The organism is Pseudonocardia zijingensis, from assembly GCF_042657305.1.
Lineage (GTDB): Bacteria > Actinomycetota > Actinomycetes > Mycobacteriales > Pseudonocardiaceae > Pseudonocardia > Pseudonocardia zijingensis.
Genome location: NZ_JBHSKO010000001.1, coordinates 54838 through 164957, shown reverse-complemented (window position 1 = coordinate 164957; position 110120 = coordinate 54838). Strand labels below are relative to the sequence as shown.

115 protein-coding genes, 1 tRNA gene and 1 pseudogene (2 of these 117 only partly in view) are annotated in these 110120 nt (G+C 73.2%); 31 read left to right on the top strand and 86 right to left on the bottom strand.

Features of this window, described 5'->3' with window-relative positions:
- From ACFPL3_RS00875 to ACFPL3_RS00835, 9 genes are all read right to left on the bottom strand, one after another.
- A protein-coding gene (locus ACFPL3_RS00875; protein WP_343944971.1) for a hypothetical protein crosses the window boundary here: on the bottom strand, nt 1-61 show its 5' end (the start). 782 nt of this gene lie to the left of the window's left edge; 61 of the gene's 843 nt are visible here — the first part of the coding sequence; it begins with the start codon at nt 59-61; its stop codon lies off the left edge, out of view.
- A complete protein-coding gene (locus ACFPL3_RS00870; RefSeq protein ID WP_343944972.1) occupies nt 58-213 on the bottom strand; it encodes an immunoglobulin domain-containing family protein in 156 nt (51 codons plus the stop codon). Before ACFPL3_RS00870 ends, ACFPL3_RS00875 begins: the two co-directional genes overlap by 4 nt.
- The gene (locus ACFPL3_RS00865; protein WP_343944973.1) at nt 206-427 is read right to left on the bottom strand and encodes a hypothetical protein; all 222 of its coding nucleotides are present in this window, start codon (nt 425-427) and stop codon (nt 206-208) included. The genes ACFPL3_RS00870 and ACFPL3_RS00865 overlap by 8 nt, the downstream gene beginning before the upstream one ends.
- On the bottom strand, nt 424-573 hold the full coding sequence (locus ACFPL3_RS00860) for a hypothetical protein (protein WP_343944974.1): 150 nt from the start codon (nt 571-573) through the stop codon (nt 424-426). The genes ACFPL3_RS00865 and ACFPL3_RS00860 overlap by 4 nt, the downstream gene beginning before the upstream one ends.
- Nucleotides 570-881: a hypothetical protein gene (locus ACFPL3_RS00855; RefSeq protein ID WP_343944975.1), complete on the bottom strand. Its 312-nt coding sequence runs from the start codon at nt 879-881 to the stop codon at nt 570-572. The genes ACFPL3_RS00860 and ACFPL3_RS00855 overlap by 4 nt, the downstream gene beginning before the upstream one ends.
- A gap of 35 nt (nt 882-916) precedes the next feature.
- Nucleotides 917-1753, bottom strand: coding sequence for a DNA adenine methylase (locus tag ACFPL3_RS00850; protein WP_343944976.1), 837 nt, complete (start codon nt 1751-1753; stop codon nt 917-919).
- Nucleotides 1750-3504: a DNA cytosine methyltransferase gene (locus ACFPL3_RS00845; protein ID WP_343944977.1), complete on the bottom strand. Its 1755-nt coding sequence runs from the start codon at nt 3502-3504 to the stop codon at nt 1750-1752. Before ACFPL3_RS00845 ends, ACFPL3_RS00850 begins: the two co-directional genes overlap by 4 nt.
- 253 nt (nt 3505-3757) lie before the next feature.
- Nucleotides 3758-4003, bottom strand: a complete 246-nt coding sequence (locus ACFPL3_RS00840; RefSeq protein ID WP_343944978.1) for a helix-turn-helix domain-containing protein — start codon at nt 4001-4003, stop codon at nt 3758-3760.
- Nucleotides 4000-4443 (bottom strand): helix-turn-helix domain-containing protein, encoded by a 444-nt coding sequence (locus tag ACFPL3_RS00835; protein ID WP_343944979.1) that lies wholly within the window; start codon nt 4441-4443, stop codon nt 4000-4002. The genes ACFPL3_RS00840 and ACFPL3_RS00835 overlap by 4 nt, the downstream gene beginning before the upstream one ends.
- Nucleotides 4444-4592: 149 nt before the next feature.
- Between ACFPL3_RS00835 and ACFPL3_RS00830 the strand changes: the two genes are divergently transcribed.
- The 4 genes from ACFPL3_RS00830 to ACFPL3_RS00815 all read left to right on the top strand — a co-directional run bounded on the left by ACFPL3_RS00830 (nt 4593) and on the right by ACFPL3_RS00815 (nt 7206).
- The gene (locus ACFPL3_RS00830) at nt 4593-5018 is read left to right on the top strand and encodes a helix-turn-helix domain-containing protein (protein ID WP_343944980.1); all 426 of its coding nucleotides are present in this window, start codon (nt 4593-4595) and stop codon (nt 5016-5018) included.
- On the top strand, nt 5015-5395 hold the full coding sequence (locus ACFPL3_RS00825) for a helix-turn-helix domain-containing protein (protein ID WP_343944981.1): 381 nt from the start codon (nt 5015-5017) through the stop codon (nt 5393-5395). The genes ACFPL3_RS00830 and ACFPL3_RS00825 overlap by 4 nt, the downstream gene beginning before the upstream one ends.
- Nucleotides 5396-5570: 175 nt before the next feature.
- Nucleotides 5571-5963, top strand: a complete 393-nt coding sequence (locus ACFPL3_RS00820) for a DUF6907 domain-containing protein (RefSeq protein ID WP_343944982.1) — start codon at nt 5571-5573, stop codon at nt 5961-5963.
- Nucleotides 5964-5967: 4 nt separating this feature from the next.
- A complete protein-coding gene (locus ACFPL3_RS00815) occupies nt 5968-7206 on the top strand; it encodes a tyrosine-type recombinase/integrase (RefSeq protein ID WP_343944983.1) in 1239 nt (412 codons plus the stop codon).
- On the opposite strand, the gene ACFPL3_RS00810 is transcribed toward ACFPL3_RS00815, so the two are convergent.
- A tRNA-Tyr gene (locus ACFPL3_RS00810) sits at nt 7178-7259 on the bottom strand. The two genes, ACFPL3_RS00815 and ACFPL3_RS00810, sit on opposite strands and share 29 nt — an antisense overlap.
- 82 nt (nt 7260-7341) lie before the next feature.
- Between ACFPL3_RS00810 and ACFPL3_RS00805 the strand changes: the two genes are divergently transcribed.
- Complete coding sequence (locus tag ACFPL3_RS00805; protein WP_343944984.1) at nt 7342-7833, top strand: YajQ family cyclic di-GMP-binding protein; 492 nt, start codon at nt 7342-7344, stop codon at nt 7831-7833.
- Nucleotides 7834-7930: 97 nt separating this feature from the next.
- On the top strand, nt 7931-9016 hold the full coding sequence (locus ACFPL3_RS00800; protein ID WP_343944985.1) for a sensor histidine kinase: 1086 nt from the start codon (nt 7931-7933) through the stop codon (nt 9014-9016).
- Between the two features lie 4 nt (nt 9017-9020).
- Here the strand turns inward: ACFPL3_RS00800 and ACFPL3_RS00795 are convergent, their stop codons facing one another.
- Nucleotides 9021-9872, bottom strand: coding sequence for a helix-turn-helix domain-containing protein (locus ACFPL3_RS00795; protein ID WP_343944986.1), 852 nt, complete (start codon nt 9870-9872; stop codon nt 9021-9023).
- Nucleotides 9873-9901: 29 nt separating this feature from the next.
- Nucleotides 9902-10768: a zinc metalloprotease HtpX gene (htpX, locus tag ACFPL3_RS00790; RefSeq protein WP_343944987.1), complete on the bottom strand. Its 867-nt coding sequence runs from the start codon at nt 10766-10768 to the stop codon at nt 9902-9904.
- Nucleotides 10769-10885: 117 nt separating this feature from the next.
- Here htpX and ACFPL3_RS00785 point away from each other — a divergent pair, with 117 nt between their 5' ends.
- The 3 genes from ACFPL3_RS00785 to ACFPL3_RS00775 all read left to right on the top strand — a co-directional run bounded on the left by ACFPL3_RS00785 (nt 10886) and on the right by ACFPL3_RS00775 (nt 14744).
- Entirely contained in the window at nt 10886-11641 is a 756-nt protein-coding gene (locus tag ACFPL3_RS00785; RefSeq protein ID WP_343944988.1) for an enoyl-CoA hydratase, read from the top strand.
- Nucleotides 11642-11772: 131 nt separating this feature from the next.
- On the top strand, nt 11773-13674 hold the full coding sequence (locus ACFPL3_RS00780; RefSeq protein WP_343944989.1) for a 2-oxoacid:acceptor oxidoreductase subunit alpha: 1902 nt from the start codon (nt 11773-11775) through the stop codon (nt 13672-13674).
- The gene (locus ACFPL3_RS00775; RefSeq protein WP_343944990.1) at nt 13671-14744 is read left to right on the top strand and encodes a 2-oxoacid:ferredoxin oxidoreductase subunit beta; all 1074 of its coding nucleotides are present in this window, start codon (nt 13671-13673) and stop codon (nt 14742-14744) included. Before ACFPL3_RS00780 ends, ACFPL3_RS00775 begins: the two co-directional genes overlap by 4 nt.
- A gap of 67 nt (nt 14745-14811) precedes the next feature.
- On the opposite strand, the gene ACFPL3_RS00770 is transcribed toward ACFPL3_RS00775, so the two are convergent.
- The 22 genes from ACFPL3_RS00770 to ACFPL3_RS00665 form a co-directional block, all read right to left on the bottom strand.
- Nucleotides 14812-15237, bottom strand: coding sequence for a hypothetical protein (locus ACFPL3_RS00770; protein WP_343944991.1), 426 nt, complete (start codon nt 15235-15237; stop codon nt 14812-14814).
- A gap of 174 nt (nt 15238-15411) precedes the next feature.
- Nucleotides 15412-15999 (bottom strand): sunset domain-containing protein, encoded by a 588-nt coding sequence (locus ACFPL3_RS00765; protein ID WP_343944992.1) that lies wholly within the window; start codon nt 15997-15999, stop codon nt 15412-15414.
- Between the two features lie 99 nt (nt 16000-16098).
- The gene (locus ACFPL3_RS00760) at nt 16099-16485 is read right to left on the bottom strand and encodes a hypothetical protein (protein ID WP_343944993.1); all 387 of its coding nucleotides are present in this window, start codon (nt 16483-16485) and stop codon (nt 16099-16101) included.
- A 440-nt stretch (nt 16486-16925) separates the two neighbouring features.
- The gene (locus ACFPL3_RS00755) at nt 16926-17927 is read right to left on the bottom strand and encodes a polyprenyl synthetase family protein (protein WP_343944994.1); all 1002 of its coding nucleotides are present in this window, start codon (nt 17925-17927) and stop codon (nt 16926-16928) included.
- Between the two features lie 22 nt (nt 17928-17949).
- Nucleotides 17950-19521 carry an NADH-quinone oxidoreductase subunit NuoN gene (gene nuoN / locus ACFPL3_RS00750; RefSeq protein ID WP_343945001.1) on the bottom strand — a complete coding sequence of 524 codons (1572 nt, stop codon included), beginning with the start codon at nt 19519-19521 and terminating at the stop codon, nt 17950-17952.
- A gap of 35 nt (nt 19522-19556) precedes the next feature.
- Nucleotides 19557-21158 (bottom strand): NADH-quinone oxidoreductase subunit M, encoded by a 1602-nt coding sequence (locus tag ACFPL3_RS00745; protein ID WP_343944995.1) that lies wholly within the window; start codon nt 21156-21158, stop codon nt 19557-19559.
- Nucleotides 21155-23107, bottom strand: a complete 1953-nt coding sequence (gene nuoL / locus ACFPL3_RS00740) for an NADH-quinone oxidoreductase subunit L (protein ID WP_379588383.1) — start codon at nt 23105-23107, stop codon at nt 21155-21157. The genes ACFPL3_RS00745 and nuoL overlap by 4 nt, the downstream gene beginning before the upstream one ends.
- 82 nt (nt 23108-23189) lie before the next feature.
- On the bottom strand, nt 23190-23489 hold the full coding sequence (nuoK, locus tag ACFPL3_RS00735) for an NADH-quinone oxidoreductase subunit NuoK (protein WP_343944997.1): 300 nt from the start codon (nt 23487-23489) through the stop codon (nt 23190-23192).
- A complete protein-coding gene (locus ACFPL3_RS00730; protein WP_343944998.1) occupies nt 23486-24316 on the bottom strand; it encodes an NADH-quinone oxidoreductase subunit J in 831 nt (276 codons plus the stop codon). Before ACFPL3_RS00730 ends, nuoK begins: the two co-directional genes overlap by 4 nt.
- A complete protein-coding gene (gene nuoI / locus ACFPL3_RS00725; protein WP_343944999.1) occupies nt 24313-24855 on the bottom strand; it encodes an NADH-quinone oxidoreductase subunit NuoI in 543 nt (180 codons plus the stop codon). The genes ACFPL3_RS00730 and nuoI overlap by 4 nt, the downstream gene beginning before the upstream one ends.
- Nucleotides 24856-26139, bottom strand: a complete 1284-nt coding sequence (gene nuoH, locus ACFPL3_RS00720; RefSeq protein ID WP_343945002.1) for an NADH-quinone oxidoreductase subunit NuoH — start codon at nt 26137-26139, stop codon at nt 24856-24858. It lies immediately after the preceding gene.
- A gap of 23 nt (nt 26140-26162) precedes the next feature.
- Nucleotides 26163-28616, bottom strand: coding sequence for an NADH-quinone oxidoreductase subunit G (locus tag ACFPL3_RS00715; protein ID WP_379588341.1), 2454 nt, complete (start codon nt 28614-28616; stop codon nt 26163-26165).
- On the bottom strand, nt 28613-29929 hold the full coding sequence (gene nuoF, locus ACFPL3_RS00710) for an NADH-quinone oxidoreductase subunit NuoF (protein WP_343937689.1): 1317 nt from the start codon (nt 29927-29929) through the stop codon (nt 28613-28615). The genes ACFPL3_RS00715 and nuoF overlap by 4 nt, the downstream gene beginning before the upstream one ends.
- 2 nt (nt 29930-29931) lie before the next feature.
- Nucleotides 29932-30732 carry an NADH-quinone oxidoreductase subunit NuoE gene (gene nuoE, locus ACFPL3_RS00705; RefSeq protein ID WP_343937691.1) on the bottom strand — a complete coding sequence of 267 codons (801 nt, stop codon included), beginning with the start codon at nt 30730-30732 and terminating at the stop codon, nt 29932-29934.
- Between the two features lie 31 nt (nt 30733-30763).
- Nucleotides 30764-32107, bottom strand: coding sequence for an NADH-quinone oxidoreductase subunit D (locus tag ACFPL3_RS00700; RefSeq protein WP_343937767.1), 1344 nt, complete (start codon nt 32105-32107; stop codon nt 30764-30766).
- A 5-nt stretch (nt 32108-32112) separates the two neighbouring features.
- On the bottom strand, nt 32113-32982 hold the full coding sequence (locus tag ACFPL3_RS00695) for an NADH-quinone oxidoreductase subunit C (RefSeq protein WP_343937693.1): 870 nt from the start codon (nt 32980-32982) through the stop codon (nt 32113-32115).
- 6 nt (nt 32983-32988) lie between these two features.
- Nucleotides 32989-33540, bottom strand: a complete 552-nt coding sequence (locus tag ACFPL3_RS00690; RefSeq protein ID WP_343937695.1) for a NuoB/complex I 20 kDa subunit family protein — start codon at nt 33538-33540, stop codon at nt 32989-32991.
- Between the two features lies 1 nt (nt 33541).
- Complete coding sequence (locus ACFPL3_RS00685) at nt 33542-33907, bottom strand: NADH-quinone oxidoreductase subunit A (protein WP_343937697.1); 366 nt, start codon at nt 33905-33907, stop codon at nt 33542-33544.
- A 116-nt stretch (nt 33908-34023) separates the two neighbouring features.
- Nucleotides 34024-35316 (bottom strand): geranylgeranyl reductase family protein, encoded by a 1293-nt coding sequence (locus ACFPL3_RS00680; RefSeq protein WP_343937699.1) that lies wholly within the window; start codon nt 35314-35316, stop codon nt 34024-34026.
- A 99-nt stretch (nt 35317-35415) separates the two neighbouring features.
- Complete coding sequence (locus ACFPL3_RS00675) at nt 35416-36102, bottom strand: demethylmenaquinone methyltransferase (protein WP_343937701.1); 687 nt, start codon at nt 36100-36102, stop codon at nt 35416-35418.
- Between the two features lie 562 nt (nt 36103-36664).
- Complete coding sequence (locus ACFPL3_RS00670; protein WP_343937703.1) at nt 36665-37555, bottom strand: SDR family oxidoreductase; 891 nt, start codon at nt 37553-37555, stop codon at nt 36665-36667.
- Nucleotides 37556-37567: 12 nt separating this feature from the next.
- Entirely contained in the window at nt 37568-38305 is a 738-nt protein-coding gene (locus ACFPL3_RS00665; protein WP_343937705.1) for an SDR family oxidoreductase, read from the bottom strand.
- Nucleotides 38306-38456: 151 nt separating this feature from the next.
- Between ACFPL3_RS00665 and ACFPL3_RS00660 the strand changes: the two genes are divergently transcribed.
- A complete protein-coding gene (locus tag ACFPL3_RS00660) occupies nt 38457-39152 on the top strand; it encodes a TetR/AcrR family transcriptional regulator (RefSeq protein ID WP_343937769.1) in 696 nt (231 codons plus the stop codon).
- 10 nt (nt 39153-39162) lie between these two features.
- Here the strand turns inward: ACFPL3_RS00660 and ACFPL3_RS00655 are convergent, their stop codons facing one another.
- Both ACFPL3_RS00655 and ACFPL3_RS00650 read right to left on the bottom strand, forming a co-directional pair.
- Complete coding sequence (locus tag ACFPL3_RS00655; protein ID WP_379588340.1) at nt 39163-40269, bottom strand: glycosyltransferase; 1107 nt, start codon at nt 40267-40269, stop codon at nt 39163-39165.
- Between the two features lie 12 nt (nt 40270-40281).
- The gene (locus ACFPL3_RS00650; protein ID WP_343937709.1) at nt 40282-41436 is read right to left on the bottom strand and encodes a glycosyltransferase family 4 protein; all 1155 of its coding nucleotides are present in this window, start codon (nt 41434-41436) and stop codon (nt 40282-40284) included.
- A 154-nt stretch (nt 41437-41590) separates the two neighbouring features.
- Between ACFPL3_RS00650 and ACFPL3_RS00645 the strand changes: the two genes are divergently transcribed.
- On the top strand, nt 41591-42439 hold the full coding sequence (locus ACFPL3_RS00645; RefSeq protein WP_343937711.1) for an inositol monophosphatase family protein: 849 nt from the start codon (nt 41591-41593) through the stop codon (nt 42437-42439).
- A 7-nt stretch (nt 42440-42446) separates the two neighbouring features.
- Here the strand turns inward: ACFPL3_RS00645 and ACFPL3_RS00640 are convergent, their stop codons facing one another.
- Nucleotides 42447-42947, bottom strand: a complete 501-nt coding sequence (locus tag ACFPL3_RS00640) for a DUF3592 domain-containing protein (RefSeq protein ID WP_343937713.1) — start codon at nt 42945-42947, stop codon at nt 42447-42449.
- A 130-nt stretch (nt 42948-43077) separates the two neighbouring features.
- Here ACFPL3_RS00640 and ACFPL3_RS00635 point away from each other — a divergent pair, with 130 nt between their 5' ends.
- Nucleotides 43078-44289 carry an isochorismate synthase gene (locus tag ACFPL3_RS00635; RefSeq protein WP_343937715.1) on the top strand — a complete coding sequence of 404 codons (1212 nt, stop codon included), beginning with the start codon at nt 43078-43080 and terminating at the stop codon, nt 44287-44289.
- Between the two features lie 27 nt (nt 44290-44316).
- On the opposite strand, the gene ACFPL3_RS00630 is transcribed toward ACFPL3_RS00635, so the two are convergent.
- Nucleotides 44317-44955, bottom strand: coding sequence for a VC0807 family protein (locus ACFPL3_RS00630; RefSeq protein ID WP_343937717.1), 639 nt, complete (start codon nt 44953-44955; stop codon nt 44317-44319).
- Entirely contained in the window at nt 44952-46319 is a 1368-nt protein-coding gene (locus ACFPL3_RS00625; protein WP_343937719.1) for a carotenoid oxygenase family protein, read from the bottom strand. The genes ACFPL3_RS00630 and ACFPL3_RS00625 overlap by 4 nt, the downstream gene beginning before the upstream one ends.
- A 73-nt stretch (nt 46320-46392) precedes the next feature.
- Here ACFPL3_RS00625 and ACFPL3_RS00620 point away from each other — a divergent pair, with 73 nt between their 5' ends.
- On the top strand, nt 46393-46932 hold the full coding sequence (locus ACFPL3_RS00620) for a PadR family transcriptional regulator (protein WP_343937721.1): 540 nt from the start codon (nt 46393-46395) through the stop codon (nt 46930-46932).
- A 13-nt stretch (nt 46933-46945) separates the two neighbouring features.
- Here ACFPL3_RS00620 and menD read toward each other — a convergent pair whose 3' ends face one another.
- Together menD and ACFPL3_RS00610 are read right to left on the bottom strand one after the other, a co-directional pair.
- Nucleotides 46946-48574 (bottom strand): 2-succinyl-5-enolpyruvyl-6-hydroxy-3-cyclohexene-1-carboxylic-acid synthase, encoded by a 1629-nt coding sequence (menD, locus tag ACFPL3_RS00615; protein WP_343937723.1) that lies wholly within the window; start codon nt 48572-48574, stop codon nt 46946-46948.
- 10 nt (nt 48575-48584) lie between these two features.
- Nucleotides 48585-49301 carry a PIG-L deacetylase family protein gene (locus tag ACFPL3_RS00610; protein ID WP_343937771.1) on the bottom strand — a complete coding sequence of 239 codons (717 nt, stop codon included), beginning with the start codon at nt 49299-49301 and terminating at the stop codon, nt 48585-48587.
- Nucleotides 49302-49400: 99 nt separating this feature from the next.
- Between ACFPL3_RS00610 and ACFPL3_RS00605 the strand changes: the two are divergent.
- Nucleotides 49401-49925: pseudogene (locus tag ACFPL3_RS00605) on the top strand (glycogen debranching N-terminal domain-containing protein); the annotation flags it as partial.
- Nucleotides 49926-49962: 37 nt separating this feature from the next.
- Entirely contained in the window at nt 49963-51282 is a 1320-nt protein-coding gene (locus ACFPL3_RS00600; protein WP_343937725.1) for an amylo-alpha-1,6-glucosidase, read from the top strand.
- A 96-nt stretch (nt 51283-51378) separates the two neighbouring features.
- Here ACFPL3_RS00600 and ACFPL3_RS00595 read toward each other — a convergent pair whose 3' ends face one another.
- From ACFPL3_RS00595 to ACFPL3_RS00580, 4 genes are read right to left on the bottom strand one after another with little or no spacing between them, the layout of a single operon-like run.
- Nucleotides 51379-52569, bottom strand: a complete 1191-nt coding sequence (locus tag ACFPL3_RS00595) for an ROK family transcriptional regulator (RefSeq protein ID WP_343937727.1) — start codon at nt 52567-52569, stop codon at nt 51379-51381.
- A 14-nt stretch (nt 52570-52583) separates the two neighbouring features.
- Nucleotides 52584-53459, bottom strand: a complete 876-nt coding sequence (locus tag ACFPL3_RS00590) for a carbohydrate ABC transporter permease (RefSeq protein WP_343937729.1) — start codon at nt 53457-53459, stop codon at nt 52584-52586.
- Complete coding sequence (locus ACFPL3_RS00585) at nt 53459-54451, bottom strand: carbohydrate ABC transporter permease (RefSeq protein WP_343937731.1); 993 nt, start codon at nt 54449-54451, stop codon at nt 53459-53461. The genes ACFPL3_RS00590 and ACFPL3_RS00585 overlap by 1 nt, the downstream gene beginning before the upstream one ends.
- Nucleotides 54452-54461: 10 nt before the next feature.
- Entirely contained in the window at nt 54462-55856 is a 1395-nt protein-coding gene (locus ACFPL3_RS00580) for an ABC transporter substrate-binding protein (protein ID WP_343937733.1), read from the bottom strand.
- Between the two features lie 137 nt (nt 55857-55993).
- On the opposite strand from ACFPL3_RS00580, the gene ACFPL3_RS00575 reads away from it, so the two are divergent.
- Complete coding sequence (locus ACFPL3_RS00575) at nt 55994-57271, top strand: MGH1-like glycoside hydrolase domain-containing protein (protein WP_343937735.1); 1278 nt, start codon at nt 55994-55996, stop codon at nt 57269-57271.
- Here the strand turns inward: ACFPL3_RS00575 and ACFPL3_RS00570 are convergent.
- A complete protein-coding gene (locus ACFPL3_RS00570; protein ID WP_343937737.1) occupies nt 57246-58085 on the bottom strand; it encodes an alpha/beta fold hydrolase in 840 nt (279 codons plus the stop codon). The two genes, ACFPL3_RS00575 and ACFPL3_RS00570, sit on opposite strands and share 26 nt — an antisense overlap.
- 50 nt (nt 58086-58135) lie before the next feature.
- Between ACFPL3_RS00570 and ACFPL3_RS00565 the strand changes: the two genes are divergently transcribed.
- The gene (locus ACFPL3_RS00565; RefSeq protein WP_343937739.1) at nt 58136-58507 is read left to right on the top strand and encodes a VOC family protein; all 372 of its coding nucleotides are present in this window, start codon (nt 58136-58138) and stop codon (nt 58505-58507) included.
- On the opposite strand, the gene ACFPL3_RS00560 is transcribed toward ACFPL3_RS00565, so the two are convergent.
- Nucleotides 58462-59055: a hypothetical protein gene (locus ACFPL3_RS00560; RefSeq protein ID WP_343937741.1), complete on the bottom strand. Its 594-nt coding sequence runs from the start codon at nt 59053-59055 to the stop codon at nt 58462-58464. The genes ACFPL3_RS00565 and ACFPL3_RS00560 overlap by 46 nt on opposite strands.
- A gap of 59 nt (nt 59056-59114) precedes the next feature.
- Here ACFPL3_RS00560 and ACFPL3_RS00555 point away from each other — a divergent pair, with 59 nt between their 5' ends.
- Nucleotides 59115-60752, top strand: coding sequence for an ABC-F family ATP-binding cassette domain-containing protein (locus ACFPL3_RS00555; protein ID WP_343937743.1), 1638 nt, complete (start codon nt 59115-59117; stop codon nt 60750-60752).
- Between the two features lie 39 nt (nt 60753-60791).
- On the opposite strand, the gene ACFPL3_RS00550 is transcribed toward ACFPL3_RS00555, so the two are convergent.
- On the bottom strand, nt 60792-61697 hold the full coding sequence (locus ACFPL3_RS00550; protein ID WP_343937745.1) for a LysR family transcriptional regulator: 906 nt from the start codon (nt 61695-61697) through the stop codon (nt 60792-60794).
- 70 nt (nt 61698-61767) lie between these two features.
- On the opposite strand from ACFPL3_RS00550, the gene ACFPL3_RS00545 reads away from it, so the two are divergent.
- Nucleotides 61768-62499 carry an SDR family NAD(P)-dependent oxidoreductase gene (locus ACFPL3_RS00545; protein WP_343937747.1) on the top strand — a complete coding sequence of 244 codons (732 nt, stop codon included), beginning with the start codon at nt 61768-61770 and terminating at the stop codon, nt 62497-62499.
- A 36-nt stretch (nt 62500-62535) separates the two neighbouring features.
- Here ACFPL3_RS00545 and ACFPL3_RS00540 read toward each other — a convergent pair whose 3' ends face one another.
- From ACFPL3_RS00540 to ACFPL3_RS00510, 7 genes are all read right to left on the bottom strand, one after another.
- Nucleotides 62536-63540 (bottom strand): aldo/keto reductase family protein, encoded by a 1005-nt coding sequence (locus ACFPL3_RS00540; protein ID WP_343937749.1) that lies wholly within the window; start codon nt 63538-63540, stop codon nt 62536-62538.
- Between the two features lie 85 nt (nt 63541-63625).
- Entirely contained in the window at nt 63626-63931 is a 306-nt protein-coding gene (locus tag ACFPL3_RS00535; RefSeq protein WP_343937751.1) for an adhesin, read from the bottom strand.
- Nucleotides 63932-63979: 48 nt separating this feature from the next.
- On the bottom strand, nt 63980-64807 hold the full coding sequence (locus ACFPL3_RS00530) for an aldo/keto reductase (RefSeq protein ID WP_343937753.1): 828 nt from the start codon (nt 64805-64807) through the stop codon (nt 63980-63982).
- A gap of 29 nt (nt 64808-64836) precedes the next feature.
- Nucleotides 64837-65697 carry a patatin-like phospholipase family protein gene (locus ACFPL3_RS00525; protein WP_379588339.1) on the bottom strand — a complete coding sequence of 287 codons (861 nt, stop codon included), beginning with the start codon at nt 65695-65697 and terminating at the stop codon, nt 64837-64839.
- A 61-nt stretch (nt 65698-65758) separates the two neighbouring features.
- Entirely contained in the window at nt 65759-66220 is a 462-nt protein-coding gene (locus ACFPL3_RS00520) for an FmdB family zinc ribbon protein (protein ID WP_343937757.1), read from the bottom strand.
- Nucleotides 66221-66226: 6 nt separating this feature from the next.
- Nucleotides 66227-67516 carry a hydroxyacid-oxoacid transhydrogenase gene (locus ACFPL3_RS00515; protein WP_343937759.1) on the bottom strand — a complete coding sequence of 430 codons (1290 nt, stop codon included), beginning with the start codon at nt 67514-67516 and terminating at the stop codon, nt 66227-66229.
- Nucleotides 67513-68283 (bottom strand): N-acyl homoserine lactonase family protein, encoded by a 771-nt coding sequence (locus tag ACFPL3_RS00510; protein WP_343937761.1) that lies wholly within the window; start codon nt 68281-68283, stop codon nt 67513-67515. The genes ACFPL3_RS00515 and ACFPL3_RS00510 overlap by 4 nt, the downstream gene beginning before the upstream one ends.
- A 261-nt stretch (nt 68284-68544) precedes the next feature.
- Here ACFPL3_RS00510 and ACFPL3_RS00505 point away from each other — a divergent pair, with 261 nt between their 5' ends.
- The 5 genes from ACFPL3_RS00505 (at nt 68545) to ACFPL3_RS00485 (ending at nt 74306) form a co-directional block, all read left to right on the top strand.
- Nucleotides 68545-69801 (top strand): PP2C family protein-serine/threonine phosphatase, encoded by a 1257-nt coding sequence (locus ACFPL3_RS00505; protein ID WP_343937763.1) that lies wholly within the window; start codon nt 68545-68547, stop codon nt 69799-69801.
- Between the two features lie 48 nt (nt 69802-69849).
- Nucleotides 69850-70761 carry a 1,4-dihydroxy-2-naphthoyl-CoA synthase gene (locus ACFPL3_RS00500; RefSeq protein WP_343937765.1) on the top strand — a complete coding sequence of 304 codons (912 nt, stop codon included), beginning with the start codon at nt 69850-69852 and terminating at the stop codon, nt 70759-70761.
- 16 nt (nt 70762-70777) lie between these two features.
- Nucleotides 70778-71953 (top strand): o-succinylbenzoate--CoA ligase, encoded by a 1176-nt coding sequence (gene menE, locus ACFPL3_RS00495; protein WP_379588338.1) that lies wholly within the window; start codon nt 70778-70780, stop codon nt 71951-71953.
- A gap of 114 nt (nt 71954-72067) precedes the next feature.
- On the top strand, nt 72068-73264 hold the full coding sequence (locus ACFPL3_RS00490; protein ID WP_343946572.1) for a hypothetical protein: 1197 nt from the start codon (nt 72068-72070) through the stop codon (nt 73262-73264).
- 160 nt (nt 73265-73424) lie between these two features.
- Nucleotides 73425-74306, top strand: coding sequence for a 1,4-dihydroxy-2-naphthoate polyprenyltransferase (locus ACFPL3_RS00485; protein ID WP_343946571.1), 882 nt, complete (start codon nt 73425-73427; stop codon nt 74304-74306).
- Here the strand turns inward: ACFPL3_RS00485 and ACFPL3_RS00480 are convergent.
- On the bottom strand, nt 74262-74627 hold the full coding sequence (locus tag ACFPL3_RS00480) for a DUF4229 domain-containing protein (protein WP_343946570.1): 366 nt from the start codon (nt 74625-74627) through the stop codon (nt 74262-74264). The two genes, ACFPL3_RS00485 and ACFPL3_RS00480, sit on opposite strands and share 45 nt — an antisense overlap.
- Before the next feature lie 161 nt (nt 74628-74788).
- Here ACFPL3_RS00480 and ACFPL3_RS00475 point away from each other — a divergent pair, with 161 nt between their 5' ends.
- Nucleotides 74789-75007: a BldC family transcriptional regulator gene (locus ACFPL3_RS00475; RefSeq protein WP_343946574.1), complete on the top strand. Its 219-nt coding sequence runs from the start codon at nt 74789-74791 to the stop codon at nt 75005-75007.
- Nucleotides 75008-75082: 75 nt separating this feature from the next.
- Nucleotides 75083-75301, top strand: coding sequence for a hypothetical protein (locus ACFPL3_RS00470; protein WP_343946569.1), 219 nt, complete (start codon nt 75083-75085; stop codon nt 75299-75301).
- Between the two features lie 19 nt (nt 75302-75320).
- Here the strand turns inward: ACFPL3_RS00470 and ACFPL3_RS00465 are convergent, their stop codons facing one another.
- The 17 genes from ACFPL3_RS00465 to ACFPL3_RS00385 form a co-directional block, all read right to left on the bottom strand.
- The gene (locus ACFPL3_RS00465) at nt 75321-76595 is read right to left on the bottom strand and encodes a MinD/ParA family ATP-binding protein (protein ID WP_379588337.1); all 1275 of its coding nucleotides are present in this window, start codon (nt 76593-76595) and stop codon (nt 75321-75323) included.
- 116 nt (nt 76596-76711) lie between these two features.
- Nucleotides 76712-77629: a c-type cytochrome biogenesis protein CcsB gene (ccsB, locus tag ACFPL3_RS00460; protein ID WP_343946071.1), complete on the bottom strand. Its 918-nt coding sequence runs from the start codon at nt 77627-77629 to the stop codon at nt 76712-76714.
- Complete coding sequence (resB, locus tag ACFPL3_RS00455; RefSeq protein WP_379588336.1) at nt 77629-79248, bottom strand: cytochrome c biogenesis protein ResB; 1620 nt, start codon at nt 79246-79248, stop codon at nt 77629-77631. The genes ccsB and resB overlap by 1 nt, the downstream gene beginning before the upstream one ends.
- Nucleotides 79249-80025 carry a cytochrome c biogenesis CcdA family protein gene (locus tag ACFPL3_RS00450; RefSeq protein WP_343946072.1) on the bottom strand — a complete coding sequence of 259 codons (777 nt, stop codon included), beginning with the start codon at nt 80023-80025 and terminating at the stop codon, nt 79249-79251.
- 76 nt (nt 80026-80101) lie between these two features.
- On the bottom strand, nt 80102-80680 hold the full coding sequence (locus ACFPL3_RS00445) for a TlpA family protein disulfide reductase (protein ID WP_343946073.1): 579 nt from the start codon (nt 80678-80680) through the stop codon (nt 80102-80104).
- The gene (locus ACFPL3_RS00440) at nt 80677-81312 is read right to left on the bottom strand and encodes a histidine phosphatase family protein (RefSeq protein WP_343946074.1); all 636 of its coding nucleotides are present in this window, start codon (nt 81310-81312) and stop codon (nt 80677-80679) included. Before ACFPL3_RS00440 ends, ACFPL3_RS00445 begins: the two co-directional genes overlap by 4 nt.
- The gene (gene hemL, locus ACFPL3_RS00435; protein ID WP_379588382.1) at nt 81309-82646 is read right to left on the bottom strand and encodes a glutamate-1-semialdehyde 2,1-aminomutase; all 1338 of its coding nucleotides are present in this window, start codon (nt 82644-82646) and stop codon (nt 81309-81311) included. Before hemL ends, ACFPL3_RS00440 begins: the two co-directional genes overlap by 4 nt.
- Before the next feature lie 67 nt (nt 82647-82713).
- Nucleotides 82714-83706, bottom strand: a complete 993-nt coding sequence (locus ACFPL3_RS00430; protein ID WP_343946076.1) for a hypothetical protein — start codon at nt 83704-83706, stop codon at nt 82714-82716.
- Nucleotides 83707-83749: 43 nt separating this feature from the next.
- On the bottom strand, nt 83750-84238 hold the full coding sequence (locus ACFPL3_RS00425; protein WP_343946077.1) for a DUF4282 domain-containing protein: 489 nt from the start codon (nt 84236-84238) through the stop codon (nt 83750-83752).
- Between the two features lie 93 nt (nt 84239-84331).
- Nucleotides 84332-85303, bottom strand: coding sequence for a porphobilinogen synthase (gene hemB, locus ACFPL3_RS00420; RefSeq protein WP_343946078.1), 972 nt, complete (start codon nt 85301-85303; stop codon nt 84332-84334).
- 77 nt (nt 85304-85380) lie between these two features.
- Nucleotides 85381-86919, bottom strand: a complete 1539-nt coding sequence (locus ACFPL3_RS00415) for a bifunctional uroporphyrinogen-III C-methyltransferase/uroporphyrinogen-III synthase (RefSeq protein ID WP_343946079.1) — start codon at nt 86917-86919, stop codon at nt 85381-85383.
- Nucleotides 86916-87863, bottom strand: a complete 948-nt coding sequence (hemC, locus tag ACFPL3_RS00410; protein WP_343946080.1) for a hydroxymethylbilane synthase — start codon at nt 87861-87863, stop codon at nt 86916-86918. The genes ACFPL3_RS00415 and hemC overlap by 4 nt, the downstream gene beginning before the upstream one ends.
- Nucleotides 87860-89227, bottom strand: coding sequence for a glutamyl-tRNA reductase (locus tag ACFPL3_RS00405; RefSeq protein ID WP_343946081.1), 1368 nt, complete (start codon nt 89225-89227; stop codon nt 87860-87862). The genes hemC and ACFPL3_RS00405 overlap by 4 nt, the downstream gene beginning before the upstream one ends.
- The gene (locus tag ACFPL3_RS00400) at nt 89224-89961 is read right to left on the bottom strand and encodes a redox-sensing transcriptional repressor Rex (RefSeq protein WP_343946082.1); all 738 of its coding nucleotides are present in this window, start codon (nt 89959-89961) and stop codon (nt 89224-89226) included. The genes ACFPL3_RS00405 and ACFPL3_RS00400 overlap by 4 nt, the downstream gene beginning before the upstream one ends.
- A 483-nt stretch (nt 89962-90444) precedes the next feature.
- Nucleotides 90445-92025: a molybdopterin-dependent oxidoreductase gene (locus ACFPL3_RS00395; protein WP_343946083.1), complete on the bottom strand. Its 1581-nt coding sequence runs from the start codon at nt 92023-92025 to the stop codon at nt 90445-90447.
- A gap of 141 nt (nt 92026-92166) precedes the next feature.
- Nucleotides 92167-92406, bottom strand: coding sequence for a glutaredoxin family protein (locus ACFPL3_RS00390; RefSeq protein ID WP_343946084.1), 240 nt, complete (start codon nt 92404-92406; stop codon nt 92167-92169).
- On the bottom strand, nt 92403-93968 hold the full coding sequence (locus tag ACFPL3_RS00385) for an AMP-binding protein (RefSeq protein WP_343946086.1): 1566 nt from the start codon (nt 93966-93968) through the stop codon (nt 92403-92405). Before ACFPL3_RS00385 ends, ACFPL3_RS00390 begins: the two co-directional genes overlap by 4 nt.
- 475 nt (nt 93969-94443) lie before the next feature.
- Here ACFPL3_RS00385 and ACFPL3_RS00380 point away from each other — a divergent pair, with 475 nt between their 5' ends.
- From ACFPL3_RS00380 to ACFPL3_RS00370, 3 genes are all read left to right on the top strand, one after another.
- Entirely contained in the window at nt 94444-95160 is a 717-nt protein-coding gene (locus ACFPL3_RS00380; protein ID WP_343946087.1) for a sigma-70 family RNA polymerase sigma factor, read from the top strand.
- 184 nt (nt 95161-95344) lie between these two features.
- Nucleotides 95345-96718, top strand: a complete 1374-nt coding sequence (locus tag ACFPL3_RS00375; protein ID WP_379588335.1) for a DUF5667 domain-containing protein — start codon at nt 95345-95347, stop codon at nt 96716-96718.
- A 239-nt stretch (nt 96719-96957) separates the two neighbouring features.
- Complete coding sequence (locus ACFPL3_RS00370; protein WP_343946484.1) at nt 96958-97830, top strand: HAD family hydrolase; 873 nt, start codon at nt 96958-96960, stop codon at nt 97828-97830.
- Between the two features lie 18 nt (nt 97831-97848).
- Here ACFPL3_RS00370 and ACFPL3_RS00365 read toward each other — a convergent pair whose 3' ends face one another.
- From ACFPL3_RS00365 to ACFPL3_RS00330, 8 genes are all read right to left on the bottom strand, one after another.
- The gene (locus ACFPL3_RS00365; RefSeq protein ID WP_343946482.1) at nt 97849-98841 is read right to left on the bottom strand and encodes a lysophospholipid acyltransferase family protein; all 993 of its coding nucleotides are present in this window, start codon (nt 98839-98841) and stop codon (nt 97849-97851) included.
- A 79-nt stretch (nt 98842-98920) separates the two neighbouring features.
- Complete coding sequence (locus ACFPL3_RS00360) at nt 98921-99958, bottom strand: NAD-dependent epimerase/dehydratase family protein (protein ID WP_343946481.1); 1038 nt, start codon at nt 99956-99958, stop codon at nt 98921-98923.
- Nucleotides 99959-100111: 153 nt separating this feature from the next.
- The gene (locus tag ACFPL3_RS00355; RefSeq protein WP_003402602.1) at nt 100112-100213 is read right to left on the bottom strand and encodes a 30S ribosomal protein bS22; all 102 of its coding nucleotides are present in this window, start codon (nt 100211-100213) and stop codon (nt 100112-100114) included.
- A gap of 195 nt (nt 100214-100408) precedes the next feature.
- Nucleotides 100409-100618 (bottom strand): helix-turn-helix domain-containing protein, encoded by a 210-nt coding sequence (locus tag ACFPL3_RS00350; protein WP_343946480.1) that lies wholly within the window; start codon nt 100616-100618, stop codon nt 100409-100411.
- Nucleotides 100619-100787: 169 nt separating this feature from the next.
- Entirely contained in the window at nt 100788-101594 is an 807-nt protein-coding gene (gene proC, locus ACFPL3_RS00345) for a pyrroline-5-carboxylate reductase (RefSeq protein ID WP_343946479.1), read from the bottom strand.
- 23 nt (nt 101595-101617) lie between these two features.
- On the bottom strand, nt 101618-102451 hold the full coding sequence (locus ACFPL3_RS00340) for a thioesterase family protein (RefSeq protein ID WP_343946478.1): 834 nt from the start codon (nt 102449-102451) through the stop codon (nt 101618-101620).
- A 52-nt stretch (nt 102452-102503) separates the two neighbouring features.
- Nucleotides 102504-103340, bottom strand: coding sequence for a sugar phosphate isomerase/epimerase family protein (locus ACFPL3_RS00335; protein ID WP_379588334.1), 837 nt, complete (start codon nt 103338-103340; stop codon nt 102504-102506).
- The gene (locus ACFPL3_RS00330) at nt 103337-105040 is read right to left on the bottom strand and encodes a hypothetical protein (protein ID WP_379588333.1); all 1704 of its coding nucleotides are present in this window, start codon (nt 105038-105040) and stop codon (nt 103337-103339) included. The genes ACFPL3_RS00335 and ACFPL3_RS00330 overlap by 4 nt, the downstream gene beginning before the upstream one ends.
- 367 nt (nt 105041-105407) lie before the next feature.
- Here ACFPL3_RS00330 and ACFPL3_RS00325 point away from each other — a divergent pair, with 367 nt between their 5' ends.
- Nucleotides 105408-105782: a hypothetical protein gene (locus ACFPL3_RS00325; protein ID WP_343941554.1), complete on the top strand. Its 375-nt coding sequence runs from the start codon at nt 105408-105410 to the stop codon at nt 105780-105782.
- Between the two features lie 10 nt (nt 105783-105792).
- Here ACFPL3_RS00325 and ACFPL3_RS00320 read toward each other — a convergent pair whose 3' ends face one another.
- The 5 genes from ACFPL3_RS00320 to ACFPL3_RS00300 form a co-directional block, all read right to left on the bottom strand.
- A complete protein-coding gene (locus tag ACFPL3_RS00320; RefSeq protein ID WP_343941553.1) occupies nt 105793-106482 on the bottom strand; it encodes a response regulator transcription factor in 690 nt (229 codons plus the stop codon).
- A gap of 13 nt (nt 106483-106495) precedes the next feature.
- Nucleotides 106496-107716: a sensor histidine kinase gene (locus ACFPL3_RS00315; protein WP_379588332.1), complete on the bottom strand. Its 1221-nt coding sequence runs from the start codon at nt 107714-107716 to the stop codon at nt 106496-106498.
- A gap of 142 nt (nt 107717-107858) precedes the next feature.
- Nucleotides 107859-108593, bottom strand: coding sequence for a phosphoglyceromutase (locus tag ACFPL3_RS00310; RefSeq protein WP_343941552.1), 735 nt, complete (start codon nt 108591-108593; stop codon nt 107859-107861).
- 31 nt (nt 108594-108624) lie between these two features.
- A complete protein-coding gene (locus tag ACFPL3_RS00305) occupies nt 108625-109227 on the bottom strand; it encodes a hypothetical protein (RefSeq protein WP_343941551.1) in 603 nt (200 codons plus the stop codon).
- 38 nt (nt 109228-109265) lie between these two features.
- On the bottom strand, nt 109266-109760 hold the full coding sequence (locus tag ACFPL3_RS00300) for a MarR family winged helix-turn-helix transcriptional regulator (protein WP_343941550.1): 495 nt from the start codon (nt 109758-109760) through the stop codon (nt 109266-109268).
- Between the two features lie 82 nt (nt 109761-109842).
- On the opposite strand from ACFPL3_RS00300, the gene ACFPL3_RS00295 reads away from it, so the two are divergent.
- Nucleotides 109843-110120: the 5' portion of a VOC family protein gene (locus ACFPL3_RS00295; RefSeq protein ID WP_343941549.1), read on the top strand. It continues 220 nt past the right edge of the window; only the first 278 of its 498 coding nucleotides appear in the window; its start codon is at nt 109843-109845; the stop codon falls past the right edge of the window.

Genomic DNA, 110120 nt, shown 5'->3' with positions numbered 1-110120 from the left:
GCATCTTCAGCGCGCGCTCCACGACCTCGGCGCGGTTGCGGGCGGTGGTCTCGTCGGTCATCGGACTTGTCCCTTGCGCTTGCGGGTCCACGTGGCGAGGGCGTCGTGGATCCGGACCGAGGCGACGATGAGCCCGCCGCCGAACGTCCACACCGCGGATGGGGCCGGGTCGCCGACCGGGCCGGGGCGCGGCGGCGTGTGCTGCTCAGCCACGGCGTTCCCCCCGCTGCTCAAGGACCTGCCCGAGGCGCGCCCAGAGCGCGCCGTAGAGCACGCACAGCAGGCCGAGCAGGATCATCGGGGTGGTCTGGCCCGGGACCGGTTCGCGGACCAGGCAGTCGACGCCGACCGCCACGGTGACCGCCACCGTGGCGAGCGCCCACCAGCCGAACCAGCGGCGCACGTTGCGGATCTCCTCCGTCGTCACGGCACAACCTCCGGCGCCACCTGGGCGGTCGGGGCGTTCGCCGGTGCCGCGGCGACCGGTGCGGTGGCGGCCACGACCGCGCCGGCGGCGAGCAGCACCATGAACATCAGCGTGATGATCGGCAGCGGCTCCGAGTCGCGCCTCATGCCGAGGCCGCCATCTCCGCTGCGAGAGCGGTACCGATCGGCGACATGTGCGGGAGGCCGTCGGCGGGGATCCACTCGATCCCCGCCACAACGATCGCCGTCTGCAGGTCGAACCCGCCGCAGCCAGGAACCCGCCCGGGCCGGTCGGCGACCGCCGGCTGCACCTCTACGGTCGACTCCTGCCCGCTCGACGGCTCGGCGGGTGCGGGCGGCGCCGCCGTGGTCTCGGCCTGCGCGGCCTCGGCGAGCTTCGGCTCCGGCTCGCCCTGCGGCGCCGCGGCCGGACCAGCCGTGGGGGTGATGCTCATGTCGAGGTGTTCCTTCCGGCAGTTGCTGTGCGGCATCACGCGGTGCCGCCGAGTTCGAAGAGGCCGCGCTGGTCGGCGATCGGGCGGTTCATCCACAGCACCTCGGTGCGGGCCGACCATGCGCCGCGCGCGGACTGGCCGGTGTGCGTGGGGATCTCCAGGCGGTGCCAGCCGGCGAGGGCGTCGTCGTAGAGCTGCGAGGGGTAGCCAGACAGCACGACGGAGGCACGGCAGCCTGCGAGGGCGTCGACGAGTTCGGCGTGCTCGTCGACGCCGCGCATCTCCAACCGGTAGTTCGCACCCCAGCCGCGCGTGGAGCCGAGGTACGGCGGGTCGACGTACAGGAGCACATCGGGGTGGCAGCCGTAGTCGGCGATGACGTCGAGCGCGGGGCGGCACTCGAGCGAGACGTGCTGCAGCCGTTCGAGGGCTGGGTGGATGCGGGCGACGTAGCCGCGCAGGTAGTCGGTGACGCTGGTGCCGCCGCTCGGCTTCTTGTAGTGCCGCCATCCGGTGTTGCGGAGCACCCCGCCGCGGCCCTGGGTGAGGTACACCCAGACGCGGCGGGCACGCTCGAGGTCGGTCAGAGTGTCGGGCCGGGTGCGTGCCGCCTCGAACTCGGCGCGCGAGTGCGGCGTCAGCGCGCACACTCGGGCGAGCTCGTCGGGCTGGTCGCGCAGGACCTGCCAGAACGTCATCAGGTCGCTGTCGAGGTCGTTCACGGTCTCGAAAGGCGATGGGGCCTTCGCGAGCAGCACGGCGAGGCTGCCGGCGAACGGCTCGACGTAGTGCCGATGCGGCGGGAACACCGCGGCGATCCGCGAGGCAAGGAGCTGCTTGCCGCCGAAGTAGGGGAACGGTGGAGCGGTCACGACGCCGCCGACGAGGACGAGTCACCGCACAGCGCGGCAGCCACCGCGGCGCCGAGCCACTGGGCGACGTTGCTCGACACGGCGTTGCCGGCCTGCATGGTGCGTTCGCCCTGGTTGCCGAGCACCACGTAGGACGGGTGGAACCGCTGGGCGGCGAGGTGCTCCTCCGGGGTGAGCATCCGGAACAGGCAGTCGTCGACGTCGAACCCGAGGTGCGCGAGGCCGTGCTGCTCGCGCGTGGCCACCGTGGACAGCGCAGTGTCGTCCGTGCCATGCGGGCGCGCGCCGCGGCGGAACGGGATCACGAGCGAGGTCGGGTCCTTCACGGTGATCGCGCCGAGCGGCTCACCGACCGAGCGCACGGTGTCCCGCGGCTGGGCGTAGCCCCCGTGGTTCTTCACGTAGAAGGCCTGGGCCACCTCTGGCGGCACCGTCAGGCCGTGGTGGCGGCCGCCGGCGGTGACAGTGGCCAGCGGGTCGAGCACTGGTCGCGCGACGCTGCCGCCGCCGCGCAGCTCGGCTACGAACGGTGGCACGACGAGCGCGTCGGTGTCGCGGGTGGTGCGCGCACCCATGGGCATATCTACCGGGCTGGCCTCGTCACGCCACGTACCGCCGGCGGGCACCGTCATCGGAGGGCAGGCCATCCCGTCGCCGATCCGCACGGTGCGCGCGGGCAGCGGCCCGGTGTGTGCCGGGTAGGCGCGACCGTCGGCGCCACCGTGGTTCACGCTGACCATGACCGGTGGCACCGCGACGCCCTTGGTCGACGTCGTAGTCCGTGCGGTGAGGGGCGCGTCGACGGCCGTGACGGGCTGGGCGAACATGCGCAGCCCGGCCTCGATTCGAGCGCGTGTCTTCGCGGCCAGCGGGCGCGCCCGGTCACCGACGCGGGTTCCGAGGTTCGACCAGTCGATCGCTGCCGCGGCGGGCAGCACGTACGGCTCGACGACGGCGTGCCGGCACTCGCGGCGAGGGCAGCGGTAGACGTACTGCTGCCGGTACTTGCCGATCCGTCGGCCGGGTCGCTTCCAGGACTGGATGGCGTGGACGTCCTCGCCGCACTCCTCGCACCACGCGAGCGGCCTCGGGTCGACGTCCGGGAGCGGTGCCCCCTGGCGGGTGAACACCATGTAGAGCCGGTCCCGCCACTGCGGGGCGTGCGGGTTCGTCGGGCCGCCGATGTGCGCCGAGCTGACCGACACGAACTGCACTGCGTATCCGAGGACGCGCATCCCCTCGAGCCAGTAGTCGAACAGCCCCCACTCGGTGGCGACGTCGACGACGTTCTCGACGATGACGGCCTGGTACCGGAACAGCTCGGTGGAGCGGATCACCTCCCAGAAGGTGGCGCGGGTGCGTTCCATCCCCTCCTTCGCGACGGGACCGAACAGCTCGAGCTCACCCTGGGCGCGCTGCCGGCGGCGACCGCCCGCGGGGCTGGCCTCGGTGCAGATCGGGGAGGCCCAGAGCACCTCGGCGGGCGGGGCGAGGCGCAGGTCGTAGTGGGTGAGGTCCGCGCACAGGTGCTCGGCGTCCGGGAAATTCGCGGAGTGGGTCTCGATCGCCCGCTGCCAGTGGTTCGCTGCGATGGCCAGCTCCATCCCGGCAGCTGTCATGCCGAGGCTCGACCCCCCGGCGCCGCAGAACCAGTCGTGGTAGCGCAGCCCGTTCGGCGCGTGGACGGACCACGCGTAGGCAGCGGGCAGACGCCGATCTCCGGCGCGATCGAGCTCGTAGGAGGTGGTCACCGGGCGGTCCTTGTGAGGCGGGCGAAGAGCCCAGCGCGGTGTCGGCCGCCGTGGTACTGGGGCGGGACGGGGACCAGCGCCGACACGGGTCTGCCGTTGGGTCGTTCGGCGCTGTGGCGGCCGTCGGCGTGGAGGGCGTGGCGCGCGTTGCGCTGAGGGGTCGAGCGATTGATCACCGAGGTGCCTCCTGTCTCACGAGATGCAGGACAGCGTGGGCATGCGTCTGCCCTGCGAGCAGCGGATGGACGGGTGGTTAGCGGCCGCGGATGACGCGGAGGCGGGCGCAGCCGCAGGCCTCGCGTTGGGCGCGGTCGTCGAGGCCCTGCACGTGGGCGTCGACGGCGGCGTCAGCGAACAGCCAGGAGCACTTGAATCCGGACTGGTGGCCGTGGAGGGCGCCGGAGCGGGCGAGGGCCCGGACGGTCGACGCGTCCTTGTGGATACGCTCGGCGGCCTGCTTGGCGGTGAGCCAGGCGACGCCGACGGTCGTGGCGGTCACGAGGCGGCCGCGAGGGCGATGTACGGGCGTAGCGCGGCCGGGTCGACACCGAGACGGTTCGCGATGACGCGAATCAGGCTGTCGTCGGGAAGCTCGGCGCCCCGTTCGATGCGGGCGAGCTGGCCAGGGGTGATGTCGATGGTGCGTGCGAGGCTGTCGCGGTCGATGCCGGCGGCGTCCCGGATGGTCCCAATGACAGGAAGCTGGCCGGTGAGGACCGCGACGGGGACGTCGAGGACGTGGGCGATCAGCGGGGCCTTCGAGGTGCCGGCACGGGTGCCGTGCTCGATGCGGGACAGATAGCTCGCGGTGACTCCGATGCGGTAGGCGAGCTCCTCGAGGCGAAGGCGCTTCACCTGGCGGAGGGCACGGATGGTGGCGCCGTTGGGGCGGCCAGGATCGTACCTGCGGGTCGCACTAACGGAGCGGGCAGTGTTCATAATATGGCAACTTACGGAAAGATGAGGCAAGTCGCAACCCCTGTCCAGGCAACTTGAGACCCGTCGGGGCAGGTCGTGCGCCGTGACCAGGCCGTGATCTTTCTCGAAGAATCCTCTTCCCGCCTGCGACTTTCCTGTTCTTTCCTGCCATGATGCTGCGCGTGAGCCTTGGAGACCGGATCCGCAGCGCGCGCGAAGCTGCGGGCAAGAGCAGGGAGGAGCTCGCCGACCAAGTCGGCGTCTCCGTCAAGACGATCGGAAACTGGGAGACCGACCGAGTCACCCCCAAGTCCAAGCTCGGCGCCCTCGAGCGCGTTCTCGGTGTCCAGCTGCGGGGCACCCGCGGCCGCCAGGGCGTCGACCTCGACGACGCAAGCGACGCACAGGTGCTCTCCAACATCGCCGGGCGCCTCGCCGAACGCGACGTGATGCGCGACCGGATACGCGAGCTGACCGCCGAGGTGCAGGCCCTTCGAGCCCAGCTCAGCAGCATCTCGCGCGGCGAGGAATCGCCAGCAGGCGCGCCTCAGCAACTCAGGCCCGGATACGAACGCGACCAGAGGCAGGAGCAGTGACGACCGACAGGCCCGATTCCCTGCCCGAGTACCTGCGCCAGCGCATGGACGAGCTCGGGATCTCGTCGATCCGGGCACTCGCCGCCCGCACCGGCGTCGCACCAGAGACGGCCCGACGACTTCTGACGCGGTCAAAGACCCCCGACGAGCAGACTCTCCGCAAGATCGCAGAGGGGCTGCCGGCGCCGATTCAGCGGCTGCGCGAGCTCGCGGGCCGCCCTCCCGGCGCGGCTACTCCTTTTGTGCTACCGCCTGTGGCTGATCAGCTCAACGAGCGGGAGCGAGACGTGATCTTGCAGATGGTGTTTGCGCTTCTCGATGCGTCCGGTCGGCTCGATCTTGCGTCCGATCGTGCAGATGCAAATGCAAGAGACTGATGCATTCTGATGCCTGGACCACTCAGGCGGCCTCACATCGGGGACCCAAATGGACGAGTAACGCCCACCCCCGTCGTCACGGAGCGTGGTATTGCCTGAACCTTCCTCGTCTTTCCCGGTACTTTCCACCACTTCGACGCCCGGAAGAGATCTGACCACTCCAGAATGTGGCCTCGTGCCCGAACGCTCCCTCAACCCACCTCCGCCCGCGCACCCGTCCTGGTGCTCGCTGGCACACTGCGAGCAGGTCGCCGTCGGCGACATCCGCCACTCCAGCGTGCCCACGCTCCTCACCACCAGCGAGGACGACGTCGAGGTCGCCGTCGCCGTCGTACGCGACGACGAGCTGGGACGCGCGGGCTACCGGGCCGCGGCCACCGGTGTCAGCGTCACCCTCCGGCATCTGGCCGGAGCATGGGCACGAGGCCACGACTCCGCCGACGTCATGCTCACCGCATCCGAAGCGCGTCGCCTCGCCGGGGACCTGGTGGCATTCGCCGCGATGGCCGAGCACACCGCGGTCGCCCGGCCCGCTGACCCGCCACCCCCGAAGAACGAGGCGGTCTGATCGGATGGCCTGGGCCGAGAAAATCCCCAGCAGCGGGAGATACCGCGGGCGGTACCGGGACTCCCGCGGCAACGTCCAAACCCTCAACGAGGGCCCGTTCACGCACAAGGCCGAGGCGGAGCGCCGGGCCGCCGTCGCCGAGGACGAAGCCCGCCGACGCCCCGGCCAACGCAACGCCAAGCTCGGGCGAGCCACCTGGGGAGGCTGGGTCGAGGCGTGGTGGCCGCAGCGAGCGAAGAAGGTCGAGCCCGGCACGCTGCAACGCGACCTCACTCGGCGCAGGAAGCACCTCGACCCGCGCTGGGAATCCACCCGCCTCGACAAGATCACCCGCGACGACGTGCAGGAGTGGGTCGACGAGCTCACCGACGACGCCGGCCTCGCACCCCGCTCCGTGATCCGCACCTACCACCTGTTCTCCGCCAGCATGAAGGCCGCCGTGGTCGACGGCCGGATCGCCTACTCGCCATGCATCGGGATCGACCTCCCGACCCCCGAACCCACCGACGAGCGCTACCTCACTCCCGAGGAAGTCGAGGCGCTCATCCACTTCCTGCCTCACGAGCGCGACCGGCTGATCGTGTGGGCCCTCGTAGGTACCGGCCTGCGGTGGGGCGAGCTCATCGGAGCGCACCTGCACCGCGTGCACCTCGAGCAGCGGCGCCTCGACGTCCACGAGGTGTACGACGACCGGGTCGGCGACATCAAGCCCTACCCGAAGTCGAAGCGGAAGCGGTCGGTGCCGCTGCCTCCGTGGCTGGTCGACATGCTGCGCCAGCACATCGAGAGCCTCCCCACCGCCGGCCGCTGCGGCAGCAAGCATCGAGGCCGTGGCCGCTGCCGGTCCGGGCTGCTGTTCCCCGGCAACCGTGGAGCCGCGATCGAGTACTCGTTCTGGCGGCGAGGGACCTGGGATCGCGCCGTCCGCCTCGCGGGCATCGGGGACTGCACCATCCACGACCTCCGCCACACCTACGCGAGCTGGCTCGTACAGGACGGGGTGTCGATGGAGCAGCTGCGGGACCTGCTCGGGCACTCCACAGTCATCGTCACGGAGCGCTACTCCCACCTCAAGGACACCCGCTGGGACGGCGTCCGGGACATCCTCACCGCCCGCACTGCCCCACTTCTGCCCCACCGCGATCTGGCCTTGATCCAAACAGGTACGGCCCCTGCCAGCGTTGCTGCTGGTCAGGGGCCGTACCCTCCTCCCGTGGCGGGTGAAGGATTCGAACCTTCGTAGGCTGAGCCGACGGATTTACAGTCCGCTCCCTTTGGCCACTCGGGCAACCCGCCCCGGTGCGCCTAGGCGCGTGGACGAGGATACGACAGCGACGAACCGGGTTTCGCAGGGGCCCGGTCGACGAGGAGGCACACGGTGGCAGACCCGTCGTTCGACGTGGTGAGCAAGGTCGACCGGCAGGAGGTCGACAACGCCCTCAACCAGGCCGCGCGGGAGCTCTCGCAGCGGTTCGACTTCCGCGGCACGGGCACGGGGATCTCCTGGGCGGGCGAGGAGGCCGTGACGATCGAGTCGGAGACCGAGGAGCGGGCCAAGGCCGCAGTCGAGGTCTTCAAGGAGAAGCTGATCAAGCGGAACATCTCGCTGAAGGCCTTCGAGGTGGGTGAGCCCGTGGTGTCGGGCAAGACCTACAAGATCAGCGGCAAGATCCTGCAAGGGATCGCGGCCGAGAAGGCCAAGGAGATCAGCAAGACGATCCGCGACGAGAAGTTCAAGGGTGTGCAGGCGCAGATCCAGGGCGACCAGCTGCGCGTCTCGGGCAAGAAGAAGGACGACCTGCAGGCCGTCATCGCGCTGCTGAAGAGCAAGGACTTCGGTATCGCGCTGCAGTTCACGAACTACCGCTGACGAGGCCCCGCGCGATCGGACGATCGCTGGCAGCAGCCATTGCACGTGAGTATCGTGAACGCTCCCCCGACCGGTGCGTGTCCGGATGGAGGAGGGCATGGAGGTCCCGGAGCCCGGTGTCAGAACCTCCCCCGACGATGCCGGGAGGGAGGCCGGGCTCCGCCGACTCGCGATGATGATCGCGCGCGGGGAACCACACCCGGCGGCGCTGCGGGCCGTCGCCGGGGAGGCCGCCCGGCAGTTCGCACCGGCCGCCGCCTGCGTCGTCATGTGCCGGTCCGACGGCAGCACCGCGCTCGCCGCCGAGAGCGAACCCGGGTGGGCGGACCGCCTGCCGATCGGCGTGACGGCCTCCGCCCTGAAGACGGGGCGGTTCACCGCGGCGGAAACGGGGACCGGCTACACGGCGGCCACCCCGGTGGAGGTCGGCGGGACGGTCTGGGGGCTGGTCGCCGTCGGGGCGGAGCAGGGCGGGCCACCACCCGACGCCGAGCGGCGGCTGGCCGAGTTCGCGGAGCTCGTCGCCACGGCGGTCGCGAACGAACGACGCCGCGCGGAGCACAGCGCGTCGCGCGCCCGCCTCGTGGCGGCGTCGGACGAGTCCCGGCGGCGGATCGAACGCGACCTGCACGACGGCGCGCAGCAGTTCGTCGTGACGGCGGTGCTGCGGCTGCGCAGCGTGGCGGAGATGCCCTCCCTGCCGCCGGAGGCACGCGCCGAGCTGGAGGACATCGCGGCCGAGCTCAACGGTGTGCTCGACGACCTGCGTGAGCTCTCCCGCGGCATCCACCCGGAGGTCCTGTCCAAGGGCGGGCTGCGCCCCGCGCTGCGTGCGCTCGCGCGGCGCTCGTCGGTGTCCGTGGTGCTGGACCTGCGGCTGCCCGACCGGCTACCCGAGCCGGTTGAGGTGGGCGCCTACTACCTGGTGTCGGAGGCGCTCGCCAACGCGACGAAGCACGCGAACGCCTCCACCGTGGAGGTGGCTGCCGAGACCTCCGGCGGCACGCTGCGCGTGTCCGTGCACGACGACGGGATCGGCGGCGCCGACATGGGCGGGGGTTCGGGGCTGACCGGCCTCAAGGACCGCATCGAGGCGCTCGGCGGCACGTTCGCGGTGGAGAGCCCGCGGGGTGGCGGCACGACGGTGCGCTGCGCGCTCCCCGTGCACGCCACCGTGGGCTGACGCCTCACGCGCTGACCGGGGCCTCCTGCGTGCGGCACGCCCGGGCGTAGGCGACCGGGGTGAGGCCGATGGCCGCGGTGAAGTCGCGGATGAAGTGGCTCTGGTCGAAGTACCCGAGCTCGGCCGCCACCTCCGCCCACGGCCGGTGCTGCTCCGCGGCGAGCACGGCGGCGGCCTCGTGGAGGCGGTAGCGGCGCAGCACCCACTTCGGGCTGACCCCGACGTAGCGCTGGAACAGCCGCTGCAGCGCGCGGGGGTTGATGCCGAACATCTCGCTGACGTCGTCGACGCGCGCGATGGTGCGGTCGTGCAGCAGCGCGGCGACGATCCGCTGGACGAGCTCCACCTGCGGGTCGGGCGGCGGCCACCGCTCGCGCAGGAAGCCCTCGACGAGCGCCACGAGCCGGTCGACGCCCCGGGCCGCGGCCATCCGCTCCGCCAGCGTGGTGGCGGCGGGCCCCCACAGCTGCTCGGCGGGCAGCACGGCCCCGGTGATGTCGGCCAGCGGCCTGCCGAGGAACGGCTGGAAGCCGCCCGGCCGGAACTTGACCCCGAAGACCTGGCCGGTGCCGCGGTAGATGTAGGTGAAGCGCTCGCGCCCGACGCCGGCCACGGCGAGCCTGCCCCCGTCGAGCACGAGGTTGACGCACGGGTGGGGCAGCAGGGTGACCGAGCCCTCCCGGCCCGGCGGGAGCTGCCACGACACCACCCAGTGGCGCTCGACGAGACCGGACAGGTCGGCGGCCGCGGGGTAGCGGTCCAGCGAGTGGCGTGCGTCGACGGGGTGCGCCTCGAACCCCGCGCGCACCCCGAGCACTCCGTACTCGCTGGTGGTGGCGATGCGCGGGTCGGTCACGGGTCCAGGATGCCTCGTGGGTCCGACGGTCACCGCCGCTGCAGGTGCATCTCCTCCAGCCGCCGGATCCGCTCCTGGAGCGGCGGGTGGGTGGAGAACAGGCGCGTGAGCTGCTCCCCCGACCGGAACGGGCTGGCGATCATCAGGTGCGACTGCGACACCAGCTGCGGGTCGGGCGGCAGCGGGGCCAGCTGCGTGCCGCGCTCGAGCTTGCGCAGGGCGGACGCCAGCGCGAGCGGGTCGCCCGTGAGCGCGGCGCCGCTCTCGTCGGCCTGGAACTCCCGCGACCGGCTCACGGCCATCTGCACCACGCCGGCCGCGACCGGCCCGAGCAGCGCGATGAGCAGCACGGCGATCGGGTTGGGGCGGTCCTCGTCGCCGCCGCCGAACAAGCCGGCGAACATCGCGATGTTGGCCAGGAAGCTCACCATCGAGGCGAGCGCACCCGCCACGGACGAGATGAGGATGTCGCGGTTGTAGACGTGGGACAGCTCGTGGCCCAACACCGCGCGCAGCTCCCGCTCGTCGAGCATCTGCAGCAGGCCCGTGGTGGCGCACACCGCGGCGTGGCGCGGGCTGCGGCCGGTGGCGAACGCGTTGGGCGCCGCCGTGGGGCTCACGTAGAGGCGGGGCATCGGCTGGCGCGCGGCCCGCGACAGCTCCCGCACGATCCGGTACATCACCGGGTGTTCGGGCTCGGTGATCGGCCGAGCGTGCATCGCACGCAGGGCGAGCTTGTCCGAGTTGAAGTACGCGTAGCCGTTGATCCCCAGCGCGACGAACAAGGCGATCACGAGCCCCGTACGTCCGCCGAGGAGCGAACCGACGAACAGGACGAGGGCCGAGAGCCCGCCCAGCAACACGGCTGTCTTCAGCCCGTTCATCGACTTGTGCACGTCCGGGTCCTTCCTCCCCCGGCTGCTTCAACGAGCGACCGCGGGACCGTGTTCCGCGCGGGTGAGCGTGAGGGACGCCTCGCCGCGCCACTGCTCCGTCCGGGGCAGGATGCGGGCATGGCCACCGACGTCCGCACCACCACCACCGACGGCGTCGCCGTCCTCACGCTGTCCTACCCGGAGCGCCGCAACGCGCTGAACATCGAGCTGTCCGGCAAGCTCGCCGACGCCGTGCGCGCCGCCACCGCCGACGACGAGGTCGGCGCGATCGTCGTGACCGGGGAGGACCCGGCGTTCTGCGCCGGCGGCGACCTGGCCGAGCTCGCCACCGCCGACCCGGCCCGGCTGCACACCGTCTACGCGGGCTTCCTCGCCGTGGCGGAGTGCCCGCTGCCGACGATCGCGGCCGTCAACGGCGCCGCCGTGGGTGCCGGCCTCAACCTCGCGCTGGCCTGCGACCTGCGCCTGGCCGGGCCGCGGGCGCGGTTCGAGTCGCGGTTCCTCGCGCTGGGTCTGCACCCCGGCGGCGGCTACACGTGGATGGCGCAGCGCGTGCTCGGACCGCAGGGGGCGGCCGCGCTCACCCTCTTCGGCGAGGTCGTCGACGCCGCCGAGGCCGACCGGATCGGCCTCGTGCACCGGGTGGCCGACGACGTCGTGGGGGCCGCCGTGGAGCTCGCGGCGCGGGCGGCGAGCGCCCCGCGCGACCTCGTGCGCACCACGAAGGCCACCATGCGGCTCACGGCGGGCACCACCACCCAGGCCGAGGCCGTGGAGGTGGAGGTGCGGGCGCAGGCGGAGTCGGTGCGCTCCCCGGAGTTCCGCGAACGCCTCGACGCACTGCAGAGGACGATCAGCAGGTCGGGCCGGTAACGCGGCGGTCCCACCAGGCGAGAGGATCCGGGTGTGACGTGGGACGGGTGGCAACGACACCCCGACTCAGGGCGAGCTAACGTGGAAGGTCCAGACAAAGCACGCCCCGTCGACCCGAGGACCGACCTCGAATGACTTCTGACACCGCCGTCGACCAGCTCCCGGCATCCTCCGGCGGCGGACGCGAGGTGGTGGAGCGAGACCGCGTCGTCATCCGCTTCGCCGGCGACTCCGGCGACGGCATGCAGCTCACCGGTGACCGCTTCACCTCCGAGACCGCGGCGTTCGGCAACGACCTGTCCACCCTCCCGAACTTCCCCGCGGAGATCCGGGCGCCTGCGGGCACCCTGCCCGGTGTGTCGTCGTTCCAGCTGCACTTCGCCAACTACGACATCCTCACGCCGGGCGACCGCCCCGACGTGCTGGTGGCGATGAACCCGGCCGCGCTCAAGGCCAACATCGGCGACCTGCCCGCGGGCGGCATCCTGATCGTCAACACCGACGAGTTCACCAAGCGCAACCTCACGAAGGTCGGCTACGAGGCCAACCCGCTCGAGGACGGCTCGCTGGAGCGGTACGCGGTCTACCCGGTGGCGATGGCCACGCTCACGCGGGGTGCGCTCGAGGACACCGGCCTGTCCAAGAAGGACGCGGAGCGGGCGAAGAACATGTTCGCGCTCGGCCTGCTGTCCTGGATGTACAACCGGCCCCACGAGGGCACCGAGCGGTTCCTGCGGGAGAAGTTCGCCCGCCGCCCCGACCTCGCCGAGGCCAACATCCTCGCGTTCCGGGCGGGCCACGCGTACGGCGAGACCACGGAGTCCTTCGCCGTCACCTACGAGGTGGCCCCGGCCAAGCTGGACGTCGGCACGTACCGCCAGATCACCGGCAACACCGCGCTGGCCTACGGCATCGTCACGGCCGGGCAGGTCACGGGCCTGCCGGTGTTCCTCGGCTCGTACCCGATCACCCCGGCGTCGGACATCCTGCACGAGCTGTCCAAGCACAAGGCCTTCGGCGTCACCACGTTCCAGGCCGAGGACGAGATCGCCGGCGTCGGCGCGGCGCTGGGTGCGGCGTTCGGCGGCGCGCTGGGCGTCACCACCACGTCGGGCCCGGGCATCTCGCTGAAGTCCGAGACCATCGGTCTCGCGGTGGCGCTCGAGCTGCCCCTGCTCGTCGTCGACGTGCAGCGCGGTGGCCCGTCCACGGGCCTGCCCACCAAGACCGAGCAGGCCGACCTCCTGCAGGCCCTGCACGGCCGCAACGGCGAGGCACCCCTGCCGGTCATCGCGCCCCGCTCGCCGGGCGACTGCTTCGACGCCGTGCTGGAGGCCGTGCGGATGGCGGTCACCTACCGCACGCCGGTGATCCTGCTGTCCGACGGCTCGCTGGCCAACGGGTCGGAGCCGTGGAAGGTGCCCGACGCGGCCACGCTGCCCACGTTCGACCCGGGCTTCGCCACCGCACCCAACGCGCCCGACGGGTCCGGCGAGTTCTGGCCGTACCTGCGCGACGCCGACACGCTCGCCCGGCCGTGGGCGGTGCCGGGCACGGCGGGGCTGGAGCACCGCATCGGCGGCCTGGAGAAGGCCGACGGCCGCGGCGGCATCTCCTACGACCCGGACAACCACGACCGGATGGTCCGGCTGCGCGCGGCGAAGATCGACGGCATCACGGTGCCGGACATCGAGGTCGACGACCCCGACGGCGACGCCGAGCTGCTCGTGCTCGGCTGGGGCTCCACCTACGGCCCGATCGGCGCCGGGGCCCGCCGGGTCCGCGCGCTCGGCCGGAAGGTGGCGCAGGCACACCTGCGGCACCTCAACCCGCTGCCCGCCAACCTGGGCGAGGTGCTCGCCCGCTACCGCACCGTGGTGGTGCCCGAGATGAACCTCGGGCAGCTCGCCACGGTGCTGCGGGCCCGCTACCTCGTCGACGTCAAGAGCTACACCAAGGTCGCCGGCCTGCCGTTCCGGGCCGAAGAGCTGCAGGACCTGTTCCTGGACTACCTCAACGGGGTGCGTGCATGACTGCCATCGACCTCGGGCTGCCCTCCCTGGGCGGGCTCGACGGGGTCCCTACCACCGACGAGAAGCAGACCGCCAAGGACTTCACGTCCGACCAGGAGGTGCGCTGGTGCCCGGGCTGCGGCGACTACGCCGTGCTCGCCGCCGTGCGCCAGTTCCTGCCGACGCTGGGCATCAAGCGCGAGAACACCGTGTTCGTGTCCGGGATCGGCTGCAGCTCCCGGTTCCCGTACTACCTCAACACCTACGGGATGCACTCGATCCACGGGCGTGCTCCCGCCATCGCCACCGGGCTTGCCACGTCGCGTCCCGACCTGTCGGTCTGGGTCGTCACGGGCGACGGCGACGCCCTCTCCATCGGCGGCAACCACCTGATCCACGCCCTGCGGCGCAACGTCAACCTCAAGATCCTGCTGTTCAACAACCGGATCTACGGCCTGACGAAGGGCCAGTACTCGCCCACCAGCGAGGAGGGCAAGGTCACGAAGTCCACGCCGATGGGCTCGCTCGACCACCCGTTCAACCCGATCTCGCTCGCACTCGGCGCCGAGGCCACGTTCATCGGGCGTGCCCTCGACTCCGACCGCAAGGGCCTCACCGAGGTGCTCGGCGCCGCCGCAGCCCACCGCGGCAGCGCGCTCGTCGAGATCTTCCAGGACTGCCCGATCTTCAACGACGGCAGCTTCGACGTCCTGCGCAAGGGCGAGGAGGCCGAGGAGCGGGTCATCCCGGTCCGCCACGGCGAGCCCATCCGCTTCGGCCCGGCGGCCGACGACGGGCTGGGCAGCTACGCCGTCGTGCGCGAGGGCTTCGGGCTCGCCGTCGCGAAGATGAACGAGGTCGACGCCGAGCAGGTCGTCGTCCACGACGCCTCCGACATCAACCTGGCGTTCGCGCTGTCCCGGCTCTCCGACCAGGACCTCAACCACACCGTCACCGGCATCTTCCGCAACGCCGACCGCGTCACCTACGACGACGCGGTCCGCGCCCAGGTGGCCGAGGCCACGGAGAAGGGCAACGCGGATCTGCAGGCCCTGCTCAACGGCCGCGACACCTGGACGATCGCGGGCTGACCCACCGCACACGCCGAACGGGCCCCGCCGGAGTTCCGGCGGGGCCCGTTCGCGTTGCGGGCGCTGCTCAGCCGAACAGCGACGCCACCAGCGACTCGATCAGGCCGAGCGGACCGGCGGAGGGCGCCTCCTCGACCGGAGCCGGCTCGGTCTCCACCGGCTCGGTCTCCTCGTCCACCTCGGGCTCCGTGGTGGCGTCCGACTCGTCCGACGTCGAGTCCTCGTCCGTGCCCTCGTCGGTGCCCGACGTCGAGTCCGACTCGCTGTCGGAGGTGGAGTCGGACTCCGGCTCCGAGGTCGCGTCGGTGTCGGACGTGGACTCCTCGTCCTCCTCCGGCTCCGGCGCGGTGGTGGACTCGGGGGCGGCAGGCGCCGCGAGCGGGGGGAGCGGAACGATCTGCGCGCTGTTCGCCTCGGACGCCTCGGCGATGCCGGCCGAAGCCAGGATCGCGAGGACGACCGTCGTACCAGCAGTCAGAACCTTCTTCAGCATCGTTTCCTCACCATCGCGGACGGGGATCCGCGATTGGGTTGTTCACCTGTTCGGGGGAGTGGGGAGCCGCCGGTGAGGCTAGGGGCCCGTCGCAGGTCGTGACACCCGCGCCACTCGATCGTGTGGTGATCCGAAACTGAAGAGGATCTTGCTTCGTTTACGGTGCGGCGCGGCCTACCGGGCGTCCCACGCCGTGAAACCCGCCGCGCGGGCCTCCTCCGCCGAGCGGAACCAGACGTCGCCGCGAGTGCGCTGGTAAAAGGGCGAATCGGGCGTGTGGTAGCGGTGCGAACCCTCGTGCGCCTTCACCTGGTGTTCCGGGGAGGGGTTCGAGCCGTCCACGGCCGGGAGCAGCGAGCCGGGGTACGGCCCCGGGCGGGCGGTCGCGGCCGTCACCGCCGCCGCGGCCGCCGTGAACGTGCTCGCCGGGCCGACGAGGCCGGAGTCGAGCGCCGCGAGCGCCGAGCCCGCGGAGTCGGGCCGGCGCGGTGCGGGAGGCGCGTCCGCGTCTGCGTCCGCCTCCGGGGGCGCGGTCGGCTGCAGCTCCTCGCGCGGTGCCGGGATCTGCGGCGCGGGAGCGTGTTCCTCCGCATCGTCCGCTGGTTTCTGCTCGGTCGACCCGCCTGCCGCCGTGGTGGCTATCCCGGTGTCCGACGAGGAGGGCGTCCCGCCCCGCCTGCGCCTGCCGGCGATCAGGGCCACCGCGACGAGCAGCGCGACGACCACGACGGCCAGTACCACCAACCACCAGTTCTGCCCCACGACCAGTCCCTTCGCGCGTGCGGACGGACCGGTGCATACCACGATGGACACCCGCTGCGCAGGGCCTTGCCGCTCCGACCACCCGGCCGGATGTCCTGATCACCTGCTGTCGCCGTCGGCTGGTTCGTCGACGGGGCCCGGCTGGGCTGGGATGTCGGAGGGCTTCGCGGCGCGTGACCCGCCTGCCACGCCGAGGCGATCCAGCGCACCGGCCGCGGACGGCCCGGACCGCCGTGGGGTGCGATCGGTGCGATGGGTGTCGAGGTGGGCGAGGGCAGGTTCCGCGGGCGTGGGCGGCTCCGGTGGGGCCTTCCGCTCGGGCCGGGGCAGGCCCGGTGCGCGGCGGCCCCGCGGCGGCGCGGGCGGGAAGAGCGGGTGGGAGAGGCGCCGCGGGCGTCTGCGGACGAACAGCAGCCACGTCACCGCAGAACCCGCGGCGAACGCGACCGCACAGAGGAAGCAGACCTGCACGAACGTCTCGACCATGGCACCCTCCCGCGCACGACCTACCCGACGTGATCTCGCCCCGTCTGCTCTCCTCCGCGGTGGTCAGGGGACGGCCGGCACCACCCATGCCGGCGCGAGGGCCGCCAGGAGTGCCGGCACCGCCACCAGCGCAGCGCACCACCACAGACGGCTTCGCGTCACGGCCACCCCTCACCCTCCGCAGTCGTCCCCTTACGGTGACACGACTCCGGGCTCCAGGGCCAGCAGTGGCGCTCCGCGGGCACTGATCAAGGGGAAATGGGCGCTAGATGATCTTCAAGAGCGACCATTTCCCCTTGATCACGCAGAACCCTCGCCTCCAGAGCCTGTTCCAGGGCAGACCGCCACCAGGAGGCCAGCCGCTGGGACCATGATCGCCGCTCTGGCGCGCAACCCGACACCTCACGTCGGGAAACGCACCAGAACGCTGATCACCTCGGCTAGGCCGTGCGGTCCACCACGTAGTTCGTGAGGGACGCCAGCGCCTCGGTGGCGGGGCAGGGGGGGAGCTTGCCCAGCTCGGCGCGGGCCGTGGCGGCCTGGTCGGCGAGGACGTCGCGGGCCCGGGCCAGGCCGCGGCCGTTGCGCAGCAGCGTGAGCGCCTCGTCCACCTCCGCGTCGTCGGTGATCGGACGGGAGATCAGCACGCCGAGGCGGTGGACGTCCGGCCCGTTGTCCTGCAGGGCGTAGAGCATGGGGAGGGTGTGGATGCCCTCCCGCAGGTCGGTGCCCGGGGTCTTGCCGGAGCTGTCGGACGGCGACGCGATGTCGATGATGTCGTCGGAGATCTGGAAGGCGGTACCGATGGTGGCGCCGAAGCGGCGCAGCGCCTCCACGTGCTCGGGTGCGCAGCCGGAGAACATGCCGCCGTACTGGCCGGAGGTGGCGATCAGCGAGCCCGTCTTCTCGGCGATCACGGCCAGGTAGTGCTGCACCGGGTCCTCGTCCGGGCGGGGGCCGCGGGTCTCACGCATCTGGCCGGTGACGAGCGCCGCGAACGTCTCGGCGATGATCCGCACCGCCGCCGGCCCGAGGTCGGCCACGAGCCGCGAGGCGTGGGCGAACAGGAAGTCGCCGGTGAGGATGGCGACGCTGTTGTCCCACCGCGAGTTGGCGCTCTCCGCCCCGCGGCGCATCGTGGCCGAGTCCATGACGTCGTCGTGGTAGAGCGTGGCGAGGTGGATCATCTCGACCACGGCCGCGGCGGTGAACACGTCGTCGTGCGTGGGCCGCGGCCCGACCTGCGCCGCGAGCAGCGTGAAGAGGGGGCGGAACCGTTTGCCGCCTGCATCGATCAGATGCAGCGACGTCTCGGTGACGAACTGGTAGTCGCTGTGCACCTCCCGGTGCAGCAGCTCCTCCACGCGGGAGAGTCCCTCCTCCGCGGCGGCTGCGAGCCCCGGGTCTGCGAGCTCGACGCCCGCGATCGCGTTCGCGTTCACATGCCCCAGCTTTTCACGCTCGTCACCCCACGAAGCCGCCGCCCGCTGCCCAGTTGAGCGCCAGCGTCGGCGCGATCCCGAGCAGCAACGTGACGATCACACCGAGTGTGATCGCCGCCGTGGTGAAGGCGCCGGGAACCGTGACGGTCGGGCCGTCGGCTGCCGGCTCGCTGAAGTACATCAGCACGATCACCCGGATGTAGAAGAAGGCCGCCACGGCGCTGGCCACCAGCGCGATGACCACCAGCGGCGCCATGCCGTCGCCGAGGGCCGCTGCGAACACCGCGAACTTGGCGGTGAACCCGCTGGTGAGCGGGATGCCGGCGAGGGCGAGCAGCAGGAACGTCATCACGCCCGCGACGATCGGGGAGCGCTTCGCGAGCCCCGCCCACTGCGAGAGGTGGGTGGCCTCGCCGTCGGCGTTGCGGACCAGGCTGATCACCCCGAACACGGCGATCGTGGTGAAGCCGTAGGCCAGCAGGTAGAACAGCGTGCTCGACACGCCCGCCTCGGTGATGGCCATCGTGCCCAGCAGCAGGAAGCCGGCGTGGGCCACGGACGAGTACGCGATCATGCGCTTGATGTCGGTCTGGGTGAGACCGAGCACGGCACCGATCGCCATCGACGCGATCGCGACGGCCCACAGAACGCCGCGCCACTCCCAGCGCATGTCGCCGAACGCGACCTGCAGCACGCGCAGGATCGCCCCGAAGGCCGCGACCTTGGTGCAGGCCGCCATGAATGCGGTGACGGGGGTGGGGGCGCCCTGGTAGACGTCCGGGGTCCAGGTGTGGAACGGGCCCACCGAGCCCTTGAACATCAGGCCGACCACCAGCAGCGCGAGCCCGCCGAGCAGCAGCGCGTCGGACGCCGGGGAGCCCACGGCGGCGTTCGCGATCTCGGTGAACCGCACCGACCCGGCGTAGCCGTAGATCAGCGCGAGCCCGTAGAGGAAGAACGCCGACGCGAACGCGCCCAGCAGGAAGTACTTGACGGCCGCCTCCTGCGAGAGCAGCCTGCGGCGCCGGGCGAGCCCGCACATGAGGTACAGCGGCAGCGACAGCACCTCGAGGGCCACGAACATCGTGAGCAGGTCGTTCGCCGCGACGAACGTCATCATCCCGCCGAGCGCGAAGAGCGTGAACGGGAAGACCTCGGTCTGCATGGTGGGCGCGAGCCCCGGGGCACCGTAGGAGCGGTCCTCCGGCAGCTCGGTGGACCCGCCACCGCCACCGACCGCGGCCCGGGTGGCCGACGACGCCAGGATGGCACCGCCGGGCTCCACCGACCGGTCGGCGATCAGCAGCAGGCCGGCCAGCCCGAGGGCCAGCAGCGCGCCCCACAGGAACAGCGTGGGCCGGTCGACGGCGAGGGCGTCGGCGATCGTGGTGACGCCCTCGGGGGCGCTGCTGCCCGCGTACAGCCCCAGCGCGAGGCCTGCGCCGCCGAGCGCCACGATCGAGAGGGCGACCTGCGCGGGCCACCGCTGGTGGCGGGGCAGGAACGCCTCGACGAGCACGGCGATGCACGCCGCGCCGAGCACGATCAGCAGTGGCGCGACCGCGGCGTAGTCGATGGGGGGCGCGCTGAGCATGCCCTGGGCGAGCGTGGTCAGCGCAGAGGGCTCGCTCACTGGATTCCTCCCACCGGGTCGGTGAGGCCCACCTCGTTCAGGGTGGCCACGACCGACGGGTTGATGACGTCGAGCACCGGCCCGGGGAAGAAGCCGAGCGCGATGATCAGCACGATCAGCGGCGTGAGCACGGCGAGCTCACGGCCGGACAGGTCCGGGAAGGCACCCTTCTTCGCCGCGGCCTCCGGGGCGATCATGGTGCCGGGGCCGCCCGCGCGCTCCAGCGCGCCGAGCACGGCCGCGCCGCGCACCGGGCCCTGCATGGTCTGCTGGTAGACCCACAGCACGTACAGGGCGGCGAAGATGATCCCGACCGTGGCCAGGATCGTGTAGACGGGCTCCCGCGGGAACGAGCCGAGCAGCACCAGGAACTCGCTGACGAACGAGTTGGTGCCCGGCAGCGCGAGCGAGGCGAGCCCGGCCAGCAGGAACGTGCCCGCCAGCAGCGGGGCGAGCTTGTGCACGCCGCCGTAGTCGCCGATGAGCCGCGACCCGCCGCGGGAGATCAGGAAGCCGATCACGATGAACAGCATCCCGGTGGTGATGCCGTGGTTGACCATGTAGAGCGTGGCGCCGGCGAACGCCTGGCTCGAGAAGGCGAAGATGCCCAGCGCGATGAAGCCGAAGTGCGCGATCGAGGTGTAGGACACGAACCGCTTCAGGTCCGTCTGCACCACCGCCAGCAGCGCGGCGTACAGCACCCCGATCACGGCGAGCGTGAGCACGAGCGGCGCGAGCCGCTGCGAGGCCAGCGGGAACAGGGGCAGGCAGTAGCGCAGGAACCCGAACGTGCCGACCTTGTCCAGCACACCGACGAGCAGCACACCGGCCCCGATCGGGGCCTCGGCACCGGCGTCGGGCAGCCAGGTGTGGAACGGCACCAGCGGAGCCTTGATCGCGAACGCGACGAAGAACCCGAGGAAGAGCCAGATCTGCGTGGACTCCGGCACGGTGGCGGCGATCGACTGCAACTCCACCCAGGAGAAGGTCGCCTCGCCCAGTGCCGTGCCGCTCACGACGTACAGCCCGATCACCGAAGCCAGCATGATCAGCCCGCCGAGCAGCGAGTACAGGAAGAACTTCACCGCCGCGTACTGCCTGCGCGGGCCGCCGAAGCGCCCGATCAGGAAGTACATCGGGATCAGCATGGCCTCGAAGAACACGTAGAACAGGAACACGTCGGTGGCCGCGAACACCCCGACCAGCAGGCCCTGGGTGGCCAGCAGCAGCGCGAAGAAGCCCGACTCCGTGCGTCCCTCCGGGATCTCCTGGTTCCAGGAGAAGCCCATGACGATCGGCATCAGCACGGCGATCAGCGCGAGCATCACGAGCGCGATGCCGTCGACGCCGAGCGCGAACGACGTGCCGAACGCCGGGATCCACGGCACGGACAGCTCGAGCTGGAACCGCGACCCGTTCTCGACGGCCGACGGCGAGTACGCCAGCCACGTGATGACCGTGAGCACCAGCGAGGCCAGTGCGAACGCCATCGCGGTGACCTTGGCGCCGCGCGCGTTGCCCGTCATCGGCGCCACGACCAGCGCGCCGACGAGCGGCAGCACCAGCAGGATCAGGAGCAACACACTTCCCCCAGTCATGCGAACCGCACCGCGAGGAGCGCCGCGACGACGAGCACGCCGCCGCCGAGCATGGACAGCGCGTACGAGCGGACGAACCCGGTCTGCAGCCTGCGCAGCCGGCCGGAGCTGCCACCGAGCAGGGCGGCGGTGCCGTTGACCACGCCGTCGACGCCGCGGTTGTCGAAGTAGACCAGCGCCCGCGCGAGCCAGGTGCCCGGCCGCGCGATGAGCGCCTCGTTGATCGCGTTGGCGTACAGGTCCTTGCGGGCCGCGCGCACCGGCAGCGACACCGGCTCTGGCCGCTCCACCGGCGTGGGCCTGCGCCCGACGGTGAGCCAGGCGATCAGCACGCCCAGCGCGGAGAAGCCGACGACGAGGAACGGCACGTACTCGTGGGCGAGCACGCCCCCGTGCGGCTCCTCCAGCTCACCCAGCGTGGGAGCGAGCCAGTCGACCAGGACGTGGTTGTAGTTGAGCAGGAAGCCCGCGCCGACCGAGCCGATCGCCAACACGATCATCGGGATCGTCATGACGGACGGCGACTCGTGCGGGTGGTAGTCGTGGCCGTCGGAGCTCTTGAGCTTCTCCCAGCGCTTCTCGCCGAAGAAGGTCATGAACATCAGCCGGGTCATGTAGAACGCGGTGAGCCCCGCCGCGAGCGTGGCCGCACCGCCGAACACCCAGCCCTGCCAGCCCGGCTGGCCGAAGGCCGCGCCGATGATCTCGTCCTTCGAGTAGTACCCGGACAGGAACGGGAAGCCGATCAGCGCGAGGTAGCCCAGGCCGAACGTCACGAACGTGATCGGCATGTAGCGGGCGAGCCCGCCGAACCGGCGCATGTCCACGTCGTCGTTCATCGCGTGCATCACCGAACCGGCGCCGAGGAAGAGCCCCGCCTTGAAGAAGCCGTGGGTGAGCAGGTGGAAGATGCCCAGCGCATATCCGGCCGGGCCCAGCCCCACCGCGAGGATCATGTAGCCGATCTGGCTCACGGTGGAGTAGGCGAGCACCTTCTTGATGTCGTCGTACGCGCAGCCGATGATCGCCCCGATCAGCAGGGTGATCACGCCGATCAGCGCGACGACCAGTCGCCCGCTCTCGGTGAGGTTGTAGATCGGGTTCATGCGCGCGATGAGGTAGACGCCCGCGGTGACCATGGTGGCCGCGTGGATCAGCGCCGACACCGGCGTGGGGCCCTCCATGGCGTCCGGGAGCCACGCCTGCAGCGGGAACTGGCCGGACTTGCCGCACGCGCCGAGCAGGAGCAGCAGGGTGATCGCCAGGATCGTGCCCGGGGAGAGCTCGCCGATCCGCTCGAACACCTCGGTGTACTGCAGCGTGCCGAGGTTGGCCCACAGCAGGAAGATCGCGATCGCGAGGCCGACGTCGCCGACGCGGTTCATCAGGAACGCCTTCTTCGCCGCGGTGGCGGCCGACGGGCGGTCCTGGTAGTAGCCGATCAGCAGGTAGGACGCCAGACCGACGCCCTCCCAGCCGAGGTAGAGCATCACGAAGTTGTTGCCGAGCACCAGCAGCAGCATCGCCGCGACGAACAGGTTCAGCTGCGCGAAGAAGCGCCTGCGGCCCGGGTCGTGGCTCATGTAGCCCACCGAGTACAGGTGGATCAGACCACCGACACCGGTGATGAGCAGCACGAACGTGAGCGACAGCGGGTCGAGCCGCAGCCCGAAGTCGACCGAGAGGTCACCGACGCTGATCCACTCGTAGAGCGACAGCTCCCGGGTGCGCTCCTCGGGTGCGAGGTTCGTGGTCTCCAGGAAGATCAGCAGGCCGATGACGAACGACGCCACCACCGTGAGCAGACCCAGCCAGTGGCCCCACGCGTCAGCGCGCCGTCCCGCGACGAACAGGACGAGCGCTCCCGCCGCGGGGAGCACGAACAGCAACCAGGCCAGCGATGCGGTGCCGGTGGCCGCCACGACGTGGGGCAGCTCGGCGGCGTACACGGCGTTCACCAGGTCACCTCGAACCGCCGGCAGTGGCGTTGGCTGAACACGGGGAGCACTCCTTGGTTCTGCACTTCGGGGCCTAGTACTTCAGCAGGTTCGCGTCGTCGATCGACGCGGTCCGGCGGGTACGGAAGATCGACATGATGATCGCGAGACCGACGACGACCTCGGCCGCGGCGACGACCATCACGAAGAACGCCATCACCTGCCCGTCGAGCGCACCGTTGATGCGCGCGAACGTGACGAGCGAGAGGTTGACGGCGTTCAGCATCAGCTCGATGCACATGAACACGACGATCGCGTTGCGGCGCACCAGCACGCCCACCGCGCCGATCGAGAACAGCAGCGCGGAGAGCAGCAGGTAGTACGTGGGGGTCACTTGGGCTCCTGGGCGTTCTCGTCACGACCGCCGGTGAGTGCGCGCGCGTCGTGCCCCGCCTCGTCCTCGATCTCGCGGATCGGGGTGGCGTCGATGATCGACGAGATCGACTCCGGCGCGATCGAGCCGTCGGGCAGCACGGCCGGCACCGCCACCGAGTTGCCGGTGGCGTAGACACCCGGGCCGGGCAGTGGGGAGATCCGGTCGTGCTCACCGCGCAGCCGCGCCTCGACGGTGGCCCGCTGGCCCCGCTTGGTGTGGCTGCGCCCCTGCGCGAAGGCGAGCACCATCGCCCCGAGCGCGGCCGTGATGAGCAGCGCCGAGGTGAGCTCGAAGGCGAACAGGTAGTCGGTGAAGATCAGCGCGCCCAGCCCCGTGACGTTGCCGGAGTAGCCCGGCCCGTCGGGGGCCAGGCCCACGGCGGTGACGGAGACGAGCGCGCGCCCGACCGCGGCCACCAGCAGCGCCGCCAGCCCGACGCCGAGCGCGAGCGCGGCGAGCCGCTGCCCCCGCAGCACCTCGACGACGGAGTCGGAGCTGTCCCGGCCGACCAGCATGATCACGAACAGGAACAGCATCATGATCGCGCCGGTGTACACGATGATCTGCACGAAGCCGAGGAACGGCGCCTGCTGCACGATGTAGAACACCGCGAGGCTGAACATCGTGCCCACCAGCGCGAGCGCGGAGTGCACGGCGTTGCGGGCGAACACCATGCCGAGCGCGCCGAGCAGCGACAGCGGGCCGAGGATCCAGAAGACGACGGCCTCGCCGGTGCTGACGGCGCCCGGGTCCGGCGCGGCCTGCGCGAGGAGATCGAGAGTCACTTGACCTGCTCCCCCACCGGGTCGTTCTCGGCGCCCTTGCGTGCGAGAACGGGCCCCTGCACGTAGTAGTCCTGCTCGTCGTCGCCGAGCCGCATCGGGTGCGGTGGCTGCTCCATGCCGGGCAGCAGCGGCGCGAGCAGCTGCTCCTTGGTGTAGATCAGGTCCTGCCGGTTGTCGTCGGCCAGCTCGTAGAAGTTGGTCATCGTGAGCGACCGGGTGGGGCAGGCCTCGATGCACAGGCCGCAGCCGATGCAGCGCAGGTAGTTGATCTGGTAGATCGCACCGTAGCGCTCACCGGGCGAGTAGCGCTCCTCCTCGGTGTTGTCGCCACCCTCGACGTAGATCGCGTCGGCCGGGCAGGCCCAGGCGCACAGCTCGCAGCCGACGCACTTCTCGAGTCCGTCCGGGTGCCGGTTGAGCTGGTGGCGGCCGTGGTAGCGCGGCGCGGCCGGCGGGAAGTTCTCGGGGTACTCCTCGGTGACGACCTTCTTGAACATCGTCCCGAAGGTGACGCCGAAGCCCTTGAAGAAGTCGAACATCTACTCGGTCTCCTTGCCACTGAGCGCGGGCGTGCGCTCCGGCTCGACGGCGCTCTCCACCCGACGGCGGCGCAGCTTGTGCCGGGGCGGCTTGGGCACCTCCAGGTCCAGCGGGGGCACCGGGTAGTTCGAGGCCGGCTCCACCGGCGCGGGCCCCTCGACCTTGCGGTCGGGCACCAGGAACGCCACCAGCAGCACCACAGCCAGCGCGATCCCCAGCCCGATCAGCAGGGCCGACACCTGGCCACCGCTGGTGCGCCACGTGCGGATCGCGAAGATCGCCAGGATCCACAGCAGCGAGCCGGGCACCAGCACCTTCCAGCCCAGCCGCATGAACTGGTCGTAGCGCAGTCGCGGCAGCGTGCCCCGCAGCCAGATGAAGATGAACAGGAACACGAACGTCTTGATCAGGAACGCGACGAGCTGCAGCCAGCCGTTGGAGTTGAGGAACGACAGCGGCCACGGCCACATCCCGCCACCGAGGAACAGGGTGGTGGCCATCGCCGAGACCGTCACCATGTTCACGTACTCGGCGAGGAAGAACAGCGCGAACTTCAGCGACGAGTACTCGGTGTGGAACCCGCCGACGAGCTCCGACTCCGCCTCCGGCAGGTCGAACGGGGCGCGGTTGGTCTCCCCCACCATCGAGATGACGAACACCACGAAGCTCGGCGCCAGCAGCAGCAGGTACCAGCCGCTGGCCTGGGCGGCCACGATGTCGGCGGTGGACAGCGACCCGGCGTAGAGGATCACGCCGACGATCGACAGCCCGAGCGCGATCTCGTAGGAGATGACCTGCGCCGCGCTGCGCAGCGCCGCGAGCAGCGGGTACGGCGACCCGGACGCCCAGCCGCCGAGCACGATCCCGTAGACCCCGATCGAGGAGCAGGCGAGCACCACCAGCACTCCGACCGGCAGGTCGACCAGCTGCAGCACCGTCGGCTCGCCGAAGATCGACACCTCGCCGCCGAACGGGATCACCGAGAACGCCACGAACGCGGGGATCGTGGAGATGACCGGCGCGATGAAGTACACGCGCTTGTCGGCCATCGTGGGCATGATGTCTTCCTTGAAGGCCAGCTTCAGCCCGTCCGCGAGGGACTGCAGCCAGCCGCCAGGGCCTGTGCGGTTCGGGCCGGGACGCTGCTGCATCCGGCCCACCACCTTGCGCTCCCAGTTGATCATGAACAGCGTCATGACCACACCGAGCGCGAAGAGGCCGACCACCTTGACCAGGATCAGCCAGAGCGGATCGTCCGCCAGCAGCTGCTGCGTGGGCGTCAGCCCCTGGGCCAGCACCTCGGCGTTCACGCCGTCACCCCCACCAGATCGCCGTGCCCCACACCGAGCACGGTGCGGACGCGGGAGTCACCGGAGTTGCCCGGCAGCCACACGACGCCGTCGGGCAGGTCGGCCAGCGCCACCGGGAGCGTGATCTCGCCCCGCTCGGTGCGCACGGTGGCGGGAGCGCCCTCGGTGAGGCCGAGCACCCCGGCCGTGGCGGCGTTGACCCGCACGTAGGCCGGGCGCGCCGTGCCCGCCAGCGCGGGCTCGTCCACCGTGAGCGTCGAGTGGTCGAGCAGCTGGCGCCAGCTCGCGAGCACCGCCTGCCCGTACCCGGGCCGCAGCGGCTCGCCGGGCGCCGTCGCGGGCGCTGCCGGCGCCGCGCCCGCCCACCGGCCGAGCCGGTCGAACTCGCCCGCCGCGGCCGCCGGCGTCTGCGTGAACAGGTCGGCATCCATCTCGACGGCGAGGGTGTCGAGCACCCGGCAGTCCGGCAGGACCCCGCTCGCGTCGAGGGCCGGGCCGAACTCGCAGCGCCGCCCCTCCCAGTTCAGGTAGCTGCCCGCGCGCTGCGCGTCCGGGGCCACCGGCAGCACCACGTCGGCCAGCTCGGTGACGGCCGAGGTGTGCAGCTCCAGGCTCACGAGGAAGCCGACCTCGCGCAGGGCGGCCAGCGCCGACTCCGGGTCGGCCAGGTCGTAGGGGTCGACACCGCCCACCACCAGCGCGGCCAGCTCACCGGACGCGGCGGCGGCGAGGATCTCGTCGGTGTCGCGGCCCGGCTGCGCAGGCAGCGCGCCGGCCTCCAGGCCCCACGCCTGCTCGACCTCGGCCCGTGCGGCGGCGTCGGTGACCGGGCGGCCACCGGGCAGCAGCGTGGGCACGGCGCCCGCGTCGAGCGCGCCGCGGTCGCCCGCGCGCCGCGGCACCCAGCCGATCGCCGCACCGGTGCGCTCGCCGAGCGCCGCCACCGCGGAGTAGAGCCCGGGCACCTCGGCGGCCCGCTCCCCGACGAGGACCACGCCCCCGCCGCGCAGCGCCTCGACGACGTGCTCCGGCAGATCCGCGAGCACCGCGGCCTCCGCGCCCGGCACAGCCGGGATCAGGTTGTCCTTGGCGGCCGGTGCGGCGGCGCCGGTCTCCAGCGACGTGCGCTCGACCGCCGGAGTGGTCCACTGACCGAGGTGGAAGACGCGCTGCCCGTGCTTGCGGGCCGCCTTGCGCAGCCGGAGGTAGACGATCGGCGCCTCCTCCTCCGGCTCCAGGGCCACGCAGAGCACGGCGGGAGCGGCCTCGAGGCGGGTGTAGCTGAGGGTCTCGGGGCCCTTCCCCACCACGTGCGAGGCCAGGAAGTCCAGCTCCTCGGCCGAGTTGGCGCGGGCGCGGAAGTCGATGTCGTTGGTGCGGGCCGCGACGCGGGCGAACTTGGCGTACGCGTAGGCGTCCTCGACGGTGAGCCGGCCACCGGCCAGCACCCCGATCCCGCCGTCACGGGCGGCGAGCAGGCCCTCCGCCGCGACGCGCAACGCCTCGGTCCAAGACTCCTCGTGCAGCTGCCCGTCGGCGCCGCGCACGAGCGGGCGCGTGATGCGCCCCTTCGACTTGAGGTACCGGAACCCGAACCGGGCCTTGTCGTCGATCCACTCCTCGTTGACCTCCGGGTCGTTGCCCGAGAGGCGACGCATCACGGTGCCACGGCGGGTGTCGATGCGCAGTGCCGCGCCGCTCGCGGTGTGCTCGTCGACGCCCGGCGTGGACACCAGGTCGAACGGGCGGGAGCGGAACCGGTACGCGGCGCTGGTGAGCGCACCCACCGGGCAGATCTGGATCGTGTTGCCCGAGAAGTAGCTCTGGAACGGCTTGTCCTGCGCCACCCCGATCTGCTGCTGCGCGCCGCGCTCCAGCAGGTCGATGAACGGGTCGCCCGCGATCTCCTCGGAGAACCGGGTGCAGCGCTGGCACAGCACGCAGCGCTCCCGGTCCAGCAGCACCTGCGTGGAGATCGGGAGCGGCTTCGGGAACGTGCGCTTCTGGTCGACGAACCGGGAGTCGGTGCGCCCGGTGCTCATCGCCTGGTTCTGCAGGGGGCACTCGCCGCCCTTGTCGCAGATCGGGCAGTCGAGCGGGTGGTTGATGAGCAGCAGCTCCATCACCCCCTCCTGGGCCTTCTTGGCCACCGGAGAGGAGTGCTGGGTCTTCACGACCATGCCGTCGGCCACCGTCATGGTGCAGCTGGCCTGCGGCTTCGGCATCGGCCGGCCGCCCATCTCCACCTCGACCAGGCACTGGCGGCACGCGCCCGCCGGGTCGAGCAGCGGGTGGTCGCAGAACCGCGGCACGATGATCCCGAGCCGCTCGCACGTGCGGATCAGGATCTCGCCCTTGGGGGCGTCGACCTCGATCCCGTCGATCGTGAGGCGGACGTGGCCCTCGGGGACGGGCCGCGCCTCCTTCTTCTCCTCGGGGGCGATCGTCATGCCTGGGCTCCAACCAGATCGTCCAGCTGCTCCGGACGCTGCACGGAGGGCTGCTCCGCGATCAGGTCCAGGAACTCCTGGCGGAAGTACTTGATGGCGCTCGTGATCGGGCTGGTGGCACCGTCACCGAGGGCGCAGAACGAGCGGCCGAGGATGTTGTCGCAGATGTCGAGCATGGTCTCGACGTCGGCCTCGGTGCCCTCGCCGTGCACCATCCGTTCGAGGATCTGCACCAGCCAGAACGTGCCCTCGCGGCACGGCGTGCACTTGCCGCACGACTCGTGCTTGTAGAACTCGGTCCACTTCATGACCGCCCACGGCACCGACACGGTCTCGTTGAAGACCTGCACCGCGGTGGTGCCCAGCATCGAGCCGGCTGCCGCAGCGCCCTCGAAGTCGAGCGGGACGTCCAGGTGCTCGGCCGTGAAGATCGGGGTGGACGAGCCGCCCGGCGTCCAGAACTTCAGCGGGATGCCGTCCTTCATGCCGCCCGCCAGCTCGAGGAGCTGCCGCAGGGTGGTGCCGAGCGGGGCCTCGTACTGGCCGGGGCGCTCGACGTGCCCGGACACCGAGTAGATCTTCGGGCCGGGGCTCTTCTCCGAGCCCATCGAGCGGAACCACTCGCTGCCGCCCATCACGATGGCGGGAACCGAGGCGATGGTCTCGACGTTGTTCACCACTGTCGGGGAGGCGTAGAGCCCCGACGTGGCCGGGAAGGGAGGCTTGAGGCGAGGTTGCCCGCGACGACCCTCGAGCGAGTCGAGCAGCGCCGTCTCCTCGCCGCAGATGTAGGCGCCCGCGCCGGCGTGCACCACGATCTCGAGGTCGAACCCGGAGCCGAGGATGTTCGTGCCGAGGTAGCCCTTGGCCCGCGCCTCCTCCACGGCCCGGCGCACCCGGCGGATGCAGTGCAGGGCCTCGCCGCGCACGTAGATCGCGCAGAAGTTCGCGCGGATCGCGAAGCACGTGATGATGCAGCCCTCGATGAGCGAGTGCGGGTCCGCCATCATCGTGGGGATGTCCTTGCAGGTGCCCGGCTCGCCCTCGTCGGCGTTCACCACGAGGTACTTGGGCTTCGCGCCCGGGCCGGTGGGCCCCTGCGGGATGAAGCCCCACTTCATGCCGGTGGGGAAGCCCGCGCCGCCGCGTCCGCGCAGGCCGGAGTCCTTCACCAGCTGGATGAGCTGGTCGGGGTGGGCCGTCAGGGCGTGGCGCAGGGCCTGGTAGCCCTCGAGCTGCTCGTAGGTGTCGATCGACCACGAGCGCGGCGACTGCCAGCGCCGGGTGAGCACCGGTGTCAGTTGGTCCACCATGGCTACTTCTTCTCCGGAAGAGCGGGGAACGCGGGCGGGGTGTCGGGCATCGGCGGGGCCACCCAGCCGCGCTCCGAGGCGATCTGGGCGCCGCGCACCGACTCCGGTGCCACCGACGGCCCCTCCACGCTCGCGGCGAGGTCCGGGAAGATGCCGGCGAGCTCCAGCTCCACCGTGCGGAAGTCGGTGAGCGGGGCACCCCGGGTGGGGTGGGGCTTCTCGCCCCGCTGCAGCGCCGACACCAGCTCGTCGGCCGACTCCGGCGTCTGGTTGTCGTAGTACTCGTAGTTGACCTGCAGCACCGGCGCGAGGTCGCACGCCGCGAGGCACTCGGCGTGCTCGAGGGTGATCGAGCCGGTCGTGCCCGGCTCGCCCGCGGTCTCCTCGTGGCCGACGCCGAGCTTCTCCGACAGCCGCTCGTAGATGTCGTCGCCGCCCAGCGCCGCGCACAGCGTGTTGGTGCAGACGCTCACCAGGTGCTCACCGCACGGCCTGCGCTTGTACATCGTGTAGAAGGTGGCGACGGCCGAGACCTCGGCGGTGGTCAGCTCCAGCGCCTCGGCGCAGTAGCGGATCCCGTCCTGGCTGACGTGGCCCTCCACCGACTGCACCAGGTGCAGCAGCGGCAGCAGCGCCGACCGCGACTGCGGGTAGCGGGCGATGATCTCCTTGGTGCGCTGCCGCGTCAGCTCGTCGAACTTCTCGACGACAGGCCCGGCGTCCTCCACCACGGGCTCGAACACCACTTCCTCCGGCCCGGTGATCGGGCCGGACGACTCCGGGGTTCCCTCCGGCAGTGTCATCGGGCGCCTCCGCTGCGCTCCGGTCGACGTGTCACCGGTCAACACCTCCCATGACGGGGTCGATCGAGGCGACGGCCGCGATGACGTCCGCGACCATGCCGCCCTCGCTCATCGCCGGCATCGTCTGCAGGTTCACGAAGCTGGGGTCCCGCACGTGGACGCGTACCGGCCTCGTGCCACCGTCGGACACCAGGTGGTAGCCCAGCTCGCCGCGCGGCGACTCGATGGCGGTGTACACCTGGCCCGCAGGCACCGAGAAGCCCTCGGTGACCAGCTTGAAGTGGTGGATCAGGGACTCCATCGACTGGCCCATGATCTTGCGGACGTGCTCGAGGCTGTTGCCCATGCCGTCGGACGCGATGGACAGCTGCGCCGGCCAGGCGATCTTGCGGTCCTCGATCATCACCGGGCCCGGTTCCATCTTCTCGACGGCCTGCTCGATGATCCGCAGCGACTGGCGGATCTCCTCGACCCGCAGCCGGTAGCGCGCGTAGCAGTCGGCCTCGGTGGCCACCGGGACGTCGAACTCGTACTCCTCGTAGCCGCAGTACGGCTCCACCTTGCGCAGGTCCCAGGGCAGCCCGGCCGCGCGCAGGATCGGCCCGGTGGCGCCGAGCGCGAGGCACCCGTCCACCGGCAGGTAGCCGACGTTCTCCAGGCGCTGGCGCCAGATCGGCTGCCCGGTGAGGAGGTTGTCGTAGTCCGGCAGCCGCTTGCGCATGACCGCGACGAACTCGGTGACCCGCTCCTCCCAGCCGTCCGGGAGGTCCTGGGCGAGCCCACCCGGCCGCACGAACGCGTGGTTCATGCGCAGACCGGTGAGGAACTCCAGCAGGTGGAGCACCTCCTCGCGCTCGCGGAACCCGGCCGTCATGCCGGTGAGCGCGCCGAGCTCCATGCCGCCGGTGGCGAGGCACACCAGGTGCGAGCCGATGCGGTTGATCTCCATCAGCAGCACGCGGGCCACCTGCGCGCGCCGCGGCGCCTCGACGCCCAGCAGCTTCTCCACGGCCAGGCAGTAGCCGACCTCGTTGAAGATCGGTGCGAGGTAGTCCATGCGCGTCACGAACGTGACGCCCTGGGTCCAGGTGCGGTACTCGCAGTTCTTCTCGATGCCGGTGTGCAGGTAGCCGATCACCGACCGGGCCTGCTGCACCGTCTCGCCCTCGAGCTCCAGCACCAGCCGCAGCACGCCGTGCGTGGACGGGTGCTGCGGGCCCATGTTGATGACGATGCGGTCGTCGTGCTCCTCGTCGAGGAACGTGTCCCAGTCGCCGCCCGTGACGGTGTAAACAGTGCCTTCGGTGGTCTCCCGCTCAGGTGCGACAGAGTCGATGCGCGCTCCGCGTTCGCTCCGCGCGGTGTCTTCCCTGATCTCAGTCACGTGTAGGACCGCCTCTGATCCGGGGGCGGAATTTCCGCGCCCTTGTACTCCACCGGGATCCCGCCGAGCGGGTAGTCCTTGCGCTGCGGGTGGCCGTCCCAGTCGTCCGGCATGAGGATGCGGGTGAGCGCCGGGTGGCCGTCGAAGACGATGCCGAACATGTCCCACGTCTCGCGCTCGTGCCAGTCGGCCGTGGGGTAGACCTCCACGACGCTCGGCAGGTGCGCGTCGTCGACGTCGAGCGACACCTCGAGGCGGATGCGGCGCCGGTAGGTCATCGACGTCAGGTGGTAGACGACGTGCAGCCGCTGCGGCACGTCCACGCCGTAGTCGACGCCCGAGATCGAGGAGCACAGCTCGAAGCGCAGGCCGTCCTCGTCGCGCAGGGTGCGGCAGATGTCGAGGAGCGACTCGCGCCGCACGTAGAAGGTGATCTCACCGCGGTCGATCGTGATCTGCTGCACCGCACCGCGGGGGATGCCGTGCTCGTCGAGCGCCTCGCCGAAATCGTCGGCGAAGTCGTCGAACCAGCCACCGAAGGGCCGCTCGGCCGGGGCGGGCACGTGCGCGGGCAGCCGCAGGCCGCCGAACCCGGAGGTGTCGCCCGCGTCGGAGACGCCGAACATGCCGCGCCGCTCGCGGGTGGGCCCGATGCGGGTGCCGCCCTCCGGGGTGGTCTGCTCGGAGTCGACGGCCGTGGGGGCGTCGGCGGGGGCGGAGGTCTGCTCGACCTCACCGCCCTCGGCGTCCTGCGCGCCGCGCGCCCGCTGCTCGGCGGCGTCGGAACCGCTCTGCTGCGCCGAGGACTGCGGTGCGCCGGTGCGCTCCGCGCCGTCCTTCGAGGTGCCGGTGTTCTCGTCAGCCATGGCGCGTCACTTCTTCTTCGCGTACTTGATCGACGAGGGCACGAGCTCCGTCTTGTGGCCGCTCGCGGCCAGCTCGGCGGCCCTGCGGTGGCCGAGCGGCTCGTCCATGATCTTGGCGTGGATCTTGAGGATCGCGTCCATCAGCATCTCCGGCCGCGGCGGGCAGCCCGGCAGGTACATGTCGACGGGCACGACGTGGTCGACGCCCTGCACGATCGCGTAGTTGTTGAACATCCCGCCGGACGAGGCGCACACGCCCATCGCGAGCACCCAGCGCGGCTCGGGCATCTGGTCGTAGATCTGGCGCAGGACCGGCGCCATCTTGTTGCTCACCCGGCCGGCGACGATCATCAGATCGGCCTGGCGCGGCGAGGCCCGGAAGACCTCCATGCCGAAGCGGGCGAGGTCGTAGCGGGGCGCGCCGGTGGTCATCATCTCGATGGCGCAACAGGCGAGCCCGAACGTGGCGGGCCACAGCGACGACTTGCGCGTCCAGTTGACCAGCTTCTCGACGCTGGTCAGCAGTACGCCGCTGGGCAGGTGCTCTTCGAGACCCATCTCAGTTCCAATCCAGCCCGCCGCGTCGCCACACGTAGACGTACGCGAAGCCGACCGTGACGATGAACAGCACGATCTCCACGAGCCCGAACAGGCCGAGCGCGTCGGCGCTCACCGCGAACGGGTAGAGGAAGACCATCTCGATGTCGAACAGGATGAACAGCATCGCCGTGAGGTAGTAGGCGACCGGCATCCGGCCGCCGCCCACCACCGGCTCCGGCGAGGGCTCGATGCCGCACTCGTAGGCGTCGAGCTTGGCGCGGTTGTAGCGGCGCGGGCCGACGTACGGCGCCGCTGTCACCGAGAACAGGGCGAACGCACCTGCCAGGGCGAACAGCAGCACCAGCGGGAGGTAGGGATCGAGCATCCGTTCACCCTCGTCGTGTCGTCGTGTGCAGTCTTGTCGATTGATGTTGTGCTTTATTGATTCCGCCGGGGACCCTAGGTCGGACGCGGTGTCCGATCGGACCCAGGCAAGCCTTACTACAAGCTCGGTGTGAGCCTGGTCATCGCGGTGATGACGCGGTCGCTGACCGCGCCGTCCCTGGGGTCGTACAGGTTGGCGAGCAGCTTCAGGATGAAGCGCATGAGCGTGACACGCGGGAGGCCGTACTTCGTGGCCATCCCCATGATCGTCGGGTTGCCGATCAGCTTGGAGAACAGGTTGCCGATCCGGTAGTAGCTCCCCAGCGCCTGGCTCATGGCCACCGGGTAGCCGCCGAGCGCCGCCTCGGCCGACGAACCGCTGCGCGCGTGGGCCTGCACCGCGCAGCGGGCCGCGATGGACGCCGACTCCATCGCGTAGGCGATGCCCTCCCCGTTGAACGGGTTGACCATGCCGCCCGCGTCACCCACCAGCAGCAGGCCCGGCCGGTAGTGCGGGGTGCGGTTGAAGCCCATCGGCAACGCGGCGCCACCGACGGTGCCGAGCGCGTTCTCGTCCCGGTACCCCCACTCCTCCGGCGTGCCGTCGAGCCACGACTTGAGCAGTGCGCGGTAGTCGGTGTTGCCGTAGGCCTTGGAGGTGGACAGGATCCCGAGCCCCACGTTCGACGTGCCGTCGCCCATGCCGAAGATCCAGCCGTAGCCGGGCAGCAGCTTGGGGTTGGCCGGGTCGGAGCGGTCCCACAGCTCGAGGTGGCTCTCGAGGTGGTCGTCGTGGGTGCGCGGCGAGGTGTAGTAGCGGCGCACGGCCACGCCCATGGGCCGGTCCTCGCGCTTGGCCATGCCGAGCGAGAGCGCCAGCCGGGCGCTCACCCCGTCGCAGGCCAGCGTGAGCGGCGCGCGGTAGGAGACGGGCCGCTTGTCCTTGCCCTTCCCGACCGTGCCCCGCACACCGACGACCCGCCCGGTGCGCTCGTCGGTGACCGCCTCGGTGACGGTGGTGTCCTCCTGCAACCGGGCACCCAGCTTCTCGGCGTGCCGCACGAGCAGCTCGTCGAAGTCCTGGCGGGGACGCACGGCGCCGAAGTCGGGGAAGTTCGCGAGCGTGGGCCAGGCCAGTTCGAGGGTGACCCCGCCGCCGACGACCCGCAGGCCCTTGTTGTGCAGCCAGCCGTTCTCCTCGGAGCAGTCGATCCCGAGGTCGATGAGCTGCTTCATCCCACGCGGCGTGAAGCCGTCGCCGCAGACCTTCGGCCGCGGGAACGTGGACTTCTCCAGCAGCAGTACGTCCAGACCGGCCCTGGCGAGGTACGCCGCTGCCGTGGATCCGGCGGGACCCGCGCCGACGACGATGACGTCGGCGTCCGATGTGGTGGGTTCGGGCGCGGCCATGCGGCTCCTTGTGAACGGATTCACGAAGTCGCCCCTGAGTCTAAGCACCCTGGTCGAGCGACGCCCGCGCAGGTGGTCAGAGGAGCTGTCCGGCGCCCCTCAGCCGCGGACGGCACGGTGCAGCGCCACCGCGCCGAGGGCGAGGTTGCGCCACCCCACACCCGTCCAGCCGGCCGCTGCGATGCGGGCGGCGAGCTCCGGCTGGGCCGGCCAGTCGCGGATCGACTCGCCCAGGTAGACGTACGCCTCCGGGTTGCTGGACACCCGGCGCGCGATCGCGGGCAGCACGTGCTCGAGCCCCGCGTAGTAGACCGCCCGGAACGGCGCGACGGTCGGCCTGCCGAACTCGCACACCACCAGCCGCCCGCCCGGCCGCGTCACCCGCGCGAGCTCGGCGAGCGCGGCGTCCGTGTCGGCGATGTTGCGCAGCCCGAAGGAGATCGTGACGGCGTCGAACGCGCCGTCGCGGAACGGCAGGTGCAGCGCGTCGGCGGCCACCTTCGGCACCGGCCGGTGCGCGCCCGCCCGCAGCATGCCGAGCGAGAAGTCCGCAGCCACGCACCACGCCCCCGAGCGGCGCAGCTCCACCGTCGAGACCGCGGTGCCCGCGGCGAGGTCCAGCACCCGCTCGCCGGGGCGCAGCCCGAGCGCCTCCCGCGTGAGGCGCCGCCAGCGCCGGTCCTGACCCGCCGTGAGCACGGTGTTCGTCAGGTCGTAGCGGCGCGCGACGCCGTCGAACATCGTGGCGACGGCGTGCGGGTCCTTGTCGAGCTCGGCCCTGCTCACGGCCGGGAACGCTACCCGCAGGTCATCGTCCGGCCGTCGGCGGTGAGCATGTCCGTCCCGCCCGGCCCGGTCGCCCCGCGCACCGGTTGTCGCTCCGGCACACCGGCTGCAACCGATGCGCGAGCGGCAATGCCGATGTGCGAGCGGCGGCGTGGCCGGCTCGGCGGCCTCCCACACCAGATGTCGCGCTGACACACCGATTGCAGTCGGTGTGCCAGCACCAACACCGATGTGCGAGCGGCGGCGCGGGCACCCTCGGCGGCCTCCCACACCAGATGTCGTGCCGACACACCGATTGCAGTCGGTGTGCCAGCACCAACACCGATGTGCGAACGGCGGCGCGGGCACCCTCGGCGGCCTCCCACACCAGATGTCGTGCCGACACACCGATTGCAGTCGGTGTGCCAGCACCAACACCGATGTGCGACCCGCGACGCGCCCAGCCCCGACGGCCCCACACACCGGTTGTCGCGCCGACACACCGGTTGCAGTCGGTGTGCGAGCGCGACTGGTGGTGCGTGAGCGCCATCACCGACGTGCGAGCGATCGCCGGGGACGCGGGTCACGCGGCGGGGTGCAGCAGGTCCTCCAGCCCGATGCGCCGGTAGAAGTCGGCGCGGATGCGGTCGCCGTGGTCGAAGACCTCCTCGGCGCCGTCGTGCGCGGGGTCGACGTGCACGCGGAGCGGGCGCTCCCCCTTGGGGAGGCCGACCACGCGCGCGATCTGGCGGGCCACCTCGGCCGGGTCGGCGTCGGCGGGCACGAGCGCGGCGAGGCGCTGCGCCACCTGGTCGAGGAGGCCCGCGTAGCGCTCCTCGTAGGCGGCCACGACGTCCGCGTCCTGCGGGTGGCCGGCGTGGGCGAAGTGGTTCGTCCCCCTCGTGAAGGCACCCGGCACGACGATCGTCGTGTCGATGCCGAACCGGGCGACCTCGGCCGCGTAGCTCACGGCCAGCGCGTCGCCCGCGGCCTTGGCCGCGAAGTAGGGCGCCAGGTAGGGCGGGGTGCCGCCGCGGCTGCTGCTGGAGCCGACCCACACGAGCAGGCCGTCGCCCTGTGCGCGCAGGTGCGGCAGAGCCGCGCGGTTGACGCGCTGGGTCGACAGCACGTTGGCGTCGTAGACGGCCGCGAGCTGCTCGGACGTGAACGCCTCGGCGGGCCCCAGCACCATGTGGCCCGCGTTGTGCACGACGACGTCGAGCCTTCCGGTGTCGGCGACGACGCGCGCGATCGCCGCGTCGACCGAGGCCTGGTCGGCGACGTCCATCTCGACGGCCCGCAGGTCGACGTCGTGCTCGGCCGCGTACTCGCGCAGCGCGGTGACGGCGGGGGCGTTGCGGCCCGCGGTCTCCCGCATGCCGGCGTACACGGTGTGCCCCGCCCCGGCGAGGGCCCGCGCGGTCAGCGCGCCGAACCCGCTGGACGCGCCGGTGACGACGATGTTCTTCGACATGGTTCCCGCCCCTCAGATGATTCCGCCGTTGGCGTGGACGACCTGCCCGTTGATCCACCGGGCCGGGCCGGCGAGGAAGGAGACGGCCTCGGCGATGTCGTCGGGCGTCCCGAGTCGCTCGAGCGGCGCCATCGACGCCATGTGGTCGACCACCGACTGCTCCTTGCCCTCCAGGAACAGCGGGGTGGCGGTGGGCCCGGGGGCCACGGCGTTCACGGTGATGTCGCGGCCGCGCAGCTCCCTGGCGAGGATCAGGGTCATCGCGTCCACCGCGCCCTTGCTGGCGGCGTAGGCGGCGTAGGTCGGTAGAGCGATCCTGGTGACCGACGTGGAGAAGTTGATGATCGCGCCGCCGCGCCGCACGCGGCGGGCCGCTTCCCGGTCGACCACGAACGTGCCGCGGATGTTGGTGCGGTGCATCCGGTCGAGGTCGTCGAGGTCGAGCTCGGCGAGCGGGGACAGCAGCATGATCCCGGCCGTGTGCACGACGACGTCGACGCCGCCGTAGCGCTGTTCCGCCTCGTCGAAGAGGGCTGCCACCTCGTGCTCGTCGGCCACGTCGGCCCGGGCGGCGGTGGCCGTGCCGCCGGCGGCGACGATCGCCTGCACCGTCTCCTCGGCACGTGCGGGGTTGCCCGCGTAGTGCACGAGGACGGTCATCCCGTCGGCGGCGAGCCGCTCGGCGACGGCCCGCCCGATCCCGCCGGAGCCGCCGGTCACGATCGCGACGCGGGGAGTGCTCTGGGTCATGATCCCGCTCCTTCGTAACGTTGTTCCGTTCGTTCGAGAACGACGCTAACCTCGCCGTCGTAACCTCGCTACGGTTTCCAAGGATCGACGCTATGACGTGCGTAACACCGATATCTCTCAGCGTTAGTGGCGCTACGATGGCCGCGTGGACATGCGCACGCGGATGCTCGACGCCGCCGAGGAACTCCTGGACGCCTCACCGGACCGCGACATCGCCACCCGGGCGGTGTGCGACAAGGTCGGAGTCGGGGCGCCCGTCCTGTACCGCCTCTTCGGCGACAAGAACGGCCTGCTCAGCGCGCTCGTCGACTACGGGTTCGACCGCTACCTGGCCACGAAGCGCGCCGCCGCGCCGTCGGCCGACCCGGTGGTCGACCTGCGCAACGGGTGGGACACCCACGTCGAGTTCGCCATGGCGCACCCGGCCGTCTACCGGCTGATGTTCTCCCCGGGCTTCGCCACCGTCCCGTCGGCGGCCCAGGAGGCGATGCGCCTGCTGCGCGAGGTCCTCGACCGCTGCGCGGCCGCGGGCGTGCTGCGCGTCGACCCGGAGACCGCGGCCCAGATGATCATGTCGGCGAACATCGGGGTGGCGCTCAACCTGGTCACCCAGCCCGAGAACTACCCCGACCCGGAGCTGTCGCGGCGGGTGCGCGACGCCGTCCACGCCGCCTTGCTCGTGCCGGAGCGCGCCGCCGACGCCCCCACCCCCGGCGACCGGGACCCGCTCGTGGTGGCCGCGCTGCAGCTGTCCGCCGTGCTGCGCGACCGCCCGGCCGAGCTCGGTGAGCCCGAGACCGCGCTCCTGCTGCACTGGCTGGACACCCTCGCCGGGCAGCCCCGATAGGCGCGCGGCGTCAAGACGCGGCCAGTGTGCCCAGCATCCCGGCCACCGCGGCCGGCCAGCCGAACTGCTCGGCGCGCGCCCGGGCCGCAGCGCGGCGGGCCGCCTCGTCGGCCGCGAGCAGCGTGGTGACGCCCGCGGCGAACGCCTCGGGCCGGTCGGGTGCGGCGGCGCCCGACGGGCCGACGATCTCCGGCAGCGCCGAGGACGCCGACACCACCACCGGCGTGCCGCTGGCGAGCGCCTCCAGCGCCGACAGCCCGAACGTCTCGTGCGGGCCGGGGGCGAGCGACACGTCGGCCGATGCCAGCAGCCGGGCGAGCTGCCCGCGGTGGCGCACGAACCCGACGAACGTCACCGGCAGCCCGGCGGCCCGCCGCTCGAGCGCGGCCCGGCGCGGACCGTCCCCCGCCACCACCAGCCGCACCCGGTGACCCGCCGCCCGCAGCGCGGCGACGGTGTCGATGCTGCGCTCCGGGTGCTTCTCCGGCGAGAGCCGGCCGCAGTGCACGAGGAGGGTGTCGGCGCCCGCGGCCAGCCCGGACCGCAGGCCGGGGTCGTGGTGCAGCGGCGAGAACGCCACCAGGTCGACGCCGAGCGGCACCTGGGCGACGTTGCGCGCCCCGATCCGGTCGAACTCGGCCCGCGCGAACGACGTGGTGCAGACGACCGTGTCGTACGCGGCGGCCATGCGCGCGTTCGCCACGTCGGCGACGCGCCGGGCGGCCGCGGCGGGGAGCAGGAACTGCGCGAGCAGCCGGTCGAGCCGCTCGTGCGACAGCACCACGCTCGGCACGCCGTGGCGGGCGGACCACGCGCCGAGCCCGCGTAGCGTCAACCGGTCGGACACCTCGATCGCGTCCGGTCGCAGCCGTTCGAGCAGCCGCTGCACCCGCCACGGGTCGACGGCCCGGTAGCCGCCGGTGCCGGGCAGGCGGGGCGCCGCCACGGTGATGCGCCGGATCCCGGAGGGCAGGAGCTCGTCGGCACCCCGCGGACCCGGCACCACCAGCACGACCTCGTGCCCCCGGGCCCGGTAGCCCGCGCCGAGGTGGTGCAGCGCGGTGCGCAGCCCGCCGGAGCGCGGGCCGTAGAAGTTGGCCAGCTGGACGATCCGCAACCAGGCCCCCGGCTATGCGGCCGCTGCCGCGCGCCCGCCGATGACCTCGGCGTAGTGCACGAGCAGCTCGTCGCAGACGGCCGACCACGTGCGGCGCAGCACCGAGCGGCGCGCGGCCTCCCCGAACCGGCGGCGCAGCTGCGGGTCGGCGAGCGCCGCCACGGCGGCTCGCAGTTCGGAGTCCGCGGCCCGCGCCACCGGGTCGTCCGCCGAGGCACCTTCGGGGTGTGGTGGCACCAGGAAGCCGGTGCGGCCGGGCAGCACGAGGTCGCGCGGGCCACCCGCGTCCGGCGCCACCACGGGCAGGCCGGACGCGAGCGCCTCCTGCACGGCCTGGCAGAACGTCTCCGACGGCCCGGTGTGCACGAACACGTCCAGCGACGCGTAGATGCTGGCGAGCTCGTCGCCCTCCCGGAAGCCGAGGAACGCCGCCTCGGGCAGGGCCGCGCGCAGTCGCTCCTCGCTCGGCCCGCCGCCCACCACCACGAGCCGCGTGCCGGGCTGCCCGCGCAGCGTGGCGAGGCGCTCCACCTGCTTCTCCGGCGCCAGCCGCCCCACGTACCCCACCAGCAGCTCACCGCCAGGGGCCAACTCGGCGCGCAGCCCCTCGTCGCGCTTCGACGGGGTGAAGCGCCGGGTGTCGACGCCGCGCGCCCACCGGTGCACCCGCGGCACGCCGCGCGCCCGCAGCGCCGCGGTGGCCCAGCTCGACGGGGCGAGCGTGCGGTCGGCCAGGCCGTGCAGCCGGCACGTCCAGCGCCACGCCGCGCGGGCGGTGAGGCCGAGGCCGTAGGAGGCGGCGAAGCCCGCCACGTCGGTCTGGTAGACCGCGACCGTCGGGATGCCCAGCCTGCGCGCCGCAGCGAGCCCCCGGTAGCCGACGACGAACGGCGCCGCGAGGTGGACGACGTCCGGCCCGAACTCGCGCAGGGCCGTCAGCACGCGCCTGCTCGGCACGCCGACCGGCATCGACGAGACCACCGGGAGGTTCATCTCCCGGATCCGCACGACCGGCGCGCCCGCGTACTCGGTGGGGCCGTCCGCGCCGGGGGCCACGACGAGAACGTCGTGGCCCGCGGCGGTGAGGTGCTCCACGACCCGGAGCACCGAGTTCGTGACGCCGTTGACCACTGGGAGGAAGCATTCGGAGACGATCGCGACGCGCACGGTGGCACCGTGCTCCGGCCGGGGATCTCCCCGGTGGCATCGCCCCGAACGGGGGGCCAATTCCCCGTGTCCGGCACACAGTTGGCCGGGTGCTGGCCGGCACGTCACCTGCGGGACGCACCGGGGACACCGGAGCCGGTGACGCTCGGGCCACATGACCGTCCAGCAGGATCCGGGAGCGCCCCCGGCCCCGCTCCCGGTGGAGGCGGGACTGCTGTCCCACGCCCTCGAGGTGGCGGGGCGGCTCGCCAACGACGCGGCCGAGGTGATCACGGCCACCGCCGGCCGGGAGCGCCCCGACGGGACCGCGCCCGCGGCCAACCCCTTCGACTGGGTCACCGACACCGACCGGACCCTGGAGCGGCACACCCGCCGCGTGCTCGCCGCCGAGTTCCCGGGCGTGCCCGTGGTCGGCGAGGAGTACGGCGCTCTCACCGAGGGCGCCGATCCCGGCGCGCACCGCGCCCCGTACCGGTGGGTGGTGGACCCGGTGGACGGCACCGCGAATTACGTCGCGGGATTTCCGTGGTGCGCCTACAGTCTCGCGCTGGTGGACGCCTCCGGGCCGGTCGTGGGGGTGATCGCCGACCCGAGCCGGGCCCAGATCTACGCCGCCGCCCGCGGTCGAGGGGTGCGGGCGAACGGCGTGCCGGTCCGGGTCGTGCCCCGTGCCCCCGCTGGCGGGCTGATCTGCGCCGAGCTCGGCCCCGACCGCACGGCCGGCTTCACGCGGCAGGCCGCCGCGGGCCACGCCGGGATCCGCTCGCTGGGCTCGTCCGCGCTCGCGGTCACCCAGGTGGCCCTCGGGCACGCCGTGGCGGCGGTGCTGGAGGGCCACCGCGAGTGGGACGTGGCGGGCGCCGCCTGCCTCGCGGCCGAGGCGGGCGCCGTGGTCGTCGACGGGGACGGGCGGCCCGACCCGCTGCCCCGCGACACGATGATCGTGGCGGTGCCGGGCGCGCTCGACGCCGTGCTCGGCTGGTGGCGCGCGGCCACCGGGTAGCCCCCGCTCAGCCGGCCGCGGCGCGGCGACGGCGGCGCAGCCACAGCGCGATCGGACCCAGCACCGCCCACACCGCGAGGAGCGCGAGCAGGAGCGGGACGGCCTCGCTGAACGCGTTGCTCCCGGCCACCCGGACGAGCTCGGGGTTGCCGAGGTCGTACTCGACCGCCACCGAATCGCCCACCTGGAGGCCGGAGGGGTAGAAGACCCCCTTCTCCGGCACCACGATCTCGCCGCTGGCCACGGTGAACCGGACGACCGTGCGCGCGAAGGTGGACCCCTCCAGCACCTCGGCCTGGGCGTAGCCCGGGTTGGCCGAGATGGCGCGGTCGTCAGCGGCCGCACCGGCCACGACGAGCAGGCCGAGCACGGTGGCGAGCACAGCGACACCTGCGACGATCTCGGCGGACCGGGTGGAGGCGAACTGCGCGACCGGGCGGAGCAGCGATGCCAGCTCGTCGACCGCGCGGGGGCGCCGGCCGCCTGTCGTCTGCGTGCCACTCGTCACGTCCCCCATCGTATGAGGCCTGGTTGACGGCCCGGTGTGGCCGGTACCTCCCGGGTCGGGCGCACACGAGCGCCAACGGCCTCCTACCCTCGGATTCGTGACGATCGCCCCGCTACCTACCGGGTTGGGCGTGCGAACCAGGCTCGTCGGCAACCCGGGCGGCTTGCTCGAGCTGCTTCCCGACGACCGCAACCCGCTGTCGTGGGTCCGTGGACCCGACGGCCTCGTCGGCTGGGGCGAGGTCGCCCGGCTGACGGTCTCGGGTGAGAACCGGTTCGCCGAAGCCGACGCCTGGTGGCGCTCCTTCCGCGCGGGGCTGCAGGTCAGCGACGAGGTCGGCCTGCCGGGCACCGGCCCGGTGGCGTTCGTCAGCTTCACCTTCAGCGACGCCTCGCCGGGCTCGGTGCTCGTGGTCCCGCGCGTGCTGGTCGGCCGCCGCGACGGCGTCGCGTGGATCACCGAGTTCTCGCCCGGCGACGGTCCGCCCGCCGTACGGGCCGTCACCCCGGTCCGCCCGAGCGGTGCTCTGCGGTTCGCCGACGGCAAGCTGCCCGTGGCCGGCTACCGGCAGGCGGTGGCCGAGGCGGTGCGCCGGATGCGGGCGGGCGAGCTGGACAAGGCCGCGCTCGCGCACGACCTGCTCGCGGTGGCCGACGCCCCGCTCGACCCGCGGTTCCTGCTCGCCGGTCTCGCGCGGCGCTACCCCACCTGCTGGTCGTACTCCGTGGACGGGCTCGTCGGCGCCACGCCCGAGCTGCTGGTGCGCCGTGCCGAGGGCACCGTCTCGTCCCGGGTGCTGGCCGGCACGATCTGGCCCGGCGAGACCGACGACCTGCCCGGACGGTTGCTCGGATCGGCCAAGGACCGGCACGAGCACGCGCTGGCCGTCGACTCGCTCGCCGACGCGCTGCGCCCGATGTGCAGCACTCTCGACGTGCCGGAGACGCCGTCGGTGATCGCGTTGCGCAACGTGTCGCACCTGTCCAGCGACGTGCACGGCAAGCTCGACCCGCAGTCGCCCGCCTCGCTGCTGCAGCTCGCCGCCGCCGTGCACCCCACGGCCGCTGTGGGCGGCACCCCCCGCGACGCGGCGCTCGACCTCATCGCCGAGCTGGAGGGCATGGACCGGGGCCGCTACGCGGGTCCGGTCGGCTGGATGGACGGCGAGGGCGACGGCGAGCTCGGCATCGCCCTGCGCTGCGCCCAGCTGGACGGTCCGGTCGCGCGCCTGTTCGCCGGCTGCGGGATCGTGGCCGACTCGGATCCGGACACCGAGGTGCGCGAGGCCGCGGCGAAGATGGTCGCGGTGCGCGACGCCCTGGAGGACACCCCGCAGGGCTGAGCCCGCGGCGGGAGCCGCGCGGACCCGTCACCCCCCGCGACGGGCCCGCGCGACGAACCAGACGTTCCAGCCGATCAGAGCGGCGAACGTCACGACGGTGAGGACGGTCCCCAGGCCGACCATCACCGGAACCGGCAGCAGGTAGATCAGCGGCACCCGCACCACCGCGAGCGCGAGCAGCCCGCCACCCCAGACCGCCGAGCTGACCCGCACCCCGCGGCGCACCTCGGGGCTCGAGCGGAAGGCCTCGGTGAGCGCCTCGGCCTTGTGCGGGCTGAAGCTCTGCATCGCGGCGAGCGTCAGCGGGGTGCCCCACCTGCTGGTCACCAGGAACACGAGCGCCACCCCGGCCAGGGTGATCGAGTCCTGGACGAGCAGGAACCGCTCGTCGCCGCTCACCAACGTGAGCACCAGGCCCACGCCGAACACCACGAGCATGAGCGAGGCGAACGGGTTCAGCCTGCGGCGGCGCACGACCTCCCAGCCGATCCGCAGCGCGGCCACCCCCGTGGCCGCCAGCAACGCGGGCCAGTCCGCCACCCCGGCGAGGTGCAGCGCGTAGTACGTGGCCAGCGGCAGGCCGATGTCCAACCCGAGCCCGCGGATCATCGCCGCGGGCCGGAACTCGACGGCGTCCCGGTTCTCCTCCGTGGCGGCGGCGCTCACCGCGGCGCCAGGTCGGCGTCGTCGATCCAGGACCCGTGGAAGCCGGACGGCACACCGCGCGGCAGCTCCACGGCGGCCACCGGTGGACCGGCCACGTCGGTGGCGTCGAGCACGAGCAGCTGCGACGCGCTGCCGTCGCGGCGGGTGGTGATCGACAGCAGCCAGCCGTCGTCCTCCGTCCGGTCCGGCGCGCCGGACGGCACGAACACGGCCTCGCCCGCCACCGCGTCGCTGCCCAGGTCGTGCTCCGCGCGCGTGCCGTGGGCGGCGTCGAACTTGACGATCCCGGCGCGGCCCCGCGAGTCGGCCACCGCATACCGGTAGCGGGCCTCCCGGCCGACGCGCTCGTCGTCGACGGTGGGGAACTCCACGGCGCGGTCGTCGAGCGGGCTCTCGGTGACGGCCCCGGTGGCGGGGTCGAGCACCCAGCGGTGCAGGCGGGCGGACCCGGTGGCGGCGGCGTCGGCCGCGAGGCCCGCGGGATCGGTGCCGAGCCCGTCCCACATGGCAACGGCGTCGGCGGCGGCGTAGCGGGCGGCGTCGAGGACGACCCGGCCCGCCGCGTCGGTGTGGGCGTTGCCGACGTGGAAGACGTAGTTCGGCTCCACGTCGAACCAGCGGACGGTGCCCGGCCGGTCCAGCGGCATCACGCCGATGCGCGCGCCGTAGCGGTCGTCCCAGCCGTACGGCATGCCCCGGCCGAGCCGTTCGAGCTGGAACGTCATCGGCAGGTCGAGGAACACCGCGTGCCGGTCGGTGATGGCGAAGTCGTGCATCATCGTGGGGCCCGGCACCTCGATCTCGGCGCTCTCCACGAGCTCGCCGCCCGCCGACAGCCGGTGGTAGGTCAGGTACGGCGGGCGCATCCCGTAACCGAAGAAGTGCAGCTCACCGGTCACCGGGTCGGTCTTCGGGTGCGCCGTCATCGCCGTGGTGAGCCGGCCGTCGAAGTCGCAGGTGCCGACGGTGTCCAGCTCCGGTGTGAGCACGTACGGGAAGCTGCTCTCCACCAGCGCCATGATCCGGCCCGCGTGCTCGATGACGTGCGTGTTCGCGTGCCCGACCCCGTGGTCGATCGTGCCGTCGGCGCGCACCAGCGACTCGCCGGCCAGCGCCCGCGTGCGCACCCAGCGGTTGCGGTACCACTCCGCGCGCCCGTGGCGCAGCCGCACCCCGTGCACCATGCCGTGCCCGGTGAACCAGTGCGCGGAGGGCTCACCGGGCAGCGGGTTGGGCCCGTTGCGCAGGTACCGCCCCACCAGCTCGGGCGGGATCGCGCCCTGCACCGGGAGGTCGATCCCGTCGATCTCGTCGGCGACGGGCGCGAGGTGGCCGGTGACGTGCAGGGGCGGGGTGCTGGTCACGGCGAGGAGGATGCACCTGTCGAACTCGACATGTCAATACTGTCGTGCCACTTTTGACATGTAAGCTTCCGGCATGTCGCTGTCGCACGCGCTGCTCGGGCTGCTCGCCGTCCAACCGCGCAGCGGGTACGAGCTCACCAAGGCCTTCGCCGCCGATCTCGGCCGCTACGCGTGGCAGGCCGGCCACACGAGCATCTACCCGGAGCTGGCCCGCCTCGCCGAGCGCGGCCACGTCACCGTCACCGAGGAGGGTGCGCGCGGCAGCCGCACCTACTCGGTCACCCCGGAGGGCTACGCCGAACTGCGGGAGTGGGTGCTCACGCCGCGACGACGGGGGAAGGTGCGCAACGAGGAGGTGCTGCGCATGTTCCTGCTCTCCGCGCTCGAACCGGCCGATGCCCTGGTCGTGCTGCGCCGGATCGTCGAGCACGCGGCCGAGGAGGGCACCCGGCTGCGCAAGATCATGGACGACGTCCCCGCCGCGATCCCCCCGGGCGCCGACGGGTTCGGCTACCTCGCCGCCGAGTTCGGCGCCCGCCAGTTCGAGGCCGTGCACGGCTGGGCGCAGTGGGCGATCGGCAAGCTGGAGGCCGCCGAGGCCGAGTCGGCCTGACCCCTCCCCGGGCTCAGAGGGCCTCGGCCACCGCAGCCTCGACGGCGGCGCGCAGCTGCGCGTGCCCCTGTCGCAGCTCGGCACGGTTCGCCCGCACCTCCACCACCCGCACCCCGGGTGCCGGTGCGAGCGCCGCGGCGACGTCGGGCACGTCCACCCGCACGTGCCCCGCGCCGGCGGCGGCGCACAGCGCGGCCACGTCGACGCCGTGCGGGGTGCCGAACACCCGCTCGAACGACGCGGCGTGCTCCGGGGCGCCCTGCTCGAGCAGCCCGAAGATGCCGCCGCCGTCGTCGTTGAGCACGACGATCGTGAGGTCGGGGCGCGGCTCGTCCGGCCCGATCACCAGGCCGGTGGTGTCGTGCAGCAGCGTGAGGTCGCCGAGCAGCGCGTAGGCGGGCCCGTCGTGCACCAGCGCGGCGCCCACGGCGGTGGAGACCGTGCCGTCGATGCCTGCGACGCCCCGGTTGGCCAGCAGCGTGAGCCCCGGGCGGGGGACGGCGGCGAGCGCCACGTCCCGCACCGGGTTGGACGAGCCGAGCACCAGCTGCGCCCCGGGCGGCAGCGCGGCCACCAGCTCCCGGGCGAGGCGGAGCCCACCCGGTGCCGCGGGGTCGTCGAGGGCCTTGTCGAGCGCTTCGGCGGCGGCGGCGTCCGCAGCCTGCCAGCGGTCGGTCCACGACCGGTCCGGGCGCAGCGGCGGCAGGCTCCCCACCGCCCGGGCGCTGCCCGCGACGTCCGGCCAGGGCATGCCGCGCGGGTCGGCCAGCACGTGGACAGCGACCTCCGGGTCGGCGAGCAGGCGCTGCACGGGCCGGTGCAGCGTGGGACGGCCCGCCACCACCACCTGCGCCGGCCGCAATCCCGGCGCCGCGCCGAGCAGCCACGGCCCGGTGCGCACCGCGGCGGGCCACGCCGACGACCCGGGCTCGGCCACCACCGGAACCGGGAGGTCCAGCAGGCCCTCCGGTGCCCCGTGACCGGTGATCACCAGCGTGGGTGCCACCGGGTCGAGCGGCAGCGGGCCCGTCTGCCGGGCGACCGGCGCCACCCGCGTCCACGGCTCGTCCCCCGGCCGGCCCACGGAGCCCGCACCGGCGTCGTCGGGCACCAGCGGGTCGGCGAAGGGCAGGTTCAGGTGCACCGGGCCGGGCGGGCCGCCGGTGACGCCAGTGGCCGCCGCGACGAGCCGGGCGATCGACGCCCGCCTGCGCCCGGCCGCGTCGTCGAGACCCGCGTTCACGGCCAGCCGCACGGCACCGCCGAACAACCCCACCTGGTCGATCGTCTGGCTGGCCCCGGTGCCGATCAGCTCCGGCTGCCGGTCGGCGCTCAGCACCAGCAGCGGCACCCCGGCGTGCGACGCCTCCAGCACCGCCGGGTGCAGGTTCGCCACGGCCGTGCCCGACGTCGTGCACACCGGCACCGGGCGCCCCGACCGCAGCGCGAGCCCCAGCGCGAGGAAACCCGCCGTGCGCTCGTCGATCCGGACGTGCAGCCGCACCCGGCCCGCCGCGTCGGCGGCGTGCAGCGCGAACGCCAGCGGCGCGTTGCGCGAGCCGGGGCAGAGCACCGCGTCCGTGACGCCGCACCGCACCAGCTCGTCGACGACCAACCGCGCGTGCTCGGTCGACGGGTTCACGAGGCCGAGCCTATGTCTCGATGACCTGGAAGGCCGTGGCGAGGCGGGAACCGGGGAGCCGGGCGGCCGCCTCCTCCGCGGCACGGCGCAGGAACTGCTCCGGGTCGGCCATCGGCCCGCCGAGCGCCTCCAGGTACGCCTTGTGCGCCTGCAGCGACGCCACCCCGCGCGGGAACGCCTCCTCGACGTCGACCGCGTGCCCGCTCAGCGGCGAGGCCAGCACGAGCACCTGCCGCACCCCGGCCCACGGCTCCCCGGCCTCGGGGAACAGCCACCGGTTCGCCGCATCCCGCACGGCGTCGATGGCGGCCTGCCCCACCGCCCGGTGGTCGGCCATGTTGAGGTGCCCGCCCGGGAAGGTGTCGTGGTGGTTCACGGTGATCACGACCTCCGGCCGGTGCCTGCGGATCGCGGCCGCGATGTCTCGGCGCAGCTGCGGGCCGTAGGTGATCAACCCGTCCGGGTGGTCGAGGAACTCCACGACGTCGACCCCCACCTCGGCCGCGGCGGCCCGCTGCTCGGCCTCCCGCAACGGACCGCACTCCTCGGGCGGCAGCGAGTCGATGCCGGCCTCACCACGGCTGGCCAGCAGGTAGGCGATCGAGCATCCCTGCGCCGTCCACCGCGCGATCGCGGCCGCACCGCCGTACTCCAGGTCATCCGGATGGGCGACGACCGCGAGCCCGCTCGTGAAGTCCTCCGGGAACGTGACGTAGGTCTCGGTCATGCTGGGATCCTGCCCTCCCGGCGCCCCGGCAGGTGCGCGGCGTAGCGTCGGCTCGACCGCGGTGGGCACCACCAGGTGCCCGGACCAGGAGTTCCATCCATGCCCAGCTCCCCGCCCGCCACGGACCGTCCTGGCGAGACCACGCTCGACCACCTGCTCACCGTGCTCGCCGCCCCGGCCGAGCTGCTCTCCGACCCGGACGGGCAGGTCCGCGCCGACGGCGCGCAGGGTCTCTACGTCGGCGACACGCGCTTCTGCAACCGGCTCGAACTCGGCGTCGACGGCGTCGAGATGCGCGCCACGACGGCCGGCCTCCACGGGGCCGGCCGCGCGTCGTTCGAAGCCGGGTGGCCCGGCGTGCGGCTGCGCCGCGAACGGCAGCTCGCCGACCGCACCGCGGTCGAGGAGATCACCCTGCACAGCACCGCCGACGCACCTGTCACCCTGCGGCTCACCCTGCACGCCCGCAGCGACCTCGCCCCCACCCCGGTCGTGAAGTCCGGGGTGCCGCTCGCCGACGTGCCGCCCACCGTCCACGGTGGCGGGGTGCGCTGGACCGGCGACGGGGTGTCCGCCACGCTCACCGCCACCCCAGCCGCGGGCGAGGCCGTAGTCGACGGGCCGGACGCGGTGCTCGCCTGGCCGGTGTCGCTCGCGCCGGGTGAGCGCTGGACGCTGCGGCTCGTCCTCACCCCGTCCGACCCCGGGCCCGAGGACTTCCGGCCGGCCGCGCCGATCCCGTGGGAGGCGGACGCGCAGGCCGCAGGCGGGCCGCGCGCGGCGCTGGTGCGGCGCAGCCTGGACGACCTCGACGGCCTCCTGCTCGCCGACCCGCACGCGCCGGACGACCGCTTCGCCGCCGCCGGCAGCCCGTGGTTCTGCACGCTGTTCGGGCGCGACTCGCTGTGGACAGCGCGGATGGCGCTGCCGCTGTCCACCGAGCTGGCGGGCGGCACGCTGCGCGTGCTCGCCCGGCGGCAGGGCCAGGTGGACGACCCACGGGGCGAGGAGGAACCCGGCAAGATCATCCACGAGTTCCGGCCCGGCGGGCTGCGCGCGGGCGGCCTGGACCTGCCGCCGCGCTACTACGGCACGGTCGACGCCACCCCGCTCTGGTGCTGCCTGCTGCACGACGCGTGGCGCGCCGGGCTTGCCGACGACGAGGTGGTGGAGCTCATCCCGCACCTGGAGGCCGCCCTCGGGTGGATCCGGCGCACCGCGGGCGACGACGGGTTCCTCAGCTACCGCGGCTCCTCCGGCGGCGGCCTGGCCAACCAGGGCTGGAAGGACTCCCAGGGCGCCGTCCGGTGGGCCGACGGCACGATCGCCGGCCAGCCGCTCGCCCTGTGCGAGGTGCAGGGCTACGCGTACGCGGCCGCCGCGGGGGGGTGCCGAACTGCTCGCGAAGTTCGACCGCCCGGGCGCCGACGAGTGGCGCGACTGGGCCGAGCGGATGGCCCACCGCTTCCGCGAGAACTTCTGGATCGACGACCCGGACGGCCGCTACCCCGCCATCGCCCTCGACGGGCACGGCCGCGCCGTCACCGGGCCCGCGTCGAACATGGCACACCTGCTCAGCACCGGCATCCTCTCGCCGCACGAGGCCCACCTCGTGGCCGACCGGCTCGCGCGCCCCGACCTCGACGGCGGCCGCGGCCTGCGCACGCTGTCGAGCACCACCGGCGGCTACGACCCGCTGACCTACCACCGCGGCTCCGTCTGGCCGCACGACACCGCGATCGCCGTGCTCGGCCTCGCGGGGGTCGGCCGCCACGACGTCGCCCGCTCCCTGGGCGAGGGCCTGGTCACGGCGGCGGCCGCGTTCGACGATCGGCTGCCCGAGCTCTACGCCGAGATCGACGGCGAGGCCCGCAGCTACCCCACGGCCTGCCGCCCCCAGGCCTGGGCCGCCGCGGGCGCCGTCGCGGTGGTCTCCTACCTCGACTCCGGCCTCCTCCCCGCCTGGGCCGTCCCCCAGTAGCCGCCGGCGGCCTACGCATCGCGCAACTCGCGCCTCCGAACGGGAGACTCGCCACCAAGAGGGCGAGTCTCCCGTTTCGCGGGCCGTGTTGCGCGCTCAGCGCGGGGTGCCGAGGCGGGCGTCGACGGCGGCGGGGGCGAACACCTCGTCGACCACCAGCTCCACCGTGCCCCGCACGGCCGCGCGGTCGCCCGACGGCGTGCTCACGACGCGCAGGTGGCGGGTGGCCCGCGGCAGGGAGCGCTGGTAGATCACCTCGCGCATGCCCGTGACGAAGTACTCGTTGGTCTCGGCCATCTCGCCCGCGAGCACGAGGATCTCCGGGTTCAGCACGGAGACGACGGTGGTGAGCACCTCACCCACCAGCTGCCCCGCGGTGCGGACGGCGGCGATCGCGTCGGGATCACCCTCGTGCACGAGCCGGCGCACGTCGGCGACGCCGCGGACGTCCTTGCCGAGCGCGGCGAGCGTGCGCGCGAGCGCGTCCCCGGAGGCCACGGCGGCCAGGCAGCCCGTCGCGCCGCAGGCGCAGCGCTCCTCGTGCCCGTACATCCGGATGTGGCCGATGTCGCCCGCCCCGCCGTCGATGCCGCGGTACAGCCTCCCGTCGATCACGATCCCGGCGCCGATGCCGCTGCCGACCGTGACGAGCAGCAGTGACGGGACGTCCGGCCAGTGCGCCCGCTGCTCGCCGAGGGCCATGAGGTTGGCGTCGTTCTCGACGAAGACCGGCACGCCGAGCCGTTCGGCGAGCTGGTCGCGCACGGGGTGGTCGTGCCAGCCCGGCATCACGGGCGGCTGCATGACGCGGCCGACGGCGACGTCCACCGGCCCGGGCACCCCCACCCCGAGTGCCACGGTGCGGTCGGGGTCGAGTTCGGCGTCGGCGACGAGCGCATCCAGCCCGGCCTCCACCGCGTCGAGGACCGGTTCCGGCCCGGCCGCGACGGGCACGGTGAGCGCGCTGCGGTGCAGTTCGCGACCGCCGAGGTCGACGGCGGCGAGCTCGACGCCGTCGCGGTGGATTCCTGCGACGAGCACGTGCCCGGAGGACTCGTCGAACGCGAGGGTGCCCGCCGGGCGGCCCCGGCCCTCGGCCGGACCCGCCGACTCGCGCAGCAGGCCGGCGCCGAGCAGCGCGTCCACCCGCTGGGTCACGGTGGAGCGCGACAGCCCGGTGACCCGGATCAGGTCGCGCCGGGTGGTGGCGATGCCGCGCCGGACGAGCAGCAGCAGCCGGCCCGCCGACACCGGGTTGCCGGGCCCGACCCGGTCCGGGTCGTCCACCGACATCCCTGCCCCTACCCCTTCTCCGCGCCTGCCGTGAGCCCTTCGGTGAGCAGTCTCTCGCTGGCGAAGAACACGACGACGACCGGGATCGTGACGATGACCGAGCCGGCCATCAGCACGGTGGTGGGGATCTCGATGCTGCCGGCGAGCTGGGACAGGCCCAGCGACACGGTCCACCGGTCGCGTTCCTCGATGAGGAACAGCAGCGCGAACAGGAACTCGTTCCACGCGATCATGAAGATGAACAGGGCGTTCGCGATGATCGCCGGCATCGCCAGCGGCAGGCTGATCCGCCGCAGCACGCCCAGCCGCGTGCACCCGTCGATGGCGGCGGCTTCCTCGAGGCTCACCGGGACGGTGTCGAAGTAGTTGCGCAGCATGTAGATCGACACCGCGACGACCTGCGAGACGTACACGATCAACAGCCCGACGAGCGTGCCGCGCAGCCCCACCTGCGTGAAGAACACGAAGAGCGGCACGGCGAGCAGGATGGGCGGGAACAGGTAGACGGCCAGGAACAGCACGCCCACCTGCCGGTGGCCGAAGAACCGCAGGCGGCTCACCGCGTACGCCCCGGGCAGCGCGATCAGCAGCGTGACGGCCACGGTGCCGAGCGCCACGAGCGCGCTGTTGACGATGAAGCCCAGGAAACCCTGCCCGCCCGCGCTCGGCGGCGCCACCACGCTGCCGTAGCTGCTCAGGTCCAGCTCGGACGGCGGGACCCACAGCGCACCCGGGTCCTGCAGCACCCGGTCCAACGGACGCAGCGACAGCAGGCCGGTGTAGTAGAACGGGAAGATCGTGATGGCCAGCAGGAACACGATCGTGACGACCCGCAGCACCCCGAACACGCGGGTCTCCACGGCGTCGCGGCTCATCGTCGCCATCACGCACCCTCCTCGCGGGGGGCGAACCGCCAGAGGTAGAGCCCGATGAGCGCGGCGAGGATCGCGGCGAGCGCGAGGGCCTGCCCCGCGGCCCCGCCGATGTCCCCGCGTGCGGTGAGCGCGTTGAACACCGAGACGGCCACGACCTCGGTGCCCGCCCCGCCACCGGTGAGCAGGTAGATGTCGTCGAAGTTGTTGAACGTCCAGATGAACCGCAGCACGGCGAGCACGGCGATCGTGGGCATCAACTGCGGGAGCACCACGTACCGGAAGCGCTGGGTGAGGGTGGCGCCGTCCACGGTGGCCGCCTCCTCCAGCGTGGCCGGCACCGCCTGCAGCCGTGCCGTCAGGAACAGGAAGGCGAACGGGAACGAGCGCCACGCCTCGAAGGCGATCACGGTGAACAGTGCGGTCGGCACGCCGATCGTCATGCCGAGCACCGATACCTCGCTGCTGCGCTGGGACAGGAACGCGATCGGCTCGTCCCAGCCGAGCAGGCGGGTGCCCCAGTGGTTCACGACGCCGAACTGCGGGTTGAGCATCGTGGTCCACGCGAAGGTGGCCGCGACGATCGGCGCCACGTAGGGCAGCAGCATCACCGCGCGCACGAGCCCGCGGCCGCGGAAGGGCCTGCGCAGGGCGAGCGCCGCCACGAGACCGAGCCCGATCGCGCCCGCCGTGCCGAGCACGGAGTAGGTCAGGGTGGTGGCGAGCGCGCTCCAGAACCCCGGCGCGGCGAAGACGTTGTCGAAGTTGCCGAGCGTGAACTCGCCGAAGAGCCCCGAGCTGCGCAGGTTGAGCAGCCGCAGCCGCTGGAACGCCAGCAGCACCGTCCAGAGGATGGGGACGACCACCATCACGAGGACGACGACCAGCGTCGGCGAGATCAGCGCGACTCCGGCGCGCGCGTCGGCGTGGGCGAGCGTGCGGCCGGCACTGCGCTCCTCGACGGGAGCGGTGCCGGGCGGGCGCACCCCGGTGCCGGTGCTCATGCCGCGCCCGTCACCGCAGGCCGTCCTGGATCGCGCGGAGGGCGTCGGCGGCCTGCGTGGCGGCGCCCTGGGCGTCGGTGCCGCCGCTGGTCACGGCCGCCACGGCGGCGGGCACCGGCAGCTCGCCGAGCGAGGCGCCGATCAGGTCACCCTGCCCCTGGGTGATGCCCCAGCGGGTGAAGGCCTCTGGGCCGGTGGCGAGCGCCTCGAGCACGTCCTGCGGGTAGAACTGGTCGAGCGGCCCCTCGGTGTCGACGCCCACCGGGAGCGTCTCCCAGGTGTCGACGAAGTCGGTGGCGCCCGGCGCGCTGCCGGTGCGGGCCGGGAACTTGCCCTCCGGGGCGAACGCGAGCCAGTCGACGTAGCCGTCGCTCATCATGAACCGCACGAACCGCTGCGCGGGTTCGGCGCTCGCCTCGGCCGTGATCGCCCACGAGATCACCTCGCCGAACTGGGCGGGCTCGGTGCCGTCGGGCCCCTGCAGCGCGGTGACGATGCCGGTGTTCGTGGCGAGGAACGTCGGGTCGGCCGCGCACTCGGGGCAGGTGGGCTTCGCGTCGTTGCGCAGGCCGGCGAGCTCGTCGAGCAGGAACGTGGACCAGATCGCCATCGCCGCCTGGCCCGCGAAGTAGTTCGACCGCACGCTGTCGACGTCCTGGGCGCCTTGCACCGAGTAGTCGGTGATCAGCTCCCGGTAGAAGTCGAACGCCGCGACGCACTGCGGGCTGTCCATGGTGATCTCGCCCGCCGCGTCCACCATCTGGCACCCGTTGGCAAGGGCGATGTGCTCGAACGTCTGCTGGGTGAAGGCGTCGCCGGGGGCGGTGGCGCCGACGAAGCCCACCACCGGCGGAGAGTGGAGCGTGCGTGCCGCGTTCAGGATCGCGTCGTAGCTGGTGGGCGCGGGGAGCCCGGCCGCATCGAACAGGTCGCGCCGGTAGTACAGCAGCTGCGACCAGGCCTCGCTGGGCACCGACAGCTGTTCGTCGCCCTCGCGCGTGAGCTCTAGCGCCGTGCGGTTCCAGGTGTCGGGGCCCAGCTCGTTCACCACCGCGGCCGCGGACTCCGTGTCGACCAGGTCGTTCGTGGCGAGCGTGCGCACGGACGACAGCGGGATCGAGCCGATCACGTCCGGCAGGTCCCCGGCGGCCGCCGACGCCGTGAGGGTCTGGATGAACTGGTCCTCCTCGACCCCGACGAGCTCGACCTGGATGCCGGTCTCCGCGGTGAACCGATCGATGATCGCCTGCGTGGCGGCGACGCGGTCGGGCAGCGTGTCGGCGGTCCAGACCGTGATCGTGTTCGGATCACCTCCGCCGTCGTCCCCTCCGCCCCCACAGGCGGTCACCGCCATGGCGGTGACGAGCCCGAGGGCGATTCCGGCGCGGCGGGTCACGGTCCTCATCACTGCCCCCCGATCGACGCTGGTCGCGCCCAGTGAACCGGGTCCGCGCGGCGATCTTCAACCGCCGACCGGGTCATTTTTGCATGATGTTCAGGCGTATTTGCGCAGTGCTAGCGTCATAAATATGAGGTTCACCCGTGCGTGACGCCGAACTGCGCCGACGGGCCATCGCCGTGCTGCACGGCAACTGGGAACGCGGCCACACCGTGCCGTCACGGCGTCTCTACCCGCACCAGTGGAGCTGGGACTCCGCGTTCATCGCGATCGGGTGGGCGCACGCCTCGCCCGGGCGCGGCCGCCGGGAGCTGGAGTCGCTCTTCGCCGCGCAGTGGGCCGACGGGCGCGTGCCGCAGATCGTGTTCAACCCGGCCGTCGCCCGTGACGCCTACTTCCCCGGCCCCGACTTCTGGCGCTCCCGCGAGGCGCCCGGTGCCCCGCGGCGGGAGACGTCCGGGATCGTGCAGCCGCCGGTGCACGCGGTGGCCGCGCTCGAGGTGCACCGCGCGGCCCCCACCCTCGGGCGGCGCTTCCTGCGCCACCTCTACCCCGGTCTGAAGGCCCAGCACGACCACCTGCTGCGCGCTCGTTCCGACGGCCACGGCCTCGTGACGATCGCGCACCCGTGGGAGTCGGGCCAGGACAACTCACCCGCGTGGGACGCCGAGCTGGCGCGCGTGCCCGCCGACGTCGAGGCGCTGGCGGGGCACCGGCGCCGCGACCTCGACCACGTCGACGCCGCCGAGCGCCCCACGGCCACCGACTACTCGCGCTACGTCGCGATCGTGGAGACCTACCGCGACCACGGCTACCGCGACGAACCCGGCGCGCACCTCTTCACCGCGGTCGACCCGCTGTTCAACGCGCTCCTGGCCTGGTCGGAGGAGGCCCTCGCGGAGATCGCGGACGTCGTCGGCGAACCGTCCGAGCTGCACCGCGCACGCGCCGCCGCCCTCCGCGACGCCCTGCTCGCCCGCTGCTGGGACCCCGCGGCCGGGCACTTCTTCGCACTCGACCGCCACGGCGAACAGGTCTCCGCGCACTGCGTCGGCGGCCTCGCCCCGCTCGTGCTCGACCTGCCCGACGGCGTCGTCGACGCGCTGGTGGCCGGCGTGACCGGCCCGCGGTTCGCGCTGAACGACCGCGTCCCGCTGCCCAGCTACGACCTCACCGGCCCTGCCTTCGACACCACCCGCTACTGGCGCGGCCCGGCCTGGATCAACACGAGCTGGCTCGTGCTGCGCGGGCTGGAACGCCACGGCAGGCACGCGGAGGCCACCGCGCTGCGGGCCGCGATGCTGAGCGCCGTGCGCCAGGAGGGCTTCCGGGAGTACTTCGACCCGCGCACGGGAGAAGGCCGCGGCGTGCAGGACTTCAGCTGGTCGGCGGCGCTCACGCTGGACCTGCTGGCGGGCTGAGGCGCGCGGCCAGCCACGTGCGCAGCGCCGTGGCCAGCACCACCGGGGTGTCGAGCTGGATCAGGTGCCCCGCCCCCTCGACCCGGGTGAAGCCGGCACCGGGGATCGCGGCGGCCAGCCGCTCCCCGGTGGTGATCGGGATCCAGGTGTCCTCCACGCCCCAGACGACGTTCACCGGGATGTCGATCCGGCCCAGCAGCGCCTCGTTCTCCACCAGATAGCGCTCGTCGTACGCGGCGATCTGGCGGTAGAAGGCGGGCTGCCCCTCCTCGCCGAGCCAGGGCGTGACGAGTGCGGCGAGGTCGTCCTCGCGCAGCTCGCGGTGGCTCGCATCGGCGATGTAGGCCCGGACGAGCGCCTCGTGGATGTAGGGCGGCACCCGCGACAGCACGTCGGGGTGTTGCTGCACGAGCCGGAAGAACGGCGAGCCCGCGGGCGGGATCGCCACGACGTCGGTGAGCAGCAACGACGCGTAGGCCACACCGTGCACCAGGTGCGCGCGCAGCGACACGGCGCCGCCGTAGTCGTGGGCCACGACGTGCGGCCGGTCGAGGCCCCAGTGGTCGAGCAGCGCCGTGAACGCGGCGGCCTGCGCCTCGAAGTCGACGGTGTGGCCGGCGTCCTTCGAGGAACGCCCGTAGCCCGGCATGTCCCAGAGGTACACGGTGAACTCCGTGCTCAACGCCTCGGCGAACGGGCGCCACAGCCACGACGACCAGGGCGTCCCGTGGCAGAACACCACCGCGGGCCCGGACCCCGCGCGACCCCACGCGATCCTGCGCCCCTCCCACGAGAACGTCCCGTCGAGATCCATGTCGGGCACAGTAGCCCCGGCGACGATCACGCACTGGCACACTGCAAGGCATGGCAGCGATCGCGAGACTGCGTGCCGTTGTGCTCGACTGCCCCGACCCTCGGGCGCTGGCCGAGTTCTACCGCGGGTTGCTCGGCGGCGAGATCACCTACGCCGACGACGAGTGGGTGTCGCTGCGCGGCGAGCCCGACCTCAAGCTGAGCTTCCAGCGCGCCGACGGCTACCAGCCGCCTGCCTGGCCGCCCCGCGACGACAGGCCCCAGCAGTTCCACATCGACGTCACCGTCGACGACGTCGACGAGGCCGAGCGCCAGATCCTGGCCATCGGGGCGGGCAAGCCGGAGCACCAGCCCGGCGAGGACGAGAACTGGCGGGTCTACCTCGACCCGGTCGGCCACCCCTTCTGCCTCTGCTGGGACTGAGCCCGCGGCGCCGGGTCGGGCAGGCCGATCGCGTCGAGGAACTCCTCCACCGCCACGACGATCCGGCCGAGCACCTCGATCGTGCCGATCGGCGGACCGGGCACCTGCATGCCGTGGTCTGCGCCCTCGACCTCCAGCACGTGCGGTGTGAGATCGCGCGCCGCCGCGCCGTCCCACAACCGGTCGGCGCTGCCGCCCACGAGCAGGAACGGCGCCGTGGCGCGGCGCAGCGCGGCCACGACCCACGGCGTCGTCAGGACCGGGGTGAGCCACACCGCAGGCAGTCCGCGATCCGCGGCGAGCGCGGCGGCGTTCGTGCCGAGGGACTTCGCGATCAGCAGGGGGCTGCCGCCGATCTCGTCGAGGACGGGCGCGACCTCGTCGCAGACCCAGCCCTCGATCCCGGGCTCGAAGGGGTCCGGCGGCTCCAGCGACCAGCAGTGGCGGTGGACAGTGGCCCCGCGCATGCCGGCGACCTCCCCCGCGTACCACAGGAGGCCGGCCGCGGGCCCGAACCGGCCGCCCGGGAGCACGAGGGCATCGGCCATGCCCACGACCCTAGCCACGACGAAAGCCGGTCGCGGCGGCAAGTAGCGTTGACGCCGAGATGAGCGCCACGATCAACGCCACCGGGCTCGCCGCCGGTCACGGCGCCCGCGTCCTGTTCTCCGGGCTCGACCTGGTCGTCGCCCCCGGTGACGTCGTCGGCCTCGTCGGCGCGAACGGCGCCGGGAAGTCCACGCTGCTGCGACTGCTCGCGGGCGAGCAGGACCCGGAGGACGGCAAGGTCCTGGTCAGCCCGCCCGACGCCACGGTCGGGCACCTCCCGCAGGAGCCGGACCGGCGCCCCGGCGAGACGGTGGCCGCGTTCCTCGCCCGGCGCACGGGCGTCGCCGACGCACAGGCCGCGATGGACGCGGCCGCGGAGGCACTCGGCTCGGGTGCGCCGGGGGCGGACGACCGCTACGCCGCCGCCCTCGACCGCTGGCTCTCCCTCGGAGGCGCCGACCTGGAGGAGCGGGCCGCGGAGGTCGCCGCCGAGGTCGGGCTCGGCACCGGGCTCGACGCCGAGATGACCTCCCTGTCGGGCGGCCAGGCGGCGCGGGCCGGGCTCACCGCGCTGCTGCTCTCGCGCTACGACGTGCTGCTGCTCGACGAGCCCACCAACGACCTCGACCTCGACGGCCTGGAGCGCCTCGAGCGGTTCGTGCAGGGCCTGCGCAGCCCGGCGGTGATCGTCAGCCACGACCGGGAGTTCCTCTCCCGCACCGTCAACCGCGTGGTGGAGCTGGACCTCGTCCAGCAGCAGGTCGGGGTGTACGACGGCGGCTACGATGCCTACCTCGTCGAACGCGAGGTGGCGCGCCGGCACGCCCGCGAGGCGTACGAGGAGTACGACGACAAGCTCGCCGGCCTCAAGGATCGCGCGCAGATGCAGCGCAACTGGATGGCCCAGGGTGTGCGCAACGCGCGGCGCAAGTCCACCGACAACGACAAGATCGGCCGCAAGATGCGGGCCGAGGCGAGCGAGAAGCAGGCCGCGAAGGCCCGGCAGACACAGCGGATGATCGAGCGGCTCGAGGTGGTGGAGGAGCCGCGCAAGGAGTGGCAGCTGCGGATGACCATCGCCACCGCGCCGCGCTCGGGCGCTGTGGTGGCGTCGATGACGGGCGCGGTGGTGCGCCGCGGGTCGTTCGTGCTCGGTCCGGTGGACGCCCAGGTCGACTGGGCCGACCGCGTGATCATCACCGGGGCCAACGGCTCCGGCAAGTCCACCCTGCTCGGGGCCCTGCTGGGGCACATTCCCGTGGACGAGGGCAGCGCGGGCCTCGGCTCGGGCGTACGGGTCGGCGAGGTCGACCAGGCACGCGGGCTGTTCCTCGGCCCCGAGCCGCTGGTGCGCGCGTTCGGCAAGGCCGTGCCCGACTGGGCCGAGTCGGACGTCCGCACGCTGCTCGCCAAATTCGGGCTCACCGCCGAGCACGTGCCGCGCCCCGCCGCCTCCCTCTCGCCGGGCGAACGCACCCGCGCCGCCCTGGCCCTCCTGCAGGCCCGCGAGGTGAACCTCCTCGTGCTCGACGAGCCGACGAACCACCTCGACCTGCCCGCGATCGAACAGCTGGAGCAGGCCGTGGACTCCTTCCCCGGCACGGTCCTGCTGGTCACCCACGACCGGCGCATGCTGGAGTCGATGCGCAGCACCCGGCGCTGGCGGGTGGAGGCGGGCCGGCTCACGGAGCTCTGAGGCCCCGCCACCCCACCCCCTTGTGCCAGCAAGGTGGCTTTACTGGCGCAATGTGCCAGTAAAGCCACCATGCTGGCGTTCGGCGCCTCCGGGGGAGAGGGCCTCACCGCGGGCGTTCGCCACGGCGTGACGGTCGGCGACGTTCACCGCGGCCCGGACGAACGCGGCCGCCGCACGTGACGTGCTCCCCTCCGGCCACGCCACGTGCAGCGCGACGGTCGGCGCGTCGCACAGTGGCACCGCGGCCAGGTCCTGACCCAGCCGGCTCCGGATCGACTCGGGCAGCACGGCCACCACGCGCCCCAGCGCGACCAGCTGCACCAGCTGCCCGCTGTCGCGAACCGGCAGCTCCCCGCCCCCGCCGACGACCTGCTCGCCCGCGAGGTCGGCCAGCCGCAGCGCGGCCCGCGCGGCAAGGGGGTGGCCGACGGGCAGCACCGCGACCTGCCGTTCGACGAGGAGCTCGTGGCTGTCGAGGCCGGTCCGATCGGTCCGCTCCGTCACGTGCAGCAGGGCGACGTCGCCGCGCCCGGCGCGCAGCAGCCCGGCCTGCTCCCCCATACCGCACATCAGCATCTCCGCGAGCGCTGCGTCCGGGTCTTCTTCGTAGGCGGCCAGCACGTCCGGCAGGAGGCCGCCGTCCCCGCTGGGCTTGACCACCACGACCAGGCCGCGCTGCCCGGCCCGCCGCGTGCGCCGCTCCGCGGCCGTGACGCGCTCCAGCACCGCGCGCCCCTCCGCGAGCAGCACCTCGCCCGCAGCGGTGAGCTCGACCCGGCGGCTCGTGCGGACCAGCAGCGACACTCCCAGCCGCCGCTCCAGCCGCTGGACGGCCCGCGACAGCGGGGGCTGCGCGATGCCGAGCCGCTCGGCCGCCCGGCCGAAGTGCAGCTCCTCCGCGACGGTCACGAAGTACCGCAACTCGCGGGTCTCCAGCTCACCCATACCGCGAGGGTATCGATCAGCGACGAACCGGTCTTTCCCTTCGCGCGGGCTCCGCTGATGTTCTGGTCCCATGACCATCGCCCTCGTCACCGGCGCCAACAAGGGGATCGGCCGGGAGATCGCCGCTCGCCTCGCCACGCTCGACGCCACCGTCCTGCTCGCTGCCCGCGACGCCGGCCGACGCGAGGAGGCCGTGTCGGCGCTGCAGGCCGCCGGCGGCGACGTCCATCCGCTCGCCCTCGACGTCACCGACCCGGCGAGCGTGACCGCCGCCGCGGTGGAGGTCGAGCGCCGGTTCGGCCGCCTCGACGTGCTCGTCAACAACGCCGGCATCTCCGGGAGCCAGGCTGCACAGGTACCCGGCGGCACCGATATCGATGTGGTCCGGGCGGTGTTCGAGACGAACGTCTTCGGGGTGATCGCCGTGATCGAGGCGTTCCTCCCGCTGCTGCGCCGGTCGACCGCGGCGCGGATCGTCAACATGTCCTCGAGCGTCGGGTCGCTGGCCCGGATGAGCGACCCCGCCCACTACTTCGCCCGTATGCCCGGCTGGCTGGGCTACTCACCGTCGAAGAGCGCCCTCAACCAGATCACCGTGCAATACGCGAAGCAGCTGCGGCCGGAGGGGATCCTGGTCAACGCCGCCGACCCCGGCCCCTGCGTCACCGACTTCACCGCCGGCATCCCCGGCGTCACGCGCACGGCCGCCGACGGAGCCGCGATCGCCGTACAGCTGGCCACCCTGCCCGGCGACGGGCCGACCGGCGCCTACCTCGCGGAGTCCGGGCCTGTCCCGTGGTGAGCCGACCCGCCCCCCGATGCCAGGGTGCGCGGGGCCTCAGCTGGGGCGCGTCGAGGGCGACTGCGTCTTCGCCGGGTCGGTCTCCACGCGGTCGCCCAGGGCCTCGTCGATGCGCTTCAGGACGTCGGGCTCCAGGCGCACGCCGCTGGCCTTGACGTTGTCCGTGACCTGCTCGGGGCGGCTCGCACCGATGATCGCGGACGCGACGTTGGCGTTCTGCAGCACCCAGGCCACGGCGAGCTGGGCCATCGAGAGGCCCAGGTCGGACGCGATCGGCGCGAGCGCCTGGATGCGGGTGAGCGTCTCGTCGTCCATCCAGCGCTGGATCATGGTCGCCCCACCCTTCTCGTCGGTGGCGCGGGATCCCGCGGGCGGCGCGGCGCCCGGCCGGTACTTCCCGGTGAGGGCGCCCTGCGCGATCGGCGAGAAGACGATCTGGCTGATGCCCAGCTCCTCGGAGGCGGGAACGACCTCGGCCTCGATCACCCGCCAGAGCATCGAGTACTGCGGCTGGTTGGACACGAGCGAGAAGCCGAGCTCCTTGGCGAGCGCCTGGCCGTCCCGCAGCTGCTGGGCGGTCCACTCGCTCACGCCGATGTAGAGCGCCTTGCCGGACCGGACGACGTCGGCGAACGCCTGGATCGTCTCCTCGAGCGGCGTCTCGTGGTCGAAGCGGTGGGCCTGGTAGAGGTCGACGTAGTCGGTCTGCAGGCGCCGCAGGCTGCCCTCGATCGACTCCATGATGTGCTTGCGCGACAGGCCCGAATCGTTGGGTCCCTTCGGCCCGGTGGGCCAGTAGACCTTGGTGAGGATCTCCAGCGAGGCCCGGCGCTCGCCCTTCAGCGCCTCGCCGAGAACCGTCTCGGCGGCGCCGCCTGCGTACGCGTCAGCCGTGTCGAACGTGCTGATCCCGGCGTCGAGGGCGGCGCGCACGCAGGCGGCCGCTGCGTCGTTCTCGACCTGGGAGCCGTGGGTGAGCCAGTTGCCGTAGGTGATCTCGGAGACCTTCAGGCCTGAACGGCCGAGGTAGCGGTGTTCCACAACCGAACACTACCTGTCTGATGAGTTGCGGACGTACGACGGCGGGCGGCCCGCATCGGGCCGCCCGCCGTCGGGTCGGGTGTGGTCAGGCCTCCGGCTGGTCCTGCACGCCGATCGCGAAGCGCAGCTCCTGGCCCCCGTCGGGGCCGGCAACCGGCTGCACGTCCAGCACCTTGTCGTCGAGCACTTGGGCGACCACCGGCTCGAGGAACACGCTCACTCCGTCGCCTGCGAGGACGACGTCGTCCGTGTTCGGCTGCCCGGCGAGCGAGAGCTCCAGGCCCTGCTCGGGGTCGGGGGCCGAGATGCGCAGCCCGCCCCCGTCCGGCAGCTGAGCGTCGGTGGTCAGGGTCTTGATGGCTTCGGCCGCCGTATCGGTGATTGCCAACATGCCGCGCCAGGGTAGGCGTGCAATGCCGGGCCCGCAGTGTGGGGCGGGTCAGCCGAACGTGTCGGGGTCCGGGCCGAGGCGGGTGCCGGAGTCCAGCTCGTCGATCGTGGCGACGTCGTCGGCGCTGAGCTCGAAGTCGAACACGTCGATGTTCTCGCGGATCCGCGAGGGCGTGACCGACTTCGGGAACACGATGTTGTCCTGCTGGATGTGCCAGCGCAGCACCACCTGGGCGGGGCTCTTGCCGTACTTCTCCCCGAGCGCGACGATCCGCTCGTCCCGCAGCAGGTCGCCGCCCTTGCCGATGGGGCTCCACGCCTCGGTCGCGATGCCGTGCTCGCGGTGGTAGGCCTTCAGCTCGCGCTGGGCGAGCCACGGGTGCAGCTCGATCTGGTTGACGGCCGGCACCGTGTCGGTCTCGGCGGCGAGCCGCTCGAGGTGCGGCACCTGGAAGTTGGAGACGCCGATCGAGCGGGCCTTGCCGTCCGAGAGGATCTTCTCGAACGCCCGCCACGTCTCGACGTAGCGGTCGGCGTGCGGCCGCGGCCAATGGATCAGGTAGAGGTCGACGTGGTCGAGGCCCAGCTTCCGCAGGCTCTCGTCGAGCGCGGCGATGGCCTCGTCGTAGCCGTGGCGGTTGTTGTCGAGCTTGGTGGTCACGAAGATCTCGTCACGCGGGATCCCGGACTCACGGACCGCCTGCCCGACCCCCTCCTCGTTGCCGTACCCCTGTGCCGTGTCGATGTGCCGGTATCCGGCGTCGAGAGCCGTGCGCACGGCCTCCGCCGTCCTCGCCGGCTCGATCTGGAAGACGCCGAACCCGAACTGCGGGATCTGAACGCCGTTGTTGAGGCGGATGTTGGGTACCTGCGACATGACTTCTGTTTACCCCCACCGGGGCGCGCCTACCGGCGATCCCCATCACCCACCCGTTGCCACGCGCCGGCCACCTCGGCGGCCGCGTTCGCGGCCTGGGCCCGCCCGGCGCGCGCGGCGGCCGCGCGGCGGGCCGGATCGAGCACGTTGCGCCCGATCGCCGCCACCGCCGCGGCGTCGGGGCTCACGAGCGCCACCCGCGCTCCCTCGGCCCGCAGCGCCGTCACCTGCGGCGCGACCCCGATCATCGGACCGATCGCGCGCACGGTCGGCGCCAGCACCACGACCCGGTCGTACCCGGCTGCGAGGTCGGCGTTGGTGTGCGAGCGCAGGCCACCGTCGACGAGCAACCGCCCGCCCGTGCTGACGGGCGCCCAGACGCCGGGCACGGCGCAGCTCGCCGCCACCGCCTCCACCAGTGGCGCACCCGAGTGCCGGTCGAGCACGACGAACTCGCCGCTGTGCGCGTCCACGGCGGTGATCCGCAGGTCGCGCTGCGGCCACTCGTGCACCGGGAGCCGCCGTCCGATCACCTCGATCCGCTCCGACGCGGGGCCGGTCCGGGCGCGCAGGGCGAACCGCCCGATGCGTGCCCGCACCCGCTGCGGATCCCGGCCGCCGGCCAGCGCGGCGAGGGCGAGCCGCGCCACCGTGCCGGCGCCGAGCGCGGCGGCGACCTCACCGTCCGGCGGCACGACCTGGGCGGCGTAGCGCTCCTCGGGATCAACGCCGGTGGCGAGCTGGGTGCCCACGATCGCCCCCGCCGAGGTGCCGACGATCAGGTCGGCGCCTGCAAGGTCGATGCCGCGTTCGCGCAGGCCGCACAGCATCCCGAGCTCCCACGCGACCCCGGTGATCCCGCCGCCGCCCAGCACGAGCGCTCTCCGCATGGGCGGAACCCTATGGTGCGGTCCCCGAGGTTCAGGAACGCCACGTTCCTGTCCTCCAGGTTCAGGAACGTGGCGTTCCTGAACCGTCGGCGGGGGGCTTCGCAGCGGGCGGCTTCGGGGTCGGCGAATCGTGCCCATGCCCATGCCCGTGCCCATGCCCGTGGCCGTGGCCGGGCACCGGGTCGCCCGCCCTCAGTGGCGCGCCGTGGAACCGGCCCTCGTGCGCGATGATCGGCCGCTGGTCACCGGCCAGCTCCGGGTGCTTCGCCTCCAGCCGCTGCCGCTTGTCCCACTGCCGACGCAGGCCGGTGACGTACTCGCGGTCGCCGTTGTAGGTGCCACGCCACGTCTGGGGCATCTGCTCCTTCGCGAGGCCCGTGCCTGCCTGGCCGAGCAGGCTCGGGCCTGCGGGGATCTTCTGCGGGGTGCCGCCGCAGGCCGGGCATCCCGGGGCCGGCGCGTCGAGCCCGACGAGCCGTTCGAAGCGTTCGCCGCAGTCGCACCGGTAGACGTAGATCGGCACGGCGTCTCACCAGTTCTCGACGGATTTGGTGAGGATGTCGGCGATGTCGTCCTCCGTGGGCGTCTTCGGGCAGGTGGCGAGCAGACGCTGCTGCTTCATCGTGCCGGGCACGAGGTCGGGCACGTCCGCCTCCGTGTAGCCGACGCCACCGATCCCGTTGGGGATCCCGATGTCGCGCATGAGGGAGATCAGCACGGACGGGAGCTGCTCGCGCGGGTGGTTGACCTTGTCCGCGCGGGGGTCCAGCATCTCGGCGGCCCGCAGGTGCCGTTCCGGGGCGCTCTCGAAGGAGAACCGGAACGCCTCGGGCGCCGTGAGCGACACGGACTGGCCGTGCGGCACCATCGGCTCCTCCTGCGGGTAGCCCGCGGGCCGGTAGTCCTTCACCATCCCGGCGATCGGGTAGGCGTTGGCGTGCGGGATGTGCACGCCGGAGTTGCCGAAGCCCATCCCGGCGAACGTGGCCGCCATCATCATGTTCGACCGCGCCTCGACGTCGTCGGCGCCCCGGTGCACCGCGTCGCGGAACGACTGCGCGAGCAGCGCGAGGGACTTCTCGCACCACAGGTCGGACACCGGGTTCGAGCCGCAGTACGTCACCCGCTCCTCGGGCTTCTTGCGGTCGAACGTGGTGTACCAGCGCGCGGTGTAGGACTCCAGCGCGTGGCAGACGATGTCCATCCCGGACGCCGCGGTGACCTCGGGCGGCAGGGTCATCGTGAGCAGCGGGTCGATCACGGCCAGGGTGGGCCGCAGCCGCCAGTGGCTGATCCCGGTCTTGACCTTCATGGACAGGATGTCCAGCACGCACATGGCCGTGGACTCGGAGCCGGTGCCCGCGGTGGTGGGGATCGCGATGAGCGGCTTGAGCTGCCCCGGTGGCGTCTTCGCGGCCCCGATCGGCTTGTTGACGTAGTCCATCAGCTCACCGGGGTGGGTGGTGAGCAGGTTGATGGCCTTGGCGGTGTCGATGGCCGACCCGCCCCCGACCGCGACGAAGCCGTCCCACGGGCCCTGCACGCGGGCGTACTCGGTGGCCTTGTTCATCGAGTCGTCGGTGGGCTCGACGTGCACGCCGTCGAAGATCTCCGACTCGATGTCGTAGCGGCGCAGGTTGTCGGCGATCCGCTGCGGGATGCCGAGGCCGTTGATCCCGTGGTCGGTGATGATCAGGACGCGCCGCACCCCGTAACCCGACATCTCGAAGCCGACCTCGTCCGACGCGCCCGCGCCGAACTTCAGGGGCGGCGCCCCCCAGGTGAAGATCGTCTCCTCGGACAGGTCCGCTGCCGTCATGTGTACGAGCCCTCCGGTGCCGTGCGCAGCTGGTGGATCTGTTCGGCGTCGTGGCCGAAGACCATCTGGGCTCCGGTCCGTTCCTGGATCCCGCGCAGCTTCTCCACCGACGCGTAGAAGTCTTCGAGGTTGTTGACGATCGCGGCCGGCGTGGCGGGCGGCCCGTAGCTCTCGCCCATGTACACGGCGTCCGACGTGAAGATCATCGTGCCGGTGTCGGGCAGGTCGACCTGCATCGACATGGTGCCGACGGTGTGGCCCGGTGTCTCGATCAGTGTGACGCCGGGCAGGAATTCGGTGTCACCGCTGACGGTCTGGAACTCGAGGCCCTCGTAGTCGGTCTTGAGGTGCGCGCCGGTGAACAGTCCGTCGAACCCGAACGCGAAGTCCTTCTCCCGCTGGTTGCACACGAGCTTCGCGGGGGTGTTCTTGAACATCTGGGCGTTGCCGGCGTGGTCGAAGTGCAGGTGCGACAGCACGACGTAGTCGATCTCGTCGAGGCCCACGCCCAGCTGGTTCAAGCGGGAGTCGAGGTACTCCTCCTCGCTCACGTTGTCGTAGGGGAAGAAGTCCTGCAGGCCGGTGGGGCCCCACCGCTCCTCCCAGTCCCGCGGGCAGCTGGTGTCCCACAGCAGCTTGCCCTCGTCGGTCTCGACGAGCACGCAGTGGCTGGGCACGTCGACCCACGGCGGGGGTGCGTCCCGGTGGTGGCGATCGGTGATCGACCGGCCCGGCTTGAGCAACAGCCAGGTCAGGTCGGCGGTCATCGCTCCACAGGGGATCACGGTCACCTTGTTCGCGGTCGCCATCATGATCCTCTCGACGCCGAGGGACAGGATTTCCCGACAGTTGCACCCGGGGTGTCACGCGTCAATCCGGAGGCACTGATCGATGGATCAGGTGGACCCGCCGGGGTGCCGGATCCCCTGGATCGGGCCCGGCGCACCCCTTACGCTGCGGCCTGACCGGACCGGCTCCTCGCGCTCGCCCCGCACGGGGGTCCCCGAGCGAGCACCGAGGGGGCACGGATGGAGGCACACCTGCCGGGGTCACCACCCGGGAGCGACTCGGGCGAACCCTGGCACGAGGCTCTGCTCGAGCTGCTCGACCGGTCCAACCTGCTCACCGGCGACCGCATCGCGGGCACGCTCGACGAGGTGCTGGCACCGCTGCAGCTGCGCCCGGACGTCTACCTGGTGGACCACGAGCAGGTCGTGCTGCGCCCGCTGCGCTCCACCGGCGCCCAGCCGGTGCGGGTGGACGGCACCCTGCCCGGCCGGGCCTACCAGCTGGGATCGGTGCTGGAGGGCCGCGAGGACGACCGCCGCGTGCTCTGGGTGCCGCTGGTCGACGGCGTGGAGCGGTTCGGGCTGATGCGGGTGCTCGTCCCGCCCGGCTCACCCGCGGCCGCCGACCCGCGGCTCGGCGAGTGGTGCACGATCATCTGCGGGACGCTGGCCCACGTGCTCGCGTCCAAGCTGCGCCAGAGCGACCACCTCATGACGGCCCGGCGCACCAAGCCGATGTCGGTGGCGGGCGAGCTGCTCTGGCAGCTGCTCCCGCCGCTCACCGTCGGCAACGAGTCGCTGGCGATCGCCGCCGTCCTCGAACCGGCCTACGCGGTCAGCGGCGACGCCTTCGACTACGCGATCGGGGCCACCGACGCGTACTTCGCGATCTTCGACGCGTCCGGGCACGACCTCACCGCGGGTCTCACCACCTCCGTCGCCCTGGCCGCCGCGCGCACCGGCAGGCGCGAGGGCCTCGGCCTCGCCGCGCTCGCCGAGCGCATCGACTCCGCGCTCATCGAGCAGTTCCCCGACTTCCGCTTCGTCACCGGCGTGCTGGCCCGCCTCGACCTCGCCACCGGCCGCCTGAGCTACCTCGTGGCCGGGCACCCGGCTCCGGTGCTGGTCCGCAGCGGGCGGGCGGTGCGGACGCTCAGCGGCTCCCGCCGCACGCCCTTCGGGCGGATCGCGACGCTCGCCCCGCAGGTCAACGACCCGGCCGAGGAGTACCTGGAACCCGGGGACCTGCTGCTCCTGCACAGCGACGGCGTGGTGGAGGCGCGGGACGCGACGGGCGCCGAGTTCGGCATCAAGCGCCTCGTCGAGTACACCGAGCGCGCGGCGGCCGACCGCCTGCCCGCCCCGGAGACCCTGCGCAGGCTCACCCTCGCCGTGCGCGAGCACCGCGGGGGCAAGCTGCGCGACGACGCCACGCTCGTGCTCGTCGAGTGGTCGGGCGGCGCCGCCGCCCGGTTGGTCCCGCGCGTCGCCCGGTGAACCGGCGGCCGCGAGGTCCACGTCCGGCGTCGGCATAGGGTTGGCGTCGTGGATCCCGCCTCGCCGTCCGAGCTGTTCGACCCCTCCGCGTGGCGCCCGGTCGAGGGCTTCGACTTCGCCGACATCACCTACCACCGGGCCGTGGACACCGGAGCCGTGCGGATCGCGTTCGACCGCCCCGACGTCCGCAACGCGTTCCGCCCCGGCACCGTCGACGAGCTCTACCGGGCCCTCGACCACGCGCGGCAGACCCCCGACGTCGGGTGCGTGCTGCTCACCGGCAACGGGCCGTCCTCACGCGACGGCGGGTGGGCGTTCTGCTCGGGCGGCGACCAGCGGATCCGCGGGCGCACCGGCTACCAGTACGCCTCCGGCGAGACCGCCGAGACGGTCGACCCGGCCCGGGCCGGGCGGCTGCACATCCTCGAGTGCCAGCGGCTCATCCGGTTCATGCCGAAGATCGTGATCGCGGTCGTGCCCGGCTGGGCGGCGGGCGGCGGGCACTCGCTGCACGTCACCTGCGACATGACGCTCGCGAGCGCCGAGCACGCCCGGTTCAAGCAGACCGACGCCGACGTCGGCTCCTTCGACGGCGGCTTCGGCTCGGCCTACCTCGCGCGGCAGGTGGGCCAGAAGTTCGCCCGCGAGATCTTCTTCCTCGGCCGCGCGTACACCGCGGAGGAGGCCCACCGCATGGGCATGGTCAACGCCGTGGTGCCGCACGCCGACCTGGAGAAGGTGGCGCTGGAGTGGGCGCGGGAGGTCAACGGCAAGTCGCCCACGGCGCAGCGGATGCTGAAGTACGCGTTCAACCTGATCGACGACGGACTGGTCGGCCAGCAGCTGTTCGCGGGTGAGGCCACCCGGCTGGCCTACATGACCGACGAGGCCGTCGAGGGCCGGGACGCGTTCCTGCAGAAGCGGGACCCGGACTGGTCCGCCTACCCGTGGCACTACTGACGCGGGGAACGGCGCGATGAGCGGGCTGCGGGCCGTGCCCGTCGACGGTTCGCCGGGCGCCGTCCGCGCACTCGCCGACGCCCTGCGCGCCGCGCTCGACGGGGGCCCCGCGGTGCTGCCCGTCGCGCCGGGGGACGCCGCCGCCGCGGGCGAGCCGGGCGAGGGGGCCGCGGTCGTGATCGCGACCTCCGGGTCGACGGGCGCCGCCAAGCACGTCGTGCTCTCCGCGGCCGCGCTGCGGGCGTCCGCGCAAGCCACGGCCACACGGCTCGGCGGCACCGCACGGTGGCTGCTCGCGCTGCCCGCCCAGCACGTGGCCGGCGTACAGGTGGTGGTCCGCGCCCTGCTCGCGGGTGCCCCGCCCGTGGTGCAGGACCTGCGCGGCGGCTTCCGCCCGGACGCGTTCGCCGCCGCCACGCGCGAGCTCGGCGCGGGCCGCCGCTGCACGAGCCTCGTGCCCACCCAGCTGGGCAGGCTCCTCGACGCCGGTGGCGCCGCCCTCGACGCGCTCCGCGGCTACTCCGCCGTGCTCGTCGGCGGGGCGGCCCTCGCGCCGCGGCTGCGCGAGCGGGCCCTCGCCGCGGGCGTGCCGGTCGTCACGACCTACGGGATGAGCGAGACCGCGGGCGGCTGCGTCTACGACGGCGTCCCGCTCGACGGCGTGCAGGTCGACCTGGAGACCGACGGGCGAATCCGGCTCGGCGGCCCCACCCTCGCCACCGGCTACCTCGGTGATCCCGCGCTCACCGCGGCCGCGTTCGGCGGCGGGTGGTTCCGCACGGGCGACCTCGGCCGCTGGCGCGATGGGCGCCTGGAGGTGCTCGGGCGTGCCGATGACGTCATCCTCACGGGCGGCGAGAACGTGGCCCCGGCCGCCGTCGAGCGGGTCCTCGTGGCGCAGGACGGGGTGACCGCCGCCTGCGTCGTCGGGCTGCCCGACGCCGAGTGGGGGCAGCTCGTCGCGGCGGCCGTGGTGGCCGACGGTCCGCTGGACCTGGCGCGCGCCGAGCGGCTGCGGGACGCGGTGCGCGCCGAGCTCGGCCGGGCCGCGGTGCCCCGGGTGCTGCGCGCCGTCCCGGCGATCCCGCTGCGGGGCATCGGCAAGCCCGATCGGGCGGCCACGGCCGCGCTGCTCACCGCCGACACCGGCGGTGCCCGAACCGGTGGCTCGCCACACCCCCGGAACGGGTGACCTCCGCCTACACCCCTTCGGGCTCGTCACGCTGGGTTGATTGACGACCGCCGATCGGATTCGGTCTCCTGCCACGTGGGACACACCCGTCACACGAGCACCAGGGGGCGAGACATGAAGTGGGGCGTCGCCACCGCGCTGCTCGGCCTCGCGAGCAGCCTCGCGCTCGCCCCCACCGCCGCCGCCGAACCCGACCCGCCCGCGACGTCCTGGACCGCTGACCTGCACAGCGGCGAGTCCGCGGGCGTCGTGCTCGACGGGGACGAGGCCCGGATCGACCCCGCCACCGCGTTCGTCGCCGTCACCGAGGACGCCCCCACCGGCGCCACCGCCCAGCCGACCGGCCTGCTGACCTTCCCCGCCCGCACGCTCCCGGCCGCCACCGACCACGTCGCCGTCACCGTCACCGGGCGGGTGCCCGCGGGCACCACCGCCACCGTCGACGTCCGGGCGCGGCGCCCCGGCGGCGGGTGGACGGAGTGGGTCCCGGCCGCGCCGGCACCCAGCGGCCCGGCGGTGCCGCTGCCGGTGGCGAGCGCCGAGGTGCAGGCCCGGCTCGTGCTCGCAGGCGACCCGGCGGACGGGCCGGCCGTGCGCGAGGTCACCCTCACCGCCGTCCCGGCCCCACCCGGGCGTGCCGAGTCCGACGAGCGGGAGAGCGCACTCTCCTACCACGTGTTCGCCACCCGTGAGGGGCTCGTCGGCGGCCGCACCGCCAACGGGCACGTGATCGCGGAGCGCGACCACTTCGTCGCGCTCCCGTCCCGCCGAGCCCTGTCGCCACGCGGCAAGAGCGACTACTCGGTGCGGGTGTGCGCGCGGGGCCGGTGCGCGTTCGCCCCCGTCTGGGACGTCGGGCCGTGGAACACCCGCGACGACTACTGGAACCCGAGCTCGAAGCGCCAGGAGTGGCGGGACCTGCCGCAGGGGAAGCCGCAGGCCCAGGCCGCCCACCAGGACGGGTACAACGGCGGGCGCGACCAGTACGACCGCAAGGTCGCCAACCCGGCAGGCATCGACCTCGCCGACGGGCTCTTCTGGGACGCGCTCGGGTTGAAGAACAACGCCTGGGTGGACGTCGAGTACCTGTGGACCGGCGCCGAGCACCTGGCCCGGGTGCGGGACGCCACGGACGTCCACGCCGCCCCGGACCCGGCGGCCGAGGTCGTCGGGTTCGCGGCGGGCCGGGCGTCGGTACCCGTGCAGTGCGCGCGGGACGGCTGGCTGCGCGTCGGCCCCGGCCAGTACGTGGCGGCCGCCGCGGTGCCGGACCCGCCGCAGGTCGGCGACTGCCCCCGCACCGCGCCCTGACGGACGCGGCACTCGCCCACTGAGACGGGAGACTCGCCCCACCGAGACGGGGGACTCGCCCACCCCCGGCGCGAGTCCCCCACCTCAGCGGGCGAGTCTCGCGTCGCGCGAGCCGAGGAGCGCGTTCGGATGCCCCTACCGGGGCCGATAACGTGAACGGGTGGCCACGATCGCGCAGTGGGTGGAGGGTGCCCGACCACGCACCCTGCCCACCGCCCTCTCCCCCGTCATCGCAGGCACCGGAGCGGCGATCGGGCACGGCGTCGTCGCGCCGGGACGCGCGTTGCTGGCGCTGGTCGTCGCGGTCTCGCTGATGATCGGTGTGAACTACGCCAACGACTACTCCGACGGCATCCGCGGCACCGACGACGAGCGGGTGGGCCCGCTGCGGCTGGTGGGGTCGCAGCTGGCGGCTCCGGCGACGGTCCGCACCGCGGCCTTCTTCGCGTTCGGGTTGGCCGGGGTGGCCGGGCTCACGCTGATCTCGCTCAGCGGGCAGTGGTGGCTGATCGCCGTGGGCGTGCTGTGCATCGTGGCGGCCTGGTACTACACCGGCGGCTCCCGCCCCTACGGCTACCTGGGCTTCGGGGAGATCGCGGTCTTCGTCTTCTACGGCCTCGTCGGCGTCCTCGGCACGGTGCTGACGCAGAGCGGCCCGCCGGGGGCGCTCGCCGTGGTCACCGCGATCGGTGTCGGGATGCTCACGAGCGCCGTGCTGGTGGCCAACAACCTGCGCGACATCCCCACCGACGCCGCGGTGGGCAAGCGCACGCTCGCCGTGCGGATGGGCGATCGGGACACCCGCCGCCTCTACGCGGCGCTGATGCTGCTGCCGTTCCTGCTGTCGATCGGCGCCGCGCTGCGGAGCTGGCCGATGCTGCTGGCGCTGCTGGCCCTGCCGTTCGCGGTGCTGCCGATCCGGGACGTCCTGGGCGGCGCGGAGGGCAAGAAGCTCATCCGCGTGCTGGCCCAGACCGGAGTGCTGCTGCTGGCCTGGTCACTGCTGACCGCGATCGGCCTCGCGGCCGGCCGGTTCGTCTGACGCGACGAGCGGTTCCTCCGCCGTCGGCTCGGCCAGAGCGTCACCGCGGAGCTTGGCCCGGAGGGCTTCCCGTTCCCGGGCCCTGCGCTCCCGCGTGGCGTTCAGCGCCGCGTCCAGCCGCCCGCGCAGACCGCGGAACAGCACCATCGACAGCGGCAGCGCCACGATCAGGGCCACGAGCAGCGCGATCAGGAACGGGACGCCGGCCACCAGCAGCAGCGCCGTGACGAGAGCCACCAGCCCGACGCGCGCGGCCGTGTAGAGCCCCACGGTGGCGGCCAGCCCCGGCTGCCGGTCCGTGGGTGTCGGCGACGTCGTCATACTCCGAGCGTACGACCGGTGCGCGAGACTGTCCCGGGCAGCCACGCCTGTCCGGTTCGTCCTTGAAGAGCCCTTTACCTACGGACAACCGTTCGAGTACCTGGGGTCCGAGGTGTCACGATGGCCCGGAAGCACTGCCTTCTGGGAGGTCATGGATGTCGATCACGGCGCACACCGGCAACAACGAGCGTCTGCTCACCCCCGGTGAGGTGGCGGCGCTCTTCCGGGTCGACCCCAAGACGGTCACCCGCTGGGCGTCCGCGGGGCGGATCGGCTCGATCCGCACGCCGGGCGGCCACCGCCGGTTCCGCGAGTCCGAGGTGCGCAGCATGCTTGCCGACCTCACGAGCGAGGCCACCCTGCCCCCCGCCCGCCCCTGAGCGCGCCCCGCTCACAGCACTTCACGCCCACACCGCGCGTCCTCGGCTAACCTCGGCGGCGGAGGTGGTTCGACAATGCTTTTCCTCATCGCATTCGTCGGCGCCGCGATCATCGCTCTGGTGCTGTGGAAGGCGATGAACTCCGGTGCCGTCGAGTTCCCGCAGCCGCAGCGGCGCGGGCTGGTCGCGAGGCCGTCCCGGACGCCCCGGGTGAGCGGCCCGGACGACGATCCCGACTTCCTGCGTCAACTCGACGAGAAGGTCCGCAGGCGCGACGAGCCGCCCGGCGCCTGATCCGGTCGGCCTCCGGCCCTCAGGCCGGTGGCCCCTCGAAGGCGTCGGCCACTTCGGCCGCCAGCTCCAGCAGCGCGAGCCGGGTGGCCGGCTCGAGCCGGTCGAGATCCACCTCGGCGCCCTCTTCGAGGTGGGCGTCGAACGGGATCCGCGCCACCGTGCGGCAGCGGGCCGCGAAGTGCTCGGCCACCTTCGCGAGGTCCACCCCGCCCGCTGACCGGTGCACGCAGTTGATCACGGCGACGGAGTTCTTCACCAGGTCGCCGTGGCCGTGGGCGTCGAGCCAGTCCATGGTGGCCGAGGCGCTGCGCGCCCCGTCGATCGAACCGGACGACACGATGATCAGCTGGTCGGCGAGGCCGAGCACGCCGTACATCGCCGAGTGCATGAGCCCGGTGCCGCAGTCGGTGAGCACGATGTTGTAGAAGTGCTCGAGCAGTGTGACGGTGCGCCGGTAGTCGTCCTCGCTGAACGCCTCCGACACAGCCGGGTCCTGCTCGCTGGCCAGCACCTCCAGCCGCGACGGACCCTGTGACGTGTACGCGCGCACGTCGCTGTAGCGGCGCACCCGCTGGGCGTCGCGCAGGAGGTTGCGCACGGTGGCGCTGGTCTCCAGCGGGATCTTCTGGCTCAGCGTGCCCCGGTCCGGGTTGGCGTCGACCGCCACCACGCGGTCGCCCCGCAGGGAGGCGAACGTGGCGCCGAGCGTGGCCGTGACGGTGGTCTTGCCGACGCCGCCCTTGAGGCTGAGGATCGCGATCTTGTAGCAGCCGAGCAGCGGGCGGTTGACGCGCGCGGTGAGCTCGCGCCTGCGGACGTCGGCGGGGCTCTCACCCGGATTGATCAGCCGGCCGGACAGCAGGTAGACCAGCCGCCGCCACCCCGACTGCGGCGGCCTGCGGGTGGGCGCCAGCACCCGTGCGGTGGCCAGGTCGGGGCGCGCGGCGCGGCTGCTGCGCGCCTGCTGCGCCTCCTGGGCCGCCACGGCGCCCGGGTCGGTCCAGCGCGCGGTGCCGCGCGGCGGGGTGCGGGGGCCTGCGGGCGGCGGTGCCGCGGGCGCTTCCGGCGCGGGTGGATCGGTCCTCAGCTGCTGCGGCATCGTGGCGTCGCCCGCGCCGGTGTCGGCCGGCTGCGCCACGTCGGAGTCGGGGTCGGGGCGGGGTGCGGGCGGCTCCGGTGGAGCGACGGGCGCCGATGCGGCCCGCGATCCGGTGGCGCCCCAACGTTCACGGACGTACCGGCCCACGGATCCGTCCGGGTAGTCCCGATCGTCACCGGTTTGACGCTCTGTCATCAGTACATCCCGCCGAGCGCGTTGAGTCGACCGTTGAACCCCCACACGGACGCCGACGGTAGTCGGCCGACTCCCCGGGGTCGAGTCGCGGTCGGGTGGAGCCGTGTCACTCGGCGTCAGCCCACCCCGGCGTACGAGTGCAGACCGGCGACGACCATGTTGATGAAGAAGAGGTTGAAGACGATCGTAGCGAAGCCGGCGACGTTCACCCACGCCGCCCGACCGGTGCGCCAGCCTGCGGTGGCCCGCGCGTGCAGGTACGCCGCGTAGATCACCCAGGAGACGAACGCGACGGTCTCCTTCGGGTCCCAGCCCCAGAACCGGCCCCAGGCCGCCTCGGCCCAGATGGCGCCGGTGATGATCGCGAACGTGAACAGCGGGAACGCGATGATCGTGACGCGGTAGGCGAGCCGGTCGAGCGCATCGGCCGCGGGCAGCTTCGCGGCCGCCTCGGGCAGCAGGCCGGACCGCCGCAGCAGGAACAGCAGGCTCACGACACCCGCCACCACCAGCAGGCCGGACGAGATGCTGATCGTGCTGACGTGGATGCTCATCCAGTACGAGCGCAGCGGGGGTACGACCGGGCCGGCGGGCACGTAGAGCACCGAGCCGGCCAGCGCCATCAGCACGAGCACGGGGAACAGCACGAACGGGCCGGCGGGGCGCACCGCGGGCGAGCGGCGCAGCACCACCAGCCACGTCACCACCGCGGCGAGGCAGATCGCGGAGATGAACTCGTACATGTTGCCCATCGGCCACCGCTCGGCGGCCAGCCCGCGGGTGGCGAGGGACACGAGGTGCAAGGCGGCGCCGAGCAGGGTGACCGCGACGGCCATCCGGCCGAACCGCTCGGGCCGGGCGCTTGCCGGAGCCTCGGCCGGTGCCTCCTCCTCCGGCCCGCCCGCGCCCACCAGCACGGGCGAGGTGGCCCGCGCCGCGGCGAACTCCACGGCGTGGAGGATCATGGCCAGTGCGAAGACCCCCGCGGCCGCCACGAAGAGGCGATCGCTGAAGGTCGCGAGTTCGACGAGCACTAACTCTCCTCCTGTGGTGCGTCCAGCAGATCCGCCCGCAAGCGGTCGAACTCCTCGCCGTAGCCCGCGCGATCGGTGCGCGCGAGCCCACCGATCTCGACGACGGTGCGGGCGCCGTCGTCGACCGGGGTGAGCCGGGCCCAGAACCTGCGCCTGCGGATCGTCAGCGACAACCCGAGGCCCGCCAGCAGGAGCACGGCGAAGACCAGCACGGCCTCCTGGCCGGGGTCGTGGCTGATCTGCAGGTACGCCCAGTTCTGCACGCCGTCGAAGCGGACCACGGTGCCGTCGTCGAGGGTGAGCGACTGGCCCGGCACGAGGTTGGCGCGCGCCACCCGGACCAGCGCGCCCGAGTCGACCATCCGCTCGTCGACCTGGAAGATCGACTGGCCGCGGCCGTCGTCCAGCCCGAGGTCGCCGCGCAGCACGTCGACCGCGACCTCCGGGGCGAGCAGCGCCGGGAACACCGAGGTGACGACGGTGCCGCCGGAGGACGTGGGGGCGAACAGCCCGGTGACGGCCAGCTGGGACGTGCGCCGCCGCTCCTCGTCGGTGACGCCGGGCGGCTCGAACTTGGTCGCGCCCTCGGACAGCAGGGTGGCCTGGTCGACCGGCCGCCACTGGATCTCGCCGGTGCGCTGCTGCCCGTCCGGCCAGGTGACCGTGAACCGCGGCGCGTACCCGTGGCCGAGCAGGTAGACCCGGTTGCCGTCGACCCGCAGGGGGTGGTTGACCTCGAGCTGGTGGGTGCGCCACTGCTCGACACCCGCCTCGACGTCCTCCGCGCTCTGGTAGGCGAGCGTGCCGCGGAAGCTCTCCGCCTGCCCGTTCGGCTGGAAGTCGGCCTGGAAGTCGTCGAGACGCACGCAGAACGGCGTGAGGTCGGTGCCGTCGACGCGCAGCCCGGCCCGGAACGTGTCGTAGCCGAGGATGCCGGTGTTGCAGAACTGGCCACCGCCCGCCATGACGATGACCTGGCCCTCGTAGCCGAAGAGCTTTCCGGCGCCGAACCCGAGGAGCAGCCCGATCAGGCTGAGGTGGAACAGCAGGTTGCCCGCCTCGCGCAGGTAGCCCTTCTCCGCGGAGACCGTGCGCGTGGCCCCGTCCTCCCGCTCGGCCCGCCGCCAGCCGCGCAGCAGGGAGCGGACGCGTTCGGCCGCCTCGTCGACGCCGACGTCGAGGGTGGCGCTCGCGTGGTGCGGCATCCGCGCGAGGTTGCGCGGGGTGACCACCGGCGCCGCCCGCATCGCACCCGCGTGCTCGACGGTGCGCGGCAGCACGCAGCCGATCAGCGAGATCATCAGCAGCAGGTAGATCGCGGCGAACCAGGGTGCGGCGAAGACGTCGAAGAACCCGAGGCGGTCGAGCGTGGGAGCGAGCCACGGGTAGTCGGCGAAGTACTGGTCGACGAGCTGCTGGTTGAGCGATCGCTGCGGCAGCAGCGCTCCGGGCAGCGCGGCGAGCGCGAGGAGGAACAGCAGCACGAGCGCCGTGCGCATGGAGGTGAGCCCACGCCAGGTGTTGCGCAGCAGCGCCCACGCCCCCGCGAGTGGCGGTGGCCGGTCCCCCGAGCCGCGCTCCGGGCGCGCGCGGGTGGGGCTGTCGGTGGACGTCGGCATCTAGAGCACCGGGACGAAACCGGCGACGGACACCTGCAGCCGGGCGAGCAGGACGCCCCACACGCCGGTGACGAGCAGGACCCCGACCAGCACCATCAGCGACCCGCCCGCGAGCTGGATCGCGCGGGTGTGGCGGCGCAGCCAGCCCAGCGCGCGCACGGCCCGCGACGCGCCGAGCGCGATGAGGACGAACGGCAGCCCGAGGCCCGCGCAGTAGGCCACGGTGAGCACCACACCGCGCAGGGAGCCCCCACCGGTGCCCGCGGCGACGGCCACGACGCCCGCGAGCGTGGGCCCGATGCACGGCACCCAGCCGAGACCGAACACCGCGCCGAGCAGCGGAGCACCCCACACGCCCGCACGCGGCACCCAGTGCACCCGCTTCTCCCGCTGGAGCACCGGCACGAGGCCGACGAACGCCAGCCCCATCGCGATCATCACGACGCCGCCCACGCGCTGCAGCACGGCCTCGTTGGCCACGAGCGCGTCGGCGAGCCAGACGACGCCCGTGAGGATCGCGCCGAACACGGCCGTGAAGCCCGCGACGAACAGCGTCGCGGCCCCGGCCACCCGGAACCGGCCGGAACGGCGCTCACCCGCCTCGGTGAGCGTGGCGGGCGGCGCGTCCGCGCCGACGAGACCGGCGAGGTAGGCGAGGTAGCCCGGCACCAGCGGCACCACGCACGGCGACGCGAAGCTCACCGCGCCGGCCAGCACGGCCACGGCGGCAGCGAGCAGCAGCGGTCCGGAGACCGCGAGCGTCGTCGAGGGGTCCATCACCCATGAGGGTAGGCCGCGTGCTAATGGGCCCGCGCACCGGGTTCTACGACTTGTAGTGGAAAGCCGACGAAGCTCAGGCGGTCGGGGGCGGCTCCGCCTGCAGGCGCTGGACCAGCGGCATCAGTTCGGGCACGCGGACCTGCGTGAGGAACACGGCGGCCACGCGGTGCTGCTCGTCGAGCACGAGCGTGGACGGCACGGTGTTGCGCGGGTAGCCGCTGAGACGGGCCAGCACCCGGCCGGGCGGGTCGAAGATCGAGTCGAAGGTGATCCCGCGGTCCCGGACGAAGTCGGCGGCGGCCTGGCGCTCGTCGCGGACGTCGATCCCGAGCACGGCGGCGCCGGTCTGGTCCTGCACGAACTGCAGGCCCGGCATCTCCTCCCGGCACGGGCCGCACCACGAGCCCCAGATGTTGACGATCACGACCTTGCCCCGGTGGTCGTCCAGGCCCACCGTGGCGCCGTCGCGCTGCAGGCTCTCCCCCGAGAAACGGGGCACCGTGCCGCGGCTCTCCGGCGGGTCGTAGAGGATCGTGGTCTGCCCGCCCGGCGCGACGAACTGGAACTCCCCACCGGTGGCGACCGCGTCCTTGGTGGCGGAGCACCCCGCCAGCAGGAGCGCGGCCAGCACAGCGGCGAGCAGGCGGATCATGCGCCCGTCTGCGCGGGGTCGCTGGCCCCCGCGGGCTCCGTGTAGCGCACCTGCGTGATCTCGGTGCCGGTGAACACCAGCGAGGTGAGCGACGCCAGCGCGCACTGCCTGCGCCGCGGGTCGTGCCACAGCCGCTGCCCGGTGACGAACCGCCGCAACGTCCAGATCGGCAGCTGGTGCGACACGCACACCGCCTCGTGGCCCTCCGCCAGCTCGCGCGCCCGGTGCACGGCGGCCAGCATGCGATGTGCGATCTGCAGGTACGGCTCGCCCCACGAGGGCGTGAACGGGTCGCGCAGCAGCGGCCAGTGGCGCGGGCTGCGCAGCGCACCGCCCCCGACCGAGACGGTCTGGCCCTCGAACCGGTTGTCGGCCTCGATCAGCGCCTCGTCGGTGCGCACCTCCAGGCCGTGGAGCGCCGCCACCGGGGCCGCGGTCTCCTGCGCCCGCTCGAGCGGGGAGGCGATCACGGCCGTGATGTCGGCGTCGGCCAGCGCCTTCGCGACGATCTCCGCCTGGTTGCGGCCGTTCTCCGAGAGGTGGAAGCCCGGCAGCCGCCCGTAGAGGATGCCGGTGGGGTTGTGCACCTCGCCGTGGCGCAACAAGTGGACGACCGTGCGTGGGCCGCTCACTGCGCGGCCTCCGCGGGCGCGGTGGCCGTGGCCGCCGCCTTCGCCGCCGCCGGGAGCGCGTCCGCGATCGCCTGCCACGTGTCGTCGTCGAGGGCGGCGGAGACGAACCACGCCTCGAACGCGCTCGGCGGCGGGTACACGCCGCGGGCGAGCAGCGCGTGGAAGAAGGCGGGGAACCGCCACGTGGCCGCGGCCTGCGCACCCGCGTAGTCGTGCACCTCGTCCTCGGTGAAGAACACCGACAGCAGGTTCCCGGCGAACTGGACGCGGTGGGGCACGCCCTCGGCGCTCAGCGCGCCACCGATCAGACCGCCCAGCCGCGCGGCATTCGCGTCGAGCGCGGCGTAGACGTCGGCGTCGGCGTGCCGCAGGGTCGCGAGGCCCGCGGCGACGGCGACGGGATTCCCGGACAGCGTGCCGGCCTGGTAGACCGGCCCGGCCGGGGCCAGGTGGGCCATGTGCGCCGCAGGCCCGCCGAACGCCGCGGCGGGCAGGCCGCCGGACATGACCTTGCCGAACGTGTAGAGGTCGCCCGCCACCCCGTCGAGCCCGAACCAGCCGGACGCCGACACCCGGAAGCCGGTCATCACCTCGTCGACCACCAGCAGCGCGCCCGCCTCGTGGCAGAGCTCCCGCAGGCCCGCGTTGAAGCCGGGCCGCGGGGCGATCGCGCCCATGTTGCCCGCGGCGGCCTCGGTGATCACGCAGGCGATCTCGGACCCGCGTTCGGCGAACACCGCGCGCACCGCGTCGAGGTCGTTGTACGGGAGCACGATCGTGTCGGCGGCCTGCGCTCCGGTGACGCCGGGGCTGGTGGGCAGGCCGAGCGTGGCCACCCCGGAACCGGCCTGGGCGAGCAGCGCGTCGACGTGTCCGTGGTAGCAGCCCGCGAACTTGACGACGGCGCGGCGACCGGTGATCCCCCGGGCGAGGCGGATCGCGCTCATGGTGGCCTCGGTGCCGGAGTTGACCAGGCGCACCTGGTCGACGGGCTCGACGCGGCCGATGATCTCCTCGGCCAGCTCCACCTCGGCGGGCGTCGGCGCCCCGAAGGACAGGCCCTGCCCCGCGGCGGCGCGCACGGCGTCGACGACGGCCGGGTGCGCGTGCCCGAGGATCATGGGGCCCCACGAGCTGACGAGGTCGACGTAGCGGTTGCCGTCGGCGTCGGTGAGCCACGGCCCGGACGCGGACACGATGAACCGCGGGGTGCCCCCGACCGCGGAGAACGCCCGGACCGGGGAGTTCACCCCGCCCGGGATCGCGGCGGACGCCCTGTCGAACAGCCGACGCGAGGTCTCGGTGCGCGCGGCGGTCTCGGGGCCGGACTGGATCGGCGAGCTGGCCACGGGTGCCAGTCTCACATCCGCTCGTGCGCGGGTGCGGGCCGGGACCGGCTCGTCAGCGCCGGCTCGCGAACCAGCGGCTCGGCTCCGGCAGGAAGGTGATCACGGTGCCACCGACCGACAACGCCGCGATGACCAGCAGGAACACCAGGCTCCCGATGTCGGCGGCAGCGCCGGTGAACATGCTGGCGAGCAGGAGGAGGGTGTACCCGACCGTCATGATCGTCAGCACGATCCGCGCCCAGTTGCGGCCGAGGAACGTGAGCACGGCGAACAGGACGTAGAGCGCCGCCATCAGGAGGATGAAGCCCGCGGCGCCCCGCAGCGCCGTGACGACCGTGTCGCGGGTGAGGCCGGCCTGCGCGAGCTGCTCGTCGATCCCCGGTGGGAGCGCGCCGGCATCGATCGGCATGGCCAGCATCACGGCCCCGACCGCGAGGAACGGCAACGTGCTGAGGATCAGCATCACGAGCGAGAGGACCATGAGGCCGGGCCGCGAGACCCGCCCGCCGTCCGGCTCCCCGAGGCCGGCCACCTCCCCGCCGAGCGGCGTGGCGCCGTACTGGCCGGGCTGCCCGTAGGGGTTGTACTGCTGCTGCGGCTGGCCGTACTGGCCCGGCTGCCCGTACTGACCGGGCTGCCCGCCGTACTGCTGGCCGGGCTGGCCGCCGTACTGCTGCCCGGGCTGCCCGTACTGGGGCTGGCCCTGCTGCGCGTACGGGTTGTACGGGGGCGCCTGGCCGTACTGCGGCTGTGCCGGCTGGCCGTACTGCCCCGGCTGCCCGTACTGACCCGGCTGGGCGTACGGCTGCTGCCCCGGTTGGGGGTAGGGCTGCTGCCCGTACTGGCCGGGCTGGCCGTAGGGCTGCTGAGGGTACTGGCCCGGTTGCCCGGACTGGTCCGGTTGCCCGGACTGGCCCGGTTGCCCGGACTGGCCCGGTTGCTGCCCGGCAGCACCCGTCTGCGCCGACCCGTCGCCCGCGGGAGCGGCGCCCGGCTGCTCCTCAGGCTGTTGTGCCCCGCTGCGCGGGTCGGAGGGTGTGCTCACGGCGTCACCGTAGGTCTGCGCGTCTGCGCCTGTCCACGGGCCATCAGTCCTTGCGGTTGTGGATGTCCTCGGACATCCGCACCACGGCGTAGAAGAACTCCAGCGTGACCCGGAAGAAGATCAAGTAGAAGAGCAGCGCGATGCCGCCGCCGATCAGGGTGACCAGACCGACGCCCACACCCTGGACGAAGCCCGAGATGAGCACCCCGATGTACACCAGGCCCAGCAGGACCATGCCCACGATGTAGAGGATCTTCACCACGGCCGGGGTGGCGAAGCTCTTGAACTCGAAGTCGAAGAGGGCCGCGAACGGGTTGCTGCCCTGCCCCTGCTGCTGCGCACCGGGCTGCCCTGGCGGCGGGCCGTAGGCGCCGGGCTGCTGCTGCCCGGGCGGCGGGTAGCCGCCCCAGGCCGGCGGGGACTGCTGCTGCTGGCCGAACCCGCTCGGGTAGGGGGGCGGCTGCTGCTGGCCGCCCTGCCAACCCTGCTGGCCGGGCTGGTACTCGCCGGGATTCCCCGGGTCGTTGCTCATCGCAGTTCCTCCACCTGATCAATGGGGCCGTGATCGTAACCCTTGATCGCGCATCGCGCCGGAGCCCCGCACGAACAAGCGGTTGCGAACGGGTCACAGCCGGGCGGCGACCTCCGTGGCCCAGTACGTCAACACGATGTCGGCACCCGCCCTGTGGATACCGGTGAGCGTCTCGAGAACGGCCCGGTCGCGCTCGATCCACCCGTTCGCCGCGGCCGCCTCGACCATCGCGTACTCGCCGGAGACCTGGTACGCGGCCACCGGCACGTCGGACACCTCCGCGACCGCGCGCAGTACGTCGAGGTAGGCCATCGCCGGCTTGACCATCACCATGTCGGCGCCCTCCTCGAGGTCGAGGGCGAGCTCGCGCAGCGCCTCGCGCACGTTGGCGCCGTCCTGCTGGTAGGTCCGGCGGTCGCCGGACAGCTGCGACTCGACGGCCTGCCGGAACGGCCCGTAGAACGCGGACGTGTACTTCGCGGTGTAGGCGAGGATGGCGGCGTCGGTGTGGCCCGCGGCGTCGAGCGCCTCCCGGATCACCCCGACCTGGCCGTCCATCATCCCGCTCGGCGCCACCACGTGGGCGCCGGCCTCGACCTGCGCCACCGCCATGTCGGCGTACACGGCGAGGGTGGCGTCGTTGTCCACCCGCCCCCGGTCGTCGAGCACCCCGCAGTGGCCGTGGTCGGTGAACTCGTCGAGGCAGGTGTCGGCCATCACCACGGAGGCGTCGCCCACCTCGGCGCGCACGTCGCGCAGCGCGACGTTCAGGACGCCGTCCGGGTCGATGCCGGCCGAGCCCGTGGCGTCGTGGCTGGTGGGCACGCCGAACAGCATCAGCCCACCGACACCTGCCTCGACCGCCTCCGCGGCCGCCTTGCGCAACGAGTCGCGCGTGTGCTGCACGACCCCAGGCATCGACGGGATCGGCACCGGCTCCGCGGCACCCTCCTTGACGAACATCGGCAGCACCAGGTGCCGCGGCCGCAGGTCCGTCTCGGCGACGAGCCGCCGGAGCGCCGCGGTGGTGCGCAGGCGCCGGGGCCGGTGGGTGGGAAACGCCATGCGCGCCAGCCTACGACCGAACCCGTGAGTGGATACGAGTGCTCCAGCACTCGTATCCACTCACGGGGGGTCGAGCCTCAGCGGCGGCGGGCCTTCACCTTCCGCGGCGGCGGGAGGGCACCCTCGGCGCGGAGCTTGGCCGCGTGGGCCGCCAGCGCGTCGACCAGCGCGGGAACCCGCGGCTCCGCAGGCTGCACGTCGACCCGCAGGCCGAACTCGCGGGCGGTCTCGGCCGTCTGCGGGCCGATGCAGGCCACGATCGTGCGTGCGTGCGGCTTGCCCGCGATGCCGACGAGGTTGCGCACCGTGGACGACGAGGTGAAGCACACCGCGTCGAACCCGCCGGTCTTGATGGCCTCGCGGATCGGGGCGGGCGGCGGCGCGGCACGCACCGTGCGGTACGCGGTGACGTCGTCGATCTCCCAGCCGCGCTCGCGCAGGCCCGCGGCGAGGGTCTCGGTGGCGATGTCGGCGCGCGGCAGCAGCACGCGGTCGACCGGGTCGAGCACGTCGTCGTAGGGCGGGAAGATCGCCAGCAGCCCCTCGGAGGACGACTCCTGGCCCTCGTTGATCGAGGGGACGAGCTCGGGGTTGATGCCGAACCCGCGCACCTTCTCCGCGGTGGCCTCGCCGACGCAGGCGATCTTCACGCCGGAGAAGGCCCGGGCGTCGAGCCCGAACTCGGCGAACTTCTCCCACACCGCGCGCACCGCGTTGGTGGAGGTGAACACCACCCACTGGTAGCGGCCGTCGACGAGGCCCTTCACCGCGCGCTCCATCTGCGTGGGCGAACGCGGCGGCTCGACGGCGATGGTGGGCACCTCCTCCGCGGTGGCGCCGTGCACCGCGAGGCGGTCGCTCATCGCGCCGGCCTGGTCCTTGGTGCGCGGCACGAGCACGCGCCAGCCGTAGAGGGCCCGCGACTCCCACCAGGACAGCTCGGCGCGCAGCCCGACCTCGGCACCGATGGTGACGATCAGCGGCCCCTCGAACTCCGCGGCGTCGGACGCGAGCGTGGCGAGCGTGCCCTGCACGGTCTTCTGCGTGGTGTGCGTGCCGTTGACCGTGACGGCCACCGGGGTCTGCGCGGGCACGCCGTGCTCGGTGAGCGACGCGGCGACCTCGGGCAGGTGCGACGCGGTGGCGTGCAGCACGTACGTGCCGGGGGCGGCGGCGAGCCGCGGCCAGTCGACGCCCGCGCGCACGTCGGCCTCGAGGTGCGCGGACCCGAGCGGCACGCCGGCGTACGCCGGCACCGCGGTGGCCGCGGGCACGCCCGGGACGACGTCGAACGGCACACCGGCGGCGGCGACCGCGATGGCCTCCTGCACGACCGAGTCGACGGTGAGCGGGTCACCGCTGACCAGCCGCGTGACGCTGCGGCCGGAACGCACCTCGGAGACGAGGTCCTCGGCGATGTCGGCGGGCTGGCCGACGGCCGGGCGCACCTCCGCGCCGTCGGCGGCGAGCGCGAGCAGCTGGTCGGGCACGTCCGAGTCGGTGACGACGAGCGGAGCGCCCGCGAGGGCCTCCCTCGCGCGGACGGTCAGCAGGCCCGGGTCGCCGGGGCCACTGCCCACGAAGGCGACCCGTCCCGGGTTGGGCGAAGGTGTCATCTCGGAACTCCCGATCCAGCGTTTCTCGGAAGGGCATCGAGGCCCCCCATGTCGAGCAGCTCCGCGGCCAGCGCCGCGCCGAGCTTCTCGGCGTCGTCCATGTCTCCGGTGACGGAGGCGCGCAGCAACGCCCCGTCGGTCGTGCCGACCACCGCCCGCAACGAGATGCGGTCGACGGCCTTCCCGTCGTCGTCCAGATCGGAGACGACATCAGCCAGCGCACCGACGGGCGCGCTGCAGCCCGCCTCGAGGGTGGCCAGCACCGCGCGCTCGGCGACCACCGCGGCCCGGGTGGTCTCGTCGTCGAGGACGGCGGTGAGCGCCTTGCCGAGCTCGACGTCCTGCGCCCGGCACTCCACCGCGAGCGCACCCTGAGCGGGCGCGGGCAGCATCTGCAGCGGGTCGAGCAGCTCGGTGGCCTCGGCGAGGCGCCCCAGCCGGGTGAGCCCCGCGGCCGCGACGACCACACCGTCGAGCTCGCCCGAGCGGACCTTGCCGATCCGCGTGTCGACGTTGCCGCGGATCGGGACGACCTCGAGCCCCAGGCCCAGCGCGTCGAGCTGCGCGATGCGCCGAGCCGCGCCGGTGCCGATCCGCGAGCCGGGCGGGAGCTCGCCGAGCACCATCCCGTCGCGGGCCACCAGTGCGTCGCGGGGGTCCTCCCGCCCCGGCACGGCCGCGAGGTGCAGCCGCGGGTCGGGCGCCGTGGGGAGGTCCTTGTAGGAGTGCACCGCGACGTCGACGTCGCCGCGGGCCAACGCGTCGCGCAGCGCCGACACGAAGACGCCGACGCCCAGCTCGGCGACCGGCGCCGACGAGCGGTCGCCGGACGTGCGGATCCCCACCAGCTCGCACTCGTGGCCCGCCGCGCGCAGCCGGTCGGCGATGATGCCGGTCTGGGCCATGGCGAGCGCGCTCGGCCGGGTGCCGATACGCAGCTTCATGCGTCCTGCCCCTCGGGGGAGTCGGTGCGGGCCTCCAATGCGGCGAGCACGTCGCCGCTGCGCTGGACCGCCACGGCTGCCGGCGTCTGCGGGTCGAGCTCGAACAGCGCCCGGAGCGCGGCCGCGTAGCTGTCGCCGTCGGGCCCCTCGGCCAGCTTCTTGACCTGCACGGTGGGGGTGTGCAGGAGTTTGTCGACGACCCGGCGGACGCTGCGGCCGAACTCCTCGCGCACCTTGGGTTCGAGGTCCGGCAGCCGCGAGTCGAGCCGCAGCAGCTCGGCGTCGATCACCTCGGAGGCGCGCCTGCGCAGCGCGGTGACGGTGGGGGTGACCTCGGCGGAGCGCTGCGCGGCCAGGTAGGCCTGCGCCTCCTCGGCCACCAGCTCCTGGGCGGCGGCCACGGCGGCGCCCCGCGTGCCGGCCGCGAGCCTGCGCTGCAGCGCGGCGAGGTCGACCACGGCGACGCCGGGCAGCTCGGCCACGCGCGCGTCGACGTCGCGGGGCAGCCCGAGGTCGCAGATCGCGAGCTGCCGCCCGGACCGGCCCGCCACCGCAGCGGCCACCACGTCGAACTCGACGACGGTGCCGACGGCGCCGGTGCAGGCGATCAGGAGATCGGCGGCGGCGAGCTCGGGAACGAGGTCGCCGAACCCACCGGCGCGCGCCGGCGTGCCCTGCGCGCGCGTGTTCTCGGCCAGCCGCTCGGCCCGGTCGGCGGAGCGGTTGAGCACGGCGATCTCCGCGACGCCCGCGCGCCTCAGGTGCGCGGCCGCGAGCGAGCCCATGGCTCCGGCCCCGACGACGACGGCGCGCCGCCCGCCGAGGTCGCCGCCCAGGCCGGCGGCGGCGTCCGCGAGCGCCTCCGACACGACGGACGCGCCTGCCGTGTCGATCCCGGTGCTCGCGTGCACCCGCTTGCCGACGCGCAGCGCGTGCTGCGCGAGCTCGTGGAGGGTGCGCCCGACGGTGCCCGCCTCGTCGGCGGTGGCGTACGCGGAACGGAGCTGGCCGAGGATCTGGGCCTCACCGACCACCATCGAGTCGAGCCCCGCCGCCACCGCGAACAGGTGCTGCACGGCCGAGCCCGCGTAGTGCACGAAGACGTGGTCGGTGAGCTCGGTGAGCGACATCCCGGAGTGGCGGGCGAGCACGGCGGAGACGTCGGAGAGACCGCCGTGGAAGGCGTCGACGACGGCGACGACCTCGATGCGGTTGCACGTGGAGAGCAGCACGGCCTCCGACACGTGCTGCCCGCGCAGCAGCTCCTCCAGCAGCTTCGGCACCTCGGCGGCACCGACCGCGGCCCGCTCCAGCACCTGCACCGGCGCACTGCGGTGGGACAGCCCCACGACCAGCACACTCATGGGACAAGCCTCCCCGCCCCGTTGACCGGGTGGCCGTTGACCACCCCGGTCTGCTCGGCTGCCGCCACGTGCTTGCGCGCCACGTGGAAGGCCAGGATCTGCAGCTCCACCGCGAGGTCGACCTTGCGCACCTCGACCTCGTCGGGCACCTGCAGCACGGCGGGCGCGAAGTTGAGGATGCAGCGCACGCCGGCGTCGACGAGGAGGTCGCAGACGGCCTGCGCGCCCTGCGCGGGGGTGGCGATCATCCCGATCGTGACCCCGCGCTCGGCGCACACCCGGGGGATCTCGCGGATGTGCTCCACGAGGATGCCGTTGATGTGGATGCCGACGAGGTCGGGGTCGACGTCGAACAGTGCGGCGACCGGGAAGCCGCGCCCCCCGAAGCCGCTGTAGCCCGCGAGCGCGTGGCCGAGGTTGCCGATGCCGACGAGCGCGACGGCCTGCCGGTGGTTGAGCCCGAGGGTGCGCTCGAGCTGGTGCACCAGCGCGGCCACCTCGTAGCCGACGCCGCGGATGCCGTACGAGCCGATGTAGGAGAGGTCCTTGCGCAGCTTCGCCGGGTTGACGCCGGTGGCGGCGGCGAGCTCGTCGCTGGACACCGTGTCGGCGCCCTCCTCGGCGAGCTCGCCGAGCTTGCGCAGGTAGACCGCGAGCCGGGCGACACTGGCCTCGGGGATGGACCGCAGCCGGGCGGCCGCACCCTCGGAGCCGGCATGCGGCGGCTTCGTCACGCTCAACGTCTCCTCGATGCTGCTGGGCCCGGTGCTGCCGGCGACGGCGGCCGACCGCGTCGCCTGATGCATTCCAGCCGAAAACCCCGGGTCCGGGTGTTGACGGCGACTGGATTACACGGTAGTCGCTTGTGAAGGCACGCACAAAGTTGCGATCTTGAACGCGATCGTGCTCGAACCCGCCTCCCGCCACGCCCGACCGATGGTCGCCCCGCGGTTGCCGCTCGTCGCGGGCGCGCCGCCGAGGCAGGTCACCCGCGCCGGTCGGCCCGCAGGCGGCCGGAGGCCCCCGGCGGGACGTGACCACCGCCACCGGACCCGAGGTCATCCGCGGTGTCGGCGCAGCCACGCCACCCGCGGGCCGCCGCGTCCGGGCCCACCGCGCGACCACGCACCCTGCGGGGCACCCGCCGATCGACGATCGGCAGTTCCGGCCCGTCGAACGGCTCGGTGAACGGTTCAGCGCACGTCTCAGCGAGCGTCTCAGTCGAGCGAGAACGACACGTCCGGCCACCCGGTGGCGCCGTCGGGGACGGTGTCGGCCACCACGCCGGTCTGCACCACCCCGTCGGCCGAGGTCGCCCGGCTCCGCACGTCGTGGCCACCCGGCCCGAGGTCGAACTCGGCCCGCCACATCCGCCACGTGTCCCCGCTCACCTCGGTGGCGAGCTCCGCGTCCTGCCACGGCCCGCCGTCGACGCTCACCTCGACGCGCCCGACCCCCGTCGGCTGCGACCACGCGATCCCGGCCACCGTGACGCGGCCCGCAGGCAGCACGGCGAACGCCCGAGGGTGGTCGATCCGCGACTGGGTCTTGATCGGACCCCGCTCCGCCCATCCCCGTTGCAACCAGAAGCCCTTCTTGGCGGAGAACGTCGTGAGCTCGAGGTCGGTGACCCACTTGGTGGCCGAGACGAACCCGTACAGCCCGGGGACGACCATCCGCACCGGGAAGCCGTGCTCGAACGGCAGGGCCTCGCCGTTCATGCCGAACGCGAGCATCGCCCCGCGCCCCGGCTCCATCAGGACCTCGACCGGCGTGCCGGTGTACCAGCCGTCCACGCTCGTGGAGAAGGCCTGGTCGGCGCCGGGCCGCACGCCCACCTCCAGCAGCAGCTCGCGCAGGTCCACGCCGGTGAACATCGCGGTGGAGATCAGGTCACCGCCCACCGGGTTGGACACGCACGTGAGCGTGACCGGGCGCTCGACCAGCGGCCGCGCCAGCAGGTCGTCGAACGTGATCGTCCGCTCCGCGTCGACCATCCCGTGGATGCGCAGCGACCAGTCCTCCGCGGCCAGCACCGGCACCCGCAGCGCCGTGTCGATCCGGTAGAAGTCGGCGTTCGGTGTGAGGAACGGCGGGGTGCCCTGCTGGGGGAAGGCCGCCGTGGCCGGGATCGCAGGCGCCGGCTCGGCGAGCCGCGCGGACGCCACCCGCGTGGTGACCGCACCGCGCAGGTCCCCCGTGCCGCGGCCGAGCCACAGGCCCGCACCGCCTCCGGCCAGGGACGCCACGCCCACCGCGGCCGCCGAGCGCACCAGCAGCGCCCGCCTGCCGGGGTCGCCGGGGGCGTCGGGCCCCTGCGCGGCGTCGAGCGCGAGCGCGTGCAGCTTGCGCATCACCGCGACGCCCACCACGAGCGCCGCGGTCGGGGCCAGCACGTCCAGTGGGGCGAAGGTCGGCTGGAACAGCACCGCCGCGAACCCGAGCACGCCCAGCACGATCACCACCACGACACCCGGCACCGGACTCCGCCGGGACGCGAGGCCGCCCGCCGCCGCGACGACCGCGGTCACCAGGCCCGTGCCTGCCAGCAGCACGGGCTTGTCCGCGGTGCCGAACGCGGCCTTGGCGAACTCGACGAGCCCCTGCGGGGCCAGGCGCACGACCGCGTCGCCCACGGCGAGGTACGGCGACGACGCGGGGGCGACCAGGCCCGCCACCAGCTGCCCGGCCGCCACCGCCGCGGCGACCGACAGCACGCCGACGAGCGCCGCCCACCCCGACGGGATCTCCGGTGCGGCGGGCCCCTCGGCCCGGCGCGGTGCCTCCGTGGTGCTCACGCAGACCAGTCTCGCCCCGCGCGGGCCCCGGGAATGTGACGATCCGGGGACGCCTCGGATTCGGCGCCCGAAGTTCAGGATCGCCACGTTCCTGAACCTGGAGGACAGCAACGTGGCGTTCCTGAACCTCCCCGGGGCCGGTTACGCGAGGGCCGCCCGCAGGCGGTCCTCCTCCACCTGCCAGAAGCCGTGCTCACGGCCGTCGACCTCGATCACGGGCACGCGGTCGCCGTACTCCGCGCGCAGCTCCGGGTCGGAGTCGACGTCGACGGTGGTCCAGCCGGCGCCCACGTCGGTGCAGATCCGCTCGACGTCCGCCACCGCGGCCGCGCACGCGCCGCAGTCGACGCGCGTGTAGACGGTGACGCGGGCGGCGGTCACGACCGCCCCGCCAGCTGACGGCGCGCCACCTTGCCGGTGGGGGTGCGCGGGAGCGCGTCGGTGAATTCGATCGTGGACGGCACCTTGAACCGGGCCAGCCGGTCCGTGCAGTGCGCCAGGACCTCCTCCTCCGTGAGCTGCACGCCCTCGGCCCGCACCAGCACGGCCTTGACGGCCTCGCCGGTCTTCTCGTCGGGCACGCCCACGACGGCGGCCTCGGCCACCCCCGGCAGCTCCGCGAGCACCGCCTCCACCTCCCGCGGGTAGACGTTGAAACCGTTGACGATCACGAGGTCCGACGAGCGGTCGACGAGGTGCAGGTCGCCGTCGTGGTCGAGGAAGCCGACGTCGGCGGTGCGGAACCAGCCCTCGGCGTCGGGACCGCCGTCGCCGTCGGGCCAGTAGCCGGAGAAGAGGTTGGGCCCGCGCACGGCGACCAGCCCGGTGTCGTGCGCCGGGTCGGAGACGTCCTCGTCGATGTCCTCGGGGTCGGGGGCGGCCGCCACCTCGATCGGCCTGCCGTCGGCGTCGACCAGCCGCAGCTCGACGCCGGGCAGGGCGCGGCCGACCGACCCGGGCTTCGGCGGGCCGCCGATCGGGTTCATCGTGAGCACCGGCCCGGCCTCGGTCAGCCCGTAGCCCTCGTAGATCGGCATTCCGGTGACCGTGCGGAACTCGTCGAGCCACTGCGGCGGCAGGGGCGCGCCGCCGGACGTGCACAGGCGCAGGCCGCCGGTGGCCGCGCGCAGCTCGTCGGGCGGGAGTTCGAGCAGCGCGCGGAACATCGACGGCACCCCGGCCATCCCGCTCACGCGCTCGCGCACGAGCACCTCGGCGACGTGCGCCGGGTCGAAGCGCTCGGTGAGCACGACGGTGGCGCCCGCCCAGCAGACCTGCAGGAGCCCGGCCGCGAGCCCGAAGACGTGGAACAGCGGGATGGACAGCAGGATCCGGTCCACCGGGAGCACGGGCGCGGGGCGCAGGGCGGCGGTCTGCTCGCGGTTGGCCAGCACCGCCCGGTGCGACAGCTGCACGCCGCGGGGGCGGCCCGTGGTGCCGGACGTGTAGATCAGGAGGGCGATGTCCTCGTCGCCGCCGACCGCCTCCACCGCGGGTGCCGCGGGGTCGGCGCGGAGGTCGGGCGGCGGCAGCAAGGCGGCCCCGCGCCCCGGACCGCAGCTGCGTGCCGCGTCGTCACCCTCCGCAGCAACGATCACGGTGGGCCCGCAGTCGTCGAGCACGATCTCCAGCTCCCGCACCACCCCGACCGGCCCGAGCGGCACGCAGACGGCGCCCGCGCGCATCGCGCCGAGCACCGACGCGCAGAACGCGGCGCCGTTGCCGAGCCGCACGAGCACCCGGTCGCCCACGCCTGCGCCCGCCTCCCGCAGGCGCGCGGCCTCGGCGTTGACGACGGCGTCGAAATCGGCCCACGTGAGCGAGATCCCGCTGGTCACGTCCACGATCGCGGTCTGGTCGGGGCTGCGGTGCGCGGCCCGCGCGACGAGGTCGGACACGTGGTGCGGCGTCCCGTCATGGGGGCTGCCGGGGGGACTGTCCACGGTTCTCCCAACGATCGGCGCTGCGCCGGATGGCCTCGACCGCGAGTCTGGCACGAACGGGGCGTCCCGGCGGCCACGACGGGCGCCTGCCGGTCGGCGCACGGAGGCCGCGACGACACGCGGGAACCGGTGACACTGACCGCGCGTAGTCGGCCGCTCACCGGATCCCGGGCGCTGCGAACGGTGGTGCGTGCTTCGCCACACCGGCCCGCCCGTATGCTCCGCCGCTAACACCTCAACGGCCGACTCACGAGATCGTCGCGAAGCTCACCCGAGGGAGTGGCATGCTGCCTGTCGTCGCCGGCGCACCGCGGGCTGACCCGACGGACGCCCGTGCGTTGTGCAGACGCTCGGCCCGACGTCCCGACCACCGACTCCGTCCCAGGGCCTGCCGGGAGCCATGACCCGTCCCGCGCGACAGCCTCGGCTGCTCCCCACCGAGACCACCCGATCCCCAGCGGGTGAAGAGGTACAGATGCCCCCCACCGCAGCTCCCCGCGTGGGTTCGGCCGGTCCGCCACCCCCAGCGACCACCACCCGGACTCCGCTTCCCCTCCCACGCCGCCACAGCCCCGGCGAGCACGCGCCCGCCGCCGACAACGCCGCCCGCCGCCCCGAGGCGGTGGACGCGGCGCAGCCCGAGGAGACGGGCGGCGCGTGGGCACTGGTCAAGGCCGCGCAGGAAGGCGACATGGTCGCTTTCGGCGACCTGTTCGACCGCTACTACGACGTGGTCTTCCGCTACGTGCTCTTCCGCACCGGCGACCGGAGCCTGGCCGAGGACCTCACCCAGGAGACGTTCGTCCGGGCGCTGCGCCGCATCTCCTCGGTCAGCTACCAGGGCCGCGACATCGGTGCGTGGTTCGTCACGATCGCGCGGAACCTGATCTTCGACCACGTCAAGTCCAGCCGGTACCGGCTGGAGCAGACGACGAACGAGATCATCGAGCTGTCGCCGAGCACGGGTGGCCCCGAGCAGGAGGTGCTCGACGGCGCCACGAACGACGAGCTGCTCCGTTGCGTCCGGAAACTCAACCCTGACCAGCAGGAATGCATCCAGCTCCGGTTCCTGCAAGGCCTGTCCGTGGCCGAAACGGCGGAGATCATGGACCGCAACGAGGGCGCCGTCAAGGCCCTGCAGCACCGAGCGGTCCGACGGCTCGCCCAGCTGCTTCCGGAGGGTCTCCGATGATCAGCAGCGATATCGCATCGACCGCCCGTCGCGTTACAGGTGCGACGAACGAACGACTCAATGCGGTGAACGGTCTTGGAGCCGTAACCCCCGGCCGTTCCGCTCGTTGTAGGGCTGACAGCCGCGCCGCGCACGCCCGCGGCACCGGTACTGACAGCGCGAGGACGCAGTGAGGACGGCCAACATGCCCGCCGGACAGGGCAAGGACGCAGAGCGGTTCGCCGCCGCCGTGGAGTCGGGGACACCCCTCGGCGCCGCGGGCGACGCCGATCTCGCGCGGGATCTCGAGATCGTGGCCATGTTGCGGTCCCGGGGTGAGGCGTACGCGCCGGACCCCGACGCGAAGGCGCGCGCCAGGCAACGCCTCATGGCCGTGCTCGCCGCCGAGCAGGCCGGCCCGCGCCAGCCGCGCCACGCCGCCGCGGAACCGCCCGCCGAGGCGGAGCTCACCGCGCCGCTCGGCAGGCCGGTCGAGCGCGCCGACGTGGACCCCACCGCCGAGACGGCCGTGATGCGGCCGGTGGCCGACGTCGACCCCGAGCCCGAGGAGTCGGGCACGCTGGTCGAGCCGATCCCGCTGCACGGCGACCGTCCGGGCCGCAAGGCCCGCCACACGCTCGGTGGGCGCGCGGCGCGGCGCTCCGGCCGGCGCGAGGGCGGGCGCGGGCTGCCCCGCCGGGTCGTGCTGGTCAGCTCGGCCGCCGCCGCCACGATGATCGCGCTCGCCGCCGGCAGCGTGCTCGCCAGCGGCAATTCGCTGCCCGGCGACACCCTCTACCCGGTCAAGCGCGTGGCCGAGTCCGCGGGCCTCGCGCTCACCTTCGACGAGGAGGGCCGCGCGCGGCGCCACCTGGAGATCGCCGCGACCCGGCTGTCCGAGGTGGAGCAGCTCGCACGCGAGGCCGAGACGCCGCCCGCGCCCGAGGTGTTCACCTCGGCGATGGACGACTTCGACTCCGCCACCAACGAGGGCTCGCAGCTGCTGCTGTCCGCCGCCCAGGCGGAGGAGGAGCGCACCGCGGCCGAGGACCTGCGCAAGTGGGCCTCCGAGCAGTCCGACCGGCTCGCCGAGCTGGAGCCGGCGCTGCCGGAGTCGGCCGACGCCGACACCTCCCGCGAGCTGCTCGAGCGGCTGCTCGGCCAGACCCAGCGGCTCGAGGCCGACGAGAAGTGCGAGCAGGGCGACTGCGCCTCCCGCCGCACGTCCGGGGAGAGCACCGCGGAATCGGAACCGGGCGAGGACTCCGACGAGGACACCACCACCACGCCCGACGGGGACTCGTCGAAGAGCAGCGAGACGGATCGGCCGTCGCGCACCCCGGACTCCAGCACCGATCGCGAGAACCCGCGGCTGCTGCCCGACCTCGTCCCGGACGCGAACAAGGACGACGAGAAGAGCAGCAAGTCGGCCGAGAAGGACGAGGACAGCGAGTCGTCGTCGGAGAAGGACTCGGACGACGAGAAGGGGGGCGGCAACGTCTCGGTGCCGCTGCCGCTGCTGCCCCCGGTCACGCTGCCGCCGTTGCTGCCCGGCATGCCCGGGATCACCATCGGCTGAGCCGGAACGCCACGAAGGCCGCCGCGGGGCGCACGTCTCCCGCGGCGGCCTTTGCGACGTGCGGGACGTCACGGTCAGCGAGGTCCTGGTCACCGAACCCGCCTCGTCCGTCCGCCCGGCGCCAGTAGGCTGGGGCGACGAAGACCCACGGAGGCCAGTAGGTGGTTGAACAAGATCCGCGCGAACCGCTGACCCCCACCGGCGACGGGGAGCTGAGCGGGGCCACCGAGACGCCGGGGGTGGTCGAATCGGCCACTTCCACCGACCCCGCGATCCGGGCGGGTGAGGCCGCCGCGGCCGCGGCGGTCGCCGCAGGCGACAGCGGCCCGGCCGACGTCCCCCTCACCGACCTCACCGCCGCCGCGTTCTTCGACGTCGACAACACGATGATGGTCGGCGCCTCGATCTTCCACTTCGCCCGCGGGCTCGCCGCGCGGAAGTTCTTCACCACGGCTGACCTCATCGGCTTCGCCTGGCAGCAGCTGAAGTTCCGCATCGGCGGCCGGGAGACCACGTACTCCACCACCACCGGCCGCGACACCGCCCTGTCGTTCGTGGCGGGCCGGCCGGTCGCGGAGATCACCGCGCTCGGCGAGGAGATCTACGACGAGCTCATGGCCGACCGCATCTGGGCGGGCACCCGCGCCCTCGCCCAGATGCACATGGACGCGGGGCAGCGCGTGTGGCTCGTCACCGCCACCCCCGTCGAGCTGGCCCTCATCATCGCGCGCAGGCTCGGGCTCACCGGGGCGCTCGGCACGGTGGCCGAGAGCGTCGACGGCCTCTACACCGGGCGGCTGGTCGGCGAGATCCTGCACGGGCCCGCCAAGGCCCACGCCGTCCGGGCGCTGGCCGCCACCGAAGGCCTCGACCTGCGCCGTTGCACGGCCTACTCCGATTCCGTCAACGACGTGCCGATGCTCTCCGCCGTCGGCACCGCGGTGGCCGTCAACCCCGACTCCGAGCTGCGCGACATCGCGAAGGAGCGGGGCTGGCAGGTCCGCGACTTCCGCACCGGCCGCAAGGCCGCCAGGATCGGCGTGCCCTCCGTGCTGGGCGCGGGCGCCATCGCCGGGGCCGTCGCGGCGGGCCTCGCCGCCCGCAAGCGCTGACCCGCCCGCGAGCGGGCCTCAGCCCAGGAACGTGCTCCTGCGCTGGCTCAGCAGGCGGTAGAGGGTGTGCTGGATGGTCTCGCGCACCTGGTCGGTGAGGTTGAACACCGTCATCGGGTCGTCGGCGTCGGCGGGGTCGATCTCGTCGGTGCGGATCGGCTCGCCGAACTCGATGTACCACTTCGACGGCAACGGCACGAGGCCCAACGGCCCGAGCGCGGGGAACAGCGGCGTGATCGGGAAGTACGGTGCCCCGAACAGCCGGGCGAGCGGCTTGATGTCGCCGATCTTCGGGTAGATCTCCTCGGCGCCGACGATCGCGCACGGGATGATCGGCACCCCGCAGCGCAGCGCGGCCGAGACGAATCCACCCCGCCCGAACCGCTGCAGCTTGTACCGGTCGCGGAAGGGCTTGCCGATGCCCTTGAACCCCTCCGGCCACACCCCCACGAGCTCGCCGGACGACATGAGCCGCACCGCGTCCGGCGTGCACGCCAGCGTGCTGCCCTGCTTGCGGGCCAGCGCACCCACCACGGGCAGCCGGAACATGAGGTCGGCCCCGAGCATCCGCAGGTGCCGCTGCGCGGGGTGGTCGTCGTGCAGCGCCACCGCGGTCATGAGCGAATCCAGCGGGAACGTGCCCGAGTGGTTCGCCACCACCAGTGCGCCGCCCACGTCCGGCACGTGGTCCATGCCGATCGTCTCCACCCGGAACCAGCTGCGGTACAGCGGCCGCAGCGCCGGGAGGATGACGTGCTCGGTGAGGTCGGCGTCGAAGCCGAACTCGTCGACGGGATAGTCGCCCTCCAGCCGCCTGCGCAGGAACGCGAGCAGGTCGGCCAGCGCCTCCTCCCACTCGGGCGCGGCGGCCTGCTCCTCGTCGGTGCCGAACGCTTCGTCGGCATCGTCCCGGCTGCGCAACGGGATCACCTGCGCTTCCGTGGTGCCGACCGGCTCCTCCTGGGCCCGAGGGGCGGCAGAGCTGTGCGTGGCGCGACGGCGTGGCGTCATCGCAGCGTCCTCATCCCTGTTCCTCGTTCCTGGTCACGCGCGTTCCTGGTCATCCACGTTCCTGGCGCCCGCCGCGAGGTCACCGCAGCACCCTCGCGGCGGCGAGCACTCCCCGTTCCAGCGTTTCGAACCGCTCCGGGTCCACCACGGGACGCAGCGCGCGCCCGCGAACGTAGTCGTCGAAGGCCTGCACGGTGGTCCAGCGCGGGGTGAACCCGAACTGCCTGCGCAGCCTGCTGTTGTCCACGACCCGGCCGAAGTTGAGCAGCCGCATCTGCTCCGGGGAGAAGTCGACGAGCCCCGCGCTGCGGAACAGCCTGCTCACCGTGCCCACTGCCGGGCTCGGCACGGGGATCGGGACGCGGCCGGCCCGGCGGATGGCCTGGGACAGCATCAGCACGCCGTCGGCGGCGACGTTGAAGACACCCGGGAGGTCCTCGCTCGCCGCCTTCTCCAGGACCGCCAGCCCGTCCTCCTCGTGCAGCAGCTGCACGCGCGCGTCGTAGCCGAGCACGATCGGGACAGCGGGCAGCGCGAAGTACCGGGTGAACACGGTGTCGATGCGCGGGCCGATGAAGTTCGAGAACCGCAGCGTGGTGACCGAGACGTCGGGCCGCCTGCGGGCGAAACCGCGCAGGTAGCCCTCGATCTCCACCGCGTCCTTGGCGTACCCGCCCGACGGCAGGTCCTTCGGCGTCATGGTCTCGTCGAAGAGCGCGGGGTCGCGCGGGCTGGCGCCGTACACCGCGGTGGTGGACTTGAGCACCATGCGCCGCACCGACGGCGCCTTCTGGCAGGCCGCGAGCAGCTGCATCGTGCCGATGACGTTCATCTCCTTCATCGCCAGCCGTCCCCCGGACGAACCCGGGTTGGCAGAGAGCGATGCGTGGACGACGGTGTCGACCGACGCGGTGGAGATGACCTTCGAAATCAGCGGGTTGCGGATGTCGGCGCGGACGAACTCCGCGCGCCCCATCCGGCGGAGGAGGTCTCGCGGGGGCGGGACGGTGTCCACGCCGAGCACGCGGTCGATGTCCGGGTTCTGCGCGAGACGAGCGGCGAGGTGTCCACCGAGGAAGCGGCTGACCCCGGTGACGAGCACGACGGATGGCGGCACGGGCCTACCCCAGGAACGCGGACGGATGCGGTGGGTGACCGATGGTAGACCGACCGGCCGGGCAGCGCGCCTACGACGTCTAGGGAGTGAGCGGACGCACCGCAGGTAAACGCCATCCCGGGCGCGCGCCGTGCCGCGCCCGGGATGCGGGGGTCACTTGCCGAGCTTACGCCGCTGCACGCGGGTCCGGCGGAGGAGCTTGCGGTGCTTCTTCTTCGACATCCGCTTGCGGCGCTTCTTGATGACGGAGCCCATGCGTGGCGGCCCTTCCTGTCGGGACGCGGCCCGGTGCGGGCCACTGGTCGTGCGGTGGAGGTGCAGCCGGCCGGGCGCGACGCGACGGGGCGTGCGCGGCCGGGCGATGACCGGTGGCCCACTCTACCGGGGGTTTCTCGGGCCGGGAGCGCCCCCCGGGGGTTCGGCGGCGCGGTGGAGGCGATGGGCCTCGGCTCAGCCCGCGTCGAAGTAGGCGCTGCGCAGGTAGTCCTCCACCGCGTTCTTCGGCACCCGGAACGAGCGCCCGACGCGCGCCGCGGGCAGCTCCCCGCCGTGCACGAGCCGGTACACGGTCATCTTCGACACCCGCATCATGGCCGCGACCTCGGCGACCGTCAGGAACTGCACCTGCGAGAGGTGAATCTCCGAAGGCTCGGACGGCATCCGATCACCGCTTTCGTGGTCGCACCGGCCGCCCCGTGGTCGGTAGGCCGGGACGCCGCCGATGTTCCGGATGAGCTTAGCGGTGCGGGTGTGACGTCATCGAGGGGAGTGCTGCGCAGGAGAGTGGCGCAACGCGGCGCGTCCGGGTGATTCTGCTGCCCTGATCGGGTCAGCGGGCCGCCTTCCCCAACTCCACCGACCGATCCCGGGCCGCTTCGATGGCCGCGATCAGGGCCGCCCGCACCCCGTGGCGCTCGAGTTCCCGGATGGCGGCGATCGTCGTGCCCGCGGGCGAGGTGACCGCCTCCCGCAGGAGCACCGGGTGGTCGCTGGACTCGCGCAGCATCCTCGCGGCCCCGAACGCCGACTGCACGATGAGGTCCGCGGCCACCGTGCGGGGCAGGCCGAGCAGTATCCCCGCATCGATCATCGCCTCGACGAGGAAGAAGAAGTAGGCGGGCCCGGACCCGGACAGCGCCGTGACCGCGTCCTGCTGCGACTCCGGCACCCGGACCACCCGCCCCACCGAGGCGAGCATCTTCTCCACCGCGGTGAGGTGCTCGTCGGTGGCGTGCGTGCCCGGCGAGATCGCGCTCATCGCCTCCCCCACGAGCATGGGGGTGTTCGGCATCACCCGGATGACGGGCGTGCCCTCCGGGAGGGCGCCCTCGAACAGGGCCGTGGGCAGCCCGGCGCAGAGCGACACCACCAGGGTGCCGGGGCGCAGCACGGGAGCGAGCTCGGTGAGAACCGGTGAGATGTCCTGCGGCTTGACGGCGAACACCACGACGTCCGCACGCTCGGCCGCGGTGGCAACGTCGACGGCCTCGACGCCGAGCCGGGCGGAGAGCTCGGCGGCCCGCTCCGGGTGCCGCTCGGTGAACAGCAGGTCGTCGGCGGACCGGCCGCCGGCGAGCAGCCCCGCCAGCAGCGCCTCACCGATCTTCCCCGCCCCGAGCACAGCGATCCGTGTCATGGCTGAGAACGGTAGTCGCCCGCTCAGCCCTCGAGCGGGGACAGGGCCAGTTGACGGGCCTGGCAGACGAGCCGGCCCGCCGCGTCGACGACGGTGATGTCCTCGTCGAACCAGTCGCCCGCCACCGCGACCGACCGCGCCTCGATCCGCAACCACCCCGGGTCCGGCCGCCCGCGCAGCAGGGCCGTGAGCTGCACCGTGGGCGCCCAGCCGATCCGCCCGCCGAGGTTGAACACGGTGGGCGCCAGGATGTCGCCCGAGAGCAGGGCGAACAGGACGTCGGTGGGTTCCCCGGCGGGGCGGGCCCAGCCGCGCAGGAGCGGCGGGCCCTGCTCCCCGCGCGCGAAGGCGAACGTCGCCGGGTCGTAGCGCAACTCGCAGGCACCGGCCACGCCGTTCGCGACGCCCCGCTCCCGGGGGTCCACCGCGTCGGGCGGGGGCGCGGCGGCCATGTCGGGCAGGTCGCTCCACCGCACCCCGTCGTCGGGCAGCCGCCCCGCCGTGACACTGGCGGCGAGCACGAGCCGACCGGCCTGGCGCATCCGCACCGACACCACCGAGACCGTCCGGCCCTGCTTGAGCACCTCGGTGTCCAGCTCCACGGGGCCCGGGTCGGGAGCGCGGAGGTAGTCGGCGGACACGGCGAGCGGGTCGGGCGCCGCGCCGGGGGCGTCGGCCTCGATGCGGGCGAGCCCTGCGCGGGCCAGCAGCACCATCAACAGGCCGCCGTGCGCCTTGGGGCCGATGGTGAAGCGGGTGCCCAGCTCGGCGCCGTAGCGGCCCCCGCCGAACGCGGTCAGGCCGATCGCATCGCGGAACGGCGTGTCGGCATCGGTGCTCGTGGCGATCGGACGCACCACACAGGCGTATCACCCGGCGCGCCGCCACGCGCCCCGATGTGATCTGCGTCTATCGCGCGGGGACCGGCGCGGGGCGCGCCGTGGGCTGCAGGTGGAGGCGGGCGAACAGCAGCGACTCGGCGAGCAGCGCCGCGCGCTCCGGCCGGGTGCGGCAGCGCCGCGTGCTGACCTCGACGACGACCACGCCCGGGAAACCGGACGCGGTGAGGCGCTCGCACACCTCGGCGCACGGCTGGCCACCGCGCCCCGGCACGAGGTGCTCGTCGCGCGGAGCGCCGCTGCCGTCGGCGAGGTGGACGTGGGTGAGCGCCGATCCCATCCGGTCGAGCAGGGCGAGCGCGTCGATCCCGGAGGCCGCGGTGTGCGAGAGGTCGAGCGTGTAGTGGTCGTGCCCGACCGCCGTGGGGTCGAAGCCCGGGCTGTACGGCACGGTGCGCACCCCGGACCGCATGATCGGGAACATGTTCTCGACGGCGAGCGCCACGCCGTCGTGCTCGCCCGCCCGGGCCACCTCGTCGGCGAACTGCGCGGCGTAGCGGCGCTGCCACCGGAACGGCGGGTGCAGCACGACCGTGCGGCAGTCGAGCTCGGCCGCGGCCGCCACCGAGCGCCGGATCCGGCCGATCGGGTCGGCGGTCCACACCCGCTGCGTGACGGCCAGGCAGGGGGCGTGCACAGCCAGGACGGGCACTCCGTAGCGCTCCGCGAGCCGCGCGACCCCGCTGACGTCCTGGCTGATCGGGTCGATCCAGACCATCAGCTCGACGCCGTCGTACCCGAGCTCGGCGGCGAGCTCGAAGGCCACCCGGGCCGACTCGGGGTAGACCGAGGCGGTGGAGAGCGCGACCGGCGGCGCCGGTGACTGCCCGGGCGACATCGGGGTCATCTCCCGAGCAACACGAGGATGGCCGGGGAGACGGTGAGCAGCAGGCCGACCAGCACCGCGAACAGCGTGGTGCGCAGGTCGCTGCTCCGCAGCAGCGCACGGACCACCACGACGAGGCCGACGGTGACGAGCACCGCCGCCGCCAGCGCCACGACCGGCAGGTCGCGCCACAGGAAGCGGAAGCCGACCCACAGCGCGGCACCACCGATGGCGCCCGCGATCCACTGCGCGATCACGGCCGCCCAGGCCGGGCCGCCGCTCGCCTCCTCCTTGGCCTCCGTCTGGGCGGACCGCCGCCGCGGCGGGGCGTCGTCCTCGGCGCCGCCCGCGGCGAAGATCCCGGTGGGTTCCTCACCGACGCCGGGCCGGTCGAGCCCGGCCGGGTAGTCGGCGCGGTAGTAGTCGTCGTCCTCGTCGTCCTCGTCGTCGAAGGCCATCGGCGCCGACGCCTGCGTGGGCGGGCCGCCGTCGTCACCGCGACGTCGCGCGTCGGTGCGGTTGCGGTGCCACGCCTCCGCGCCAGCGGGCGGGGCCCCGACCATCGTGGACGGGCCGTCGTCCGGCTCCATGTCGTCGTCCGGCTCGGGCGGGCGCCGCCTGCCCTGGACGCGGTTGCGGTGCCAGTCCTCCGCACCGACCGGCGCCGCGCCGACCATCGTGGACGGGCCGGCGTCCTCGTCGAGCTCGTCGGGCTCCGGCTCCGGGTGCCTGCGCTGCTGCTGGATCCGGCTGGTGGCTGCGGGGTCGACCGGCCGCGCGCCCCGGACGTGCGGCATCTGCTCGGTGGGGATCTCGGGCGGGACGCCCTGCGCGGCGGCGGGCGGGGCCGCCCGGCCCGGCGCGACGTCCGGCACCGGCGCGTCCCAGGACCGCGGCGAGCGGGTGCGGGGCTCGGGCCCGCGCGGGTCGCGGCCGTCGAGGTCGGGCTCGGGCTCCGCGCCGCGCGGGCCCCACGCCGCGGGTGCCCCGCGTTCGCGCGACCGGCGGGGCGGCGGCGGCTCCTCGGGCGCGCCCCACGGCGGGGCCGCGGCCTCCCGCGCCTCCCAGGGCGCCTCGCGCTCCTCGGCGGCCCGCCGGGCACGCCGGGGCGGCACCTCCCGCGGCGGCTCGGGGTCGGCGTAGCGCGCATCGGGCTCCGGCTCCGCGTAGCGCGGGTCGGGCTCGGCGTAACGGGGTTCTGGCTCGGCGTAGCGGGGTTCGCGCGCCGGGGCGGCGTACTGCTCGGGCGCCTGGCGGGCCTCGTACGCCGGGGCCTCCCGCTGCCGGCCCCCGTCCCACGAGCCCTGGTCCTCCCACTGGCCGCCGTCCCAGCGCTCGGACGCCCAGTCGTCGGCGCCCGGCTCGTCGGCGCCCCACGGATCGGCCGCCCGCCGCTCGGGCGCCCTCCGTTCGGGTGCGTGCTGCTCGGGTGCGCGCTGATCGGCACCCCATCCGGGCTCACCGCCCGCCCGGCGCCTGCCTCCGGGCTCGCGCGCGACCGGCGGCGGAGGAGCCGGGTCCGGTGCGGCCCTGCGCGGCTCCCTCGGCGGCGCCTGCTGCCACTCCGACGGGTCGGCGGCCGGGGCGCCGTAGGCCCCCTCGTCCGGCTCGTCGGCGTCCCTGCGGCGCCTACGACGACCGCCGGACACGTTGCCGTCGCCGTGTGCGGCGAGCAGCTCGGCGACTGTGCGCTGGCGGGGGTGGTCGGTCTCGGAGCTCATCCAGTACACCGTGCCTCGTACGTCGTCAAGCGTCCAAGCCGTTCGGGCGCGTCCTGCGCTGAGCGGTCGATCTGGGCCGTCCCATCGAGCGTGTCGAGCCTTCTCAGGATGACTCCTTCCCGGTGACCACCACGATGTCCGTCCACCCTGCGGGGGTGAACGGCGTGGGAACCGACGTCGAGCACACCGAGATGCACGGCCCCAGGCTACTGGGCCGACGTGACGCTCTCGTGACCTAGCCGGTGCCGATCCGGCGGAAACGCGCCCCCACCTGCATCGATACCGAAGTTGTCCACATCCCACACACTTGTCCACAACCCCCACCGCGATCCCCCCACCCGGCCGCCCCGTCTGGGACGATCAGCGCATGGCCGAGGACGACGAGATCGAACGCCGCGTGCGCAAGCTCGCCGTGGAGCACGCCGAGACGCGGTGGCTCGCCCTCCGCCTCGACGACGACGTCAAGGAGTTCCGCCAGGACCTGCGCACGATGCGCACCGAGAACAACGCCCGCTTCGACGCGATCGACCGCGAGCTCGACCACCACGGCCGGGTTCTCGAGGAGCACAGCCGGGTTCTCGAGGAGCACAGCCGAGTTCTCGAGCACCACGGCAGCCTGCTCGAGCGCAACGGGGTGGAGCTGCAGGAGCACACCGGCCGGTTCGACTCGGTCGAGGCCCAGCTCCGCACGCTCACGCAGATGGTGGGCCAGGTGCTGGAACGGCTCCCCGGGGAGCGCTGATCCCGGGGGCCTACGACTCGAACTTGTAGCCCAGGCCGCGCACGGTCACGAGGTGGCGGGGAGCCGAGGGATCGGCCTCCACCTTCGAGCGCAGGCGCTTGACGTGCACGTCGAGGGTCTTGGTGTCGCCCACGTAGTCGGCGCCCCACACGCGGTCGATCAGCTGCCCGCGGGTGAGCACGCGCCCGACGTTGCGCAGCAGGTACTCCAGCAGGTCGAACTCCTTGAGCGGCAGCGCGACGTCGGCGCCGTTCACGGACACGACGTGCCGTTCGACGTCCATGCGCACCGGGCCGGCCTCGAGCACGCCGGGCTGCCCGTCGGTCTCGGCACCGACCTCGCCGCCGCGGCGCAGCACCGCGCGCACGCGGGCGATCAGCTCGCGGGCCGAGTAGGGCTTCGTCACGTAGTCGTCGGCGCCCAGCTCGAGCCCGACCACCTTGTCGATCTCACTGTCGCGCGCCGTCACCATGATCACCGGGACGGCGGAGCGGGTGCGGAGCGCCTTGCAGACGTCGGTGCCGCTCATGCCGGGGAGCATGAGGTCGAGCAGCACGATGTCGGCGCCGTTGCGGTCGAACTCGTCCAGCGCGTCCTGCCCGGTGGTGGCGACGGCCGTGGTGAACCCCTCTTTGCGCAGCAGGAACGCCAGCGGGTCGGCGAAGGACTCCTCGTCCTCGACGATGAGCACCCTTGTCATGGATCTCCTCATCTCACCCGACGCGGTCGGGTACGTCGACGGGCCGGCTCGAGGCGCCGCCCCGCTCGGGGTCGGACTCTGCGGCAGGGGCGGGTTCAATGGGCGCCGCGCCCGGTTCGACGTGCACGGGGAGCCGCATCGTGAACGTCGACCCGGTGCCCGGGCTGCTCCACAGCCGCACCTCGCCGCCGTGGTTGGCGAGCACGTGCTTGACGATCGCCAGGCCCAGGCCGGTGCCACCGGTGGCGCGGGAGCGGGCCGGGTCGACGCGGAAGAAGCGCTCGAACACCCGCTTCTGGTGCTCGGGCGCGATGCCGATGCCGCGGTCGGTCACGGCGACCTCCACCCAGTCGCCGCACCGCCTGCGCGACACCGAGACCGCCGAGTCGGCGGGCGAGTACGCGATCGCGTTCTCCACCAGGTTGGACAGGGCGGTGACCAGAAGCGTGAGGTCGCCGTCGACCTCGAGCCCGGTGGGCCGGTCGACGATGATCTCGATGCCCGCCGACTCCGCCGACAGCCGCGACCGGGCAAGGGCCTCCTGCACGACCTCGTCGACGTCCACCACCTGCAGCTCCGGCAGCCGCTCCGCGCCCGTGAGGCGGGACAGCGCGATCAGCTCGGTGACGAGGTTGCCCAGCCGGGTGGCCTCGTTGAGGATCTTCGTGCCGAACCGGCGGACCTCGGCCGGGTCGTCGGCGGCGTCGAGCACCGCCTCGGCGAGCAGGCCCACGGCGCCCACCGGTGTCTTCAGCTCGTGGCTGACGTTCGCCACGAAGTCGCGCCGGGTGGCCTCCAGCCGCACCGCCTCGGACGTGTCGGCTGCCTCCACCATGCTGTAGCCGTCGCCGAGCGGGCGCACGTGGGCCAGCACGGCCGCGGGTTGACGCCCGCGGTGGTCGAGCGGCGAGAGATCGACGTCCACGGTGGTGCCCGAGCGCAGCACCTGCTGGCTCGCGGTGGCGGCGCGCGCGTCGGGCAGCCCGCCGCTCACCACCCCGAGTTCGGCGGCGCGCGGGTTGTGCAGCACCACGTCGCCGCCGCTGTCGAGCACGGCGAGGCCCTCGTCGGTGGCCCGGAAGACCCGCTGCAACAGGTCGGCCACCGGCGGTCCGGGCGCCGGCTCGGCGGGCTCCGGCTCGGGCGCCTCGCGCCGGCGCCCCCAGCGGAGCCCGATCATGAGGCCGAGCACGAGCGCGCCGGCCACGAGCGCCACGCAGAACAGCGCGTCCACGAGCGCATCGTAGGCAGGCCGACCACCGATCCGGCCAGCTCGATAGGCCGGTCGTGACGCTCCTGACGTCGAGGAACGGGTGAATTCCTCGGCCGTTCACCCCGCGTTCACCCGAGAGGGTGCCCGCGGTCGCGAAGCGGCGTCAGCGCCCCTGCGCCGCCACGGCCGCGGCCGCGGCGACGGCAGCCTCCGGGTCGAGGTACTCGCCGCCGGCCACAGTGGGCCGCAGGTCCTCGTCCAGCTCGTAGCGCAGCGGGATGCCGGTGGGGATGTTCAGCCCCACGATGTCCTCGTCGGAGATCCGGTCGAGGTGCTTCACCAGTGCGCGCAGCGAGTTGCCGTGCGCGGCGAGCAGCACCGTCTTCCCGGCACGCAGGTCGGGCACGATCGCCGACTCCCAGTACGGCAGGAACCGCGCGACGACGTCGGCGAGGCACTCGGTGCGCGGCACCTCACCCGGCGCGTACCGCGGGTCGCCCTCCTGGTCGTACTCGGACCCGGGCTCGATCGGCGGCGGCGGCACGTCGTACGAGCGGCGCCACTCCATGAACTGCGCCTCGCCGAACTCCTCCAGCGTCTGCTTCTTGTTCTTGCCCTGCAACGCCCCGTAGTGCCGCTCGTTGAGCCGCCAGTCGCGCCGCACGGGGATCCAGTGCCGGTCGCAGGCGTCGAGCGCGATGTTCGCGGTGGAGATGGCGCGGCGCAGCACCGACGTGTGCACCACGTCCGGCAGGATGCCCGCCTCGCCCATCAGGTCGCCCCCGCGCCGGGCCTCCTGCTCGCCGGTCTCGGACAGCGGCACGTCCACCCACCCGGTGAACAGGTTCTCCGCGTTCCACACGCTCTGCCCGTGCCGCAGCAGCACCAGTGTTCCCATGGCCGCAACTCTGCCAGGCATGCCGGTGCCGTCAGATGGCCACCGCCAGGCTGCGCAGTGACGTCTCGTACACCGGTCCGTACGGGTCCCACGTGTCGGCGAGCGCGGTGCCGGTGACAACCACGGTTTCGGTGGTGCCGTGCAGCGCCACGAGCTGGAGGTTGCGCAGCACGAGACCGCTGCGCGGATCGCGGTAGGTGCCGCCGAGCATGTGCGCGGGCGAGCCGTCGGGCAGTGTGACGGGCTCGTCGGCGGTGGGCCGGTAGTCGGCGAGGGAGCGGACCTCCTGCCGCGCCCCCGTCACGATCCCGGGCAGGGCGCCACGCGCGGGCACGACCACCACGTTGACGCTCGCGCGGAACCGGCCGGAGGGCGACTCGGACACCTGCGGGTCGACGAAGACCACCGCGGTGCTCTCGACGCCGCTGGTGTCCACGGTCCAGCCGGGTGGGGGCACCAGGTCGAAGCGGCCGAGGGCGTCGCGGAACACGGGGCCCGGGGGCCGGGTGGACGGGGCCGGGCGGGCGATCCCGGCCGGGTCGGCGGCCGGAGCGCCGGGAACGGCCACCGTGCAACCGGCCACGATCGCCGCGCCGGCCAGCGCGGCCGCGATACCCGCCACCCGGATGCCCATGCCGCCTCCTCCGCGAGGCCTCCGCGGGGCCTGCGCGGTCAGCCTGGCAGCATGCCGCGCGCGTCGCCGTCGGCGACACCCAGTCCGCTGAGGACCGCCCGCGTGATCTCGTGCAGCTGCTGGACCTGCTCGGGGGTCAGCCGGTCGAACAGGTGCCTGCGGACCGCGCAGACGTGGCCGGGCGCCGCGGCCGCGAGCGCGGCGTAGCCCTCCTCGGTGAGCTGCGCGAACGTGCTGCGCCGGTCGATGCTGCACGGCGTGCGCCGCACCCACCCCCTGCTCTCCAGGCGGGCGACGGCGTGCGAGAGCCGGCTCTGCGAGCTCTGGGTGATGGCGGCCAGTGCGCTCATGCGCAGGCTGCGGCCCGGGGCGTCGGAGAGCATGGCCAGGATCTGGTAGTAGGCCAGCGGCATCCCGGCGTCGCGCTGCAATTGGCGGTCGAGCGCCCCGTCCAGGAGGCTGGTGGCGGCGACGTAGGAGAGCCACGTCTCCAGCTCGTCGGGCTCCAGCCACCTGGTCTCGTCACCGCTCACGGTTCCAGGATAACCCGGATAACTTGAACATTCATGAGTCCGCGCTTACTATGAAGTTGAGCTCTCAATCACTGGAGGGGCCATGCCGGTCCAACGACTCAACCACGCTGTCCTGTACGTGCGCGACATCGACCGCAGCGTCGCGTTCTACACCGAGGCGATGGGCTTCCGGGTCGTCCACTCGATGCCAGGCCGCGGGGCGTTCCTGCAGGCCGCGGGCTCCACGAACGACCACGACCTCGCGCTCTTCGCGATCGGCTCCGACGCGGGTGACTCGGAGGCGGGCCGGTCGACGGTGGGCCTGTACCACCTCGCCTGGGAGGTCGACACGCTCGCCGAGCTGCGCCGCCTCGCCGGCGT

What these genes read in the sequence shown, in the direction of transcription:
- ACFPL3_RS00555 (WP_343937743.1), top strand. Translation starts at nt 59,115, where the DNA reads ATGAGCGCCACGATCAACGCCACCGGGCTCGCCGCCGGTCACGGCGCC.
- ACFPL3_RS00775 (WP_343944990.1), top strand. Translation starts at nt 13,671, where the DNA reads ATGACTGCCATCGACCTCGGGCTGCCCTCCCTGGGCGGGCTCGACGGG.
- ACFPL3_RS00685 (WP_343937697.1), bottom strand. Translation starts at nt 33,907, where the DNA reads ATGCTCGATCCCTACCTCCCGCTGGTGCTGCTGTTCGCCCTGGCAGGT.
- ACFPL3_RS00785 (WP_343944988.1), top strand. Translation starts at nt 10,886, where the DNA reads ATGGCCACCGACGTCCGCACCACCACCACCGACGGCGTCGCCGTCCTC.
- ACFPL3_RS00405 (WP_343946081.1), bottom strand. Translation starts at nt 89,227, where the DNA reads ATGAGTGTGCTGGTCGTGGGGCTGTCCCACCGCAGTGCGCCGGTGCAG.
- ACFPL3_RS00450 (WP_343946072.1), bottom strand. Translation starts at nt 80,025, where the DNA reads ATGGACCCCTCGACGACGCTCGCGGTCTCCGGACCGCTGCTGCTCGCT.
- ACFPL3_RS00560 (WP_343937741.1), bottom strand. Translation starts at nt 59,055, where the DNA reads ATGGCCGATGCCCTCGTGCTCCCGGGCGGCCGGTTCGGGCCCGCGGCC.
- ACFPL3_RS00550 (WP_343937745.1), bottom strand. Translation starts at nt 61,697, where the DNA reads ATGGGTGAGCTGGAGACCCGCGAGTTGCGGTACTTCGTGACCGTCGCG.
- ACFPL3_RS00335 (WP_379588334.1), bottom strand. Translation starts at nt 103,340, where the DNA reads ATGACCCCGATGTCGCCCGGGCAGTCACCGGCGCCGCCGGTCGCGCTC.
- ACFPL3_RS00310 (WP_343941552.1), bottom strand. Translation starts at nt 108,593, where the DNA reads ATGGGAACACTGGTGCTGCTGCGGCACGGGCAGAGCGTGTGGAACGCG.
- ACFPL3_RS00545 (WP_343937747.1), top strand. Translation starts at nt 61,768, where the DNA reads ATGACCATCGCCCTCGTCACCGGCGCCAACAAGGGGATCGGCCGGGAG.
- ACFPL3_RS00320 (WP_343941553.1), bottom strand. Translation starts at nt 106,482, where the DNA reads ATGACAAGGGTGCTCATCGTCGAGGACGAGGAGTCCTTCGCCGACCCG.
- ACFPL3_RS00490 (WP_343946572.1), top strand. Translation starts at nt 72,068, where the DNA reads ATGAAGTGGGGCGTCGCCACCGCGCTGCTCGGCCTCGCGAGCAGCCTC.
- hemC (WP_343946080.1), bottom strand. Translation starts at nt 87,863, where the DNA reads ATGAAGCTGCGTATCGGCACCCGGCCGAGCGCGCTCGCCATGGCCCAG.
- ACFPL3_RS00350 (WP_343946480.1), bottom strand. Translation starts at nt 100,618, where the DNA reads ATGCCGTCCGAGCCTTCGGAGATTCACCTCTCGCAGGTGCAGTTCCTG.
- proC (WP_343946479.1), bottom strand. Translation starts at nt 101,594, where the DNA reads ATGACACGGATCGCTGTGCTCGGGGCGGGGAAGATCGGTGAGGCGCTG.
- ACFPL3_RS00355 (WP_003402602.1), bottom strand. Translation starts at nt 100,213, where the DNA reads ATGGGCTCCGTCATCAAGAAGCGCCGCAAGCGGATGTCGAAGAAGAAG.
- ACFPL3_RS00445 (WP_343946073.1), bottom strand. Translation starts at nt 80,680, where the DNA reads ATGATCCGCCTGCTCGCCGCTGTGCTGGCCGCGCTCCTGCTGGCGGGG.
- ACFPL3_RS00330 (WP_379588333.1), bottom strand. Translation starts at nt 105,040, where the DNA reads ATGAGCTCCGAGACCGACCACCCCCGCCAGCGCACAGTCGCCGAGCTG.
- ACFPL3_RS00305 (WP_343941551.1), bottom strand. Translation starts at nt 109,227, where the DNA reads ATGGGCATCCGGGTGGCGGGTATCGCGGCCGCGCTGGCCGGCGCGGCG.
- ACFPL3_RS00610 (WP_343937771.1), bottom strand. Translation starts at nt 49,301, where the DNA reads ATGACCGAGACCTACGTCACGTTCCCGGAGGACTTCACGAGCGGGCTC.
- ACFPL3_RS00365 (WP_343946482.1), bottom strand. Translation starts at nt 98,841, where the DNA reads ATGACGCCACGCCGTCGCGCCACGCACAGCTCTGCCGCCCCTCGGGCC.
- ACFPL3_RS00760 (WP_343944993.1), bottom strand. Translation starts at nt 16,485, where the DNA reads ATGGTCGAGACGTTCGTGCAGGTCTGCTTCCTCTGTGCGGTCGCGTTC.
- ACFPL3_RS00680 (WP_343937699.1), bottom strand. Translation starts at nt 35,316, where the DNA reads ATGGCCGCGCCCGAACCCACCACATCGGACGCCGACGTCATCGTCGTC.
- ACFPL3_RS00570 (WP_343937737.1), bottom strand. Translation starts at nt 58,085, where the DNA reads ATGGATCTCGACGGGACGTTCTCGTGGGAGGGGCGCAGGATCGCGTGG.
- ACFPL3_RS00665 (WP_343937705.1), bottom strand. Translation starts at nt 38,305, where the DNA reads ATGACCCAGAGCACTCCCCGCGTCGCGATCGTGACCGGCGGCTCCGGC.
- menE (WP_379588338.1), top strand. Translation starts at nt 70,778, where the DNA reads ATGAGCGGGCTGCGGGCCGTGCCCGTCGACGGTTCGCCGGGCGCCGTC.
- nuoI (WP_343944999.1), bottom strand. Translation starts at nt 24,855, where the DNA reads ATGTTCGACTTCTTCAAGGGCTTCGGCGTCACCTTCGGGACGATGTTC.
- ACFPL3_RS00585 (WP_343937731.1), bottom strand. Translation starts at nt 54,451, where the DNA reads ATGAGCACCGGCACCGGGGTGCGCCCGCCCGGCACCGCTCCCGTCGAG.
- ACFPL3_RS00590 (WP_343937729.1), bottom strand. Translation starts at nt 53,459, where the DNA reads ATGGCGACGATGAGCCGCGACGCCGTGGAGACCCGCGTGTTCGGGGTG.
- ACFPL3_RS00815 (WP_343944983.1), top strand. Translation starts at nt 5,968, where the DNA reads ATGGCCTGGGCCGAGAAAATCCCCAGCAGCGGGAGATACCGCGGGCGG.
- ACFPL3_RS00690 (WP_343937695.1), bottom strand. Translation starts at nt 33,540, where the DNA reads ATGGGTCTCGAAGAGCACCTGCCCAGCGGCGTACTGCTGACCAGCGTC.
- ACFPL3_RS00380 (WP_343946087.1), top strand. Translation starts at nt 94,444, where the DNA reads ATGCCCCCCACCGCAGCTCCCCGCGTGGGTTCGGCCGGTCCGCCACCC.
- ACFPL3_RS00325 (WP_343941554.1), top strand. Translation starts at nt 105,408, where the DNA reads ATGGCCGAGGACGACGAGATCGAACGCCGCGTGCGCAAGCTCGCCGTG.
- ACFPL3_RS00745 (WP_343944995.1), bottom strand. Translation starts at nt 21,158, where the DNA reads ATGACTGGGGGAAGTGTGTTGCTCCTGATCCTGCTGGTGCTGCCGCTC.
- ACFPL3_RS00855 (WP_343944975.1), bottom strand. Translation starts at nt 881, where the DNA reads ATGAGCATCACCCCCACGGCTGGTCCGGCCGCGGCGCCGCAGGGCGAG.
- ACFPL3_RS00660 (WP_343937769.1), top strand. Translation starts at nt 38,457, where the DNA reads ATGCGCACGCGGATGCTCGACGCCGCCGAGGAACTCCTGGACGCCTCA.
- ACFPL3_RS00535 (WP_343937751.1), bottom strand. Translation starts at nt 63,931, where the DNA reads ATGTTGGCAATCACCGATACGGCGGCCGAAGCCATCAAGACCCTGACC.
- ACFPL3_RS00415 (WP_343946079.1), bottom strand. Translation starts at nt 86,919, where the DNA reads ATGACACCTTCGCCCAACCCGGGACGGGTCGCCTTCGTGGGCAGTGGC.
- nuoE (WP_343937691.1), bottom strand. Translation starts at nt 30,732, where the DNA reads ATGACACTGCCGGAGGGAACCCCGGAGTCGTCCGGCCCGATCACCGGG.
- ACFPL3_RS00465 (WP_379588337.1), bottom strand. Translation starts at nt 76,595, where the DNA reads ATGACAGAGCGTCAAACCGGTGACGATCGGGACTACCCGGACGGATCC.
- ACFPL3_RS00425 (WP_343946077.1), bottom strand. Translation starts at nt 84,238, where the DNA reads ATGAGCAACGACCCGGGGAATCCCGGCGAGTACCAGCCCGGCCAGCAG.
- ACFPL3_RS00505 (WP_343937763.1), top strand. Translation starts at nt 68,545, where the DNA reads ATGGAGGCACACCTGCCGGGGTCACCACCCGGGAGCGACTCGGGCGAA.
- ACFPL3_RS00530 (WP_343937753.1), bottom strand. Translation starts at nt 64,807, where the DNA reads ATGTCGCAGGTACCCAACATCCGCCTCAACAACGGCGTTCAGATCCCG.
- ACFPL3_RS00510 (WP_343937761.1), bottom strand. Translation starts at nt 68,283, where the DNA reads ATGACCGCCGACCTGACCTGGCTGTTGCTCAAGCCGGGCCGGTCGATC.
- ACFPL3_RS00645 (WP_343937711.1), top strand. Translation starts at nt 41,591, where the DNA reads ATGACCGTCCAGCAGGATCCGGGAGCGCCCCCGGCCCCGCTCCCGGTG.
- ACFPL3_RS00770 (WP_343944991.1), bottom strand. Translation starts at nt 15,237, where the DNA reads ATGCTGAAGAAGGTTCTGACTGCTGGTACGACGGTCGTCCTCGCGATC.
- ACFPL3_RS00480 (WP_343946570.1), bottom strand. Translation starts at nt 74,627, where the DNA reads ATGACGACGTCGCCGACACCCACGGACCGGCAGCCGGGGCTGGCCGCC.
- nuoF (WP_343937689.1), bottom strand. Translation starts at nt 29,929, where the DNA reads ATGGTGGACCAACTGACACCGGTGCTCACCCGGCGCTGGCAGTCGCCG.
- ACFPL3_RS00470 (WP_343946569.1), top strand. Translation starts at nt 75,083, where the DNA reads ATGCTTTTCCTCATCGCATTCGTCGGCGCCGCGATCATCGCTCTGGTG.
- ACFPL3_RS00835 (WP_343944979.1), bottom strand. Translation starts at nt 4,443, where the DNA reads ATGAACACTGCCCGCTCCGTTAGTGCGACCCGCAGGTACGATCCTGGC.
- hemB (WP_343946078.1), bottom strand. Translation starts at nt 85,303, where the DNA reads ATGGCGTTTCCCACCCACCGGCCCCGGCGCCTGCGCACCACCGCGGCG.
- ACFPL3_RS00620 (WP_343937721.1), top strand. Translation starts at nt 46,393, where the DNA reads ATGTCGCTGTCGCACGCGCTGCTCGGGCTGCTCGCCGTCCAACCGCGC.
- ACFPL3_RS00565 (WP_343937739.1), top strand. Translation starts at nt 58,136, where the DNA reads ATGGCAGCGATCGCGAGACTGCGTGCCGTTGTGCTCGACTGCCCCGAC.
- ACFPL3_RS00525 (WP_379588339.1), bottom strand. Translation starts at nt 65,697, where the DNA reads ATGCGGAGAGCGCTCGTGCTGGGCGGCGGCGGGATCACCGGGGTCGCG.
- ACFPL3_RS00515 (WP_343937759.1), bottom strand. Translation starts at nt 67,516, where the DNA reads ATGACGGCAGCGGACCTGTCCGAGGAGACGATCTTCACCTGGGGGGCG.
- ACFPL3_RS00860 (WP_343944974.1), bottom strand. Translation starts at nt 573, where the DNA reads ATGAGGCGCGACTCGGAGCCGCTGCCGATCATCACGCTGATGTTCATG.
- ACFPL3_RS00780 (WP_343944989.1), top strand. Translation starts at nt 11,773, where the DNA reads ATGACTTCTGACACCGCCGTCGACCAGCTCCCGGCATCCTCCGGCGGC.
- ACFPL3_RS00670 (WP_343937703.1), bottom strand. Translation starts at nt 37,555, where the DNA reads ATGTCGAAGAACATCGTCGTCACCGGCGCGTCCAGCGGGTTCGGCGCG.
- ACFPL3_RS00800 (WP_343944985.1), top strand. Translation starts at nt 7,931, where the DNA reads ATGGAGGTCCCGGAGCCCGGTGTCAGAACCTCCCCCGACGATGCCGGG.
- ACFPL3_RS00580 (WP_343937733.1), bottom strand. Translation starts at nt 55,856, where the DNA reads ATGAGGACCGTGACCCGCCGCGCCGGAATCGCCCTCGGGCTCGTCACC.
- ACFPL3_RS00830 (WP_343944980.1), top strand. Translation starts at nt 4,593, where the DNA reads ATGATGCTGCGCGTGAGCCTTGGAGACCGGATCCGCAGCGCGCGCGAA.
- ACFPL3_RS00375 (WP_379588335.1), top strand. Translation starts at nt 95,345, where the DNA reads ATGCCCGCCGGACAGGGCAAGGACGCAGAGCGGTTCGCCGCCGCCGTG.
- nuoN (WP_343945001.1), bottom strand. Translation starts at nt 19,521, where the DNA reads ATGCTCAGCGCGCCCCCCATCGACTACGCCGCGGTCGCGCCACTGCTG.
- ACFPL3_RS00695 (WP_343937693.1), bottom strand. Translation starts at nt 32,982, where the DNA reads ATGGCTGACGAGAACACCGGCACCTCGAAGGACGGCGCGGAGCGCACC.
- resB (WP_379588336.1), bottom strand. Translation starts at nt 79,248, where the DNA reads ATGCCGACGTCCACCGACAGCCCCACCCGCGCGCGCCCGGAGCGCGGC.
- ACFPL3_RS00715 (WP_379588341.1), bottom strand. Translation starts at nt 28,616, where the DNA reads ATGACGATCGCCCCCGAGGAGAAGAAGGAGGCGCGGCCCGTCCCCGAG.